The 115,343-nt window shown below is 67.4% G+C and carries 93 protein-coding genes and 2 tRNA genes (2 of these 95 only partly in view); 54 read left to right on the forward strand and 41 right to left on the reverse strand.

Features of this window, described 5'->3' with window-relative positions; all coding sequences use genetic code 11:
- The 8 genes from mnmC to KF708C_RS16640 all read left to right on the forward strand — a co-directional run.
- Window positions 1–502 carry the end of a bifunctional tRNA (5-methylaminomethyl-2-thiouridine)(34)-methyltransferase MnmD/FAD-dependent 5-carboxymethylaminomethyl-2-thiouridine(34) oxidoreductase MnmC gene (gene mnmC, locus KF708C_RS16605; protein WP_059412672.1) on the forward strand. Its footprint begins 1,547 nt before the window's first position, so the window shows 502 of its 2,049 coding nt (coding positions 1,548–2,049); the start codon falls outside the window, past its left edge; its stop codon occupies window positions 500–502.
- Window positions 503–731: 229 nt separating this feature from the next.
- Window positions 732–2,090: a trigger factor gene (gene tig / locus KF708C_RS16610; protein WP_020203706.1), complete on the forward strand. Its 1,359-nt coding sequence runs from the start codon at window positions 732–734 to the stop codon at window positions 2,088–2,090.
- A gap of 96 nt (window positions 2,091–2,186) precedes the next feature.
- Entirely contained in the window at window positions 2,187–2,837 is a 651-nt protein-coding gene (gene clpP, locus KF708C_RS16615) for an ATP-dependent Clp endopeptidase proteolytic subunit ClpP (RefSeq protein ID WP_020203705.1), read from the forward strand.
- Between the two features lie 211 nt (window positions 2,838–3,048).
- Window positions 3,049–4,323, forward strand: a complete 1,275-nt coding sequence (gene clpX, locus KF708C_RS16620) for an ATP-dependent Clp protease ATP-binding subunit ClpX (RefSeq protein WP_020203704.1) — start codon at window positions 3,049–3,051, stop codon at window positions 4,321–4,323.
- Window positions 4,324–4,572: 249 nt separating this feature from the next.
- The gene (gene lon / locus KF708C_RS16625) at window positions 4,573–6,984 is read left to right on the forward strand and encodes an endopeptidase La (RefSeq protein ID WP_059412835.1); all 2,412 of its coding nucleotides are present in this window, start codon (window positions 4,573–4,575) and stop codon (window positions 6,982–6,984) included.
- Window positions 6,985–7,306: 322 nt separating this feature from the next.
- A tRNA-Val gene (locus tag KF708C_RS16630) sits at window positions 7,307–7,382 on the forward strand.
- Between the two features lie 92 nt (window positions 7,383–7,474).
- Window positions 7,475–7,551, forward strand: a tRNA-Asp gene (locus KF708C_RS16635).
- Between the two features lie 196 nt (window positions 7,552–7,747).
- Window positions 7,748–9,685 (forward strand): SurA N-terminal domain-containing protein, encoded by a 1,938-nt coding sequence (locus KF708C_RS16640; protein ID WP_059412673.1) that lies wholly within the window; start codon window positions 7,748–7,750, stop codon window positions 9,683–9,685.
- Between the two features lie 151 nt (window positions 9,686–9,836).
- Here KF708C_RS16640 and KF708C_RS16645 read toward each other — a convergent pair whose 3' ends face one another.
- Window positions 9,837–10,508, reverse strand: a complete 672-nt coding sequence (locus KF708C_RS16645) for an arylesterase (RefSeq protein WP_059412674.1) — start codon at window positions 10,506–10,508, stop codon at window positions 9,837–9,839.
- Here KF708C_RS16645 and KF708C_RS16650 point away from each other — a divergent pair.
- Entirely contained in the window at window positions 10,507–11,205 is a 699-nt protein-coding gene (locus KF708C_RS16650) for an ABC transporter ATP-binding protein (RefSeq protein ID WP_059412675.1), read from the forward strand. The two genes, KF708C_RS16645 and KF708C_RS16650, sit on opposite strands and share 2 nt — an antisense overlap.
- Before the next feature lie 55 nt (window positions 11,206–11,260).
- Here the strand turns inward: KF708C_RS16650 and pgi are convergent, their stop codons facing one another.
- The 8 genes from pgi to KF708C_RS16690 all read right to left on the reverse strand — a co-directional run bounded on the left by pgi (window position 11,261) and on the right by KF708C_RS16690 (window position 21,573).
- Window positions 11,261–12,892, reverse strand: coding sequence for a glucose-6-phosphate isomerase (gene pgi, locus KF708C_RS16655; RefSeq protein WP_059412676.1), 1,632 nt, complete (start codon window positions 12,890–12,892; stop codon window positions 11,261–11,263).
- 184 nt (window positions 12,893–13,076) lie between these two features.
- Window positions 13,077–14,075: a DMT family transporter gene (locus KF708C_RS16660; protein ID WP_231586518.1), complete on the reverse strand. Its 999-nt coding sequence runs from the start codon at window positions 14,073–14,075 to the stop codon at window positions 13,077–13,079.
- Window positions 14,072–15,682, reverse strand: coding sequence for an NAD(P)H-hydrate dehydratase (locus tag KF708C_RS16665; RefSeq protein WP_020203697.1), 1,611 nt, complete (start codon window positions 15,680–15,682; stop codon window positions 14,072–14,074). The genes KF708C_RS16660 and KF708C_RS16665 overlap by 4 nt, the downstream gene beginning before the upstream one ends.
- A gap of 2 nt (window positions 15,683–15,684) precedes the next feature.
- Entirely contained in the window at window positions 15,685–16,995 is a 1,311-nt protein-coding gene (locus KF708C_RS16670) for a D-amino acid dehydrogenase (RefSeq protein WP_059412677.1), read from the reverse strand.
- A gap of 74 nt (window positions 16,996–17,069) precedes the next feature.
- Complete coding sequence (locus KF708C_RS16675) at window positions 17,070–18,380, reverse strand: TRAP transporter large permease (RefSeq protein WP_020203695.1); 1,311 nt, start codon at window positions 18,378–18,380, stop codon at window positions 17,070–17,072.
- Window positions 18,380–18,931, reverse strand: a complete 552-nt coding sequence (locus KF708C_RS16680) for a TRAP transporter small permease subunit (protein WP_020203694.1) — start codon at window positions 18,929–18,931, stop codon at window positions 18,380–18,382. Before KF708C_RS16680 ends, KF708C_RS16675 begins: the two co-directional genes overlap by 1 nt.
- Before the next feature lie 131 nt (window positions 18,932–19,062).
- Entirely contained in the window at window positions 19,063–20,025 is a 963-nt protein-coding gene (locus KF708C_RS16685; RefSeq protein WP_020203693.1) for a TRAP transporter substrate-binding protein, read from the reverse strand.
- 204 nt (window positions 20,026–20,229) lie between these two features.
- Window positions 20,230–21,573: an amidase gene (locus KF708C_RS16690; RefSeq protein ID WP_059412678.1), complete on the reverse strand. Its 1,344-nt coding sequence runs from the start codon at window positions 21,571–21,573 to the stop codon at window positions 20,230–20,232.
- 320 nt (window positions 21,574–21,893) lie between these two features.
- On the opposite strand from KF708C_RS16690, the gene KF708C_RS16695 reads away from it, so the two are divergent.
- The 3 genes from KF708C_RS16695 (at window position 21,894) to purL (ending at window position 30,558) form a co-directional block, all read left to right on the forward strand.
- Window positions 21,894–22,502, forward strand: coding sequence for a winged helix DNA-binding protein (locus tag KF708C_RS16695; RefSeq protein ID WP_020203691.1), 609 nt, complete (start codon window positions 21,894–21,896; stop codon window positions 22,500–22,502).
- 89 nt (window positions 22,503–22,591) lie between these two features.
- Complete coding sequence (locus KF708C_RS16700) at window positions 22,592–26,233, forward strand: hydantoinase B/oxoprolinase family protein (RefSeq protein ID WP_059412679.1); 3,642 nt, start codon at window positions 22,592–22,594, stop codon at window positions 26,231–26,233.
- Between the two features lie 266 nt (window positions 26,234–26,499).
- The gene (purL, locus tag KF708C_RS16705) at window positions 26,500–30,558 is read left to right on the forward strand and encodes a phosphoribosylformylglycinamidine synthase (protein WP_059412680.1); all 4,059 of its coding nucleotides are present in this window, start codon (window positions 26,500–26,502) and stop codon (window positions 30,556–30,558) included.
- Between the two features lie 107 nt (window positions 30,559–30,665).
- Here purL and KF708C_RS16710 read toward each other — a convergent pair whose 3' ends face one another.
- The 4 genes from KF708C_RS16710 to KF708C_RS16725 all read right to left on the reverse strand — a co-directional run bounded on the left by KF708C_RS16710 (window position 30,666) and on the right by KF708C_RS16725 (window position 33,328).
- Complete coding sequence (locus KF708C_RS16710) at window positions 30,666–30,944, reverse strand: hypothetical protein (protein WP_020203688.1); 279 nt, start codon at window positions 30,942–30,944, stop codon at window positions 30,666–30,668.
- Between the two features lie 245 nt (window positions 30,945–31,189).
- The gene (locus tag KF708C_RS16715; protein ID WP_020203687.1) at window positions 31,190–32,029 is read right to left on the reverse strand and encodes a molybdopterin-dependent oxidoreductase; all 840 of its coding nucleotides are present in this window, start codon (window positions 32,027–32,029) and stop codon (window positions 31,190–31,192) included.
- Window positions 32,026–32,670: a cytochrome b/b6 domain-containing protein gene (locus tag KF708C_RS16720; protein ID WP_059412681.1), complete on the reverse strand. Its 645-nt coding sequence runs from the start codon at window positions 32,668–32,670 to the stop codon at window positions 32,026–32,028. The genes KF708C_RS16715 and KF708C_RS16720 overlap by 4 nt, the downstream gene beginning before the upstream one ends.
- Before the next feature lie 10 nt (window positions 32,671–32,680).
- The gene (locus KF708C_RS16725; RefSeq protein ID WP_059412682.1) at window positions 32,681–33,328 is read right to left on the reverse strand and encodes a hypothetical protein; all 648 of its coding nucleotides are present in this window, start codon (window positions 33,326–33,328) and stop codon (window positions 32,681–32,683) included.
- 148 nt (window positions 33,329–33,476) lie between these two features.
- Here KF708C_RS16725 and KF708C_RS16730 point away from each other — a divergent pair, with 148 nt between their 5' ends.
- From KF708C_RS16730 to KF708C_RS16785, 14 genes are all read left to right on the forward strand, one after another.
- Window positions 33,477–34,148, forward strand: coding sequence for a heavy metal response regulator transcription factor (locus KF708C_RS16730; RefSeq protein WP_020203684.1), 672 nt, complete (start codon window positions 33,477–33,479; stop codon window positions 34,146–34,148).
- A gap of 20 nt (window positions 34,149–34,168) precedes the next feature.
- Complete coding sequence (locus tag KF708C_RS16735; RefSeq protein WP_370552846.1) at window positions 34,169–35,641, forward strand: heavy metal sensor histidine kinase; 1,473 nt, start codon at window positions 34,169–34,171, stop codon at window positions 35,639–35,641.
- Between the two features lie 412 nt (window positions 35,642–36,053).
- The gene (locus KF708C_RS16740) at window positions 36,054–36,845 is read left to right on the forward strand and encodes an ABC transporter permease (RefSeq protein ID WP_020203682.1); all 792 of its coding nucleotides are present in this window, start codon (window positions 36,054–36,056) and stop codon (window positions 36,843–36,845) included.
- Window positions 36,842–37,504, forward strand: coding sequence for an ABC transporter ATP-binding protein (locus tag KF708C_RS16745; protein WP_020203681.1), 663 nt, complete (start codon window positions 36,842–36,844; stop codon window positions 37,502–37,504). Before KF708C_RS16740 ends, KF708C_RS16745 begins: the two co-directional genes overlap by 4 nt.
- Complete coding sequence (locus KF708C_RS16750) at window positions 37,501–38,604, forward strand: chain-length determining protein (RefSeq protein ID WP_059412684.1); 1,104 nt, start codon at window positions 37,501–37,503, stop codon at window positions 38,602–38,604. The genes KF708C_RS16745 and KF708C_RS16750 overlap by 4 nt, the downstream gene beginning before the upstream one ends.
- Window positions 38,605–38,606: 2 nt before the next feature.
- Window positions 38,607–40,358, forward strand: coding sequence for a polysaccharide biosynthesis/export family protein (locus KF708C_RS16755; RefSeq protein WP_029043752.1), 1,752 nt, complete (start codon window positions 38,607–38,609; stop codon window positions 40,356–40,358).
- 218 nt (window positions 40,359–40,576) lie between these two features.
- Window positions 40,577–42,499, forward strand: coding sequence for a capsular polysaccharide biosynthesis protein (locus KF708C_RS16760; protein ID WP_063923026.1), 1,923 nt, complete (start codon window positions 40,577–40,579; stop codon window positions 42,497–42,499).
- A gap of 68 nt (window positions 42,500–42,567) precedes the next feature.
- Window positions 42,568–44,028: a capsule biosynthesis protein gene (locus tag KF708C_RS16765; protein WP_231586519.1), complete on the forward strand. Its 1,461-nt coding sequence runs from the start codon at window positions 42,568–42,570 to the stop codon at window positions 44,026–44,028.
- 83 nt (window positions 44,029–44,111) lie between these two features.
- The gene (locus KF708C_RS16770) at window positions 44,112–46,181 is read left to right on the forward strand and encodes a hypothetical protein (RefSeq protein WP_059412687.1); all 2,070 of its coding nucleotides are present in this window, start codon (window positions 44,112–44,114) and stop codon (window positions 46,179–46,181) included.
- Complete coding sequence (locus tag KF708C_RS35735; RefSeq protein ID WP_156173863.1) at window positions 46,178–47,806, forward strand: class I SAM-dependent methyltransferase; 1,629 nt, start codon at window positions 46,178–46,180, stop codon at window positions 47,804–47,806. The genes KF708C_RS16770 and KF708C_RS35735 overlap by 4 nt, the downstream gene beginning before the upstream one ends.
- Before the next feature lie 52 nt (window positions 47,807–47,858).
- Entirely contained in the window at window positions 47,859–50,051 is a 2,193-nt protein-coding gene (locus KF708C_RS34645) for a glycosyltransferase family 2 protein (RefSeq protein WP_197090377.1), read from the forward strand.
- 25 nt (window positions 50,052–50,076) lie between these two features.
- Entirely contained in the window at window positions 50,077–50,931 is an 855-nt protein-coding gene (locus KF708C_RS35740) for a hypothetical protein (protein ID WP_156173864.1), read from the forward strand.
- A 63-nt stretch (window positions 50,932–50,994) separates the two neighbouring features.
- Entirely contained in the window at window positions 50,995–52,470 is a 1,476-nt protein-coding gene (locus KF708C_RS34650) for a glycosyltransferase family 2 protein (protein ID WP_082079611.1), read from the forward strand.
- A 337-nt stretch (window positions 52,471–52,807) separates the two neighbouring features.
- On the forward strand, window positions 52,808–54,112 hold the full coding sequence (locus tag KF708C_RS16785) for a nucleotide sugar dehydrogenase (protein WP_059412689.1): 1,305 nt from the start codon (window positions 52,808–52,810) through the stop codon (window positions 54,110–54,112).
- 244 nt (window positions 54,113–54,356) lie between these two features.
- Here KF708C_RS16785 and KF708C_RS16790 read toward each other — a convergent pair whose 3' ends face one another.
- Window positions 54,357–55,568 carry a globin domain-containing protein gene (locus KF708C_RS16790; protein ID WP_059412690.1) on the reverse strand — a complete coding sequence of 404 codons (1,212 nt, stop codon included), beginning with the start codon at window positions 55,566–55,568 and terminating at the stop codon, window positions 54,357–54,359.
- A gap of 275 nt (window positions 55,569–55,843) precedes the next feature.
- Between KF708C_RS16790 and KF708C_RS16795 the strand changes: the two genes are divergently transcribed.
- Window positions 55,844–56,353: an RrF2 family transcriptional regulator gene (locus KF708C_RS16795; protein WP_059412691.1), complete on the forward strand. Its 510-nt coding sequence runs from the start codon at window positions 55,844–55,846 to the stop codon at window positions 56,351–56,353.
- A gap of 13 nt (window positions 56,354–56,366) precedes the next feature.
- Here the strand turns inward: KF708C_RS16795 and KF708C_RS16800 are convergent, their stop codons facing one another.
- The 5 genes from KF708C_RS16800 to KF708C_RS16820 form a co-directional block, all read right to left on the reverse strand.
- Window positions 56,367–57,632, reverse strand: a complete 1,266-nt coding sequence (locus KF708C_RS16800; RefSeq protein WP_370552839.1) for an NnrS family protein — start codon at window positions 57,630–57,632, stop codon at window positions 56,367–56,369.
- A 342-nt stretch (window positions 57,633–57,974) separates the two neighbouring features.
- On the reverse strand, window positions 57,975–58,430 hold the full coding sequence (locus tag KF708C_RS16805; RefSeq protein WP_020206930.1) for a carboxymuconolactone decarboxylase family protein: 456 nt from the start codon (window positions 58,428–58,430) through the stop codon (window positions 57,975–57,977).
- 115 nt (window positions 58,431–58,545) lie between these two features.
- On the reverse strand, window positions 58,546–59,967 hold the full coding sequence (pdxR, locus tag KF708C_RS16810) for a MocR-like pyridoxine biosynthesis transcription factor PdxR (RefSeq protein WP_059412692.1): 1,422 nt from the start codon (window positions 59,965–59,967) through the stop codon (window positions 58,546–58,548).
- A gap of 107 nt (window positions 59,968–60,074) precedes the next feature.
- Complete coding sequence (locus KF708C_RS16815; protein ID WP_020206932.1) at window positions 60,075–60,509, reverse strand: MarR family winged helix-turn-helix transcriptional regulator; 435 nt, start codon at window positions 60,507–60,509, stop codon at window positions 60,075–60,077.
- 128 nt (window positions 60,510–60,637) lie between these two features.
- Window positions 60,638–61,507, reverse strand: coding sequence for an AraC family transcriptional regulator (locus KF708C_RS16820; RefSeq protein WP_059412693.1), 870 nt, complete (start codon window positions 61,505–61,507; stop codon window positions 60,638–60,640).
- A gap of 116 nt (window positions 61,508–61,623) precedes the next feature.
- Between KF708C_RS16820 and KF708C_RS16825 the strand changes: the two genes are divergently transcribed.
- Window positions 61,624–62,100 carry a hypothetical protein gene (locus KF708C_RS16825; protein ID WP_059412694.1) on the forward strand — a complete coding sequence of 159 codons (477 nt, stop codon included), beginning with the start codon at window positions 61,624–61,626 and terminating at the stop codon, window positions 62,098–62,100.
- A gap of 185 nt (window positions 62,101–62,285) precedes the next feature.
- On the opposite strand, the gene KF708C_RS16830 is transcribed toward KF708C_RS16825, so the two are convergent.
- Entirely contained in the window at window positions 62,286–62,612 is a 327-nt protein-coding gene (locus KF708C_RS16830; protein ID WP_020206935.1) for a hypothetical protein, read from the reverse strand.
- 532 nt (window positions 62,613–63,144) lie between these two features.
- On the opposite strand from KF708C_RS16830, the gene KF708C_RS16835 reads away from it, so the two are divergent.
- Complete coding sequence (locus tag KF708C_RS16835; RefSeq protein WP_059412838.1) at window positions 63,145–63,699, forward strand: hypothetical protein; 555 nt, start codon at window positions 63,145–63,147, stop codon at window positions 63,697–63,699.
- A 278-nt stretch (window positions 63,700–63,977) separates the two neighbouring features.
- A complete protein-coding gene (locus KF708C_RS16840) occupies window positions 63,978–64,544 on the forward strand; it encodes a TetR/AcrR family transcriptional regulator (RefSeq protein ID WP_020206670.1) in 567 nt (188 codons plus the stop codon).
- A 75-nt stretch (window positions 64,545–64,619) separates the two neighbouring features.
- Here the strand turns inward: KF708C_RS16840 and KF708C_RS16845 are convergent, their stop codons facing one another.
- Both KF708C_RS16845 and fliD read right to left on the reverse strand, forming a co-directional pair.
- Window positions 64,620–66,365, reverse strand: coding sequence for an MBL fold metallo-hydrolase (locus KF708C_RS16845; protein WP_020206671.1), 1,746 nt, complete (start codon window positions 66,363–66,365; stop codon window positions 64,620–64,622).
- A 221-nt stretch (window positions 66,366–66,586) separates the two neighbouring features.
- On the reverse strand, window positions 66,587–68,020 hold the full coding sequence (gene fliD / locus KF708C_RS16850) for a flagellar filament capping protein FliD (RefSeq protein ID WP_020206672.1): 1,434 nt from the start codon (window positions 68,018–68,020) through the stop codon (window positions 66,587–66,589).
- Between the two features lie 535 nt (window positions 68,021–68,555).
- Between fliD and KF708C_RS16855 the strand changes: the two genes are divergently transcribed.
- Window positions 68,556–68,819, forward strand: a complete 264-nt coding sequence (locus KF708C_RS16855; protein ID WP_059412695.1) for a hypothetical protein — start codon at window positions 68,556–68,558, stop codon at window positions 68,817–68,819.
- Between the two features lie 106 nt (window positions 68,820–68,925).
- Here the strand turns inward: KF708C_RS16855 and KF708C_RS36700 are convergent, their stop codons facing one another.
- From KF708C_RS36700 to KF708C_RS16875, 5 genes are all read right to left on the reverse strand, one after another.
- Complete coding sequence (locus KF708C_RS36700) at window positions 68,926–69,366, reverse strand: rubredoxin (protein WP_082079613.1); 441 nt, start codon at window positions 69,364–69,366, stop codon at window positions 68,926–68,928.
- Window positions 69,367–69,470: 104 nt separating this feature from the next.
- A complete protein-coding gene (locus tag KF708C_RS16865; protein ID WP_059412696.1) occupies window positions 69,471–70,283 on the reverse strand; it encodes a dioxygenase family protein in 813 nt (270 codons plus the stop codon).
- A gap of 161 nt (window positions 70,284–70,444) precedes the next feature.
- Entirely contained in the window at window positions 70,445–71,692 is a 1,248-nt protein-coding gene (locus KF708C_RS16870) for a zinc-binding metallopeptidase family protein (RefSeq protein ID WP_059412697.1), read from the reverse strand.
- A gap of 135 nt (window positions 71,693–71,827) precedes the next feature.
- On the reverse strand, window positions 71,828–72,004 hold the full coding sequence (locus KF708C_RS35745) for a hypothetical protein (protein ID WP_020206677.1): 177 nt from the start codon (window positions 72,002–72,004) through the stop codon (window positions 71,828–71,830).
- A 176-nt stretch (window positions 72,005–72,180) separates the two neighbouring features.
- The gene (locus KF708C_RS16875) at window positions 72,181–72,465 is read right to left on the reverse strand and encodes a DUF1488 domain-containing protein (protein WP_059412698.1); all 285 of its coding nucleotides are present in this window, start codon (window positions 72,463–72,465) and stop codon (window positions 72,181–72,183) included.
- Window positions 72,466–72,816: 351 nt separating this feature from the next.
- Here KF708C_RS16875 and KF708C_RS16880 point away from each other — a divergent pair, with 351 nt between their 5' ends.
- Window positions 72,817–73,527, forward strand: coding sequence for a helix-turn-helix transcriptional regulator (locus KF708C_RS16880; protein WP_059412699.1), 711 nt, complete (start codon window positions 72,817–72,819; stop codon window positions 73,525–73,527).
- Window positions 73,528–73,546: 19 nt separating this feature from the next.
- On the opposite strand, the gene KF708C_RS16885 is transcribed toward KF708C_RS16880, so the two are convergent.
- The 3 genes from KF708C_RS16885 to KF708C_RS16895 all read right to left on the reverse strand — a co-directional run bounded on the left by KF708C_RS16885 (window position 73,547) and on the right by KF708C_RS16895 (window position 76,283).
- Window positions 73,547–74,614, reverse strand: a complete 1,068-nt coding sequence (locus tag KF708C_RS16885) for an MBL fold metallo-hydrolase (protein ID WP_059412700.1) — start codon at window positions 74,612–74,614, stop codon at window positions 73,547–73,549.
- Between the two features lie 192 nt (window positions 74,615–74,806).
- Window positions 74,807–75,244 carry an SRPBCC family protein gene (locus tag KF708C_RS16890; RefSeq protein ID WP_020206681.1) on the reverse strand — a complete coding sequence of 146 codons (438 nt, stop codon included), beginning with the start codon at window positions 75,242–75,244 and terminating at the stop codon, window positions 74,807–74,809.
- Window positions 75,245–75,260: 16 nt separating this feature from the next.
- Entirely contained in the window at window positions 75,261–76,283 is a 1,023-nt protein-coding gene (locus KF708C_RS16895) for an aldo/keto reductase (RefSeq protein ID WP_059412701.1), read from the reverse strand.
- A gap of 301 nt (window positions 76,284–76,584) precedes the next feature.
- Here KF708C_RS16895 and KF708C_RS16900 point away from each other — a divergent pair, with 301 nt between their 5' ends.
- The 3 genes from KF708C_RS16900 (at window position 76,585) to KF708C_RS16910 (ending at window position 78,711) form a co-directional block, all read left to right on the forward strand.
- Window positions 76,585–77,529, forward strand: coding sequence for a LysR substrate-binding domain-containing protein (locus KF708C_RS16900; RefSeq protein WP_059412702.1), 945 nt, complete (start codon window positions 76,585–76,587; stop codon window positions 77,527–77,529).
- Between the two features lie 86 nt (window positions 77,530–77,615).
- Entirely contained in the window at window positions 77,616–78,296 is a 681-nt protein-coding gene (locus tag KF708C_RS16905; protein ID WP_059412703.1) for a DUF433 domain-containing protein, read from the forward strand.
- On the forward strand, window positions 78,286–78,711 hold the full coding sequence (locus tag KF708C_RS16910; protein WP_059412704.1) for a DUF5615 family PIN-like protein: 426 nt from the start codon (window positions 78,286–78,288) through the stop codon (window positions 78,709–78,711). The genes KF708C_RS16905 and KF708C_RS16910 overlap by 11 nt, the downstream gene beginning before the upstream one ends.
- A gap of 195 nt (window positions 78,712–78,906) precedes the next feature.
- Here KF708C_RS16910 and KF708C_RS16915 read toward each other — a convergent pair whose 3' ends face one another.
- Window positions 78,907–79,647 carry an SDR family oxidoreductase gene (locus tag KF708C_RS16915; protein ID WP_059412705.1) on the reverse strand — a complete coding sequence of 247 codons (741 nt, stop codon included), beginning with the start codon at window positions 79,645–79,647 and terminating at the stop codon, window positions 78,907–78,909.
- Window positions 79,648–79,729: 82 nt separating this feature from the next.
- Window positions 79,730–80,386 (reverse strand): TetR/AcrR family transcriptional regulator, encoded by a 657-nt coding sequence (locus tag KF708C_RS16920; protein ID WP_231586520.1) that lies wholly within the window; start codon window positions 80,384–80,386, stop codon window positions 79,730–79,732.
- Window positions 80,387–80,505: 119 nt separating this feature from the next.
- Between KF708C_RS16920 and KF708C_RS16925 the strand changes: the two genes are divergently transcribed.
- The 4 genes from KF708C_RS16925 (at window position 80,506) to KF708C_RS16940 (ending at window position 84,435) form a co-directional block, all read left to right on the forward strand.
- Entirely contained in the window at window positions 80,506–81,321 is an 816-nt protein-coding gene (locus KF708C_RS16925; RefSeq protein ID WP_020206924.1) for an IclR family transcriptional regulator, read from the forward strand.
- Window positions 81,322–81,466: 145 nt separating this feature from the next.
- Window positions 81,467–82,360: a TauD/TfdA dioxygenase family protein gene (locus KF708C_RS16930; protein ID WP_059412707.1), complete on the forward strand. Its 894-nt coding sequence runs from the start codon at window positions 81,467–81,469 to the stop codon at window positions 82,358–82,360.
- 73 nt (window positions 82,361–82,433) lie between these two features.
- Window positions 82,434–83,411, forward strand: coding sequence for a tripartite tricarboxylate transporter substrate binding protein (locus tag KF708C_RS16935; RefSeq protein WP_020206922.1), 978 nt, complete (start codon window positions 82,434–82,436; stop codon window positions 83,409–83,411).
- Window positions 83,412–83,502: 91 nt separating this feature from the next.
- Window positions 83,503–84,435 carry a 3-hydroxyacyl-CoA dehydrogenase gene (locus KF708C_RS16940; protein ID WP_059412708.1) on the forward strand — a complete coding sequence of 311 codons (933 nt, stop codon included), beginning with the start codon at window positions 83,503–83,505 and terminating at the stop codon, window positions 84,433–84,435.
- 148 nt (window positions 84,436–84,583) lie between these two features.
- Here KF708C_RS16940 and KF708C_RS16945 read toward each other — a convergent pair whose 3' ends face one another.
- The gene (locus KF708C_RS16945) at window positions 84,584–86,713 is read right to left on the reverse strand and encodes a TonB-dependent receptor family protein (protein ID WP_082079615.1); all 2,130 of its coding nucleotides are present in this window, start codon (window positions 86,711–86,713) and stop codon (window positions 84,584–84,586) included.
- 282 nt (window positions 86,714–86,995) lie between these two features.
- Here KF708C_RS16945 and paaA point away from each other — a divergent pair, with 282 nt between their 5' ends.
- From paaA to KF708C_RS16980, 7 genes are all read left to right on the forward strand, one after another.
- Window positions 86,996–88,000, forward strand: coding sequence for a 1,2-phenylacetyl-CoA epoxidase subunit PaaA (paaA, locus tag KF708C_RS16950; RefSeq protein ID WP_059412709.1), 1,005 nt, complete (start codon window positions 86,996–86,998; stop codon window positions 87,998–88,000).
- Between the two features lie 54 nt (window positions 88,001–88,054).
- Window positions 88,055–88,339, forward strand: a complete 285-nt coding sequence (gene paaB, locus KF708C_RS16955; RefSeq protein WP_020205959.1) for a 1,2-phenylacetyl-CoA epoxidase subunit PaaB — start codon at window positions 88,055–88,057, stop codon at window positions 88,337–88,339.
- Window positions 88,340–88,374: 35 nt separating this feature from the next.
- Complete coding sequence (gene paaC / locus KF708C_RS16960) at window positions 88,375–89,190, forward strand: 1,2-phenylacetyl-CoA epoxidase subunit PaaC (protein WP_059412840.1); 816 nt, start codon at window positions 88,375–88,377, stop codon at window positions 89,188–89,190.
- 6 nt (window positions 89,191–89,196) lie between these two features.
- On the forward strand, window positions 89,197–89,754 hold the full coding sequence (gene paaD, locus KF708C_RS16965) for a 1,2-phenylacetyl-CoA epoxidase subunit PaaD (RefSeq protein ID WP_059412710.1): 558 nt from the start codon (window positions 89,197–89,199) through the stop codon (window positions 89,752–89,754).
- 14 nt (window positions 89,755–89,768) lie between these two features.
- The gene (paaE, locus tag KF708C_RS16970) at window positions 89,769–90,857 is read left to right on the forward strand and encodes a 1,2-phenylacetyl-CoA epoxidase subunit PaaE (protein ID WP_059412711.1); all 1,089 of its coding nucleotides are present in this window, start codon (window positions 89,769–89,771) and stop codon (window positions 90,855–90,857) included.
- Between the two features lie 99 nt (window positions 90,858–90,956).
- Window positions 90,957–91,379 (forward strand): VOC family protein, encoded by a 423-nt coding sequence (locus KF708C_RS16975; protein ID WP_020205963.1) that lies wholly within the window; start codon window positions 90,957–90,959, stop codon window positions 91,377–91,379.
- A gap of 310 nt (window positions 91,380–91,689) precedes the next feature.
- Complete coding sequence (locus tag KF708C_RS16980; protein WP_020205964.1) at window positions 91,690–91,923, forward strand: DUF2188 domain-containing protein; 234 nt, start codon at window positions 91,690–91,692, stop codon at window positions 91,921–91,923.
- A gap of 15 nt (window positions 91,924–91,938) precedes the next feature.
- On the opposite strand, the gene KF708C_RS16985 is transcribed toward KF708C_RS16980, so the two are convergent.
- Genes KF708C_RS16985 through KF708C_RS16995 form a run of 3 tightly spaced genes read right to left on the reverse strand, consistent with a single transcriptional unit; the run spans window position 91,939 to window position 96,145 of the window.
- A complete protein-coding gene (locus KF708C_RS16985) occupies window positions 91,939–93,378 on the reverse strand; it encodes an efflux transporter outer membrane subunit (protein WP_059412712.1) in 1,440 nt (479 codons plus the stop codon).
- A gap of 3 nt (window positions 93,379–93,381) precedes the next feature.
- Entirely contained in the window at window positions 93,382–94,992 is a 1,611-nt protein-coding gene (locus KF708C_RS16990; protein WP_020205966.1) for a DHA2 family efflux MFS transporter permease subunit, read from the reverse strand.
- Window positions 94,985–96,145 (reverse strand): HlyD family secretion protein, encoded by a 1,161-nt coding sequence (locus KF708C_RS16995; RefSeq protein WP_059412713.1) that lies wholly within the window; start codon window positions 96,143–96,145, stop codon window positions 94,985–94,987. Before KF708C_RS16995 ends, KF708C_RS16990 begins: the two co-directional genes overlap by 8 nt.
- 215 nt (window positions 96,146–96,360) lie before the next feature.
- Between KF708C_RS16995 and KF708C_RS17000 the strand changes: the two genes are divergently transcribed.
- The gene (locus tag KF708C_RS17000) at window positions 96,361–97,098 is read left to right on the forward strand and encodes a CerR family C-terminal domain-containing protein (RefSeq protein WP_059412714.1); all 738 of its coding nucleotides are present in this window, start codon (window positions 96,361–96,363) and stop codon (window positions 97,096–97,098) included.
- A 43-nt stretch (window positions 97,099–97,141) separates the two neighbouring features.
- Here KF708C_RS17000 and KF708C_RS17005 read toward each other — a convergent pair whose 3' ends face one another.
- From KF708C_RS17005 to KF708C_RS17020, 4 genes are all read right to left on the reverse strand, one after another.
- On the reverse strand, window positions 97,142–98,185 hold the full coding sequence (locus KF708C_RS17005; protein WP_020205969.1) for a Bug family tripartite tricarboxylate transporter substrate binding protein: 1,044 nt from the start codon (window positions 98,183–98,185) through the stop codon (window positions 97,142–97,144).
- 91 nt (window positions 98,186–98,276) lie between these two features.
- Window positions 98,277–99,443 carry an acyl-CoA dehydrogenase family protein gene (locus tag KF708C_RS17010; protein ID WP_020205970.1) on the reverse strand — a complete coding sequence of 389 codons (1,167 nt, stop codon included), beginning with the start codon at window positions 99,441–99,443 and terminating at the stop codon, window positions 98,277–98,279.
- A 76-nt stretch (window positions 99,444–99,519) separates the two neighbouring features.
- A complete protein-coding gene (locus tag KF708C_RS17015) occupies window positions 99,520–100,752 on the reverse strand; it encodes a CaiB/BaiF CoA transferase family protein (protein ID WP_059412715.1) in 1,233 nt (410 codons plus the stop codon).
- Window positions 100,753–100,762: 10 nt separating this feature from the next.
- Entirely contained in the window at window positions 100,763–101,539 is a 777-nt protein-coding gene (locus tag KF708C_RS17020; RefSeq protein WP_197090378.1) for an enoyl-CoA hydratase/isomerase family protein, read from the reverse strand.
- A 160-nt stretch (window positions 101,540–101,699) separates the two neighbouring features.
- Here KF708C_RS17020 and KF708C_RS17025 point away from each other — a divergent pair, with 160 nt between their 5' ends.
- Both KF708C_RS17025 and KF708C_RS17030 read left to right on the forward strand, forming a co-directional pair.
- Complete coding sequence (locus KF708C_RS17025; protein WP_029044235.1) at window positions 101,700–102,536, forward strand: IclR family transcriptional regulator; 837 nt, start codon at window positions 101,700–101,702, stop codon at window positions 102,534–102,536.
- Window positions 102,537–102,720: 184 nt separating this feature from the next.
- A complete protein-coding gene (locus KF708C_RS17030) occupies window positions 102,721–103,731 on the forward strand; it encodes a bifunctional helix-turn-helix transcriptional regulator/GNAT family N-acetyltransferase (protein ID WP_059412716.1) in 1,011 nt (336 codons plus the stop codon).
- Between the two features lie 58 nt (window positions 103,732–103,789).
- Here the strand turns inward: KF708C_RS17030 and KF708C_RS17035 are convergent, their stop codons facing one another.
- Window positions 103,790–104,857 carry a DNA-binding protein gene (locus KF708C_RS17035; protein ID WP_059412717.1) on the reverse strand — a complete coding sequence of 356 codons (1,068 nt, stop codon included), beginning with the start codon at window positions 104,855–104,857 and terminating at the stop codon, window positions 103,790–103,792.
- 165 nt (window positions 104,858–105,022) lie between these two features.
- Here KF708C_RS17035 and KF708C_RS17040 point away from each other — a divergent pair, with 165 nt between their 5' ends.
- From KF708C_RS17040 to KF708C_RS36920, 5 genes are all read left to right on the forward strand, one after another.
- The gene (locus KF708C_RS17040; protein ID WP_231586521.1) at window positions 105,023–106,300 is read left to right on the forward strand and encodes a tyrosine-type recombinase/integrase; all 1,278 of its coding nucleotides are present in this window, start codon (window positions 105,023–105,025) and stop codon (window positions 106,298–106,300) included.
- Window positions 106,301–106,869: 569 nt separating this feature from the next.
- Window positions 106,870–109,635, forward strand: coding sequence for a type VI secretion system Vgr family protein (locus KF708C_RS17045; protein WP_082079616.1), 2,766 nt, complete (start codon window positions 106,870–106,872; stop codon window positions 109,633–109,635).
- A 60-nt stretch (window positions 109,636–109,695) separates the two neighbouring features.
- Window positions 109,696–114,486, forward strand: coding sequence for an RHS repeat-associated core domain-containing protein (locus KF708C_RS17050; protein WP_082079617.1), 4,791 nt, complete (start codon window positions 109,696–109,698; stop codon window positions 114,484–114,486).
- 8 nt (window positions 114,487–114,494) lie between these two features.
- The gene (locus tag KF708C_RS34660) at window positions 114,495–114,881 is read left to right on the forward strand and encodes an Imm50 family immunity protein (protein WP_082079618.1); all 387 of its coding nucleotides are present in this window, start codon (window positions 114,495–114,497) and stop codon (window positions 114,879–114,881) included.
- A gap of 152 nt (window positions 114,882–115,033) precedes the next feature.
- Window positions 115,034–115,343: the beginning of an RHS repeat-associated core domain-containing protein gene (locus KF708C_RS36920; protein WP_082079634.1), read on the forward strand. The gene runs 668 nt beyond the window's last position; the window shows 310 of its 978 coding nt (coding positions 1–310); its start codon is at window positions 115,034–115,036; the stop codon falls past the right edge of the window.

Consider the following 115,343-nt stretch of genomic DNA (forward strand, 5'->3'; position numbering starts at 1 on the left):
CTACGAGCCGGCCGACGCCGAGGACGGCGCGGAGGGCGCGCGCGCCGGCGTGCATGCCGAGAACCTCGCCAAGCTCGGCGCCTTGCTGCCCGGGCTGGCCGGCGCGGCGGGCCGGCTCGATGCGGCCGCGCTGGACGGCTACGTCGGCGTGCGCAGCGTGTCGCACAACCGCCTGCCGCTGATCGGCCGCATCGCCGACGAGGCGCGCGCCGCGCAGGACGCCGCGGCGCTGCGCGGCGCGCGCCTGCGCGACGTGCCGCGCCTGCCCGGCCTGTACGCGGCCCTTGCATATGGCTCGCGCGGCCTCACATGGGCCGCACTGGGCGCCGAACTGCTGGCCAGCCAGATCGACGGGGAGCCGTTGCCGCTGGAGCTGGAGCTGGCCGAGGCCGTCGATCCGGCGCGGCTGCTGGTGCGCGCCCTGCGGCAGGGGCTGGCGGGGGACGCGGGCGGGTCCGCGCCAGCCGCCGCCGGGCCCGGTTCCGAGTCCGTTCCCGGCTAAAAACTGCCGGAAGCGAACGAAAACCGTGCGATAATCCCCGTTTTCCGTTTGCGCGGGGCCTGTGCCCGGAAGCTCCGGGGCGTGGTTTCCAGCGCATGCCGGCAAGCTTGCGGACAGGACTTCGCACTGGCACCGGCGCTCGCCGCCGCGCATTGCCCCGCTTCATGCCGGGCGCGCGGGCGGGGTGCGCTTACGAACACAACAACATCTCTGGATTGGATCAACGACCATGTCGAATGTCATTGAAAACCTTGGCAAACTGGACCGCAAGGTGACCCTGGCCATTCCCAAGGCCGAAGTCGAAAAGGAAAAGCAGGATCGTCTGGTTCGCCTGTCGAAGACGGTGAAGATGTCCGGTTTCCGTCCCGGCAAGGTGCCGATGAAGATGGTCGAGAAGCAGTACGGCCAGCAAGTCGAGTTCGAAGTGCGCTACGACAAGGCTGCCCGCAAGTTCTTCGACATCACCAAGGAACAGGACGTCAAGGTCGCCGGCCAGCCGCGCTTCGAAGTCAAGACCGAAGGCGTGGGCGAGGACGAAGTGGCGTTCGACGCCACCTTCGAGGTGTACCCGGAAGTCAAGCTGGGTGACCTGGCCACGGCCGAAGTGACCCGCACCAAGACCGAAATCACCGATGCCGAAGTCGACAAGACCATCGACATCCTGCGCAAGCAGCGCGTGCACTACCACACCCGCGGCGAAGCCGGCGAGCACGGCGACGGCGGCGGCGAAGCGGCTGCCCAGAACGGCGACCGCGTCACGCTGGACTTCGTCGGCAAGATCGACGACGTCGAATTCCCCGGCGGCAAGGCGGACGACTTCGCCTTCGTGCTGGGCGAAGGCCGCATGCTGCCCGAGTTCGAGCAGGCCGCCCTGGGCCTGAAGGTCGGCGAAAGCAAGAGCTTCCCGCTGACCTTCCCCGCCGACTACCACGGCAAGGAAGTGGCCGGCAAGACCGCCGAGTTCACCGTCACGCTCAAGAAGATCGAGTGGGCGCACCTGCCGGAAGTCAACGACGAGTTCGCCAAGTCGCTCGGCATCGCCGACGGCAGCGTCGAGAAGATGCGCGCCGACATCCGCGAGAACCTCGAGCGCGAAGTCAAGCGCCGTACCCACGCCATGCTGAAGGACCAGGTGATGGACGCGCTGCTCAAGGCCAGCGAGCTGGACGTGCCCAAGGCACTGGTCGAGCAGGACCAGGAGCGCCTGGTCGAGATGGCCCGCCGCGACCTGGAACAGCGCGGCATGCCGAACGCCAAGGACATGCCGATTCCGGCCGAGATGTTCACCCAGCAGGCCGAGCGCCGCGTCAAGCTGGGCCTGATCCTGGCCGAGATCGTCAAGGCCCACGGCCTGGACGCCAAGGCCGACCAGATCAAGGCCGAGATCGAGGACTTCGCCAAGAGCTACGAGGACCCGAAGGAAGTCATGCGCTGGTACTACGGCGACCAGCAGCGCCTGGCCGAGATGGAGGCCTACGTGCTCGAAAACAACGTGGTAAATTTCGTGTGCGACAAGGCCAAGGTCACCGACAAGACGGTGTCCTTCGAGGAACTGACTGCCGAAGGCAACCAGCCCCAGCAGGCCTGAGCCTGGCCAGTCCGGCGCGCCGTCTCCTGACGGCGGCGCCGGCCGCGGCCTCGCTTCTCGCCGCCTTGTCTCTCACCGAACTCCAGGAGAACTTGCATGACCCGCAATGATTTGCTTGACCGTCTGGCCACCACGCAGGCCTCCGCCCTGGAAACGCAGGGACTCGGGCTGGTGCCGATGGTGGTCGAGCAGTCCGGTCGGGGCGAGCGCGCCTATGACATCTACTCGCGCCTGCTGAAGGAGCGCGTGATCTTCATGGTGGGCGAAGTCAACGACCAGACCGCTAACCTGGTGGTGGCACAGCTGCTGTTCCTGGAGAGCGAAAATCCCGACAAGGACGTCTCGCTCTACATCAACTCGCCGGGCGGCTCGGTGTCGGCGGGCCTCGCCATCTACGACACCATGCAGTTCGTCAAGCCGGACGTATCCACGCTGTGCATGGGCATGGCCGCCAGCATGGGCGCGTTCCTGCTGGCAGCCGGCGCCAAGGGCAAGCGTTCGGCGCTGCCGAACTCGCGCATCATGATCCACCAGCCGCTCGGCGGCGCGCGCGGCCAGGCCTCGGACATCGAGATCCAGGCCCGCGAGATCCTGTACCTGCGCGAGCGCCTGAACGGCATCCTGTCGGAGGTCACCGGCCAGCCGGTCGAGAAGATTGCCCGCGATACCGATCGCGACAACTTCATGAGCGGCGACCAGGCGGTGGACTATGGCCTGATCGACAAGGTCATCGCCCGCCGTAGCTGAAAACGCCACCCCGGAACCTGCGGGTTCCGGGGCCGGCGCGGATTGAAGAAGGCTATGCAGAAACGAGGCCTGGCGCCTCGTTTTTTGCTTTTGCCCCACAGCGTAGGGGTTCCACCGCCGCGCCAATTGTTTTGGCGTATGATGCGTTTGAAGCGTATCCCCGCAGCGCCTTGGCCCTGCGGCACGCACACTGCTAATGTGACTGATTCCTATGGCGGATAAAAAAGGTTCATCCAGCGAGAAGCTCCTTTACTGCTCGTTCTGCGGCAAGAGCCAGCACGAGGTAAAGAAGCTCATCGCCGGCCCGTCGGTGTTCATTTGCGACGAATGCATCGACCTGTGCAACGAGATCATCCGCGACGAGGCAGCGGCATCCGACAAGGATGCCGGCGCCACGGCCAAGTCCGATCTCCCCACGCCGCACGAGATCCGCGAAAGCCTCGATCAGTACGTGATCGGGCAGGAACAGGCCAAGAAGATCCTGGCCGTGGCGGTGTACAACCACTACAAGCGCCTCAAGCACCTCGGCAAGAAGGACGACGTCGAGTTGTCCAAGAGCAACATCCTGCTGATCGGGCCGACCGGCTCGGGCAAGACGCTGCTCGCGCAGACGCTGGCGCGCCTGCTCAACGTGCCGTTCGTGATCGCCGACGCCACCACGCTGACCGAAGCCGGCTACGTCGGCGAGGACGTGGAAAACATCATCCAGAAGTTGCTGCAGAACTGCAACTACGAGGTGGAGAAGGCGCAGCGCGGTATCGTCTACATCGATGAGATCGACAAGATCTCGCGCAAGTCGGACAACCCGTCCATCACCCGCGACGTGTCGGGCGAGGGCGTGCAGCAGGCCCTGCTCAAGCTGATCGAGGGCACGATGGCCTCGGTGCCGCCGCAGGGCGGGCGCAAGCATCCGAACCAGGACTTCCTGCAGGTCGACACGACCAACATCCTGTTCATCTGCGGCGGCGCGTTCGACGGCCTGGAAAAGGTCATCATGCAGCGCTCGGACAAGACCGGCATCGGTTTTGCCGCGCAGGTGCAGAGCAAGGAAGAGCGCGACGCCAGCGAAGTGCTGCCGCAGACCGAGCCGGAAGACCTGATCAAGTTCGGCCTGATCCCGGAACTGATCGGCCGCCTGCCGGTGGTCGCCACGCTGGCCAAGCTCGACGAGGCCGCGCTGATGCAGATCCTGGTCGAGCCCAAGAACGCGCTGGTCAAGCAATACCAGAAGCTGCTGGCGATGGAAGGCGTGGAGCTGGAAATCCGCCCGGCCGCGCTGTCGGCGATCGCGCGCAAGGCCATCCGCCGCAAGACCGGCGCGCGCGGCCTGCGTTCGATTCTCGAACAGTCGCTGATGGACGTGATGTACGACCTGCCGAACTACAAGGGTGTGCAGAAGGTGGTGATCGACGAGAACACCATCACCGGGGACGCCCCGCCGCTGCTGATGTACGAGGACCAGCCCAAGGTGGCCGGTTCGAACTGACGGCGAACGCCGGCGCTTTGTGTTTGATCGAGGCCGGCAGCGAGACCGAAAGGCCGCTCGCAAAAAGCGAGCGGCTTTTTTTCTTCATTTTCGTAAAACGAAGGGGAGGAAACGGGGGTATGCTGTTTGGACGGGTCCTGCAAGTGCGGAAACCGGCATTTGCATGGGGTCATGAATCGTTGGCGAAGCGTGTCTTGCAATCGATTCATGCGGCCCAATTTACGCCTAAATGACTGACTGGGGAAAATGATGTCCGGAACACAACTCCTCCCGGCTGAGCCGATTCGCCTGCCACTGTTGCCGCTGCGCGACGTGGTGGTGTTTCCGCACATGGTGATCCCACTGTTCGTGGGACGTCCGAAGTCCATCAAGGCGCTTGAAACTGCGATGGAGTCGGGCAAGAGCATCATGCTTGTAGCCCAGAAGACGGCGGCCAAGGATGAGCCGACCGCCGACGACCTCTACGAGGTGGGCTGCATCGCCAATATCCTGCAGATGCTCAAGCTGCCCGACGGCACCGTCAAGGTGCTGGTCGAAGGCACGCAGCGCGCGAATATCCGCGAAGTGAGCGAAGACGACTCGCACTTCATGTGCGAAGCCGTGCCCGTGCCGCCGGGCCCGGTCGAGACCGCCGAGACGGAGGCGCTGCGCCGCGCCATCGTGTCGCAGTTCGACCAGTACGTGAAGCTCAACAAGAAGATCCCGCCCGAGATCCTGACCTCGCTGTCGGGCATCGACGAGCCCGGCCGCCTGGCCGACACCATCGCCGCGCACCTGCCGATCAAGCTCGAGCAGAAGCAGAAGATCCTCGAGATGGTGAACGTCACCGAGCGCCTCGAGAGCCTGCTGTCGCAGCTCGAGGGCGAGATCGACATCCTGCAGGTCGAAAAGCGCATCCGCGGCCGCGTCAAGCGCCAGATGGAGAAGAGCCAGCGCGAGTACTACCTGAACGAGCAGGTCAAGGCGATCCAGAAGGAACTGGGCGAGGGCGAAGAGGGCGCCGACCTGGAAGAGCTCGACAAGCGCATCAAGGCCGCGCGCATGCCGAAGGAAGCCAAGAAGAAGGCCGACGCCGAATTCAAGAAGCTCAAGCTGATGTCGCCGATGTCGGCCGAAGCCACCGTCGTACGCAACTACATCGACACGCTGGTCAACCTGCCGTGGCGCAAGAAGAGCAAGGTCAACAACGACCTCGCCAACGCCGAGCGCGTGCTCGACGAAGACCACTATGGCCTGGAGAAGGTCAAGGAACGCATTCTCGAGTACCTCGCGGTGCAACAGCGTGTGGACAAGGTGAAGGCGCCGATCCTGTGCCTGGTCGGGCCTCCCGGCGTGGGCAAGACCTCGCTCGGGCAGTCGGTGGCGCGCGCCACGAACCGCAAGTTCGTGCGCATGGCGCTGGGCGGCGTGCGCGACGAGGCCGAGATCCGCGGCCACCGCAGGACCTACATCGGCTCGATGCCGGGCAAGATCCTGCAGAGCCTGTCCAAGGTCGGCGTGCGCAATCCGCTCTTCCTGCTCGACGAAATCGACAAGATGGGCATGGACTTCCGCGGCGATCCTTCGTCGGCGCTGCTCGAGGTGCTGGACCCGGAACAGAACCACACGTTCCAGGACCACTACATCGAAGTGGACTTCGACCTGTCCGACGTGATGTTCGTGGCGACGTCGAACTCGCTGAACATCCCGCCGCCGCTGCTGGACCGCATGGAAGTGATCCGCCTCTCCGGCTACACCGAAGAGGAAAAGGTCAACATCGCCCAGCGCTACCTGCTGCCCAAGCAGATCAAGAACAATGGTCTGAAGGCAGGCGAGATCGAAGTCAGCGAGGAAGCGCTGCGCGACATCATCCGCTACTACACGCGGGAAGCGGGCGTGCGCTCGCTCGAGCGTGAAGTGTCGAAGATCGCGCGCAAGGTGGTGAAGCTGCTGCTGCTCAAGAAGGAATCGGGCACGGTCAAGGTGGCCTCGGACAACCTGGACAAGTTCCTCGGCGTGCGCAAGTACGACTTCGGCCTGGCCGGCAAGGAAAACCAGGTCGGCCAGGTGACTGGCCTGGCGTGGACCGAGGTGGGCGGCGACCTGCTGACCATCGAAGCCGCGATCATGCCGGGCAAGGGCAACATCACGCGCACCGGCTCGCTCGGCGACGTGATGAAGGAGTCGGTCGAGGCGGCCCGCTCGGTGGTGCGCTCGCGCGCCCGCCGCCTGGGCATCCCGGACGAGATGTTCGAGAAGCGCGACATCCACATCCACGTGCCCGAAGGCGCTACGCCCAAGGACGGTCCTTCGGCCGGCGGCGCCATGACCACGGCGCTGGTGTCGGTGCTGACGGGCATCCCGGTGCGCGCCGACGTGGCCATGACCGGCGAGATCACGCTGCGCGGCGAAGTGCTGCCGATCGGCGGCCTCAAGGAGAAGCTGCTGGCGGCCCATCGCGGCGGCATCAAGCTGGTGCTGATCCCCGAGGAGAACGTGAAGGATCTGGCCGAGATCCCGGACAACGTCAAGAACGCCATCGAGATCATCCCGGTGCGCTGGATCGACAAGGTCCTGGAACTGGCGCTCGAGCGCAAGCCCGAGCCGCTGCCCGAGGAAGTGGCCAAGCCCGCCGACGTGGCGGACAAGGCCGCGGCCAAGGTCGAGATGATCCATCACTGACATCGCAGGGGCCCGCTGTCCGGGGCCCCGCCGCATGACGGCAGCACGAGACGCCGCGGGTTTTGCCCGCGGCGTTTTTCATTGCGCGCAGGCATCGCGCAGGTCGGCGCGCACGACCATCGCGCAGGGTTGCGCGGGGTTGCGCAGGGTTGTTTACGGGGCTTTCACGCGGCCCGTACGCGGCTTTTGCGCCGCCCGATGCGGCCATGAAGAATGCTTGGCAAAACGGCGACGCCTGTATTACACTTGCGGCCTCGCAACGCAAACAGCAGTAAGTGCTCTGATATGTGCGCGGCGATACATGCAGATTCGCGGTACGAGCGGGTGCTTAGCTCAGTTGGTAGAGCGGCGCCCTTACAAGGCGTAGGTCGGGGGTTCGAGCCCCTCAGCACCCACCACGCTCGGTGCCTCGGACGCCTCGCCGTCTCTCGCCTCTTCGGTCTCGTCGCGACGAAGAACAGCGCGCAAGAGCACGGCCGCACCGAATCCAGGAGTGGTAGTTCAGTTGGTTAGAATACCGGCCTGTCACGCCGGGGGTCGCGGGTTCGAGCCCCGTCCACTCCGCCAAACAAGCAGTGAGCAGAACGTCAGCAGAACGGGCCCTTAGCGGCCCGTTCTGCTTTCCGGCGTTCGCCGGCTTTCCTTGTTCCCGGGCGGATCCGCGCGCAACCGCGCAATGGCGGGCCGTAAATCGCGTGAAGCGTGCCGCTCCTGATAGAATCCCGGAGTTTGCCGTTCGTACCAACCCTTCTCCTGAGTCCGCATGCTTGATTTCGTACGCAACAACCGCCGCTTGATGCTTCTGCTGCTGCTGGTGCTTGTCTTCCCGTCGTTCGTATTCTTCGGCGTGGAAAGCTACTCGCGCTTCATGGACAGCTCGCACGACGCAGCCAAGGTCGACGGCCGCGCGATCACCACCCAGGAAGTCGACAACGTCGTGCGCGACCAGAGCGAGCGCATGCGCCAGGTGCTCGGCCCCAACTATGACCCGCGCCAGTTCGAAGGCGCGCAGGCCCGCCAGCAGGTGCTCGACCAGCTCATCCTGCAGCGCGTGGTGGCCAACGACGTCGCCAACAAGCATCTGACGGTGTCCGACGTGGCGCTCCAGCAAGCCATCTACAGCATCCCGGCGATCGCCAGCCTGCCCAAGCAGGCCGACGGCCGCCTCGAGCCCAAGCCCTATCTCGAACTGCTGGCGCAGCAGGGCCTCACGCCCGAGCAGCTCGAGGCGCGCATGCGCTTCGACCTCGCCACGCAGCAGCTCGGCGGCTCGATCGGCGCCACGGCCTTCGTGCCCAAGTCGCTGCTCGACCGCCTGATCGCCATCCGCGACCAGCAGCGCGACGTGCAGGTGCTGCAGTTCAAGCCGGCCGATTTCGCCGCCAAGGTCACGCCCGACGAAGCCGCGCTGAAGGCGTACTACGAAAGCCACAAGACGCAGTTCGCCGTGCCCGAGCAGGCCAAGGTCGAATACCTGGTGCTGTCGGCCGACGCGCTGGCCGCCTCGACGCCGGTCACGCCCGAGGAGCTCAAGTCCTACTACGACAGCAACATCGCGCGCTTTCGCACCGACGAGCAGCGCCGCGCCAGCCATATCCTGATCGCCTCGCCCAAGGACGCGCCGGCGGCGGACCGCAAGGCCGCCCAGGAAAAGGCGGCTAAGCTGCTGGAAGACCTGCGCAAGCATCCGGAAACCTTCGCCGACGTGGCGCGCAAGGAATCGAAGGATCCGGGCTCGGCGGAGAAGGGCGGCGACCTCGGCTTCATGGGCCGCGGCGCGCTGGTCAAGCCGTTCGAGGACGCCATGTTCTCGCTCAAGGAAGGCCAGCTCAGCGACGTGGTGGAAACCGACTACGGCTACCACATCATCAAGCTTACCGGCATCAAGCCGGCCGAGACCAAGCCGCTCGACCAGGTCCGCACCGACCTCGAAGCCGAACTGCGCAAGCAGCTTGCCGCCAAGAAGTTCACCGAACTGGCCGACGCGTTCGGTAACACGGTCTATGAGCAGTCCGACAGCCTCAAGTCCGCCGCCGACAAGTTCAAGCTGACCATCCAGACCGCCGACGGCGTGACGCGCGAGCCGAACCCGGCGCTGGGCGCGCAGAACCCGCTCAACAACGACAAGCTGCTCAAGGCGCTGTTCAGCGAGGACTCGCTCAAGAACAAGCGCAACACCGAAGCCGTGCAGGTCGCGCCCAACATGCTGGTGGCGGCGCGCATCGTCGACTACCGCCCGGCCACCACGCGCAAGTTCGAAGACGTGCAGGCCAAGGTGCGCGAAGGCTACATCGCGCAGCAGGCCGCCGAGCTGGCCGACAAGGAAGGCGCGGCGCGCCTGGAAGCGCTCAAGAAGAGCGGCGCCGCCGAAGGCTTCGGCCCGATGCTCGCGGTGTCGCGCGCCAAGCCCGAGAACCTGCCGCCCAAGGCGCTGGAAGCCGTGATGCGCGCCGACGTCGCCAAGCTGCCCGCGCTGGTCGGCGTCGACCTCGGCGCGGACGGTTATGCCATCTATCGCATCGCCAAGGTCAGCCAGCCCGCGCAGGTGGACCCCGCGCAACGCCAGGGCGAGGCCCAGCAGCTGGCGCAGATGGCCGGCCAGACCGAGCTCGAAGCGTTCTATGACAGCCTGAAGGCGGCAGCGAAGGTGAAGGTGCTCAAGCCCGTCGCCGCGGCCGCGAGCGAGGCCGCCGCGCAGTAAGGATTGCCGGCCGGCGTCTTCGCACGCCACTGGTTTGCTCCCTTCTCCCGCATGCGGGAGAAGGGAGCAAACCGGCAGCAAGACGACCCATCGGCACAAAGCCAGAGGCGCCCCAGCGGGCGCCTCTTTTTCATTCCGGCAGTCGTATGCCCTAGCGCTCGGCGGCGCGCGCCGCCGGCGCCTTCAGCTTCAGCAGCGGCCTGAGCTGCGGCCACACCGTATCGAGCAGCGTGCCCTGCGCCTGCGCCGTGGGATGCATGCGGTCCTGCTGGAACCAGTCCGGCCGGGCGATGACCCCTTCGAGCAGGAACGGCACCAGCCGCGTCTTGTATTCGCCGGCCAGCTTCGGGTAGAGCGCGAAAAAGCGTTCCGTGTAGTCCGGCCCGTAGTTGGGCGGGATGCGCATGCCGACCAGCAGCACGCCGGCCCGGGCCTGCTGCGCGCCGGTGACGATGCTGCGCAGGTTGGCCTCGGTGGTCTGCAGCGGCAGGCCGCGCAGCGCATCGTTGGCGCCGAGCTCCACGATCACCACGGCGGGGTGGTGGCGCGCCAGCAGGTCGGGCAGGCGGGTCTTGCCGCCCACGGTGGTCTCGCCGCTGATGCTGGCGTTCACGACGCTATAATCGAGGCGCTCGGCGCGCAGCCGGGCTTCCATCAGCTTGACCCAGCCCGCGTCGCGCGCGATGCCATACTCCGCGGACAGGCTGTCGCCCAGCACCAGGATGGCCGGCGCCGAGGCCGCCGCCGCCGTCAAGGGCAGCAGCGTGGCCGCACACAGCGCCAGCCCCAGCTTGCGCCAACCGCACCAGAACTTCTTGCTCATGTCTTCTTCCATTCTTGCAGTCGAGTCATTAGGAAAGACCGTAGCCGACACGACCGGTTCGCTGACGATTCTGCATGACGTCACGTTTTCCGTCACGCGCGGCGAAACGCTGGCCATCGTGGGAGCCTCCGGCTCGGGCAAGTCGACGCTGCTGGGCCTGCTGGCCGGCCTCGACCTGCCCACCACGGGCACGGTCCGGCTCAACGGCGAGGACTTGTTCCAGCTCGACGAGGACCAGCGCGCGGCGCAGCGCGGCCGCCACGTGGGCTTCGTGTTCCAGTCGTTCCAGCTGGTCGGCCACCTGACCGCGCTGGAGAACGTAATGCTGCCGCTGGAACTGCGCGGCGAGACCGAGGGCGTGCGCGAGCGCGCGGCCGACATGCTGGCGCGCGTCGGCCTGGGCGGGCGTCTTTCGCATTATCCGCGCACGCTGTCCGGCGGCGAGCAGCAGCGCGTGGCGCTGGCGCGCGCGTTCGTGGCGCGCCCGGACATCCTGTTCGCCGACGAGCCCACCGGCAGCCTCGACACCGCCACCGGCGAGGCCGTGATCGCGCTGATGTTCGAACTCAACCGCGATGCCGGCTCGACCCTGGTGCTGGTCACGCACGACCGCTCGGTGGCGGCGCGCTGCGGGCGCGTCCTGACCATCGAGGCCGGGCGCGTGGCCAGCGACGAGTTGATGGCGGCGCCGGTCTGAGCCGGCGGCGAACGAGACGCGCGGGAGGTCCGGGAAGTCAGGCGGTGCAGGAAAACTAGGCCGTGCCCAGCGCGGCGCGCGCGCGGGCGATCAGGCCGCTGGTGGAGGCGTCGTGCGGCGCCGGCGCGGCCACCGCGCCGGTCAGCTCGGCTTCGATCGGCTTGGCCAGGATCTTGCCCAGCTCCACGCCCCACTGGTCGAACGAATTGATGTTCCACACCACGCCCTGCACGAAGGTGCGGTGCTCGTACAGCGCGATCAGCGCGCCGAGCGCATGCGGCGTGATGTCTTCCATCAGCAGCGTGTTGCTGGGCCGGTTGCCTTCGAACACCATATGCGCAATGCGCACCTCGTCGGTCATGCCGGCGGCGCGCAGCTCGTCGGCGCTGCGCCCGCGCATCAGCGCCTCGCCCTGCGCGAAGCAGTTGGCCAGCAGCTTGGCATGGTGGCCGGGCAGCTCGCGCGGCGGCCGCAGCGGCGCCACGAAATCCACCGGCACGATCTGCGAGCCCTGGTGGATCAGCTGGAAATACGCATGCTGGCCGTTGGTGCCGGCCGAGCCCCACACCACCGGCGCGGTATGCGCGCGCACCGGGCGGCCGTCGAGCTGGACCGACTTGCCGTTGCTCTCCATCTCCAGTTGCTGGAGGAAGGCGGGAAACAGCTCCAGCGAGGTCGAGTAGGGCGCCATGCAGCTGGTCGGCATGCCGAAGAAATCGCGGTACCAGATGCCGATCATGGCCAGCACCACCGGCATGTTGCGCGCCAGCGGCGCGCCGGCGAAATGCTCGTCCATCGCGCGGCCGCCGGCCAGCAGGTCGGCGAAGGCATCGTAGCCGACCGCCAGCGCGATCGACAGGCCCACCGAGGACCACAGCGAGAAGCGCCCGCCGATCCAGTCCCAGAATTCGAACATGTGCGCCGGGTCGATGCCGAACGCGCGCACCGCCTCCACGTTGGTCGACACCGCGGCGAAGTGGCTGGCCAGTTGCGCCTGGCTCACGCCGCGCGACAGGAACCACGCGCGCGCGCTGTTGGCGTTGGCCATCGTCTCGAGCGTGGTGAAGGTCTTGGAGCAGACGATCACCAGGGTCTGCTCCGGGTCCAGCCGCGCCAGCGTCTCGGCCAGCTCGGTGCCGTCCACGTTGGAGACGAAATGCATGCGCGGCCCGCCGTCGGCCAGGTGCGACAGCGCCCGGCACACCATGCGCGGGCCCAGGTCCGAGCCGCCGATGCCGATGTTGATGACGTCGGTGATGCGCTTGCCGGTGGCGCCGGTCCACTCGCCGCCGCGCACCCGTTCGGAAAACACGCGCATGCGCTCGAGCACGGCATGGATCGCCGGCGTCACCGGCTTGCCGTCCACCTCGAAGGTGGTGCCGGGGCAGGCGCGCAGCGCGATGTGCAGCACCGCGCGGTCCTCGGTGGCGTTGATGTGGTCGCCGGCGAACATGGCGTCGCGGCGGCGGGCCACGCCGGCCTCGTCGGCCAGTTGCATCAGCAGCGCGAAGGTCTGCGGCGTGATGCGGTTCTTGGCGTAGTCGAGGTACAGGCCGGCGGCTTCCAGTGAGAATTGCGCGGCACGCTGGCTGGCATCGTCGGCATCGAACCAGTCGCGCATGGGGGTGTCGCGGATGGTCTCGTGGTGTTGCAGGAGGGAGCGCCAGGCGTGGAAATCAGTGGGCATGCGTGCGGAATTCTCTGGAGATTCTTTGATATGCAGTGCGGAAACCGGCCGGCGGCGCCGCGCATGAAGTATAGCGCCGCCACATGACGTGTTTTCGCCAAATAGCGGCAATAGACGGCATTGCTTCGTATTTCGAAACACTACCAAATAGGGGTATGGCGCGCTGTCGGTGCGTGGCTGACATTCAGCGCGCGCGGCCGAGCCTCCGCGCCAGCATGCGCAGCGCCGGTTCGCCGCCGGCCACGCACACGCCGCCGGCGCAGATCACGGCCACGCCCAGCGCCGTGATCCAGTCCGGCAACTGGCCGAAAGCCAGGTAGCCGATGGCGGTGGCCGACAGGATCTGCAGATAAAGAAAGGGGCTGAGGAACGATGCGTCCGCGTACTGGAACGCGCGGATCACGAAGTAGTGCCCGATCGAACCGGTGATGCCGGTGCTCAGCAGCAGGCCCGCCTGCAGCGGCGTGGGCACCGACTCGAACCAGAAGAACGGCACCAGCGCGGTGGTCAGCGCCGCGCCGGTGACGCCGCTCTGGATCAGCGTGGTCATGGGCGCATCGTGCGCGGCGATGCGCCGCGTCAGCATCTGCATCAGCGCGAACACCAGCGCCGACAGCAGGCCCAGCGCGATGCCCGGCCCGCTCAGCTCGCCGTCGGGGCGCACCACCACCAGCATGCCGGCGAAGCCGACCGCCACGCCGCTCCAGCGGCTGGCGCGCGCGTGGAAGCCGGGGCGCTCGCCGAGCAGCCACGGCGACAGCGCCACCACGAACAGCGGCGCGCAGAAATTGAGCGCGGTGGCCTCGGCCAGCGGCATCAGCCGGAGCACGCTGAAGAACACCAGCGTGGATACCAGCATCAGGCCGCCGCGCAGCCATTGCAGGGCCGGCTTGGCCGGGCGGCACTGCGCGCGGAAGCGCGCCGGCCCCAGCAGCAGGAAGATCGCCGCCACGTGGCCCACGTAGCGCACCCAGGCCACGCCCATCACCGGCAGGCCCTGCTGGGTCAGCATCTTGCTGCTGGCGTCGAGCAGGCTCAGGATCCACTGGCCCAGCACCAGCAGCGCCACGCCGGTCAGCAACTGGCGGCGGGCCGTGGCGGGCGCGGCGACGGATGCCGCGCTGGATGCCGTAGCGGAACCGGCCGGCGCCAGCGGCGCGGCGCGCTCGGCGGCGTCGCTCATGCGCGGCCCGGCTGCCGCAGCAGGTCGTTGAACAGCGCGCGCAGCGGCAGGTAGAGCTCGCTGGCGGTCAGCCCGGCCGGCCCGATGCCGTCGGCCACCAGGCGGTCGGCGGCGCGCCCGTGCAGCCATACCGCGGCCTGCGCGGCCTGCAGCGGCGGCATGCCCTGCGCCAGCAGCGCGCCGGCCATGCCGGCCAGCACGTCGCCGGTGCCGGCGGTGGCCAGGCCCGCGTTGCCGGTCGGGTTGACCGACAGCGCCACGCCGCCGGCCGCGTCGGGCGGTGCCGCGATCACCGTGCCGGAGCCCTTGAGCACCACCACCGCCTGCCACTGCGCCGCCAGCGCGCGCGCCGCGGCGAGGCGGTCGCGCTGGATCTCGGCCACGCTCAGGCCGGCCAGGCGCGCGGCTTCGAGCGGGTGCGGCGTCATCACGCGCACCGCCGCGCTGCCGGCCAGCAGCGCGGCCAGCGCGGGGTCGGCGGCCAGCAGGTTGAGCGCGTCGGCGTCCAGCACCAGCGCCGGCGGTTCGGCCGCCGCCGCGCAGCCGTGCAGCAGTTGCGCGAGCTGCTTGCGCGCCGCCGTGCCGGTGCCCATGCCGGGGCCGATCACCAGCGCGTTCATGGCGGACAGGTCGACCTCCGCGATCGGGTGCAGCATCAGTTCCGGATGCACCGGATCGAGCAGCGGCGCCGGCTGCGCCAGGAAGGCGATGTGCACGCGCCCGGCGCCGAGGTGCTGCGCGGCGCGCGCGCCCAGCAGCGGCGCGCCGGTCATGCCCACGCCGCCGCCGATCACCGCCAGCGAGCCGAAGCTGCCCTTGTTGGTGGCATGCCGGCGCGCCGGCAGCGCCGCGGCGAACGAGGCCGGCACGTTGACCGTGGCGCACGCATGCTCGGCCGGCGGATAGATCAGGTCGAGCGGGGCGATGTCCACCTCGCCCGCGCAGTCGCGGCCGTCCAGCGTCAGCAGGCCCGGCTTGGCGCCGATGAAGGTCAGCGTGCGGCACGCGCATACCGCCGGCGCGCCGGCGCCGGTGTCGGCGAACAGGCCGCTGGGAATGTCGAGGGCGAACACCGGCAGCCCGGCGCCGTTGAGATGCGCGATCCACTGCGCGACGTAGCCGTCGGCGGGGCGGTTGAGGCCGATGCCGAGCAGGCCGTCGACCAGCGCGCGGGTCTCGGCCGGCAGCGGCGGCAGGCCGCCCTGGCAGGCGGACTGGGGCAGCACGCGCAGCGGCACGCCGGCGGCGCGCGCTTCCAGCCAGGCGCGCGCCGCGTCGGCGGGCAGGCGGTCCGGCTCGGCCGTGAGCCAGGCCTGCACCGCGCGCCCGGCCAGGTGCAGGCGGGTGGCGGCCACCAGCGCGTCGCCGCCGTTGTTGCCGGGGCCGGCCAGCATCAGCAGCGGGCCGTCCGGCGCATGCCGCGCCAGCCAGTCCGCGGCGGCGGCGCCGGCGCGCGACATCAGCTCGAAGGCGGGCAGCGTCGCCATCGCCGCGGCCTCGATGCGGCGGATGGCGGCCACGTCGTAGAGCGGGATGCCGGCGGCGCTGGCGGCGTCGAGCGGCAGCCAGGCCGCGGCGGAATGGGAAGCGGGCAGGGGTGTGTGCATGGTCAGCGCGGCCCGAGGCCGTAGCGGGCGGGCGTGAGGCCCTCCAGGTCGATGGCGGCGGCGTTGCCGGCGATCAGGTCGGCGGCGATGCGGCCCGAGCCGCAGGCCATCGCCCAGCCGGTCGAGCCGTGGCCGAGGTTGAGGAACAGGCCGGGCACGGCGGTGGCGCCGATCAGCGGCGGGCCGTCCGGCAGCATCGGGCGGGCGCCGGCCCACAGCGTGGCATTGCCATAGTGGCCGGCCACCGGGAACCAGTCGCGCGCCACCTTGAGCAGGGTGTTGACGGCGGCCGGGCGCAGGTCGAGCCGGCGCGAGCCGAGCTCGGCCGTGCCGGCCACGCGCAGGCGGTTGCCCATGCGCGTGATGGCCACCTTGTACGACTCGTCCATCAGCGCGGCCAGCGGCGCCTGCAGCTCGTCGCTGACCTGCACGGTGGCGGAGTATCCCTTGACCGGGTAGAGCGGGATGCGCAGGCCGAGCGGGCGCAGCAGCGCGGCGCTGCCCACGCCCGCGCACACCAGCATGCGGTCCGCGGTGAGCGTCTCGGGCGCGCCGCCGGCGGCGTGGCCCGCATCGTGGCCCGTGCCATGGTCCACAGCGCGCAGGTCCAGCGCGAGCCCGCCGCCCGGCAGCGGGCGCGGCGCGCCGGCGTCGCGGTCCATGACGAAGCGCACGCCCGCGGCCTCGGCCAGCGTGCGCAGGCGCCGCACGAACATCGGGCAGTTGCCGGACTCGTCCTCGGGCAGGTGCAGGCCGCCGGCCAGCGGCGTATCGGTGGTCAGGCCGGGCTCGATGCCGCGGCAGCCGTCGGCGTCGACCAGGCGGTGCGGCACCTTGTGCTCGCGCAGCAGCGCCAGCGCCGGCTCGGCCAGCGCCAGGTCGCGCCGCGTGCGGAACAGTTGCAGGTAGCCCTGCGACTGCTCGTAGTCGATCTCGAGCTTGCCGCGCAGCGCGTGCAGGCATTCGCGGCTGTAGAAGGCCAGCCGCTGCATGCGCAGCTTGTTGACGCGATAGCGCTCCAGCGTGCATTCGCCGAGCCAGCGCGCGATCCAGCGCCACATGGCCGGGTCGGCGCTGGGGCGGAACAGCACCGGCGAGGTGCTGGCGAACAGGTTGCGCAGCACCTTGCCGGGCATGCCCGGCGCGGCCCACGGCGTGACGTAGCCGGGCGCGATCACGCCGGCGTTGCCGAAGCTCGATTCCTGCGCGGGCGCCGCGCGCCGCTCGACCACGGTCACGTCGAAGCCGGCTTCGCGCAGATACCAGGCCGAGCACACGCCGATCACGCCGGCGCCGATCACGATCACATGCATGGCACTCCGTCGGGGCCGCGGCCCCCGCTGTTGCGCAATGCCGCCGGCGGCATGCGGCGGCCGGCAGCGCGGTCCTACTTCAGTTCCTTCTGCATCACCACGTCGGGCAGCCACGTGACCAGCGTCGGCCACACCGTGATGATGCCGATGGCGATCACCATCATCATGAAGAACGGCAGCGAGACCCGCGCGATGTAGTTGCTGTCCTTGCCCGTCATGCTCTGCAGCACGAACAGGTTGAAGCCGACCGGCGGCGTGACCTCGGCGATCTCCACCAGCAGCACGATGAATATCCCGAACCATACCAGATCGAAGCCCGCCGCCTGCACCATCGGCAGCACCGTGGCGGTGGTCAGCGCGATCATGGAGATGCCGTCCAGCGCGGTGCCCAGCAGGATGTAGATCACCGTCAGCACGGCGATCAGCGCCCACGGCGACAGGTGCATCGACGCCACCCACTCGGCCAGCGCGCGCGGAATGCCGGTAAAGCTCATCGTCACCGACAGGAACGAGGTGGCGCCCAGCACGAACATGATCATGGCGGTCAGCCGCGTGGCCGACATCAGGCTCTCCCAGAACGCCTTGCGCGTCAGCGAGCCGCCCGCCCAGGCCAGCGCCAGCGAGGCCACCACGCCGTAGGCGGCGGCCTCGGTGGCGGTGGAGTAGCCGGTGATCATGATCCAGGTGATGAAGGCGATCAGGATCATGCACGGCATCAACTGGCGGATCGAGGCCAGGCGCGCGCGCCAGCCGAAGTGCTCGGCCGGCGGCGTCTTGTCCGGGTTGGACAGCGCCCACGCCACGATGTAGCCCGAGAACAGCAGCATCAGCAGCAGGCCCGGCAGGAAGCCGGCCAGGAACACGCGGATGATCGACACGTCCGCCGACACCGCGTACACCACCATCGTGATCGACGGCGGGATCAGGATGCCGAGCGTGCCGGCGCACGACAGCGAGCCCAGCGTCACGCGCTCGTCGTAGCCGCGCCGCGTGAGTTCGGGCAGCGCCGACTTGGCGATGGTGGCGCAGGTGGCGGCCGACGAGCCCGACACCGAACCGAAGATGCCGCAGCCCAGGATATTGACGTGCATGAGCCGCCCGGGCAGCCAGTTCAGCCACGGCGACAGGCCGTTGAACATCTGCTCGGACAGCTTGGTGCGGAACAGGATCTCGCCCATCCACACGAACAGCGGCAGCGAGGCCAGCGTGTAGGACGCGCTCGAGGACCACCACGCATTGGCCAGGTTGACCAGCGCGTCGTGGTCGGCGAAGACCACCAGCCCCACCCACGAGGTGACGGCGATGGCCACCGGGATCCACGCCCCGATCACCAGGAACACGATCATCACCAGCAGCAGGATCAGGGAAACCAGGACGGTGCTCATCAGACGGTCTCCCCGAAGTCGCCGGCGGCCAGCTTGGCCTCCTGCGCGAGCTGGTAGCGCGGCTTCTGGCGGCGCGCCACGCGCAGCAGCTCGTCGAGCACGGCCAGCGCGAAGCCGGCGCAGCCCAGCACCGCGAAGCTCTGCGGAATCCACAGCGGCACCACGATCTGCCCCTGCGAGACGTCGCCGATCTCCCAGCTCTGCCAGGCGAAGCTCAGCAGCGCCCAGGTGGCATAGCCGGCGAACACCGCGCAGATGGCGAGCGACAGCAGCTCGAGCCACCAGCGCTGGCGCGGGCTCACCGCTTCGAGCAGCATTTCCACGCGCACGATGCCGCCGTGCTGGAAGGTCTGGCCGAGCACGAGGAAGGCGGAGGCCGCGCACAGCCAGGCGACGATGTCGTCGCCGCCCTTGAAGATGATGGTGGTCTCGCGCGAGAAGGACATCAGGATCATGATGATGCAGACCCCGAGGATGCACAGCGCGCCGAGCACGGCGAACAGGTCAAGCAGCCGGTCGAGCCAGCGCTTGTTGACGGCAGGAGCTTCCATGACGGCAGAGGAGGGAGGATGCGGTGAAAGGAGACGCATGCCGCGGCGGCAGCGGGCGCCGCCGCGGCTGCGCGCGGGAAATGCGCGGTGGCGCCGCGTGCATGGCGCCGGACCGGCGCCGGCTGTCCGGCTTACTTCTTGTAGGCTTCGAGAATGGCCTTGCCGTCGTCGCCGGCGCTCCTGGCCCATTCGTCGACCATGACCTGGCCGACCTTCTGCATGTCCTGCCGCAGCTGCGGCGAGGGCGGCTGCACGGTCATGCCGTTCTTGCCGAGCACGGCGAGGTAGTCGCGCGTCTTCTGCTCGGAGACCTGCCAGCCGCGCTTCTCGGCCTCGGCCACGGTCTTGAGCAGCGCGTCCTGGGTCGGCTTGTCCAGCGCGGCGAAGGCCTTCTTGCTGACCACCAGCATGTTCTTCGGCAGCCAGGCGTCCACCGTGTAGAAGTACTTCACGCTTTCCCACACCTTGGTGTCCACGCCGGTGGCGCCCGAGGACATGAAGGAATTGACGGTGCCGGTGGCCAGCGCCTGGGCGAGGTCGGCGGCCTGGATCGTGACCGGCTGCGCGCCGACCAGCTCGGCGATCTTGGAGGTGGCGGGATTGTAGGCGCGCCACTTGAGGCCCTTCATATCGGCCGCGGCGTTGATCGGCTTGTTGGCGTAGATGCCCTGCGGCGGCCACGCCACCGCGTAGAGCAGCTTCATGCCCTGCTTGTCGAGCACCTTGTCGGTGACGGCGCGCGAGGCCTGCCACAGCTTGTAGGAATCCTGGTAGCTGGTGGCCAGGAAGGGCACCGCGTCCACGCCGAACACCGGGTTCTCGTTGGCCAGCAGCGACATCAGGATCTCGCCCATCTGCACCTGGCCGGTCTGCACGCCGCGCTTGATCTCGTTGGCCTTGAGCAGCGAGCCGTTGGGATGGATCAGGATCTTGAGCTTGCCGCCGGTGGCCTTCTCCACGTCGTTGGCCATCTGCTGCAGGTTCTCGGTGTGCAGGTTGTTGGTGGGGTAGCCGGTCGGCAGGTCCCACCTGGTCTGTGCCTGCGCCACGGGGGCCAGCGCCGACGCGGCGGCCAGCACCCCGCCCAGCAGCATGTACTTCAGTATTGCCTTCCCTTGCATCGATCTCTCCTGGTTGGTCGTTGCGGCTCGGTCTGTTCTGGTACGGCTTTTCTGTGCGGCTTGGGTCCTGCGTGTGTTTCGTGTGCTGCGTGGGTGCTGCATGGCGGTGCCCGTCCCGCGCGCGCGGCCTGGCTCAGGGGCCGCGCGGCGCGAAGGCCCGCCCGGGGGGCGAGCGTGTCAGGCGGCGGGCCTGACGATGGTTTCCAATGCAATTGCCGTGCCCAGCAACTGCGCGTCGCGCAGCGCACCGTGCGAGAGCATCAGCCCGACCGGCAGCTCGCCCGGCTGGTGGCAGGGCAGCGAGATCGAGCAGCCGTCGAGGAAGTTGAAGGCCGAGGTGTTGCGCAACAGCAGCGCGTTGGTGCGGAAGAAGAGGTCGTCGTCCGCCAGCAGCGGCGCGACCGGCGGCGCCACCATCGGCACCGTTGGGCAGGCCACCGCGTCGAAGCCTTCGATGCGCGCCAGCACGCGCGCGATCCAGGCGGCGCGCGCGCGCACCAGGTCCACGTAGTCGGGCGCGCTCATGGCGGCGCCGCGCTCGATGCGCATGGCCACGCGCGGGTCGTACTGGCCGCGCCGGGCCGCCAGCACGTGGCGGTGGATGGCGTAGGCCTCGGGCGCGGTGAAGCCGCCGGTGGCGTTGATGCCGGGCAGCTCGGCCAGTTCGGGCAGGTCGACCGGCTCGATGCCCACGCCGGCCGCGGACAGCAGGCCGAGGGTGCGGTCGAACGCGCGCGCCACGGTGGCGTCGAGGTCGTCCAGCAGGTACTGGCGCGGCACGGCCAGGCGGATGCCCGCCGCGGCCTTGCTGGCCGGCACCACGGCCTGGTCGGCGATCACGCTGTCGACCAGCGCGCAGTCGTGCACCGAGCGCGCCATCGCGCAGGCGGTGTCCAGCGTGTAGGACAGCGGAAACGCGCCGTCGAGCGGCACCCGGCGCTGGGTCGGCTTGAAGCCGGTCAGGCCGCACAGCGCGGCCGGAATGCGGATCGAGCCGCCGGTGTCGCTGCCCAGCCCGGCCACCGCCAGCCCCAGCGCCACGGACACCGCCGCGCCCGACGACGAGCCGCCCGGAATGCGCGCCACGCTGCGGTCGGCCGGGTTGACCGGCGTGCCGAAATGCGGGTTGATGCCGACGCCGGAGAACGCGAACTCGGTCATGTTGGTGCGCCCGACCAGCGCCGCGCCGGCCTCGCGCAGGCGGCGCACGACGGTGGCGTCCGCGGCGGCCGGCGCCGCATCGTCGCGCACCGGGGAGCCCGCGCGCGTGACCTCGCCGGCCACGTCGAACAGGTCCTTGACCGAGACCGGCAGGCCCGCGAGCGGATGCAGCGGCTGGCCCGCGCGGGCGGCGGTGTCGGCCGCGCGCGCGGTCTCGGCGGCGGCCTCGAAGGTGGCGTGGAGCAGCACGGACTGCGCCGCGGGCTGCCGCGCCAGTTCGGCCGCGGCGGCGATCACGCCGGCGCGCGTGGCGCTGCCGTCGTGAAGTTTTGTCTGCAATGTATGGATATCGGTGGGCATCTGGTTCGCGGTTCAGCCGCGCTCGGCAAGGTTCGGGTCGAGTCTAGCCAGTGCGCCGGTGCCGCGCAACCAGAGCGCCTGCGGGCGTCGCGCCGGCCCCGCGATAGTGCGTCCGCCGGTTTTCCTGCCCTGTCTTCGTGCAGAATCCACTGCTACGTCCCCGATGTTTTGCTTGGATTTATTTGGTGTTTATCCTCATAATTTGTTTATAAACTGTCAAGCCAAATCTGCGGGCCAGGCCCCCGGGGATATACCTAGCCGGGCCGCCGGCCGCGCCACGCGGGCGCATCGGACCCACAATGAGAGAGAGGAGTGTAGACATGGCGCGTAAGCCAGCCGCCGGCCAGGACCCGGCCGAGCACGACAACGGCGCGCAGGACGCGCCCGCGCGGTCCGCCGCCGCAGCCACCACGTTGCCGCGCGCGGTCGGGCCCAACATCGTGTCGTCCTCGCACCTGGTGTCCGAGCGCAGCCCCGAGCTGTCCGAGTTCGAGTTCGGCCTGAACACCGCCTACAACGCCTACAGCCGCTGGGTGGTGCGCTGCATGGGCGCCTCCGGCGTGCGCGACCTGACCTTCCTCGACGTGCTGGTGCTCCATCACGTCAACCACCGCGCGCGGCCCAAGCGGCTGGCCGACATCTGCTTCGTGCTGAACGTGGAAGACACCCACCTCGTCACCTACGCGCTGAAGAAGCTGCAAGGCATGGGGCTGGTGGAGGGCGAGCGCGTCGGCAAGGAAGCCATCTACACCACCACGCCGGCCGGCACGCAGGCCTGCGCGCGCTACCGCGAGATCCGCGAGCAGTGCCTGACCAGCAATTTCACCGCCGGCAGCGCGGAGAACGCCGAGATCGGCGAGCTGGCGCGGCTGCTGCGCGTGCTCACCGGCCTGTACGAGCAGGCCGCGCGCTCGGCCACTTCGCTGTAGGCCGCGGCATGCGCGCGGCACCGGCGCGCATGCCATCGTTCCCGACATCCCATCACGCCAGACAAGGAAGCCCCCGCATGCCGTCGCCAATGCCGCAGTCATCCTCCGTTGCAGCCCCGGACCGCCGCCGCTGGCAATTCTGGATCGACCGCGGCGGCACCTTCACCGACGTGGTCGGGCTGCGGCCCGACGGCGCGGTGGTCACGCACAAGCTGCTGTCCGAGAACCCGGAGCAATACCGCGACGCGGCCGTGGCCGGCATCCGCCACCTGCTGGGCCTGGCGCCCGATGAGCCGGTCACGCCGGCGCTGGTGGAGGTGGTGAAGATGGGCACCACGGTGGCCACCAACGCGCTGCTCGAGCGCAAGGGCGAGCCGCTGGCGCTGTTCATCACGCGCGGCTTCCGCGACGCGCTGCGCATCGCGTACCAGAACCGGCCGCGCCTGTTCGACCTGAACATCGTGCTGCCCGAGCTGCTCTACCGCGAGGTGGTGGAGGTCGGCGAGCGGCTCGACGCGCGGGGTGGCGTCGTCGCGCCGCTCGCCGAAGCCGCGCTGCGCGCCGACATGCAGCGCGTGTTCGCCGGCGGCATCCGCGCCATCGCCATCGTGTTCCTGCACGGCTACCGCGCGCCGGCGCACGAGCAGGCCGCGGCGCGCATCGCGCGCGAGACCGGCTTCACGCAGATCTCGGTGTCGCACCAGGTGTCGCCGCTGATGAAGCTGGTCTCGCGCGGCGACACCACCGTGGTGGACGCCTATCTCTCGCCGATCCTGCGCCGCTACGTGGAGCAGGTCGAGCAGCAGATGCCCGGCGTGCGGCTGCAGTTCATGCAGAGCAGCGGCGGCCTGACCGACGCGCACCGCTTCCAGGGCAAGGACGCGATCCTGTCCGGGCCGGCCGGCGGCATCGTCGGCATGGTGCGCTCGTCGCAGGGCGCCGGCTTCGGCCGCGTCATCGGCTTCGACATGGGCGGCACTTCCACCGACGTGTCGCATTTCAACGGCAGCCATCCCAACGATTTCGAGCGCGTGTTCGAGACCGCCGTGGCCGGCGTGCGCATGCGCGCGCCGATGATGAGCATCCACACGGTGGCCGCCGGCGGCGGCTCGATCCTGCATTTCGACGGCAGCCGCTTCCGCGTGGGGCCGGACTCGGCCGGCGCCAACCCGGGGCCGGCCAGCTACCGGCGCGGCGGCCCGCTGGCCGTGACCGACTGCAACGTCATGCTCGGTAAGATCCAGCCGCGCCATTTCCCGAGCGTGTTCGGCCCGGGCGCGGACGCGCCGCTGGACCGCGACGCCGTGGTGTCGCGCTTCGCCGAGCTGGCGCGGGCCGTGAGCGCCGCCACCGGCGACGCGCGCAGCCCCGAGCAGGTGGCCGAAGGCTTCATCGAGATCGCGGTCGGCAACATGGCCAACGCGATCAAGCAGATCTCGGTGCAGCGCGGCCACGACGTGACCGGCTACACACTCACCACCTTCGGCGGCGCCGGCGGCCAGCATGCCTGCCTGGTGGCGGACGCGCTCGGCATGCAGACCGTGTTCGTGCACCCGCTGGCGGGCGTGCTGTCGGCCTACGGCATGGGGCTGGCCGACCGCACCGCGATGCGCGAGCGCGCGGTGGAGGCGCGGCTCGATGCCGATGCGCTGCCGGCGTTGCAAGCCACGCTCGACGCGCTGGCGCGGGAAGCGCGCACCGAACTGCTGGAGCAGGAAGTGGCCGACGCGCAGATCGAGGTGGTGCGCCGCGCCCACCTGCGCTACGAAGGCACGGACTCCGCGCTGGTGGTCCCGTTCGGCACGCTAGCCGGCATGCAGGCCGCGTTCGACGCCGCCTACCGCCAGCGCTATGCGTTCCTGATGCAGGGCAAGCCGCTGATCGTGGAAGCGGTCTCGGTGGAAGCCATCGGCAGCAGCGAGCCGCCCGCGGAAAAGCTGCCCGAGCCGGCGCCGCGCGGCGGCGGCCCGGTGCCGGCCGAGCGCGTGCGCATGTTCAGCGGCGGCGCCTGGCACGACACCGGCCTGTTCCCGCGCGACACGCTGCGCCCCGGCGACGTGCTGCCCGGCCCGGCCATCATCGCCGAGCGCAACGCCACCACCGTGGTGGAGCCCGGCTGGCAGGCCGAGCTGACCGCGCGCGACCACCTCGTGCTCACGCGCGCGGTGCCGCGCCCGCAGCGCCGCGCCGTGGGCACCGACGCCGACCCGGTCATGCTGGAGGTGTTCAACAACCTGTTCATGTCGATCGCCGAGCAGATGGGCCAGCGGCTGCAGAACACCGCCTACTCGGTCAACATCAAGGAGCGGCTCGACTTCTCCTGCGCCATCTTCGACGCCGCCGGCAACCTGATCGCCAACGCGCCGCACATGCCGGTGCACCTCGGCTCGATGGGCGAGAGCATCAAGACCGTGATCGCGCGCAACGCCGGCGGCATGGCCGACGGCGACGTGTACGTGCTCAACGACCCCTACAACGGCGGCACGCACCTGCCGGACGTGACCGTGATCACGCCGGTGTTCGACCAAGCCGGCCGCGAGATCCTGTTCTACGTCGGCTCGCGCGGCCACCATGCCGACATCGGCGGCATCACGCCGGGCTCGATGCCGCCGGACTCCACCGTGGTGGAAGAGGAGGGCGTGCTGATCGACAACTTCCCGCTGGTCAAGGCCGGCGTGCTCGACGACGCCGGCATGCGCGCGCTGCTGGCCGGCGGGCGCTACCCGGCGCGCAACGTCGACCAGAACATGGCCGACCTGCGCGCCCAGGTGGCGGCCAACGCCAAGGGCGTGGAAGAGCTGCGCAGGATGGTGGCGCAGTTCGGCCTGCCGGTGGTGCGCGCCTACATGGGCCACGTGCAGGACAACGCCGAGGAAGCGGTGCGCCGCGTCATCACCGCGCTCAGGGACGGCGCCTACGATTACCCGCTCGACAACGGCGCGCGCATCCGGGTGCGGGTGACGGTGGACCGGGAACGGCGCGAAGCCGTGGTGGACTTCACCGGTACCTCGGCGCAGTTGCCCAACAACTTCAACGCGCCGCGCGCGGTGTGCATGGCGGCGGTGCTGTACGTGTTCCGCACGCTGGTCGACGAGGACATCCCGCTCAACGCCGGCTGCCTCAAGCCGATCAAGGTGATCGTCCCGGAAGGCTCGATGCTCAACCCGCGCTATCCGGCCTCGGTGGTGTCGGGCAACGTGGAAACCTCGTCGTGCATCACCAATGCGCTGTATGGCGCGCTCGGCGTGGTGGCGGCCAGCCAGGGCACCATGAACAACTTCACGTTCGGCAACGAGCGCTACCAGTACTACGAGACCATCTCGGGCGGCAGCGGCGCCGGCAACGGCTTCGACGGCTGCGACGTGGTGCAGACCAATATGACCAACTCGCGGCTGACCGACCCGGAAGTGCTGGAATGGCGCTTCCCGGTGCGGCTGGAAAGCTACGAGATCCGCCCGGGCTCGGGCGGGGCGGGGCGCTGGCATGGCGGCAACGGCGGCATCCGCCGGGTGCGCTTCCTGGAGCCGATGACTGCCTCGATCCTCTCCAACAACCGCCTGCACGCGCCGTTCGGCATGGCCGGCGGGGCGCCCGGCGCCACCGGGCGCAACTACGTGGTGCGCGCCGACGGGCGGGAAGAGGCGCTCGGCCACGTGGGCCGCTGCGAGATGGCGGCCGGCGACGTGTTCGTGGTCGAAACGCCGGGCGGCGGGGGCTTCGGCGAGGCCTGAGCGGGGCGGGCGGCGGCGGCCCCGGCGGTACTCTGGCAGGCGCTTCGCGCGGCGAGTGGCGATAGCGCCGCTCGTTGGCCCTTGACCGGTCCGTACCGGTCCGTACCGGTCCATGCCGGCCCGCGCCGGGGCGCGGCAGGCCGTGCTGCAACGCGGGAAAAGGCGGCCGACAAGGTATAATGCCGGTTTCCCGCCAGCACGGCGCCCCAACCAGCGGCGCCGGCCGGTAGCAGCCCCTACCTCCTGCCCTCCCGACCGCTCAGATCATGGCGCATTTTTCGTGCTTCCCCGGCGCATTGGCCCTTTCCGCCTTTCGCCAGCAACGCCTGCTCACCGCCCTCAAGCAGATCGACGCCGACATCGAGTCGGTTCACGGCCAGTTCCTGCATTTCGTCGATGCCAACGCGCCGCTGTCGCCGGCCGACAGCGAGCGCATCGCCGCGCTGCTGACCTACGGCGCGCCGTTCGAGCCGCAGGCCGAGGGCGACCGCTTCGTGGTGATCCCGCGCTTCGGCACGATCTCGCCGTGGGCCAGCAAGGCCACCGACATCGCGCACAACTGCGGCTTCGGGGAGGTGCACCGCATCGAGCGCGGCATCGAGATCACCGTGATCTGCAAGAAGGGCCTGCTGCGCGGGCGCAAGACGCTGGACGCCGGCACGCGCGCCGCCGTGGCCGCGCATCTGTTCGACCGCATGACCGAGACCGTGGTCGCCGCGCGCGAGGACGCCGCCGCGCTGTTCCAGGAACTGCCCGCCAAGCCGCTGCGCTTCATCGACATCGCCGGCGGCCGCGCCGCGCTGGCGCAGGCCAACGCCGAGATGGGCCTGGCGCTGTCGGAAGACGAGATCGACTACCTGGTCGAGGCCTACGCCAGGCTCGGGCGCAACCCGACCGACGTCGAGCTGATGATGTTCGCCCAGGCCAACAGCGAGCACTGCCGCCACAAGATCTTCAACGCCACCTGGACCATCGACGGCGTGCAGCAGGACAAGTCCCTGTTCGCCATGATCCGCAATACGCACCAGCTCAACCCGCAAGGCTCGATCGTGGCGTACTCGGACAACTCCGCCGTGATGGAAGGCGACGTGGCCGAGCGCTGGTTCCCGCGCGGCGCCGCGCAGAAGTACGGCCGCCACGAGGCGCTCACGCACACGCTGATGAAGGTGGAGACGCACAACCACCCGACCGCCATCTCGCCGTTCCCGGGCGCCTCCACCGGCGCCGGCGGCGAGATCCGCGACGAAGGCGCGACCGGCCGCGGCGCCAAGCCCAAGGCCGGCCTGACCGGCTTCACGGTGTCCAACCTGATGCTGCCGGACGCCGTGCAAAGCTGGGAAAACGCGCGCGACGCCGCCCAGCCGCTAGCGCACCGCAACCCCGACGACAAGGCCGGCCGGGCCGACAACATCACCGGCAAGCCCGACCGCATCGCCTCGCCGCTGCAGATCATGATCGACGGCCCGCTCGGCGGCGCCGCCTTCAACAACGAATTCGGCCGCGCCAACCTGGGCGGCTACTTCCGCGTCTACGAGCAGAACGTGGGCGGCACCGTGCGCGGCTACCACAAGCCGATCATGATCGCCGGCGGCATCGGCAACATCGACGCCGGCCACACCCACAAGAATCCGCTGCCGGCCGGCACGCTGCTGATCCAGCTCGGCGGCCCCGGCATGCGCATCGGCATGGGCGGCGGCGCCGCCAGCTCGATGGCCACCGGCACCAACACCGCCGACCTGGACTTCGACTCGGTCCAGCGCGGCAACCCGGAAATGGAGCGGCGCGCGCAGGAAGTCATCAACGCCTGCTGGCAGCTCGGCGACGACAACCCCATCCTGTCGATCCACGACGTGGGCGCGGGCGGCATCTCCAACGCCTTCCCCGAGCTGGTGGACGGCGCCGGCCGCGGCGCGCGCTTCGACCTGCGCCAGGTGCACCTGGAAGAGTCGGGCCTGAGCCCGGCCGAGATCTGGTGCAACGAATCGCAGGAACGCTACGTGCTGGCCATCGCGCCGGACTCGTTCCCGCTGTTCCAGGCCATGTGCCAGCGCGAGCGCTCGCCGTTCGCGGTGGTCGGCGTGGCCACCGAGGAACAGCAGCTGCAACTGGTGGACGCGCACGTCGACGCCTCGCTCAAGGAGCACTACGCCGTCGACATGCCGATGGACGTGCTGCTCGGCAAGCCGCCGCGCATGCACCGCGACGTGCGCCATGTCGAGCAGGTGCTGCCGCCGGTGGACGTGACCGGCCTCGCGCTCGACCAGGCCGTGCGCGACGTGCTGCGCCACCCGACCGTGGCCAGCAAGTCCTTCCTCATCACCATCGGCGACCGCACCGTGGGCGGCATGAACGCGCGCGACCAGATGGTCGGCCCGTGGCAGGTGCCGGTGGCCGACGTGGCCGTGACCACGCTCGACTACAAGGGCCGCGCCGGCGAAGCCATGACGATGGGCGAGCGCACCCCGCTGGCCGTGATCGACGCGCCGGCCTCGGGCCGCATGGCCATCGGCGAGGCCCTGACCAACCTGGCCGCCGCGCCGGTCAAGGATCTCGGCAAGGTCAAGCTGTCCGCCAACTGGATGGCCGCCTGCGGCGTGGACGGCGAGGACGCGCGGCTGTACGACACCGTGCACGCGGTCGGCATGGAACTGTGCCCGGCGCTCGGCATCAGCATCCCGGTGGGCAAGGATTCGCTGTCCATGCGCACCAAGTGGGACGACAACGGCATCGCCAGGGAAGTGGTGGCGCCGGTCTCGCTGATCATCTCGGCCTTCGCCGCGGTGGACGACACCGACCGCACGCTGACCCCGCAACTGCGCACCGACGCCGGCGACACCGTGCTGATCGCCATCGACCTGGGCCGCGGCAAGAACCGCCTCGGCGGCAGCATCCTGGCGCAGGTCACGCAGCAGGTCGGCGACGCCACGCCGGACGTGGACAGCGCCGACGACCTGAAGCACTTCTTCAACGTGATCCAGCGCCTGAACCGCGAAGGCAAGCTGCTGGCCTACCACGACCGCTCCGACGGCGGCTTCATGGCGGCGCTGGCGGAAATGGCCTTCGCCGGCCACTGCGGCGTGTCGCTCAACGTCGACATGCTGGCGCTGGACCCGCAGCAGGAGCAGGACTACGGCGACGCCAAGAACTGGGCCCAGCAGATCGGCGAGCGCCGCAACGACCAGACCCTGCGCGCGCTGTTCTCGGAAGAGCTCGGCGCGGTGATCCAGGTGCGCCTGTCCGAGCGCGACGCCGTGTTCGGCGTGCTGCGCGAAGTCGGCCTGTCGGCCTGCAGCCACGTGGTCGGCAAGCCCAACGCCACCGACCAGATCGAGATCTACCGCGACGCCAGGAAGGTCTTCGGCGCCGCGCGCGGCGAGCTCCAGCGCATCTGGAGCGAGGTGAGCTGGCGCATCGCGCGCCTGCGCGACAACCCCGCCTGCGCCGACAGTGAATACGACCGCCTGCTGGACGCGGCCGACCCCGGCATCTCGCCGGTGCTGACCTTCGACCCGGCCGCGGACATCGCCGCGCCGTTCGTGGCCACCGGCGCGCGTCCCAAGGTGGCGATCCTGCGCGAGCAGGGCGTCAACTCGCAGATCGAGATGGCCTACAGCATGGACCGCGCGGGCTTCGACACGCACGACGTGCACATGAGCGACCTGATCGCCGGGCGCGCCAGCCTGGCCGACTTCAGCGGCTTCGTCGCGTGCGGCGGCTTCAGCTACGGCGACGTGCTGGGCGCCGGCGAGGGCTGGGCCAAGACCATCCTGTTCAACGCGCGCATGGCCGAGCAGTTCGCCGCCTTCTTCAACCGCCAGGACACCTTCGCGCTGGGCGTGTGCAACGGCTGCCAGATGATGAGCAACCTCGCCCCGATCATCCCGGGCGCGGGCGCGTGGCCCAAGTTCACGCGCAACCAGTCCGAGCAGTACGAAGCGCGCTACGTCACCGTGGAAGTGCAGTCCTCGCCGTCGATCTTCTTCGCCGGCATGGAAGGCAGCCGCATCCCCATCGTGGTGGCGCACGGCGAAGGCTTCGCCGACTTCTCGCAGCAGGGCGACCAGAAGCAGGCCCGCGTGGCGCTGCGCTTCGTGGATAACCACGGCGCGCCGACGCAGACCTACCCGCTCAACCCGAACGGCTCGCCGGAAGGCATCACCTCCGTGACCACCACCGATGGCCGCTTCACCGTGCTGATGCCGCACCCGGAGCGCGTGTTCCGCACCGCCACCATGAGCTGGGCGCCCGACGCATGGAAGCAGATCGCCGACGGCGGCAGCCCGTGGATGCGCATGTTCCGCAACGCCCGCAAGTGGGTGGGCTGAACCGGCGCAGGCGGGTTGCAGTGGAAACGGGCCCTTCGGGGCCCGTTTTTTTCATGGAGACGTGGCGGCGCGCGCGGCTGGCCATGCCGACATGGGCCGCGCCCGCATCACCCCGCCACCGTGCTCCACGCCTGATAAACGTAATACAGAGGCCGCTGCGGATCGCAGCGGCGCGCCACGTCCGGCGCGGCGCCGCGCAACTGCATGGTGACGAGCACCATGCGCGCGGCCTTGACCGGCGAGTAGCGGTCACGCAGCGGCAGCATGGGCAGCACCGCGCGCCATTCCGGCGGCAGGCCGTCGCAGGTGAAGGTGCCGAGCGCGCAGTAGCCCCAACCTTCGGAAGTCAGGTGCCAGAGTCGCCGGAACTGGTTGCGTGCGGGCATGATCTCCCTCGTTCGTCGCGGCGCCCGCCGCGGGAGAGGATGTGCGGGCATGGGCCAGGCCGGTCGGGCGGCGGGCGAATGGGTTCGATCTTACCCACGGGCGGCCGCGCTGTGAATGCCCCGCGGGCGTTGCCGGCCGGAAATGCGTGCGCGGGGCTGCATCCGGCGGCACGCCTGCAGCCATTTCCGGGGCCGGACCGCGCCGGCGTCACCCGCCGCCCGCTGCCCGGCTACCGGCTGCCGGCCTAGATCCCGCTGAACCAGTTGTAGCCCTGGTCTTCCCAGTAGCCGCCGGGATTCTCGTTGGTGACGAACAGCGCGGCGATATGCTTGGGGTTCTTGAAGCCGAGCTTGGTCGGCACGCGCAGCTTGAGCGGGTAGCCGTACCTGGGCGGCAGCGGCTCGCTGCCGAAGTCCAGCGCCAGCATGGTCTGCGGGTGCAGCGCGGTCGCCATGTCGAGGCTGGAGTAGTAGCGGTCCGCGCACTTGAAGCCGACATAGCGCGCCGTGGTGTCCGCGCCGATGCGCTGCAGGAACGTGCGCAGCGGCACGCCGCGCCATTCGCCGACGGCGCTCCAGCCTTCGATGCAGATATGGCGCGTGATCTGGCCCGCCTGCGGCAGCGCGCGCAACTGCGCCAGGCTCCAGCTGCGCTTGTCGGCGACGAGGCCGGAGACTTCCAGCCGGTAGTCGCCGCCGTCCACCTCGGGCACGTCGAATTCCTGGTAGAAGGCGTTGAACGGGAACGGCTGCGTGATCTGGCTGCGCGCGTAGGTCGGCGCCAGCCGCGCGCCGCTGAACAGCCACGCCTGCACGCGGTCGTTCCAGCGCGACATGGACCACAGCACCTTGTCCACGGTGTCGCCGTCCTGCAGCGTGCAGCCGGCCAGCATGGACACCGCGCCGAGCGACAGCGACGAGCGCAGGAACATGCGCCGCTGCAGGCGCGCCAGCTGCGGCCGGAAATCCGCCGCGCTGAGGGCCGGCCGCGCCGGCGTGGCGATGACGCCGGCCGCGCGCGGCGCGTCTTCGGTGCGGATGGAATCGGGACGCGCGGCTGGCGTCTTGCCGGACGGCTCGCTCATGCTTCGGCTTCTCCGTGATGGCCGCGCCGCGCGCGGCCGGTAAACATGGGCAACAAGGTGGACGGCACGGCCACGACCAGCGCCAGGTGCACGGCGACGAAACCGACGATGCCGGCCATCGCTAAGAAATGCACGCGGCGCGCGGTGTCGAAGCCGCCGAACAGGCCGGCCAGCCACCAGAGCTGGACCGGCTTCCAGATCGCCAGCCCGGACGCCACCACCAGCACGCCGAGCAGCAGCACCGCCACGTACATCAGCCGCTGCACCGCGTTGTAGGCGCCGGGCCGGTGCGGCAGGCGCAGGCGCAGCGCCAGGCCGGCGTCGCGCAGCGCGGCGCGCGCGCTCAGCGGCAGGAAATGCCGGCGGAAATGGCGCGTGGCCAGGCCGTAGCCGAGATAGAGCAGGGCATTCGCGCACAGCAGCCACATCGCCGCGAAATGCCAGGCGATCGAGCCGCCCAGCCAGCCGCCGACCGTGGCCCACGCCGGGAAGCGGAAGCCGAACAGCGGCGAAGCGTTGTAGATGGCCCAGCCGCTCATCACCATGCAGGTCATGGCGAAGGCGTTGATCCAGTGCGTGGCGCGCACCGCCAGCGGGTGGACGATGGCGCGCCGCGCGGCGGCGGGAGTCGGCTTGCGCATGGCGCGTGCCTTACATCGGCGGCACGACGCCGTTCTTGCCGGCCGAGACGAAGCGCGCGGTCAGCGCGCCGTCGGCGGCCTTGCTGGCGAACAGCACCACGTGGGCGCCGGGCACCAGCAGCGAGCGGTCGCCCGGCTCCAGGTTGACGATGGGCACGTCGGCGGGGATCACGATGCGCTTTTCGCCTTCGGGGTACTTGACGGTGATGGTGCGGCCGTTGCTGACCACCACGCTGCCCACGGTGCCGTTGGTCATGCTGCTGTTCTTGCCCAGGTCCCAGGCGCGGTGGCCTTCGCCGCTGCCGCGCATGCTGGGCGGGAACACGTGCACTTCCAGCGCCTTGAGCGAGCCGTCGGCCTGCGGGATGGCGGCCGAGCCGATGTAGCTGCCGGCCTTGATCTCGTCGACCTTGGCCAGCGTCACGGCGCGCACCGCGGTGTCCTTGCCCAGGCCCACGTCGAGATCCTGGCCCGAGCGGGTATGCACCTTGAGCGTGTCGCCGGCGAGGGTGGTCACGGTGCCGCGCACGCCGATCGGCGCCGCGGCCGGCGCGGCGGTGGCCTGCGCCTGCGCCGCCGGGGCGCCTGCGAGGGCGGCGCCGGCCAGCAGGGCGGCGGCCAGCACGGTACGGCTCAACTTGCTCGAAACGATGTTCATCCTGCACCTCTGTAAGGGTGGAAACCGAGGTGCAGGTTAGGGCCGCCGGCGGGTCGCGCTGGTGACTTTTTGGTGACAAATTTGTCACTAATTCGCGCGTACCGCTCGCTAGAATGACAGCCATATCCGCACAACCGGGCAGTGCATCATGAGCATCCTCGTCATCGAAGACGATCCCAAGACCGGCGACTACCTGCGCAAGGGCCTGCGCGAAAGCGGCTATGCCGTCGACCTCGCGCGCACCGGCACGGACGGCCTGCACATGGCGCTCGAGCATCCCTACGACCTGGTCGTGCTCGACGTGATGCTGCCCGGCATCGACGGCTGGGAAATCATGCGCACGCTGCGCGCGCGGCGCGACCTGCCGGTCATCTTCCTGACCGCGCGCGACCACGTCAACGACCGCATCCACGGCCTCGAGCTGGGCGCCGACGACTACCTCGTCAAGCCGTTCTCGTTCGTCGAGCTGGTGCTGCGCATCCGCACGCTGCTGCGCCGCGGCGTGGTGCGCGAGGCCGAGCTGTTCGAGTTCGCCGACCTCAAGCTCGACGTGCTGCGCCGCAAGGTCACGCGCCAGGGCATGGAGATCACGCTGACCAACAAGGAATTCCTGCTGCTGCACCTGCTGGTCAAGCGCCAGGGCGAGGCACTGTCGCGCACGCTGATCGCCGCCGAGGTGTGGGACATGAACTTCGACAGCGACACCAACGTGGTGGACGTGGCCATCAAGCGCCTGCGCGCCAAGGTGGACCAGCCGTTCGACAAGAAGCTGATCCACACCGTGCGCAGCATCGGCTATACCTTCGGCGAGGGCGCATGAGCAGCGGCACGGGCACCGGCATGGTCACCTGGTACCGGCGGCCGTGGTCGCTCACGGTGCGCACCACGGTGTCGTTCGCGCTGATCGCCTGCGTGGTGATCGGCACGCTGGGCGCGTATTTCTACCAGTCGGTGAAGGCCTCGATGGAGGCGCACGCCGATCTCCAGCTGATCGGGCGCGTAACGCATTTCAGCCGGCTGGCCAGCGACGTCTACACCGTGGCCGAGCTCAAGCACCGCCCGCTGCTGTTCGAGACCATGCTCGGCGCCGAGCGCGACGTGCTGATCTTCCGCCGGCCGGGCGAGGCGCCGTTCATCCGCGTCAACCCGGACGACCTCGCGGTGCCGCCGCAGCTTGCCGCGCTGATGGCCGGCGATGGCAGCGCACCCACGCGCGAGGCCATCCTGCGCACGCGCCTGCGCGACGGCGTGCCGATCTACTGGGCGGCGGCGCTGGCGCGCTCGAACGAGGACGGCAGCATGGTCGAGGTGATCGCCGCCCATCCGCTGGCCAACGAGATGCAGATGCTCGGCGCCTACCGCGACCGCGTGCTGCTGGCCACGCTGGTGGGCATGCTGGCGGCCACCGCGCTGGCCTTCTTCGCCATCCGGCGCGGGCTGCGGCCGGTGGGCAGCATCGCCGCGCGCGCGGCCGAGATCAGCCCGGCCAGCCTCGACGTGCGCCTCGACGAGCGCGGCGCGCCGGCCGAGCTGCGCGGCCTCGTGGGCGCGTTCAACGCCATGCTCGACCGCCTCGGCGAAGGCTACGAGCGGCTCTCCCAGTTCTCCGCCGACCTCGCGCACGAGATCCGCACGCCGGTCGGCGCGCTGATCGGCCAGACCCAGGTGGCGCTCAGCCAGGTGCGGCGGCCCGAGGAATACGAGGAGGTGCTCGAATCCAACCTGGAAGAGCTCAACCGGCTCGGCAACATCGCCGAGAACATCCTGTTCCTGGCCCAGGCCGACCACGCGCGGCTGTCCATCGAGCATGCCGCGGTGGCGCTGCCGGCCGAGCTCAACAAGATCGCCGAATACTTCGAAGGGCTCGCCGACGAGAAGGGCATGCGCTTCGAGGTGGCGGCCGACGGCATGCTGTGGGCGAACCCGCTGCTGTGCCGCCGCGCCATCAACAACCTCGTGGTCAACGCCGTGCGCTACGGCGCGCCGGGCAGCGTGATACGGCTGTGCGGCGCGCGCGAGGCCGGCAGCACCGTGGTGTCGGTGGAGAACCAGGGCGAAGCCATCCCGCGCGAACAACTGGACCGCCTGTTCGACCGCTTCTACCGCGGCGACGCCGCGCGCAGCCGCGTGGCCGAATCCAACGGGCTCGGCCTGGCCATCGTGCAGGCCATCATGGCGCTGCACGGCGGGCAAGCGGAAGCCACCTGCCCGGCGCCGGGGCGCGTGCGTTTCGCGCTGCGCTTTCCTTCGCATCTGCCTTCGCATCTGCCCCCGCATTCTCCTTCGCAACTGTCGCCCGAATCCGCCGCGTAAGGACGCCGGCGCGCGGCGCGCAGGAAACGTCTTGCTACCTTGGCGGAAACGGCTGATGCGCACGCGCCGCATCAGATCGATCGCGCCCGCCGACAGAAACATGCCGCGCATGCTTGGGAAGTGTCTGGTGCGCAAGCCGCATTCGGTCACGTACTATTTCCACGCTGCTGCAACGCATTTTTCGCAGCGATATTCTGGAAGGTAGCGGCAACGAGGCCGGGCAGCCGATGGCACCGTGCCTCGTGGCCATCTTGTCTTAGCCGGTGAAGTCTGCCGGGTGCCGGGCTTGCCTGCCGGGCGCCCGCCGCTTCCCGCCGCGGCCCCCGTGCGGCGAAGGCTAGTGCGCTCGCGCGCCACTCTCCAGCACGCTCCCCCGGCCGCCTGGCGGCCACTGGTCATGGTTTGTCCGAGCATGCCTTCAAACGTCGTCCGCTCCCGTTTCTCCGTCGCCCTCTCGGTGTGGCGCGCCCTGTTCCTGCGCGAGGCCAATGCGCGCCTGGCCACCGAGCGCGGCGCCTGGCTGTGGCTGCTGCTCGAGCCGGCCATCCACATCGGCTTCCTGATGCTGCTGTTCGGCGTGGTGCGCCACGTGCTGATCCCGGGCATGGCGTCCAGCCTGTTCATCCTGGTCGGCATCCTCGGTTTCTTCCTCGTGCGCAACGTCGCCGGCCGCGGCGCCGAGGCGATCAAGGCCAACGCCGCGCTGTTCGCGTACCGGCAGGTGCGCCCGGTCGATGCGGTGCTGGTGCGCGCCGCGCTCGAAGGCCTGCTCTACGGGCTGGTGTTCGTCGTGCTGCTGGCCGCCTGCGGCCTGGCCGGCGTGGACGTGTGGCCGCGCGACCCGCTGCAGGTGCTGCTGGCCGCCGCGCTGCTGTGGCTGCTGGGCGTGGGGCTGGCATTGAGCCTCGCCACGCTGGGCACGCTGGTGCCCGAGCTGGGCCGCATCGTCAGCCTGTTCTTCGCGCCGCTGTACTTCATCTCCGCGGTGATGTACCCGATCGCCAGCGTGCCGCGCCCGGCGCGCGACTGGCTGCTGCTCAACCCGATCCTGCACGGGCTCGAAGCCATGCGCGGCGGCTTCTTCCCGGCCTATCGCGGGCAGGCCTATGCCAGCCTGTCCTACCTGCTGGCATGGTCGCTCGGCAGCGTCCTGTTCGGGCTGGCCCTGCAGCGGCGCTTCGCCACGCGGCTGGTGGCGCAATGATCAGGATCTCCGGCCTGCACAAGCGCTATCGCGGCGCGCCGACGGACGGCTGGGTGCTGCGCGACGTGTCGCTCGAAATTCCAGCATCGAGCCGGATCGCGCTGATCGGCCGCAACGGCGCGGGCAAGTCCACGCTGCTGCGCCTGATCGGCGGCACCGACACGCCCAACCGCGGCGAAGTGGTGCGGCGCTGCCGCGTGTCGTGGCCGCTCGGGCTCTCCGGCGGCTTCCAGGGCTCGCTGAGCGGGCGGCAGAACGCCAAGTTCGTCTGCCGCATCCACGGCGCGCAGGCGGGGCTGGACGACAAGCTCGCCTTCATCGAGGACTTCGCCGAACTGGGCGCGGCGTTCGACGCGCCGGTCAAGACCTACTCGTCCGGCATGCGCTCGCGGCTGGCCTTCGCGCTGTCGATCGCCTTCGAGTTCGACATGTACCTGGTCGACGAACTGACCGCGGTCGGCGACGCCGCCTTCAACGTCAAGTCCCGCCAGGCCTTCCAGGATCTCGCCGGGCGCGCCGGCCTGGTGATGGTGTCGCACAGCGAATCGACCCTGCGCAGCTATTGCGAATCCGCGGTCTGGCTGCACGAAGGCAGCGCCTACCGTTTCGACAGCGTGGATGACGCCATCCAGGCATACAAGAAGAGCATGACAAGGTGAGCAAGCTGTTCGGGCAACTCAAGCAATGCGGCTGGCTCTGGCGCATCGCCATCGGCGCGTGCCTGCTGGCCGCCGTCTACTGGGGCGTGGTCGCCTCCGACCGCTACGTGTCGGAAGCCAAGGTGGTGGTCGAGCGCAGCGACGCCGTGGGCGCCACCGCCACCGACTTCTATGCCTCGCTGCTCGGCGCCAGCGCGGCGCCGCAGGACCTGCTGCTGCTGCGCGAATACCTGCTGTCCGCCGACATGCTCAGGAAGCTCGACGCGCGGCTCGCGCTCAAGGCGCACTACAGCGGCGCGCAGCGCGATGCCCTGTCGCGCCTGTGGCCGGCCGACGCCTCGTTCGAGCGCTTCCATGCGTACTACCTCGGGCGCGTGAGCGTGGAATACGACGACTTCTCCCACACGCTGGTGATCCGCGCGCAGGCCTACACGCCGGCGATGGCGCAGGCCATCGCGCGCCTGCTGGCCAGCGAAGGCGAGCGCTTCATCAACGAACTGGCGCACCGCGTCGCCGGCGAGCAGGTCGTCTACATCGAGAACCAGGTGCGCGTGCTGGGCGAACGCATGAAGGCCGACCGCCAGGCGCTGCTGGCCTACCAGAACGCCAACGGGCTGGTGTCGCCGCGCGGCGACGTCGAGAGCCTCTCCGGCGTGGTGGCCGGCGCCGAGGCGGAACTGGCCGACCTGCGCGTCAGGCGCGCCGCGCTCAAGGACGTCTACACCCCGCAGTCGCCCGCGATCCAGCAGATCGACGCGCAGATCGCCGCCGTGCAGGCGCAGATCGGCGCGCAGCGCGCGCGCATGACCTCGCCCAGGAACCGCGCGCTCAACCAGGTGGTGGAAGAGCACGAACGCCTGCAGGCCGCCGCCGGCTTCAGCCAGGACCTCTACAAGACCGCGCTCGGCGCGCTGGAGAAAGCGCGCATGGAAGCCACGCGCAAGCTCAAGAACGTGGCCGTGGTGCAAAGCCCCACGCTGCCCGAATATCCGCTGCAACCGCGCCGCGTCTACAACATCGCCGTGTTCGTGCTGGCGGCGCTGGCGCTGGCCGGCGTGCTCCAGCTGCTCGGCGCCATCATCCGCGATCACCGGGACTAGCCATGCTTCGTTTTCTTCTCGTCCTCCTGTTCGCCATGAGCGCCGCAACGCAAGGCGCGCACGCGCAGGCCGGCGCGCGCGCCGGTGCCCGCATCGGTGCGCCCATCAACGGCGAGCCCGACTACGCCGCCCTCGCCGCGCAGGGCGGCCTGCCGCCGCCGGGCGCCACCGGCATGGCCGCCGAAGCCGCCATCCCCACGGTGCCGGCACGTCCCGCCCAGCCCGTGCCGGACAGCGCGCCGCAGAATGATGACTATGTCGCCAACCTCGCCAGCGACGCCTTCGGCGCGCAGCTCTTCACCGGCGCCTTCAGCCGCGAGAGCGCATCGGTCTTCAATCCCAGCCACGTCATCTCCGTGGGCGACCGCATCCAGTTGCGCATGTGGAACGGCTACAACCTCGACACCGTGCTCGCGGTGGACGCCGGCGGCAACATCCTGCTGCCCGAGGTCGGCCCGTTCCGCGTGCAGGGCATCGCCAACGCCGACCTGCAGGCCGCCGTCACCGCCGCGCTGCGCCGCGTGTTCGCCAGCCGCGTCTCCATCTACGCCAGCCTGCTCGCCGCGCAGCCCGTGCGCGTGTACGTCACCGGCGCCGTCTACCGCCCCGGCATGTACAACGGCACCTCCAGCGACAGCGTGCTGCGCTACCTCGACCAGGCCGGCGGCATCGACCCCGAGCGCGGCTCCTTCCTCGACGTGGCCATCAAGCGCGGCACCCAGACCCTCGCCGTGGTCAACCTCTACGACTTCCTGCTCAAGGGCGAGCTCGCCACGCGCCAGCTCAACAACGGCGACGTGATCTTCGTCCAGCCGCGCAAGCACACCGTCAAGGTCGGCGGCCTCGCCGAGAACGCCCGGCGCTTCGAATTCCAGGGCGAGCAGGCGCGGCTCGACCAGATCGCCCGGCTGGCCAAGCCGCTGCCGTCGGCCACCAACGTGCGCGTGGTGCGCAACACCGGCACCATCCGCAATGTCGAATACTTCCCCATCTCCCAGGACCGGGAAATCATCCTGCAGGACGGCGACGAGATCGAATTCACCGCCGACAAGCGCCCCGGCACCATCACCGTGCGCGTGGAAGGCGAACACGCCGGCCCGCAGGAATTCGTGCTGCCCTACGGCAGCCGCATGGGCGAGCTGCTCAGCCAGGTCGCGTTCACGCCGCAGTCCGACGCCGACAGCATCCAGCTCTACCGCCTCAGCGTGAAGGCGCGCCAGAAAGTGCTGCTCGGCACCGCGCTGCGCAGCCTCGAATCCAGCGTGCTCACCGCCCGCTCCGGCACTGCCGACGAAGCCCAGCTGCGCAAGGAAGAAGCCGCGCTGGTCCTGCAATGGGTGGAGCGCGCCCGCAAGATCGATCCCACCGGCCAGACCCTGATCGCCAGGGCCAGCACGCGCGACCAGCTGCTGCTGGAAAACGGCGACATCCTGCGCGTGCCGGTCAAGGACGGCCTCGTCATCGTCAACGGCGAAGTCCTGTTCCCCAACGCCGTCGCCTTCGACGCCGGCATGAGCGTGGCCGACTACATCCAGCAGGCCGGCGGCTACTCGCAGAACGCCGACAGCGCCCGCGTGATCGTCGCCCACCGCGACGGCAGCTTCTCGGAAAGCAAGTGGGGCACGCAGGTGCGCCCGGGCGACGAAATCCTGGTGCTGCCGCGGGTGGACATGAAGACGCGGCAGTTCGCGAAGGATGTGTTTCAGATTCTTTATCAGTTGGCGATTTCGGCCAAGGTGGTGTTGGGGTTGTGAGGCGAGCTATGTCATATCGCGATGATTCATTGCCATCCGTCATGGACGCGGCGAGGGCGGAGCCGCAATCGCCCTGGCTGCGGACCGGTGCACGGCACCGCGTGGTCGGAGTCGTCTCTCGCGGGATTCTGCGGATTCCTCACCTCGCTTCGCTGCTTGGCTGCCGGTATCGGCCGATTGCTCCCTGGCGCCCGGGTTCGCCAGCGAGCGTATGCGCGATGGCTGGCTGGGGCCGCAAGCCGAGCGCCCTGCGGGCTCGCCGGTTGGCGGATGAACACGGAGTGCCCTATCTGGCATTGGAGGATGGCTTCCTGCGGTCCATCGCACCGGGCAAGCAGCAGGGTACGGTTTCGATGGTGATCGATGACGTTGGCATCTACTACGACGCCGGGAGCCCGTCTCGCCTCGAGATCCTGATCGGGCAGGCGGAACCGGATGAAGACCTGCTTGCACAGACGCGGCGTGGCATCGGCCTGATCCTGCGGCATCGGCTCTCCAAATACAACCACGCACCGGTCGTCCTGCTGCCGCAACGGCGTGGCGCTGCGCGAGTGCTCGTAGTCGACCAGACCTCGGGCGATATGTCGGTGGTGCTGGGCGGGGCCGGCGGACCAACATTCGCAGCCATGCTGAACGCCGCGCTGCGTGAATGGCCCGACGCCGAAATCTGGGTCAAGACCCATCCCGAGGTGCTGTCCGGCGGCAAATCCGGCTACCTGGACATAGGCAGGGAACTGCCACGGGTCCACTGGCTCGCGGAAGACTGCTGTCCGCTGTCGCTGATCGAGCAGGTCGACCGTGTCTATGTCGTCACCTCGCAGATGGGCTTCGAGGCGCTGATGCTGGGCAAACCTGTCACGTGTTTTGGGCAACCGTGGTATGCGGGCTGGGGGCTGACCGACGACCGCCACCCGGAGCGCGGGGTATTGCGCCAGCGGCGTGCCTGCTGCCGTACCTTGGAGCAACTATTTGCGGCGGCCTACCTGAAATACACCCACTATCTCGACCCCGCGACCGGCGCAGCCGGCACCTTGTTCGATGCCATCGATTGGCTTGCTCGCAACAAGATCTTGAATGACGAACATCGTGGCACCTTGTATTGCCTTGGCATGAGCATCTGGAAACGCGCCGTGGTACGCCCGTTCCTGAGCATGCCGTCGAACCGGTTGAAGTTCGTGAAAAGGCTTTCGCAAGAACAGGTCGCCGGGCTGCCTGCCGATGCGAGCCTGGTGGTCTGGGGGAGCCGGCATCCGTTGCTTCGCTCCACCGCATTCGAGCATGGCGTCCCGGTGCTTCGCATTGAGGACGGCTTTGTCCGCTCGGCCGGATTGGGTTCCGACCTGAATGTTCCGCTTTCCCTGGCACTCGATGGCCCCGGCATCTACTACGATCCGCGCCGACCAAGCCGCATGGAAACCATGCTTGCCACGGTCCGGCTCAGTGACGCGGACCGGCTGCGCGTGACGCGGATCCGGGAGCGCATTGCTCGGCTGGGGATCAGCAAATACAACCTGGGTGGCGCGTTCTCGCTGCCGGAGCACAGCATCAGCCGCAAGGTCTTGCTTGTACCCGGACAAGTGGAAGGGGATGCATCCATCCAGTTCGGGTCCCCGCGGATAAGAAAGAACCTGGACCTGCTGGCCGCCGTGCGCGCGGCCAACCCGAACGCATGGATTGTCTACAAGCCGCACCCGGATGTGGTGGCGGGCAACCGCCACGGCGCTGTCGCCGCCACGGAACTTGCCGCCTTGGCGGACCAGATCGTGGCACGGGCGAACATAAGCGCCTGCATTCGCGCAGCCGACGAGATCCACACAATGACCTCGCTGACCGGCTTTGAAGCGCTGCTGCAAGGCCGGAAAGTGCATTGCTACGGCGCGCCATTCTATGCCGGCTGGGGATTGACGGTCGATCACGTGCCGCTACCGCATCGCCAGCGCCGCCTGTCGCTGGACGAACTCCTGTTCGTGACGCTTTGCAGCTATCCACGCTATCGCCTGCCTGGCGCGGAAGGGTTTTGCTCGGTCGAGGACGTTGTCGCGCATCTGTCGGATAGCAGCCGGACACCGGCTGGTATCGGCAGTCATTGGATAGGCAGGCAGTTTCGCAAGGCACGGGAACTGGCTCGATTGCTGTTCTAGCTTGCGGAGATTGGACACCCTCATTGACACGCGCCATGAATACTCAGTCAGGGTCAGTTGGAAAGATCATGCACTTACTCTTGAGAGATCGCCGGAATACGATCGGTCGCCAGGCTGATCCGGGAATCGCCCGACGAGAACGAGCCGGGAAGGGATCGACGTCGTCGTTGGCTTCCTCAACTGCGTCCGGCGGAGCATCGGTGGAGCAGGCGAGCATCGGCCAGCTTGCCGGATATCGTCGCATCCTGCTGCTGCAAGGGCCGAATGGTCCCTTCTTTGCGGGCTTGCGCGATCAACTCGAGCAGTACGGCAGTTGCGTCTGGAAGATCAATTTCAACGGTGGTGACGATCTGTTCTACCACACCGGCAATATCCTGCGCTTCCGCGACAAGATGGGCGGCTGGGAGGATTTTCTGCTTGCGTTCCTGGCCCGGGAGAGGATTGAGGCCATTGTCGTGTTCGGCGATTGCCGGCGTCCTCATCGCATCGCTGCCAGGGTTGCCAGAAAGAAGGGGATCGCGTTCTGGGTGTTCGAGGAGGGTTATGTCCGCCCCGACTACATCACGCTCGAGGCCGGCGGTGTCAATGCCGACTCCCCGTTGGGGTCGTTGTCGCTGGATCAGATACCGGATATCGCGAAGCCGCCCAGGCACCTTGCATTCCATCACACCTTCCGCAAGATGGCGTGGTACTCGTTCTTGTACTTCGCCGCTGGCTTGGCCGGCGCCTGTCGCTACCCTCAATACCGGCACCACAAGCCGTTCGGCTTGCGAGAACTGTCGTGCTGGTTGCGGGCCGGCTATCGCCGGCCTTTGTACCAGCATAGGGAAAAGGGAACGATCAAGAGACTGCTGTCGCACGATCATCCACCGTTCTTCCTCGTTGCGCTGCAGGTCCACAACGACAGTCAGATCCGCATGCACAGCCCATGGCGGCGCGTCGAGGATTTCATCGAGTGGACGATGTTCTCGTTCTCCCGATACGCCCCTGCGGGCTCCATGCTGGTGATCAAACACCATCCGATGGATCGTGGTCACACGGACTACACGCGGATGATCAGCGCTTGCGCCCGACGCCTCGGCGTGGCATCGCGCGTGGCCTACGTGCATGACGCACATCTGCCGTCGCTATTGCAGCGCTGCAAGGGCCTGGTGACAGTCAATTCGACGGTCGGATTGCAGGCTCTCTTTCACAGCGTGCCGGTCATCGTGCTTGGCCGCAGCTTTTATGCGAAAGAGGGCGTGACCTTCCTGGGGAGCCTGGACGAGTTCTGGTCCAGCGGCGTGCCCCTCGACAAGGCCGCAAGCACTCGCCTGCGCAACTACGTCATACGCGCCTCCCAGATCAATGCGTCGTTCTACGCCAAAGCCGGCTCCGCGGATATCGGCTACGCCGCTCACAGGTTGAAGACGCTCGGGATGCGTCTCGCGTGCATTGCCAGTCTTGTGACACTCGATGTACTTGACGGTACCCCCTTCGATATTTCCGGAAAGCTGCGCTGGACGCTCGCCATATTCGGCGTTGGATGAGGCGTTTCTCCGATGGGGACTCGGCGTGGCGCCGGCACTTTGTCGAACGGCGTCCCGGTATGGAACGATCACAGGAAGTGACCATGAACAAGATTCTCATTGTCGGCCATCACTCGTCGCAGTATCAGGATGTCGAGCGACTGCTGAACGAATGTGGCATGAGCCGTCCCTTGCCGTCTCGGCGGGAGAAGCTGATGCCGGTAGAAATCGGCGCCACTCTTCTGAAGGCTCATGGCGTATCTCCCCTGAACAAGACCGGGGCGGATGGCCAGCTTCAGCAGATTGAAGCCAGTCCGATCTGGCACGGCATGGCGCTTGACCTGATGCTCGGCAACCTGGATCAAACGCTCTGGGGATGGGCGGATCCACAAGCCGTTCATCTGCTCGACTACTGGAAGTCGCTTGACCCGAGACTCACATTCATCCTTGCATACGACAGCCCGCGGAGCTTGCTTGCGCAGATCGAGGATGCCGACACCAAGCTGACACACGAGCACCTGCGGCAACGCATCCATGACTGGAGCGCTTACAACGCCGCCTTGCTGCATTTTTTCCATCGCAATACCGATCGTTCCCTGTTGGTGCATACAGGACAGGTCCGATTGTCCGCTAACCACTACCTCCAGCAGGTTCGGGCACGCATCGGCGCGCCATTGAACACGCCCTTGGGGATTCCCCATGCGGGGGAGGATGAAGCGCAATCTGAGCAGCGGTCCGGCGCGGCGCATCCGGAAGGCACCGCCGCCTCGGCCACGTCGCGCCCGGACGATGTCGGTACGCCATTCCCGCCAGCGGATGCGCTGAGTGAGTACCTGTCGGAGGCCTTGCTCCAGCAGTTTCCCCAGGCGCAGCAGATCTACGAGGAACTGCAGTCCGTTGCGGATCTTCCGCTCATCGAGCGTGTGCCTGTGGACAATGCAGCCCTTGGCGCATGGCGTGTCATGGCTGCACGCCATGTCCAACTGAACAGTCTACGGTCCTCCCTGGCCCACACCCAGGAGGCGCTGGATAGTCTTCGCCTCGACTACCGGCATCAACGCGAGAAAGCAGAGTCATTGATGCTCTACAAGCGACTTGCGACCGAGCGGCTGGCACGTCTTGGCGAGCTGGGGACGACAATGGCCGCTCGAGCCCGGTTTGCCGAAGCACAGTCTGCCCAGCTAAAGGAAACGCAAGGCCGGCTCGCAACGGAACGCGAGACTGGACTGGAAAATGCGCTCTTGCACGCACAGCTCAAGCAGGCCCACGAGGAACTGGAGCGCTACCATCTCGAGGCCAAGCTGCAACGCGAAACAATCGCGTCCTTGACGCACAACGAAGCGCTTGCGGCTGAACGCCTGGCGCAGCTCGGGGAACTCAAGCTGCGGGTGGATGCTGGAGCCAGGCTCGCTGACGACCGGGCAAGTCAAGTCAAAGAGATGGGCATGCAGCTTGCATCGCGGCGGCAGCTCGAACAAGAAAACGAATTGCTGCTCAAGCAGCTTTATCAAATCCAAACGGAGCTGGAGCGCAGTCATCTCGAGTGCAAGCAACAGCGCGAAAGAGTCGATGCCTTGCTGTCGAGCGAAAAGCTGGCAATCGAACGATCAGAGGAACTGGCGGAACTCAGACTCCGGTTGGCCGACCACAGCCGGCAGGCGGAAGAGCAAGGCCGGATCGACATACGGCAGGAGCTCGAGCAGGAGAATCAACTCCTGTTCAAGCAGCTTCATCAGATGCAGGAAGAACAGGAGCGGCATCATCGTGAGATGCGGTCGGCCAAGGTCGCCGACCAACTGAAGACTCGCAACTTCAGGCCGGCGCTTGAATACCGTGGAGCGGCTGATCGCATCAAACACGGGCTGACCTACCGTCTGGGTACGACGATGATTCTGCGGTCCCGCTCCATAGGCGGGTGGATCACCATGCCCTGGGCACTACTGCGTGAGACGCGGCAATTCCGTGCCGAGGCGGCAAAGCATGCTCAGCTCGGGGTTCCCTTGCACGAATACCGTGATGTCCACGAAGCCGAACGCGCAATGCGGCATCTCTCATATCGGCTCGGCGCAAAGTTGCTTGCCGGTTTGGGCTCGCCGCTCGGCTGGCTGAAGTTGCCGATGGCGCTTCGTCGTGAAGTCAAGGCGTTTCGGCAAGAAAGGACGAGCCGGGCATGAAATCCAGGACCCTATCGCCCTCGGTTTTTTCATGGATGCGGCATTTCCTTGTGCTTCATCCTCCAGACGGCGTTCTTTATGTTGGAGCAGGGACCGGCGCAGGAAGGTGGGTACAACTCCTGCTGGAGGAAGACGTGCCCAATGTCACGCTTGTAGAAGCTGATGACGGGCAGTTCGTGCACCTGAAGCGCAGCATTGCCGGACATGAGGGATGGGACCTGCAAAAGCGCTTTATCGCTGCCAATGCCGGAACCGCCACCTTCCATGTGGCGAGCCAAAGCGCGGAAAGCGGCTTGCTGGATCCGGCGCGACTTCATGGCCTCTGGCCGAATCTCAAGAGCCGGGCGCAACTGGCTCTGCCAACCACTACATTGGAGAGGCTTCAGCAGGGAGCGGCCCTTTCCGCCAACTGGCTGGTGGTGGACTGCTTGCCTGCGCTGCCGATCCTTCAGAGCGCTGCCGACAAGCTCGACCGCTTTGACGTGATCACGCTGCGCACGCTGTTCGATAGCGTGGTTCCGCCGGAAGTCGGAGCGAGCCTATCCGAATTGACGCGCTTCCTCTGCACACGCGGGTATCGCTGTATCGCCACCGAAGCCGGGCGGCACCCGCTTATTGGTCATGTCATTTTTGTCAAGGATTTTCGATTCCTCCTTAGCGCATTGCAGCAGCAATCGACCGAGACGTTTCTGGATTTTCAGGCTGAAAAGAAAAGATTGATGCAGAATCTGAAACGCCTGGGGAAATTGGCGGAAGAGAAAGAAAATAATATCGACAAGATAGCCAATGAAAAAACAGCAGCGGAGATCCAGGCAATAAGAATCAGGAAAGAGTGCGAAATACTAAGGCGTGCCAATGCGCGCATGGAATTAATGATCGGATGCGACGGCGAAAGGTATCGTCAGAGCAGTATAGCCAACAAGAAAAAAACAGAGAGAGAAAAATTGAGGACGGGTAACGGAATCCATCCGATACGGATTGATTCTCCATCCGGAATTTCATCCGGAAAGCAGGAATTTTCCAGTGCAAAATACTGGAATGACAGGTATCTCAAAGGAGGGAATTCCGGATATGGATCATACGGGCGGCTTGCCGAATTCAAAGCCAGGATAATTAATGAGTTCATCCAGAATAATAAAATAGAAAAACTCATAGAATTTGGCTGTGGCGATGGAAATCAGCTCGGAAAATTCTCGGTAGGGCGCTACATTGGTGTTGATATAAGCCCCGCGATAATTCAGGTGTGCAAAGATAAATTCTCGACGGACCCAGGAAAATCATTCCTTGTGGTCGACGATTTTATCGAGAGTTCGGATTGCGCCGAGCTGACATTATCATTGGATGTGATATTTCACCTGGTAGAAGATGATCTATTCGAGAGATATATGTCGATGCTATTTCGGAGTTCGACACGGTTCGTGTTGATCTATTCATGCGAACAGGAGTCTGTCGCAGGAGATGAGGTTCACTTGCGCAGACGGAGATTCACCAACTGGATCGATGAAAATCTTGCGTCCTGGCGTCTGATCGATTTTATCAGGAATGACTATCCTAGCGACGGAGAGAGGAATTCAAAATACTCGTCGTTCTCGGATTTTTATTTCTACGAACTGCAGCAGCAATGAACGACGTCCTCACGAAATTGGGGATTGGTTTTTGAATATTGAGGTGTCGAAAATGTCAGTTTATAGTGAAGACGTCAACCATACCATATTGCGTCATGATGAAGCCAGAATTCATTGCTTGTGTGATGCAACAAAACCGTCAACGCTAGATGACCGGTTGCGCGAACTATTTTCCGATTTCCTGGAGCACAGATCGAAAAATCCCGAGATATTCTGGCAGGCTTTTATCGATCCTGAGTACCAGGAAAGAACAACTCCGCGCATGAATGAAATCATGGTCTTTGCGGCACAGGCCAGGAATCAGAAGAAGGATATTTCGACTTTCCTGATCGATGAAACCGCGTTTTTGTTGTCGATTCCTCCTCCGTGCAAAATTCCGGATAATTTTCCAGAGTTCGAGAGATTGTTCTCGACTGCAGACCGTCGTAGCAGTGACTTCAATGATCTTCCCTCGCTAGAGGATTTCAAGAATGCCATCGCGGAAGGGAGGAGCCAGCGATTTCTGCGTGCAATTGAGAGGTTCTTACCGCATTACATTACCTATCTTTCATCAAGCCCAAGGATACAACGAAAGAGAATCAATGATCTCGTTTCAATATTGGGGTATTCGCAAGACATAACCGGGGTTCTTGAAAATATTGGGTTCAACTTGTCGGAGGCAATTTCCAGGATCGATTTCGTGGCAGATGATGAGGCAAAGGTGAGGGAGATCGACAATCTCCTTTATTTATCATTCGAGCTATCTTCTGAAGATTTACCCGATCTTTTTCTTGCTAATTTCGAGAAATTATTCTCTAAAATAAAAAATAGTTGCCCTGAACTTAAGATGTTCTGCCGGGGACTCAGGCAGAGTTTTCTGAAGGGGCTCGCATTGCGCAGACGATATTCCGATGCTATAGATTTTATTGCAAGAAATGTGAAATCCGAAGACGCCGATTCATTTGTTCTCATTACCCAGGCAATGGCAATACGGAAGGAGATTGGTGGGTTCGAGTCTGATTTTGGAGCGGCGACGGTCGAGAGAATTCTTCATCTGTCTGAGAAATCTCTTCTATTGCTCTCGCGAGATTTGAGGAGAGCCAGCCTGGTGAAGAGCATGTCGTGTGGGCGCGATTCGTCGGAAATTGTTATTGATTTGTTCGAGAAAAATATCTCTATTGATGCTTCGTCCGAAAATGATGCGAATATCTGGGCCGCCAGGTGTTTGGTTGCGCTGGCTGTTTTTGGTGTTGCCACAAAATTCCTGCTCTGGTTTCATGAAAACTTCCGGAGACTGGGGCTCGATGAGGGGCGACGAGATTCGCTCCTCGCCATTTCCGGGTATGACATTCCATTTATATCAAATATAAACAGGAGTCTGATCGATTCCGGGTTCGGACACACATTGATTTCACCGTCGAGATACGGATCGGTGAGAGATTATATGGCGGGAGTGCTGGAAAAATGGGAAAGGGAATCGGCTGAGGTGGTTGGGGACACGGATGATCTTCCCTTTGTTTCCGTAATCATGACCACATTCTCGCCAGATTTCGAATTGCTGTATCTGTCGTTGCGCTCCATTGTGAAGCAGGAACGGGTACGCCTGCAGGTAATCCTGGTTGACGACTGCTCTCCCGGCAACCCGGATGCGGCATTCAGGAACACGATTGCCAGGGCCATGAATGGAATCGATCCGGGGCGATGCGAGATAGTCTTTATGCGGAATGAAATAAACCAGGGACAGTATGAGTCCAGAAATACGGCAATAGGTATTTCTAAGGGGGACTATATTGCCGTGCAGGATGATGATGATATATCTCATCCGGAGAGATTGATCTATCAGACAGGTCCGCTGGTTTGCGATGAAGGAATAATGGCAACACATGCCCAGCACCTGAGGATTTCAGAGGAGTCCGGCTTGATGCCGGATGGTTCCGTCCCAGGCGAAATTGAGGGGGACGGTCCCGTTTCATTCATCTGGAGACGTGGCGTGTTTGGCCAGATTGGTGGCTTCCTGCCAACTCGGACACGAGGAGATATTGAATTCCGGGCGCGGATGAAGCGAATTTATGGCGACCAAGCCATCGTGGCCATCAATAAGCCATTGGTCTTGACGCGGGGTGGGTTGGGCACGATTTCGTCGGGACGGGAATACATGTATCGCACTGCGTTGGAGACAATGCGATACATGATGACTCATACAGTCTGGAAACAAGGAGGAGGGGATGATGCCTTACTTTGGATCCCGCAGTTGCTGAGAAATTGAAAAAATTATAATTGAGCTATTGAAAATGGAAAAAATATTCGTTTGCCTGACCACAATTAGTTCCAGGCTGGCATCTGTTCATAAAGTGGTCGAATCTATCTTGTCTGCGAAATTTGATCTGATAGATTATGAGGTAAGACTATATATTTCAAATTACCCCTATCTACTGGACAAGGGATGTGGGGAAATCACGGATCAATTGAAAAATTTGGTCAGAAAAGAGAGAGGGAGATTTTCGATACATTACGTTGATAATTCCGGCCCTTACAGGAAGATATTGCCGATCATCAATCATGTCTACTCGTTGCCGCCCGCGGATTTCCTGGGATCTTTGATTGTGACTGCTGATGACGATACGCTGTATCCAAAAGACTGGCTCGATGGCCTGTACCGTTGTTTCAAAGAGAGGAAATGCGTTATCGGATATCGAGCACGCTCGATAGTATTCGATGGCAATAGTCCTGATAAATACAGGAAGTGGGATAAGGTTATTCGAGTTAACCCATCGATACGAAATGTCCTGACCGGAAAGGATGGAGTGCTGTATTCGCCTTTTCATTTCCACCCCAAGGTCAGGGATGTCGTTTCCGCGGTCAAATATGCCCCTAAAGCAGATGATTTGTGGCTGAAGGCGCACACCCTTGTTTTTGGCGTCGGCTGTTTTGCCATCAACGATGCGCTGTCGGATGCATTCCCTTCGGTCGAGGCAGGAGATCCAGGGCCTTCCTTATATGAGTCATTCAATAAGAGAGGTGGAAATGACGAGTCGGTTTCCAGATTGAACAATTACCTTGTTTCGAACTTCGGTGCCGGATTCTTCGAACTATGCAAAAATCCACGGCAGTATCCTGGCTACATGCCTATAGTTTCTGTTACGTAATTCTTGTGCGGATGATGCAAGATTTTTTATTAATTGTACTTGCTTTTTATTTATTGATTATTAATGATGGACATGCTGGATCGATTTATCTGTCTATGGAATTTTCGCAGAAACCGATTCGCGCATGTCCTTGCAAAGGCAGATGCGCACAGTTGCGCCAGCAACAGTCTTGAGCTTTGGTCGTATTACCGCCTGAAGATGTATGCGGCAATTGTTGAGCGAACACGCACGGATCGACATTGGCGTGGTCTGTTTGCCAAGGCCGTTGCGTTCGCTGCATGTGGCCGGCTGGGCGAAGCCGAGGTAGAAGCCCGGGAGTTCTTGCGGCGGGCGGACTGCAGACCGCATCGTGAGGCACTGGCCGGTGCGTTGGCCCCGTTCATGCCTGAATTGGCGATACAAATGCTCGATAACCCTTCGGCGTCGGTTTCCCTGCGAGCGGCCCTATTGCTGCGGACGGCTGCGTTTTCCGAAGCTCGCGCAGTATTGAAAGAGGCATTTGCAAAAGGAGAACAGCGCAGGTTCCCCGAACTCCATCTCTATCGATCCAATACGGAACGAGGAGCACCCGCTCAACAGTTGATCCGCCTGAATGCGTTCTTGCAGACATATCAATTGCCGCAGTTGTCGCTCTGCGATGCCGGTCTGCCGCCATCGCCGCTCAATGTGCAAGCCCCGGCACCGATCAAGACGGTTGATGGCCCGCTTGTCAGCGTACTCATGACGACCTACCAAACGGGGCGGCGGGCCGATATGGCGATCGGCGCAGTGCTTGGGCAGAGCTATCGAAATATAGAGTTGATAATCATTGACGATGCGAGCGATGATGAGACGCCAGACATCGTGCGGGCCTGGGCAACGCGAGACCACCGGGTCAAATATCTACGTCTCGGCTGCAATGGTGGCACCTATCTGGCAAAGAATATCGGTCTGCACCATGCACGAGGCACGTTCGTTACCTGCCACGACTCGGACGACTGGTCGCACCCTTTGAAGATCGAACGTCAGGTAAAGCCTTTGCTGGAGGACTCACGCTTGATCGCGACCGTTTCGTACTGGGTGCGCATGCAGGACGACGGGATCTTTTACGCGCGGCAAGTGCATCCGCTGATGCGCATGAATTCCTCGTCGCTCTTGTTTCGAAAGGACAAGGTCTTGAAGCGGGCGGGTGCCTGGGATCGCGTGCGGACCGGCGCGGATAGCGAGTTCCTGGCACGCCTTCGCCTGGTATTTGGCGATGCCGCCATGCGGCGGGTAGTGCAGCCGCTGGCGCTAGCGGCTCATCGGCCGGATTCCCTGATGACCGCCGACGCTACAGGCTATTCGGACAGTGGTATTTCGTCGCAGCGCCAGGCTTATTGGGAAGCATGGTCTCGCTGGCATATCGACGCACTGCGCATGCGATACCAGCCGCGCATGCCATTCGATATCGAACGGATCGAGGCAGAGCGCCCGTTCGCCGTGCCCAGGGAGATTGCTCTCCGTGCGAGCGATGCCGCCGCGTGCATGGCCAGTATTGAATGCTTCCCGCAAGAATGATCAGATGGGGATCTGTTGCGAACGAGAAGCCGCGGCAAGAGCTCTGGGTAAGGTGTCATAAGGCGGCTCATGCACAATCCGTGGTGGAAACCGAGGTGGCGCGCGCAATGCGGCGCGGAGCGCCAGTCACAACTGCCGCGTGTAGATATGAGCGCTGGATGCCCGAGTCTCAATGGGTCACATGAAAATGGAATAATTTCAGAATTTTCCCACCACAAGAAAAATCCATAAGGATTTGGGAATTTTCTACTAAATTGTGGCTTATGACCGCAATATAATATTTTTTCCTGACCAGGAATTTTATATTTTTATTGATGCCTGAGTTCATTGAGAAAAAATGAAAAATACTCTTGTGGAACGACTTGACAGCAAGCGAGCCGTAATTGGGATCGTCGGGCTGGGATATGTTGGACTGCCGCTGCTGCTGCGCTATGTGGATGTCGGCTATCACGTCATCGGTTTCGATATCGATCAGTCAAAAATCGATGCCTTGCTCCAGGGCAGGACCTATATCGAACACATCCCGTCCGCGCAGATCCAGGCTGCTGCCAGCGGAAATCTGGAGGTCACGACCGATTTTTCCCGAGCGAAGGAAGCAGACGCCCTGATCATTTGCGTGCCGACGCCATTGAACCGTTACCGAGAGCCGGATCTGAGCTTTGTCCTTGGGACGGTGGATGCGTTGATTCCTCATCTTCGTCCTGGCCAGGTGCTATCTCTCGAAAGCACGACCTATCCGGGGACAACTGAGGAAGAGCTGCTGCCGCGAATCGAATCGCGCGGGCTGACTGTCGGGCAAGAGGTGTTTCTGGTGTTCTCTCCGGAACGAGAGGATCCGGGAAATACTGATTTTTCCACGCGCACCATTCCAAAGATATGCGGCGGACATACGGCCGCATGCTTGGATGTCGGCATGGCTCTCTACGGAGCAGCGATCGATACCGTGGTTCCCGTCAGTTCCACGCGCGCCGCCGAGCTGACCAAATTGCTGGAAAACATACATCGCGCGGTGAATATCGGGCTGGTCAATGAAATGAAGATCGTCGCCGATCGAATGAATATCGATATCCACGAGGTAATCAGCGCCGCCGCGACCAAGCCATTTGGCTTTGTCCCTTATTATCCTGGCCCAGGTCTGGGCGGGCATTGCATTCCCATCGATCCGTTCTACCTTACATGGAAAGCCCGTGAGTATGGTTTGCACACTCGTTTCATTGAGCTGGCGGGGGAGATCAATTCATCCATGCCGGATTATGTGATTGAAAAGGTAATCGGCGCGCTCAATCAGGTCAAGCGCTCCGTCCGCGGCAGCAAGATCCTGGTGCTTGGCATCGCCTACAAGAAAAACGTGGACGATATGCGTGAGTCGCCTTCGGTCGTGCTGATGGAAAAATTGCGCGCACTCGGAGCCGAGGTGGCCTATAGCGATCCTCATGTACCGGTTTTCCCAAAAATGCGAGAACACAGCTTTGACCTGAGGAGCGTGGATCTGAGTGCCAGCGAGATCGGCCGGTACGATTGCGTTCTTGTCGCCACGGATCATGATCGTTTTGACTACGACCAGATCCGGAAGTGCGCGAAGGTGGTGGTCGATACTCGCGGTCGTTACCGGCAAGCGGCAGGAAATCTGGTCAAAGCCTGAGGCAACCTGTCTGTCCGATCATCACCAGGTAGGCATCCGGGGCCTTCAACTCGCGGGCATTGATACCTGCCAATGGCCCGCTGCCTCCGATGCCGGTGGTAGCCAGCCGATCAGAGGCAATGCAACTGATCGGCCAGCGCTGCGAGACAGCATGAGCTGCTGCGCTGTTGGCTCGTTCCGGTGAGTTTCTCGATCTCGTCAGATTTGACCAGAGAAATCTCGAGCCGGGACCGGCTTGTCGTTCCTACAACAACCCATCCAGCAAATCCGGCCCGAACACCTCGCGATGCACGCGCTCCGCCTTTACCCCGCGCGCCGCCAGCGCGGCGCGCTGCGCCTGCATGAAGGGCAGCGGGCCGCAGAGGTAGAAGTCGGCGTCGGCGAGGTCGTCGCCGGCGAAGATGACGTCGATATCCATGCGGCCGGGCAGGGCGGGCCGGGCCAGGAATTCGGCCGGCTCGCCGGACTCGAGGAAGAAGTGGGTGCGCAGGCCGGGCAGTTGGCGCGCGGCGTGCTTGACGTCCTTGACGTGGGCCACGTGCGAGGCCATGCGCGCGGCGTGGCCGAAGACGACCTTGCGCGCGGGGTTGCGCTGCGCGACGGCGTTGAGCGCGGAGATCATGGGTGTGACGCCGACGCCGGCGGAGAGCAGCACGATGGGGTGGGCGGGCTCGATGGCGGGCGCGAAGTCGCCGAACGGCTGGCTGACCATCAGGACGTCGCCGGGGCGGGCATTGTCGTGCAGCCAGTTGGAGACCGCGCCGGCGGGCAGGCCGGCGTCGTCGCCGCGCTCGCGCTTGACGGAGATGCGCCAGGTGCGGCCGTTGGGCGCGTCGGAGAGGCTGTACTGGCGCTGCTGGAACACGCCGTGCGAGAGTTCCACCACCACGGAGATGTACTGGCCGGGCAGGAAGTCGGCGAGGGTGGTGCCGGGGACGGCTTCGAGCGTAAACGAGGTGATGTCGGCGCTCTGTTCCTCGCGCGCGACGATGCGCACCGGCTGGCGGTGGTCGGGGCCGGTGCCGGCGCGTTCGTAGAGGCGCGTCTCGGCGGCGATCAGCTCGGCGGCGAGCAGCCAGTAGGCTTCGTCCCAGGCGGCGACGAGCTCGGGCGTGGCGGCTTCGCCCAGCACTTCGCCGATGGCGCCGAGCAGGTGGCGGGCGACGACGGTGTAGTGGCCGGGCTTGATGCCGACCGAGGCGTGCTTGTGGACGATGCGGCTGACCACCGGGGCCAGCGCGCTGTTGTCGCCGTAGTTGGCGGCATAGGCGAACACGGCGGCGGCGAGCGATTGCTGCTGCGCGCCGTTGGCCTGGTTGCCCATGTTGAACAGGTTGGTCAGTTCGGGCCTGTCGGCGAACATATTGCGATAGAACGCGGTGGTGATGGCCAGGCCATGCTGGCGCAGCACGGGTACGCTCGCATCGATCAGGGGTCTCGATTTTTCAGACAGCACTGCAACCTCCAAAGATATACACTAAATACAACAAATGGGGCGAATGAATCCGCAACAGGGGCGGCGGCGGGCGATCTGCGCTTTGTCCGCGTCACCTCGGAACCCATTCTATTAAACATGCATTTGCTGTGCAACATAAATTTGCGGCATCGCAAAAGATGTATCGAAGGGCCATGTTAGACTGCGCGTGCCGCCGGCGCGGCGCCCGCGCGCCGCGCGCATGCCGGCTGCCCCGCATTCCGCACCACGATCCGCACGGCGGAGGACCACTTTGCATGAGACTGACCGACTACACCGACTACAGTCTGCGGACCCTGATCTACGTCGCGGTCCACCCGGGCGAACTCGTCACCATCCAGCGCATCGCCGATGCGTTCGACATTCCCAAGAACCACCTGATCAAGATCGTGCAGAAGCTCGGCCAGGCCGGCTACCTGCATACGGTGCGCGGGCGCGCGGGCGGGATCGAGCTGGGCCGGCCGGCGGCGGCGATCAACGTGGGGGAGGTGATCCGCACGATGGAGTCGGATTTCAGCCTGGTGGAGTGCTTCCAGGGCGACGACAATCATTGCGTCATCACGCGGGTGTGCGGCCTGCGCGGCGTGTTGTCGGCCGCGCTGCGGGCTTACTTCGACGTGCTGGACGCCTATAGCCTGCAGGACCTGGTGGCACGCCCGGCGGCATTGAGCCGCGCGCTGGCGCCGGATGGCGGCACGGTGGCCGGCATTCCGGTCAGGAGCGTGACACGCAAGGCGCGCGCGGCGCCCGGCGGCGGGACGGCGTAGGCGCGGCCCGGCGCTAGCCTTCGCGCCCGTCGGCGCGCGGACGCATCAGGAACGGCACGTACTTGAACAGGTACAGCGCGAACGCGGCCATCCACGCCACCGCCGCGGCGGCGATCCAGAACGGCTTGTACTGCGGCAGGACCAGCGGCCCGGCCACGCGCAGCACGGCCGCGGCGAAGACCGCCGCGTAGGCCGCCGTCTCCACCGCGCGCGCCTCGAGCAGGCGCCCGGTGTGGCCCAGCGCGGTGCGCGTGATCATGCCGATGATGGCGCAGCCGATCGCGCCGACGGTCAGCGCATGCAGGGCCGAGGAGCGGTCCGCGTGGCCGAGCGCGGCGGCGGCCAGCAGCGCCAGGCCGAGCGGCAGGCAGACATAGGCCAGGTGCAGGATGCCGATCAGCGGGCGGCGCAGCGTCCGCCGCGAGCCCCAGCCGCCCAGGCGCACGGCGTGCGCCAGCGCCGCCAGCAGCGCGAGCGCGGCGGTGATCATGCCTTGCGGCGCCAGCGCGCACGCCGCCATCGCGGCCAGCGTCAGCGGCACCACGGTGCGCTCGGCCAGCGGCGAGCGGCGGATGCGCACGCCGGGCACGCTGTTGGCCGTGAACATCGGGATGACGCGCCCGCCGATCACGGTGATGAACACCACCACCAGGCCGATGCCCGCCTCCGCGCTTTGCAGCGCCGCCGGCACCGCGCCGCGCGCCAGCGCCACGTGGAACGCCACGTTGAGCGCCCACAGCAGGAACAGCGCGCCGGCCAGGCCATAGTTGCGCTTGCTGCCGGCGCGCACCAGCACGCGCAGGAAGCTGGCCGCGCACAGCGGCAGGAAGGCCAGGTCCAGCGCCACCGCGAGCGGCGCCGGCCCGGTCCACATCAGCACGCGCGCGGCCAGCCAGAGCGCGGCCAGCCCGGCCAGCGCCGCGCCGCGCGGCGTCTGCAGCCCGGTCCAGTTCCTGCCCGCCGTGAAGAGGAAGCCGACCACCACCGCGGCGGCAAAGCCGAACACCATTTCATGCGCATGCCAGAGCATGCCGCCCATCGGCGGCTGCGCGGCGCCGGCCGGCCACCAGCCCAGGTAGATGGCGGCCCACGCGCCGACCGACAGCACGGCGAACGCCGCCGCGAGCAGGTAGAAGGGCCGGAATGCCAGCGCCAGCACGGGCAGCCCGCCGTGGCGGGCGGGCGCGGGGCGGGATGGCGGCGGGGTCTGGAGCAGCGGCTGCATGGATGCCGCGCGCGGTGTCGGGTCGGGGTGCATGGTGTCGATCGATGTGGTCATGGCGCGGCTTCCTTCCCGTTCGTTTTTTTCTGGCCGGCCGGCATCCTGCCGCATGGCAGCCTCCCGACGATTCTATAAAACAAGCATTTTTAATGCAACATAAAAGACGGCATGCGGACGTGTCTGACGGAAAAGGCCGGCGGGCCGCCTGGCGCATCCGCTCCTGCCGCAAGCCCGTCACTCCCGGGCCCGGCAAAGCTGCCGCGGGCGGCAGCGGTGGTCAGATGACCGCCGGAATGTGCGTGCGGAAAGCGCAAGCCGGCCGCACCCGGAAAGACGCGAGTGCCGGCGAGCGGGCATTCCCGTGCGCAGGGCACTCGCTTTTGGCGCGCTTGTGATCCTTCAGGCTTTGCCGGCGGCGGCGGGGGTGGCGCGGAACGTCACGCCCAGGCGGTTGAAGGCGTTCATCAGGCCGATGGCATACGTCAGGTCGACCAGTTCCTTGTCGCTGAATTCGGCCGCGGCGGCTTCGTAGTCGGCATCGGGAACGCCGGTGTCGGCCACGCGCGTCACGGTTTCCGCCCAGGCAAGCGCGGCGCGCTCGCGGGCGCTGAACAGATTTCCGGCCTCGCGCCACACGGGCACCAGCACGAGCTTGTCCACGGAAAGGCCCTGCGTGAGCAGGTCGCGGGAATGCATGTCGATGCAATAGGCGCAGCCGTTGATCTGCGAAACCCGCAGGTACACGAGATTGACCAGTTCCCGCGGAAGGCCGCATTTCTGGAGAGACATGTACACCCCGCCGAAGGCCTTGTAGCCCTCGGGGGAAACTTTTGCATAGTCGAGGCGATGGCTCATGACGCATCCTTCTGTGTGTTGATCCGGAGCCCTAATCATGGCGCATCTTGGCCTATCCCGGATGGTCCATGATTCGCCTTGCGACATGGGCCATGACGCCAGCCCGCGCGCCGCGTCAGATGAGCTTCAGGATGCGCCTGCCGAGATGTTCGGCGGTGGCCCGGGAGTCGATGTTCGTGAAGCCCAGCAGCAAGGCCGAGACGCCATCGCCCGCCGTCGTCCAGCGCGACAGCGCCTCGCCGTACAGGCCGTGCTCCCGCATGCTCGCCGCCAGCCGGCGATCCGAGCGCTGGCCCCGCAGGCGCAGGATCAGGTGCATGCCGCCCGGCTGCGCATCGATGCGCGCCTGCTTTCCCAGCACGCTTTCCAGGCCCGCCGTGGCGGCGTCCCGGCGCTCGGCATAGAGCTTGCGCATCCGCTGGATATGGCGCGCGAAATGGCCTTCCCTGATGAAGGCGGTGACGATCGCCTGCGTCAGCTGGGGGCTTCCGCCGGCGAAGACCTGGCTGATCCGCTCGAACCGCTCGACCTGCGTCGGCGGCACGACGAGATAGGCGAGCCGGATGCCGGGGAACAGCACCTTGCTGAACGTGCCCGCGTAGAGCACGCGCTCGTCACGGTCGAGGCTTTTCAGCGCGGGCAGGGGACGGCTGACGTAGCGGTATTCGCTGTCGTAGTCGTCTTCGACGATCCATGCGCGGTTTCGCGTGGCCCAGTCCAGTAGCGCCAGGCGCCGCGGCAAGGACAGAGATACGCCCAGCGGGCTCTGGTGCCCGGGCGTGACCACCGCCGCGCGTGCTCGCGGCGCCGCCTCGATGCCGGCGGCGACGACCAGGCCGTCGCGGTCCACCGGCACCGGCACGGTGGCGAGGTGCATGTGCTCCAGCAGTTCCCGCGTGGGCGGGTAGCCCGGGTCTTCGAGCCAGACGCGGTCTCCGGCCTTCCACAGCGCCTGGCAGATCAACTGCATGGTGTGCCGGTATCCCGAGGTCACGAACACCTGCGACGCGGCGCAGTGGATCCCGCGCGAGACCTGCAGGTACGCGGCGATCTCGGCGCGCAGGCCCGGCAGGCCGTATACGGACGGGTGCGCCATGTCCGACGGCTGCATGGCGCGCACGCATTGCGCGCCCAGGCGTGCCCAGATCTTGCGGGGAAACATGTCCAGCGCGGGCAAGCCCATCTGGAACGGCAGCACCGAGTCCGGGCGGAAACTGAGTTCGGGCGCGTCGGTCCCCGGCGGCGGCATGGCGCCGCCGGCGGGCGGAAGCTTGAGGCCCGGCGTCACGATGGTCCCCGCCTGGCCGCGAGCCTGGATGTACCCCTCGGCGGCCAGCAGGGAATAAGCCGTTTCTATCGTGCCCCGCGCCAGTCCCAGTTCTTGCGTCAGCGCGCGCACCGAGGGTATCCGGTCGCCCGGCTTCAGCAATCCGCTGGTGATGGCGCCGCGAAAGCGCTCGTAGATCTGCCGGTAGAAAGGGGCGGCTGCCGCCGGATCCAGCGGCGCGAAATTGCCGTGCTTCGCGGTGGGGGTCATGGGCTGGCCTCGTCGATTGTCTCTTCGATGTCGTGAAAACCGTCGCCGGACCGGCACGGCGCATGTCCGCGCATATTGGCTCGCCGGCGCCCGCGCGCCCGCCGCGCTCAGGCCGAGAACTTGTCCAGCAGCCGCAGCAGTTCCTCGAACTCCGCCTTGCTGAAATCCTTCAGGCGCGCGTTCAGCACCTCGGGGGCGATCTCGGGAATCCGCTCGGCCACGACGCGGCCCTTGTCGGTGAGTTCGAGGTTGACCACGCGGCGGTCCTCGATGCTGCGCGAGCGGGCCAGCAGGCCCTTTTGCTCCAGCTTGTCCAGCATGCGCGTCATCAGGCCGGTATCGATGACCAGCAGCTTGCTCAGCTCGAACGGCGTGGTGGCGGTGCCGCGCGACAACGACAGCAGGATGCCCATCTGCTGGGCGGTGATGTCGAGCTCCTTGAGCGCGGCATCCATTTCCATCAGCACGAGGTTGCGCGCCTTGTTGAGGTAGAAGCCGACGCTCTTCGTGAGGTTGAAGGTGTCCCTGGTGTAGTGCTTCATCCGGTTCCTCGCGTTGGCATGCAGATGTCCCGATCTTATTTGATTTGTCAGATAGCCTCAAGGTCAGAATCTACGGCCGGCCTTGCGAACGGTCGCCGCAAGGCCTGTTCCGCCGGCTATTCCACCAGTTATTCCGCCAGTCCGCGGCTGGCGAAATAGTGCGCGGGCGAGTCCCCGAACGCGCGGCGGAACATGGCGATGAAATTGCTCGGCGTGGCGTAGCCCAGCGCTTCGGCCACCTGCGCCACCGCCTCGCCGCGCGCCAGCCGCTCGAGCGCGTGGGTCAGGCGCGCCTGCTGGCGCCAGTGGGCGAAGCTCAGCCCGGTCTCGCCCTGGAACAGGCGCGACAGCGTGCGCGGCGACACGCCCGCCCACGCGGCCCATTCGGCCAGTCCGCGGTGATCGCCGGGCTGCGCCAGGATGGCGTCGCTGATGCGGCGCGCGCGCCGGTCCACGGGCAGCGGCAGGTGCAGCGGCTCGCGCGGCGCCTGCTCGATCTCGTCGAGCAGGACCGCGACGATGCGCTGCTGCGCGTCGTCGAGCGCGAACGGCGCTGGCCAGGAGGCGGCGCGGCCGACCAGCGCGCGCATGACGTCGCTGATGCCGAACACGCAGGGCAGGGGCGGCAGGTCGCGCGCCGCCGACGGCGCGACCCACACGTTCCAGCCGCTCAGCACCCCGCTGATGCTGATGCGGTGCATCTCGCCGGGCGGCATCCAGCCGGCGCGCTGCGCGGGCAGCAGCCAGGAGCCGTGGCGCGTGCGCACGTGCACCAGCCCGTTGTCGATGCAGAACAACTGGCCGCGCAGGTGCCGGTGCCAGCCCAGCTCGCGCGTGCCCAGGCGGAATGCGTTGCTGTCCCGGTCGCTGCCCCGCATGGCGATCAGGGCCGGGCCGCCGGGCTGCTCGTAGCGGTCGGCAAAGGTATCCAGCAGGTCGCGGGTGGCGGCGTCCACCGCGGCTTCGTCGTCCGCGGGGTCAGGCGGGCGGATTGGCATGGCTCGATTGCATTGTTTTTAGTCCAGGTAACGTTATCGAGTCTACGCGCTTCGCCGCGATACTGCTTCCCCAGGCGCATCCCGATGCATTGATCCCGCGCCGCAGGAGAACAGACATGCAAGACCAGGTTTCCGCTTTCCGCGAATCCGCGAATTTCTTCATCCACGACGTTTCCGCCTTCCCGCTGGTGCTCGGCCGGCCCGAGACGCTGGTGCCCGGCTACGCCGGCCAGTGGTGCGAGGAGATGACCACGCTGGTGCGGCAGGCGCATCCGTTCGTCATCGTCATGGGCCCGCAGGCGGACGCGGAGCGGCACGAGGACCGGCGCCTGCGCGCCTTGTGGCTGAAGCACAACCGGGAGCCGCTGGTGCGGCGCTGCCGACTGCTGGTCTACGTCGAGCCGGATGCGGCCAAGCGCGCCGGGCTGTCCGCGCTGGCGGCACTGGCGGTCAAGGCGTTCGGCGTGCCGGTGGCGCTGACCGCCGGCATGGACGAGGCGCTGGCGCGCGGCGAGCAGGTCCTGCGGGCCGAGGCGGCGCAGATGGCGCGAGAAGGGGCGCGAGAAGGGGCGAGGGACAGCATCGCGCAGTGACCGCGCCGGCGCCACGCTGTTGCCGCCGCGCCGGCAGAGCGCGGACACGGCAACGCGCCGCCGGCGCAGGGCGGCAGCGGAGAAGCAGCGGGGAAGCAGGGCGGAAGCGGAAAAGAGGAAGCCCGGCCGCCGGGGAAAACCGCCGGCGGCCGGGCGGCCGCCGTCATGCGCTTAAGGCTTACGGCTTACTGCGACTTGGCGCCGTCCGTATAGGGGTCGCGCGTACCCGACTTGGCGCCGTCGGTGTAGGGGTCGCGCGTGCCGGACTTGGCACCGTCGGTGTAGGGATCGGCCTTGGTCTGGGTCGCGTTCAGGTCCGTGCGGGTCGACTTCTTGGCGCCGTCCGTATAGGGATCGAACTTGCCCGACTTGGCGCCATCGGTATAGGGATCGCGCGCGCCGGACTTGGCGCCGTCGGTATAGGGGTCGGGCTTCTTTTGCTGGCCATAGCTTGCGCCCGAGGCCACGGCAGCGGCGGCGACAAGTAAGGTCAGGGTGAGAACTTTGCGCATCGTTTGCTCCGGTAGTAGTGACAAGGCGCTTGCGGAATTTCCCCCGGCGGCAGGCCGTGGGACGCCCGGGCGTATGCTGCGTTTCGCACAGATAAATCCTAGGAGTGAAATCGGGGAGTCCGTAGGAAAACCTTGTAAGTGCTTGTTGCGGCAGCGCGGTCCATGACGGCAACGCGACTCCTGGCGCATTTGCCGGCAGGCGATATGGCGAAAGCCGCATGTTTCGCGATAACCGTGGGCCAATGCGTGCGCTTTGCGGCACAACGGAGGACGAGCAGGAAATTCTTAGGAAAATTCCTTGACTATCTATCTACCAGTAGATAATATTCGGGTCATGGAAGCCGCTGCTCCGCCCCAGCCAGAACGCTGAAGCAGGAAAGAGGATCCAGCGCAGTACCCGGGGACTCCCCGTTTTTTTGCCCAAGCCATCTATCTACTAGTAGATAACAGCAAGAAAAACGCCGGACTCCAGCGCGCCTTACCGATTCGATTCCGCCCCAGCGCGGATCCTCAATGTGAAATGGAGAAGATCATGAACGCCAAGCTCATCGCCAAGACCGTCATCACCGCCGCCACCCTCGCCGCCGCCTTCGTGGCCGGCCAGGCACAAGCCTCGGGCCCCAAGGACAGCAGCTTCGCCGGCGACAAGTACGGCTACGTGTTCCGCACCGATGCCCGCGACGCCTACACCGACGGCGCGCGCATCAGCAACCGCGATGGCTACACCGACGGCGCCCGCACCGGCAACCGTGATGCGTACACCGATGGCGCCCGCACCGGCAAGGCCGACCCGTTCACCGACGGCGCGCTGGTCGCGGGTCTTGACCGCAGCGGCGTGTCGGCGACGCCGGCGCGCATCAGCAACCGCGATGGCTACACCGACGGCGCCCGCACCGGCAACCGTGATGCGTACACCGATGGCGCGCGCACCGGCAAGTTCGACCCGTACACCGATGGCGCGCTGGTCGCCGGCCTGGACCGCAGCGGCGTGTCGGCAACCCCGGCGCGCAGCGGCAACCGCGACGCCTTCACCGACGGCGCCCGCACCGGCAAGTTCGACGTCTTCACCGAAGGCGCCAATGCCTGAGCGCGGCAGCGCGGCATGCAGTACCGGGTGGCCGGCAAGTGCCGGCCACCGCGCCTGACCCGCGACGCGGCAGGCAGATAACACCGAACTGGAGTCGATGATGAATCTACGGGACAGCTTCCTGATCCTGGCCGGCTGGGTAGCGCTTTGCCTGGTCAGCGGCTCATTGATCACGGTGGTCGCGCAAGTGCTGCCCTCGTGAGCGGCGCAGCCTGACTTTTTGCGACCGCACGTGGAATTGCCTTGAGTATCTACCGGCAGATAGATAAGATCACGCCATGAAAACGAAATCCGTCCGCGAACAACTGCTCGAACACACGCTCGTGCTGATCCGCCGCCGCGGTTTCAACGGCTTCAGCTATCGTGACCTTGCCGAGCTGGTCGGGGTGAAGACCTCGAGCATCCATTATTACTTTCCGTCCAAGGACGATCTGGTACTGGAAGCGGTCAAGGAATACAGCGCGCGCATCACCGAGCGGATCCGCAATATCGACGCCAGCCTGCCGCCGCACGTGCAGGCGGAGGCCTACCTGAGCTTTCTGCGCACCGCGGCCTGCGGCGACCAGATCTGCCTGGCCGGCATGCTCTCGACCGAGACCCTGTGCCTGCCCGAGACCGTGCATGCCGAGCTCAAGGCGTTCTACCGCATGAACGAAGACTGGCTCACGGGGCTGATCGAGCGTGCCCAGAAGGAGTACGGCAAGGTCTACCCGGTGTCGCCGAAGGCGCTGGGGCAGGTGATCTACGGCGCGCTGCAGAACGGGCTGGTGGTGGCGCGGCTGTTCTGCGCGCCGGAGCGGCTGGAAGCCGCGGCCGAGCTGCTGATGGCTTCGCTTACCAAATAAGGCAGGCCGGCGCCGGCACGGCACGCGGACAGTCTCTTCTCATCGTGAAAGGCCCCCGAAACCGGGGGCCTTTGCTCATGGGCGCGCCACCATGCGCCACACCCCGCCATCGTCCACCACGGCGCCGTCCACGGCGAGCTTGTGCAGGTGCGCCAGCAGCGAGCGCTGCGCCACCGGCAGCATGCGTTCCGGCACGTCGTCGTACACGCGCAGCAGCAGCACTTCGATCACGCTGTCGCCAAGCTCGCGCAGCGCGTTGAGCACCTTGGCCTCGCGCTGCAGGCGGTGGCGGATCAGCGTGCGGATCGCATCGGCCGGCCTGGCCATCAGGAAGCCGTGGCCCGGCGCCAGCCATTCCAGGTCTTCGTGCTGGAGCGCCGCCAGCGATGCCAGGTAGGCGTGCATGTCGCCGTCGGGCGGGTTGATGACGACCGTGGAGCCCTGCATCACATGGTCGCCGGTAAACAGCGTCTTTTCTTCTTCGAGCAGGAAACACAGGTGGTTGGAGGCATGCCCCGGCGTGTGCACCACGCGCAGGGTGCAGCCGTTGCCCAGCGCCAGCCGTTCGCCGTGCTCGAGAATGCGGTCCGGCTGGAAGGTCTGGTCCTGGCGCGGCGTGGCCGGCGCCGGGCGGCCCAGCACCGGCGCGCCGGTGGCGGCCTTGAGCCGGGGCGTGGCCGGCGAGTGGTCGAGATGGGTGTGGGTGGCCAGGATCCAGCGCACCGGGCCGGGCGCCGCGGCCAGCACGGCGGCAAGATGGGCGTCGTCGTCGGGGCCGGGATCGATCACGGCCCACTGGTTTTCGTCGGGGTCGCCGACGAAATACGTGTTGGTGCCCGGCCCGGTCATCACGTTGCCGTTGCCGGCGGTCACGCGCCACACGCGCGCCGACAGGCGCACGGCCTGCCCGGTGGCGAGCTCGTAGCGGGCGTGGCCTTCGCCGTGCGGGTCGATCCGCTCGATCTCGGCATAGGCCGGCTCGCTCGGCAGCACCGGCCGCAGGCCGCCGCCGCCCTGGGCCAGGCGCGGCATGATGCGCGCGATGCCGCGCAACTGCGCGGCGTGGTCGAAACAGGCCTGCGCGCTCTCGAAGCGGGCGATCGAGGCGAGCGTGCGGCGCGTCACCGGCACCATCTTGTAGCCGCTGGCGGCATCGAGCGCGTCGGCCGGGCGCACCCAGACATGGGCCATCGCCTCTTCGCCATCGTGCACGGCGGTCTGCCCGGCCGGCGCGAGGGCCACGAAGAAGCGCGTGTCGAAGCGCTTGGGCAGGCCCGGCGGCGTGAGCCAGTGGCTGTGGTAGGCCAGGCGGTCCACCGCCAGCCGCACGCCCAGGCGCTCGCAGATCTGCGCCATGCCCGGGCCGCCGCCGCGCGCGGGCTGGCGCAGCCAGCCATGCTGCCGCGCATCGCGCGCCTGCAGCGCGTCGAGCGGGGCGAGCGCGCCGTCGGCGCCGGCCGCGAACAGCAGGCCGGCTTCCTCGAAGCATTCGCGCACCGCCGCCAGGTAGTAGTCGAGGCCGCCGTCGGGCACGCCCAGGCGCTGGCTCGCCGCGCTGTCGTCGAGCCCCGCGCACCATGCGTGCAGCGCCTTGTCCTGCGGGTCCAGCGTGCCGCCCGGAAAGACGAAGGCGCCGCTGCTGCGGTCGTCGTTGCGCTCGGCGCGGCGCACCATCAGGACTTCCATGCCAGCGGCGCCGTCGCGCACGACCAGGATGCTGGCGGCGTGGCGCAGGGAAGACGCGCGCGCGGGCTGGGACTGGGACTGCGATTGGGGCTGGGAGGCGGAATGCGTGCTGCCGCTCTTTTGTGGCTCGCTCATGGCTGGCGGTGTCTCGTTGTGCTGGCGGGTGGCGGGGGACGTGAAGGCCCCGGGGAAGGCCCATAGTGTAGCGGCATCGCCCGGTTATGCCAGCGGGCGGCAGCGAGGCGCGAAGCGCGCGGCGGGGGAGTGCTGCCGCCGCCTCCGGACGGGGGCGGCAGCGGCACTTGCCGCGGTCTGGCGGGATCGATGAGACCCTGCCTGCGGCCTTGCCTGCAGCCTTACTTGTTGTTGCTGCTGCTGTTGTTCATCGCGGCGAACTGCTGCGTGAGGTAGGTGCTGGTCGAGTTCAGCTTGGACACGATCAGATCGAGCTGCTGGAACTGCGTGCGGTAGCGGGCCATGGTGGCGTCGATGGCGGCCTGGGCCTTCGTGTACGTCTTCTCCAGGTTCTTCATGTTGGCCTGCACGCCCTCGGAGGCCGTGGTCAGCGTGCCCTTGGGGTCGTTGAACGACTTGGCCAGCGCCGACAGCTGGTTGCCGTAGCCGGACTTGCCGTCCGTGCCGCTGAACAGCTGCGCCACGCCGGTGCGGTTGGCGGTCAGGGCCTTGTTCAGCTTGACCGTGTCCAGCGCCATGCTGCCGTCGGACTTGAACGTGATGCCGACCTGCGTGAGGTTGACCAGGCTGTTGTCGCCGGCGGCGTCCTGCGGCTTGTTGAACACCGAGGCGAGCTGGTTCTGGATCGAGCGCAGCGCACCGTCGCCGAGCAGGATGCCCGCGCTCTTGGTGTTCTTGTCGAAGCTCGCCAGCTTGGCCGCGGTGCTTTGCAGGGTGTTGTAGGCGGTGACGAAACTCTGCACGGCCGAGGCCATCGACCCGGTGTCGGTGGAGGCGATGACGGTACTGTCGCCGGTCTTGAGCAGGTTCAGCGTGAGGCCCGGCACCGCTTCCTGCACGGTGTTGGACGCGCTCGTGATGGCCAGCCCGTTGACGGTCAGCTTGGCGTCGACCGCCTTGATGTTCTCCGTCATCGACTTGGTGCCGGCCGGGTCGTAGGTCATCAGGTCGGCGATCATGCTGGGGTCACCCACGCCGTTGCTCGCGACCGAGACGCGCATGCTGGACTTGGCGCCGGTGGTGTTGGAGGTCAGCACGATGTGGTAGGGCGTGCTGCCGCCGTCATTGACGATGCTCGCGGTAACGCCCGAGTTCGATGCGTTGACCGCGTCGCGGATGCCTTCGAGCGTGTTGTTGGTGCCGTTGATGTTGATCTCGGCCGCCTTGGCGCTGCCGGGCGTGAAAACGCCGGCTTCGGTGATGCCGAATTCGATCTTGATCTTGGCGCTGCCCAGCGGCATGCCCTTGCTGTCGACCACGCCCTTGGACACCAGCGTCTGCGAGGTGGCCAGCTGCGATACGTTGACCGCGTAGTTGCCGGCCGTGGCGGTCTTGTCGCCCGACACGGTCAGCACGTCCTTGTTGCTCGACGACGTGGTCGTGCTGCTGTACAGGCTTGCCTTGCCGAGCGCGGCGGCGGCGGCCTGGAACGAGGACAGCGCGCCTTGCAGCAGCCCGTAGGCGGACAGCTTGTTGGTGTGGACGGTTTGCTGGTTGACGAGCGGATCGAGCTTCTTCTTTTCCGCTTCTTCCAGATTGGTTAGCAGAGTGCCCAGATCAAGTTTCGATCCGACACCTATCGAGGAAATTGCCATATTTCAGCCTCTGATAATGCGTTGGAGGGAAAATCAGCCGCACCGCCCTGGCGGTCCGGATATTCAGGAAGCCCCGGCGCGCGCAGATGGAATGGCTGGCACGCGGGGGGGTTCCCGGGCGAACAGATGATGACGCCCCGCAAGGCAGGCGCCGTATTGCGACGGGTGCCGGCGCCAGGCAGGTGATCCGGTGCCGGCCGCTGGCGGTCGCTCGCCCTTGATGCGGTCGGGTCGAGGATGACGCAGGCGCGCATCGATCCTGTCCGCGACCTGCCGGAAGAGCGCTCGACACGGTGGCGGTTGACCGGGGGAAAGCCGCTGCCGTGTGCTTAACTCTTCACGCTCAAGATCGTAAAGGCACGCGGCCCGGGCCAATCGCCGGAACAAGGGCGGAAAAACCGGCTTGCTCGCGCTCAAAAAAGGGCGCCGGCGGCCGGCCCCCGGGGAAAACCGGGCAGAAAATGTCTGCTTTGTCCTCTAACATGCAGTCAAAAGCGCATGCCGGCTCCAGTCGGACCATCCAGGGAGAAGACAAATGAACCGCAAAGGCCTGCTCGACGCAGCCGAAGTGCTGGAAGCCCTCGCGGCCGGGGCGCAGCCGGACGGCAAGCGGCTGGCCGCGGGCGCCAGCGCGCTGGGCGCCATCCATGCGGACCACCCGTCGTGGCGCGACATGACCGACGCGGCCTTTGCGCTGGAAGCGCTGGCGGCCGGCAGCGCACTGGGGCTGGACCAGAAAGGGCGCGCCCGCGCCGCGCGGCTGGCGGAAGTGGTGCGCAGCCTGGTCGATCCGCTCTAGGCACTACAAACGCCACAAGCACCATAATCACCACAAATGCCGCAATCACCATAGACGCGACAGGGCGGCGATCCGGCGGACCGCCGCCGGCAAGGCAGGCCGCGCGTCAGAACGCGACCATCGCGAAGTCTTCCTTGCCCACGTCGCACAGCGGGCAGCGCCAGTCGTCGGGGATGTCTTCCCAGCGCGTGCCGGGCGGGATGCCTTCCTCGGGCAGGCCGGCCGCCTCGTCGTAGACCCAGCCGCAGATGATGCAAACCCATTGCCGGAACTCGTCAGCGGGCGCGGCGGGCGGCGGCGCTTCGCTGGCGCCGGACGGCGTGGATGGTGGCGCGGATGGCGGCGTGGTTGCCGCGCCGGGCTCGTCGAGACTGAATATCGCGGGCGCGTCCGTGCCTTGCCCGTGGTGGGCGAGCTTGTCCTGCAGCACGGCCAGCAGTTGCCGCGCTTCCTCCGTGGTCAGGTCGATCCAGTACGGATCGCCGGCGCCGTCGTTGAGGCGCGCGGGGGAAAACTGCAGTTCGATTGCGGTGCCTTTCTTGTACATGCCTGTGGAATGAATGCTGGAATCCGCGCGGCGCCGCCGGGCGGCGCGCGCGTGGATAGGGGTGTCGGGGCGATGCGGCCGGAAGCCGGCGGCGATATTGTCGTTCAGTTCCGCCCGGCTCGCAGCGAGCCGAACACATACGACTCCATCGACAGCATGCCGTAGACGATGCCGCCGTCGATGACCTGGACCGGATCGCCGGCCGTGGCCGCGCCGAGGGCCACCAGCAGCGGCAGGAAGTGCTCTTCGGTCGGATGGGCGCGGGCGGCGTCCGGCGCCTGGCGGCGGTAGTCGAGCAGCGGCGTCATGTCGCCGTCCTGCATGGCCTTGCGCACGGCTTCGCGCACCCAGCCGGTGAACCTGGCCACGTAGGGCGCATCGCCGCCATCGCCGCGGAATTCGTGGAGGTTGTGCGTCAGGCTGCCCGAACCCACGATCAGCACGCCTTGCGCGCGCAGCGGCGCCAGCGCGCGGCCGAGCGCGAGCGCGCCGGCGGGGTCCAGCGGCTGCGGCAGCGACACCTGGAATGCCGGCACGCGGGCGTCCGGGTACAGGTGCAGCAGCGGCACCCACGCGCCGTGGTCCAGGCCGCGCTGCGCGTCGGCCCGCGCCGCAAAGCCGGCTTCGGCCAGCAGCGCCGCGGCGCGCCGGGCCAGTTCGGGATGGCCCGGGGCCGGGTATTGCAGCGCGTACAGGGCGGGCGGGAAGCCGCCGAAATCATGGATGGTCTCGGGATATTCAGCGGTGCCCACGCCGGCGCCGCCGCGCGTCATCCAGTGGGGCGACACCACCAGCACCGCCGCCGGCGGCGGCAGCGCGCGGCCGAGCGCGGTGAGTTGCGGGCCGGCCAGGCCGGGTTCGACGGCAAAGGTGGGCGCGCCGTGCGATATGAACAGAACGGGGAGGGGGGCTGACACGAGGTTTCTCCGGTACGCCGGCGCCGCTGTGCTTTGCGCATCTGGCGGCGGGGTCGACGGCGGAGTTTATTGCCTGCGGACGAGGCGATAAACCCGGATTGGCGCGACATATAGTCTCGCCAGCCGGGACAATCGAGGGAAATGGAGAGGGTGCGGGAAGGTCAGGACGGAGTGGCCGAGCCACCGCCCGCGGCCGTGCCGGCAGCGGGCTGCGCAGCCGGCATTTCCGCCGCCGCGGGCGTTTGAGGCGTTTCCACCATTTCAGCCGCTTCCGTCGCTTCCGTCGCTTCCGTCGCTTCCGTCGCTTCCACGGTTTCCGCCGGCTCCGGCGAAACCGGCGCCTCCACGATTTTCGGCTGCGGCCCGGCCGCCACCACCTCGTGCACGAAACGCAGCTTCTCCACCACCTTGGGCGACAGCGCGAACGGATAGCCGTCCGCGAGGCCCAGGCTGCGGTTCAGGCTGTTGAGTACATAGGTCAGCGGATACCAGCGGTGCATCAGGCTGTCGAAGCTCGACACTTCCACCGGCGTCTGGTCGGTCAGCACGGGCTCGCCCGCGGTGCTCGGCTTGAGCGCCAGCCCGCACGCGGCGGCGGTGTCCACGGTATCGACGATGTGCAGGTAGTGCGCCCAGGTCTCGGCCCAGTCTTCCCACGGATGCATGGTCGCGTAGGCGCTCACGTAGGCCTGCTCCCAGCCCTGCGCCGCGCCCTGTTCGTAGTGCGCCGCCAGCGCCTCGGCGTAGTCGGCCCGCTCGTCGCCGAACAGCGCGCGGAACGGTTCGATCCAGCGCGTGCCGGCCACCAGCTGGTCGAAATAATAATGGCCGAGCTCATGCCGGAAATGGCCCAGCAGCGTGCGGTAGGGCTCGCTCATCTCCGAGCGCGTCTTTTCCCGGTGCGCATCGTCGGCCTCGGCGATGTTCATGGTGATCAGGCCGTTGTCGTGGCCGGTCATCACGCGCTCCTCGCCGACGTCCTCGAGGAAATCGAACTGCAGGCCGCCCTCGGCGTCCACCTCGCGCGAGACCACCGGCAAGTCCAGCGCCGCCAGCGTGTAGAGCGCCCGCCGCTTGGCGGTCTCCAGCCGCCACCAGTAGAGGCGGTTGTTCGGCGTGGCCAGGAACGGCGTGGTGCGGGTCAGCTCGCAGGACGCGCACAGCGTGTCGCCGGCGTCCGCCGGGATCATCCAGTTGCAGACGTCCTGCACCGCGTAGTTGTGGCATTGCCGGTGGAGCGCGCCGGCGGCCTCGTCGTTCAGGCAGCGCCATACGCCGTCGCCGGCGGGCTCGAAGGCGCAGATCTGCGAGAGTTCGGGAACATAGCCGAGCAGGGCGCTGCAGCGCTCGCACGAGACGTTCTCGAAGAACACGAGGTTGCCGCATTTTCCGCAGTGGAATGTCTTCATGGCTCGCCTGTGGTTTTGCGCGCGCCCGTCCGCGCCGCCCGTGCCATTTTCACATCTGCAGCGCGGATTTACACCGCCGGTAACAACTGCACGCACGGCGGCGGGCGGCGCCCACGCCGCGCGGCGGCGGGCGCGCTACTGCTGTGGGCAGTGGCGCGCGCCCTGGCCGAGCCGGTCCGCCGGCTGGCCGTTCTGCGGGTCGCGCTCGCCCGGCTGGCTGGTCTTGCGGCCTTCGCCGGGCTGCTCGGCATAACCGCGTTGGCTCGGGCTGGGCCGCCCGCTTGTCTCCGTCCGCCTGCGCAGATCGTTCATGGCGCGTCTCTCCATGCTTGAAAGGGGTCTACCGTGGCTCGCCCGGCAACGGTGCATGCGGCACCGGGCTGCATCAAAGCTGGCAAGTTCCGTGCCGGCGGATGGCCGCCTTGCCAGCGCGGTTCCGGCTCCGCCCTTGCAGCCAATGCAGATACCAGGGAATGCCCCGGTCCGCGCTACACCGCAAAACGAAAATGACCGCTATGCAGCACGATGTTGTGGGCCGCCGTCATCTCGAACAATTGCCGGGCCACGCTTTCGATGTCGTCGCGGTGGCCTTCGAAGGCCTGTATCAGGTCGCCCTCGCGGTGCGAGCGCGCGCCGAAGTGGTCTTCGAGCGCCTCGGCGGTGATCGCGTAGCGGGCCGGCGCGCCGTCCACGCAGGCGGGACAGGCGAGGCAGAGTTCGGCCGAGCAGTAGGAAGGGGTGGCCTTGGGAAAGCGGACCTGCTTGACGGACATGGGTGATCCCCGGAGCAAGAAAGCGAAGAAAACGGCAAGGACGGCGGCAACGACGCGGCGCTCTGCCGCGCCGGCCTGCTGCCAGTCTAGGCAGGGCCACGGTGGCCGCAAGGCGAATCGCGCGGTTGGCTGACGGGCATCAAGGAAGGGGAGTTTCCGGGCCGCGCCGCCATCGCACGCTGCCCGGCGGATACCTTTGACTTGCACCGGCCCCGGTATAAGCTTGCCCTGTCGATATGCCGCCCGCCGCACGCGCGGCATGCGCGTGCCGGCTGTCGTTCCCGCCTCATCGCGCTTGTGATCGTGCGTGATCATGCTTGTGATCGCGTTCGTGCCCGCGCCGGAGCAGAAATGACCAACGAGGCATTGCCGGGACTGATTGGCGGCATCTACGACGCGGCCGCGGCGCAAGACCGCTGGCCCGCCGCCGACCGCCAGCGCGCGCTGGCGGGGCTCGCCGCGCTCGAATCGATGCCGCTGGCCGTGGTGGTGGTGGACGACGCCATGCGCGTGGTGTTCGCCAACGAAGCGGCCGGCGCGCTGGCGCGGCGGCCACAGGCCAGCCTGCGCATGGCGGCGGGCGGCCCCGCTGCCGGCGGGCAGCCGGTGCGGCTGGTCCTGCGCGACGCGCGCGAGGACGCCCGCCTGGCCGCGCTGGTGGCCACCGCCGCGCACGGCGGAGCGGGCGGACGGCTGCGCCTGGGAGTCCGGGGCGAGGCCACCGCGCCGGTCGAACTGCTGGTGACACCGGTGCCGTGGCGGCTCTTGCCCGGGGCTGCGGATGAAGAGAGTGGCGCGGTGGCAGGCATGGCCGTGGTCATGCTGCGCGACCTCGCGGATACCGTCGCGCGCCGCCAGAGCGCGCTGACCGAATTGTTCGGGCTGACCCGGGTCGAGGCCGCCGTGGCCGCGGCGCTGGCGGGCGGGGCCACGGCCGCGCAGGTGGCGCGCAACCGCAACGTCTCGCCCGACACCGTGCGCACGCAGATCCGCAGCATCCTGCGCAAGATGGGCGCGAGCAACCTGCGGCAGTTCGAGTCGATCGCCGGGATGCTGATCTAGCGCGGGGTGGAAAAATCCGTCAGCGCGGAAAGCGCAGCAGTCCTTCCCCTTCCGCCGGCACCGGCACGCCGAGCTCCTTCATCTTGTTCAGCAACTGCATGACCGGCAGGATCGGGTTGGCTTCCGCCGACATCGGCGCGCCTTCCATCTCGGGCGCGGCGCGCAGCTTCGCCATCAGGTCGGGAACCCGGATGCCGCCGGGGTGCTCGCGCAGGATGCGCGTGATCGCGGCATCGAAGGCGAGGGCGCTGCCTACCAGGCGCTCGAGGTAGGCCGTGGCCTGCTCGCGCGGGTAGAACTCGAACGAATGCCCGTCCGTGAGCGAGCGGATCGCGCCTTCCCTGAGCGCCTGCGCGGTGCGCTCGAGCGTGAGCAGGTTGGTTTCCGGGCTGCCGCCGCCGAACGCCTGGTAATAGCTGGTGGTCTCGTCGGCAAGATGGAGATGGCCGATGGCCGGCAGCAGCACGGCCACGTGGCCGACCGTGTGGCCCTGGGTCTTCAGCGCCACGACCTCGCCGCCGAACAGCCGCCAGCCGTTCCACAACGTGCTGCCGATGCGGATTTCCTCGGACGGCAGCGATTCCAGCAGCGTCAGCGAGCGGGTTTCGACGTCGAGCGTGCCGAACTGCCCGATGGCGCTCTCCGCCAGCACCCGGCCCGCCGGCATGCCCGGCACGAACGGCCGGGCCTCGTCGAACATCGGCACGAAGGTGTTGATCTGGTCGCGCATCATCGCCAGGTCGCGCACGGACATATAGGCTTCGGCGGGCACGCCCAGCGTGTCGATCCAGCCGTTGTTGCCGGTGTGGTCGCAATGCCCGTGCGTGGAGATCAGCGTGACCCGGTCATAGGGCTGGAGCCGGCGGGCGGCTTCGTCCAGATAGGCGCGAAAGCCCGCGGTCGCGCCCACGTCGATCACCACCAGCCGCGTGCCGGACTTGTACATGACCGTGTTGGCGACGGAAGAGACGCCGGCTTCGAGGTTGCGCATGCGCCCGACGATCAGCAGCGCGCCGGGCGCGATCTCCACCAGTTCTCCGTAGGAGCGCGAGCCGCCGGTGGCGGCCGGGTTGATGACGTTGCACATTGTCGTATCGGGGAGAAGGCACTTGCGGTTCGGTACGCCCTGGGCGGGACCCGCCGCCCGCCAGCAGCCCGTCGCGGGCGGCCGGCGTGGGGGATGCGGCTGTTCCATTATTGCCGTGGGCGGCCCGGCGCGGCATCGCCAGAACTGGTGATGGCCGGACATCGAGAGGCGGAAGAGGGCGCCCGCCCGCCGTCAGGACGCCGCGCCCGGCCCGCCGCCGGCGAACGCGGCGGCCAGCGCCTGCAGGCCGTCGCGGTAGATGCCCTCGAACAGGCGCTCGGCCTCGGCGTCGCCGACGCCGGCCGGCGTGAACTCGCCGGACCAGTCGACGCGCGCGCCTTGCCCGTCACCGGCCGGCCGCACCTGCAGCGTGGAGCGGTAGCCCGTCACCGGGAACGGCGCTTCGAGGATCGCGTAGCTGTAGCTGCGGTTCGCCTCGTCGAATGCCAGCAGGCGCTCGACGATGACGTCGCCGCCGGGGGTGGCGAGGCGGCGCACGCGGCCGCCTTCGGATAGCTCGCTGCTCGGGATGTAGGGCAGCCAGTCGGGCAGCGCGTTGAAGCCGCCGATCAGTTGCCAGACCCGCTCGGGCGAAGCCGGGATCGTGATGGTTGCGGAAGCGCTTGCCATGTCGGGCTCCCGGGGCTCAGGCGTGATCGCCGGGCAGCGGCGCGTCGGCGGCCACCAGCTTCTGCTCGCGCATCTCGCGCCAGAACTCCGCCGGGATGGTCTCCGCCAGCGCCGCCATGTCCTCGGCGATGCGCTCGGGTCGGCTCGCGCCGGGGATCACCGCCGCGACGGCGGGGTTGGCCAGCGAGAACTGCAGCGCGGCGGCCTTGATGCCGACGCCGTGGCGCCGCGCGACCGCCTTGATGCGCTCGACCCTGGCGACGATTTCCGCGGGCGCCGTCTGATACTCGAAATGCGCGCCGCCGGCCAGGATGCCCGAACTGTACGGGCCGCCGACCACGATCTCGGCCCGGCGCGCGGCCGCCGCCGGCATCAGGCGCTGCAGCGCGCGCGCATGATCCAGCAGCGTGTAGCGGCCGGCCAGCAGGAAGCCGTCGGGCTGCGCCTCGGCCAGGTCCAGCGTCAGCTCGATCGGCTCGACGCGGTTCACGCCCAAGCCCCAGGCCTTGATCACGCCTTCCTCGCGCAGGCGGGTCAGCACGCGGAACGCGCCGGTGCGCGCGCTCTCGAATCTGGCGAGCCATTCGTCGCCGTAGAAATCCTGGGCGATGTCGTGCACCCAGACGATGTCGAGGCGGTCCGTGCCCAGGCGCCGGAGGCTGTCCTCGATCGAGCGCAGCGTGGCGTCGGCCGAATAATCGTTGACCATCTTGTTGGGCCGGCCAGTGGCGAACAGGCCGCCTTTTTCGCCGAGATCGCGGGCGCTGGCGTCTTCCACCTCGTCCAGGATCAGGCGGCCGACCTTGGTGCTGAGCACGTAGTCGTCACGGTTGCGCCGGGCCAGCGCGCGGCCCAGGCGGATCTCCGACAGGCCGGCACCGTAGAACGGCGCGGTGTCGAAATAGCGGATGCCGTGGTCCCAGGCCGCGTCGACGGTGGCGGCGGCCTCGGCCTCGGGAATGTCGCGGAACATGTTGCCCAGCGGCGCGGTGCCAAAGCCGAGGAGGGTGCCGGCAGGCAGTTTGTCTTTGATGCTCATGACTTGCTCCAGTGAAGTCCGGTGAAGGAGTGACTTGGGTGAGGCAAGTCTAGGGTTGCAAGTTAAGTCTGTCCAAGACAGAATATGGCTCACTTGAGTCCCGTAAGGTCTTATAGGTCTTATAGGTCTTATAGGTCTTATAGGTCTTATAGGTCTTATAGGTCTTATAGGTCTTATAGGTCTTATAGGTCTTATAGGTCTTATAGGTCTTATAGGTCTGACAGGTCTTATAGGTCTGACAGGTCTGACAGGTCTTATAGGTCTGATTGGGACCGATGACCGGATCCGAAGAGAGCCCGACATGCTAGACATCCGCCAGCTTCACTATTTCGTTGCCGTCGCCGAGGACGAGCACGTCGGCCGGGCCGCCGAGCGGCTGCACATTTCGCAGTCGCCGCTAAGCCGGCAGATCGCCCAGCTCGAGGAAAAGCTCGGTCTGACGCTGTTCGAGCGCTCCCAGCAGCGCATCCGCCTGACCACCGACGGACGCACGTTCCTGGCCGAGACGCGCGCCTTCCTGACCCATGCCAACCGCCTCGAATCGCTCGCGCGCCGGCTCGGCAAGGGCGACGAAGGCGGCCTGTGCATCGGCTACCTGGAATACGCGATGCACTCCGGCGTGCTGCCCAATGCCCTGCGCGACCTGCGCGGCAAACGCCCGGCGGTGCATATCGCGCTGTACAACCAGCAGTCCGAGGCGCAGCTCGAAGGCCTGCGGCAGCGCAGCCTCGACATCGCCCTGGTCTGCGAGCCGCCGCCGGCCGACGACCCCGACCTCGACGCCGCCCAGGTGCTCAACGACCCCATGCTGCTGGCGCTGCCCGAAGGCCATCCGCTGGCCGCCACGGAACGCCTCACGCCCGAAGACCTCGCCGCGCAGAAGTGGATCGGCGTGATGCACAAGGAAAGCGCGCTGCGGCACGACACCTTCGTCGCCGCCTGCGCGCGCGCCGGCTTCACGCCCGACATCACGATGGAAGCCACCGAACCGCTGGCCGCCCTCGGCCTGGTCGCCGCCGGACTCGGCATGACCATGATCCAGCAAAGCCTGCGCCACCAGGCGCCCGCCGGCGTGGTGCTGCGCGAACTGTCGTGGTTCAGCTACCGCACGCCGCTGTGGGCCGCGTGGCACAAGATCAACCTGCGGCCGCTGGTGGAGAGTTTCCGGAGGACGTTGCTGGGGAGTGGCGGGGTGAGCGAGGCGGTGATGGCCGTGAGGGAAGGGCGGCAGACTGCTGCGGTTTGAGGCATGGAACGAGCCCTGTCGACTTGAGATAAACTATTCCCGCCTCAGGGAATGATTTCTTGTTGCGGGAAATAAAGGAGCACCTCATGCTGACCGCTGGCAAGTCCGTGTCCGCCGCGCATGTCGCGTTCATGGCCGACGTAACCGACACCGATATCAACCGGCTGGTTGATACCGATGTACTGCCGCGAGCCTTGTTTCTTCGGGATCATGGCCGACGCTTCGCGCCGCTGACCGCCGCCTTTGCCTCCTTCTATTTTCAAACGCAGGATGAACTTACTCGTTCGGCTCGCCGGCAAGTGATCTGGGACCTGACCGCGCGCCTGGAACGCCGCCCCGATTTCGATGCGTTTCTGGCCCTGAATACAACGGTGCTCCACGCTGACTTCGACTGGTCGATACATCACGACTTCCTGACGGTGACACTGGACCGATGCGTTGAAACGGCACTGAACCGGGCCAGCCGGGTCCAGGAAGCGGAAAAGAGCATCGTCGAAGATCCCGAGATTCTGAGCGGTACGCCATGTTTTGCCGGTACGCGATTGCCGGTGGCCCATATCGTGGCAGCGACCGAAGCCGGCGCAACCATTGCGGAACTGCAGGAAGCCTATCCGTTCCTGAACGAGCGCTTGATCGACGACGCGCGTGTCTATGTCCAGGCCCATCCCCGGCCGGGACGCCCGCGCCGCATTGCGGACATCGATGCTGGTGCGGCTCTCGTGTCGCACAAAGTTGTCCGCCGCGGACAGAACCGGCGTGGCCTTTAAATTCCTCATAGACGAGTGCCTTTGGCCAGGACTCGCGCAAATCGCTCGCGAATCGGGGTATCCGGAATCGACGTGCGTGAGGGATCGGGGCTGGTCGGGCGCGAAAGATCATCAGTTGATCCGCCATGCGGTGGCTGCGGACTTCACGCTCGTCACCCACAATGCGGTGGACTTTCGCGGCCCGGCCGGAGGGCCACGGACAGGCCTTCACGCCAGGGAACCCATCCATGCGGGCCTGGTTTGCCTGGTGTCTCCGTTCCCGATGACCACGGATCGCCAGCGCGAGCTGTTCAGATATGCGATTCAGGAACTTGAAACCATGCCTGATCTCATCAACCATGCGTTGGAGGTCATCGAAGACGAGAGCGGGGACGTCGCGATTGCGGTGTATCGGATTCCGGATGGGGATATCTAGGTCCATCTTGGTTTGGTCTCTTCATGATTTTACATAAGGCTAATTATGCGAAAATCAGATGCCAGAACCACCATGACCAACCCCAGCTTCCAGGCACTCAAGAAAGCCGCACCCACCCAAAATCCACCATCCCCCAACACCGAACCCGCCCACGCAAGCCGGCAGCAAAGCGACGGCCGCGCCCCCACGCTAAAGCTACAGCGTAAAACCCCCATCAATAGTCAGGCTTGCCCCGGTAACGTAACCCGCCTCATCCCCCGCAAGATAAGCAACAAGACCGGCAATTTCCCCGGGCTTCGCCACTCGTTTCAGCGGGTTCATTCCCGCCAGCATGTCGAGCGCGCCCGCGGTCATGTCCGTTTCCGTGGGGCCGGGCTGGATGTTGTTGACGGTGATGCCTCGCGGCGCCAGATCGAGCGCGACGCCCTTGACCATGCCGGCGAGCGCGGTTTTCGTTAGCTGATACACGCTGGCGCCGGGTGTGCGGGTGTGGAGCGCGACATTGCTGCCGATCGTGATCACGCGCGCGCCGGGCTTCAGACGCGGCACTGTGGCCTGGATCGACAGATACACGCCGCGGACGTTGACGTTCAGCATCAGGTCGAGATCCTCGAGGCTGACCGCGTCGATGGTGCCCATGCGGAAGACGCCCGCGTTGACGACCGTCACGTCGATGTCGCCGAATCGCTCCACCGCCTGCGCGACGGCGTTGCGGATTGCGGCCGGGTCGGCGCTGTCGGCCTGTATCGCGAGTGCCTGGCCGCCCTGCTCCGCGATGCGATCGACGAGGGTTTTCGCCTTGTCGGCGCTCGACACATAGGTGAATGCGACAGCGAAGCCATCCGTGGCGAGACGGTCGACGATTGCCGCGCCGATGCCGCGCGAGCCGCCGAATACGAGTGCTGCCTTGCGTGCCTGTGCACTTGCCTGGTTCATTTTTCCTTCCTTTATGGATCAATCAGTCAATAACAGACCAAAAAAAAGCGCCTGCCTCGCTGGCGAGGCGCGCGCCAGATTCTCAAACCGCCTTGAGGCGGCCAACAGCGAATTCCGCGAGCGTGCGCAGTGCTTCCCGGCCGGCGCCGGCGCGGGCGGCAACCTGCAAGCCGGCCATCGTCGTCTGGATGAAGGCGGCGGCCTGCGCGGGATCGGCAGCGGGATCGATCTCGCCGATCTCCTGCGCTTCCCGGATCCGCTCCACGATGCGTGCCCCGAGTGTCACGGCGACGCGATGCGCCATGTCGAGGACCTCGGCATCCGTGGTGCCGAACTCGCCCACCGCGCACACCCCGAGGCAGCCCAGCGCCCGTTGCCCGTCGTCGTCGGCAATGAGCCCGCGAAGTAGTTCACGCATGCCGTCCAGCGGCGACGCGGCTGCGTTCAGCCGCTTCAGATGCCCCGCCAGCACGTTCTGCTGATAGGTCTGCAGGACTTCCAGGTACAACTGCCGCTTGTCGCCGAAGGCGTTGTACATGCTCTGCCGGCCGATGCCCATCGCCTTGAGCAGATCGTCGGTCGACGTCGCGGCGAAGCCTTTGGCCCAGAACAGCCTGGTTGCCGTGGCCAGCGCGGCGTCGCGATCGAATTCCCGTGGTCTCACCATGACGGCAACGATAGTGATTATGGATCGATGTGTCAATAACAAATGAAAAGACGCCCATCGACCGCTTGTCATGCCGGGTCCGCGATGCCGGCCTAGTACAACCCTCGGTTCCGTACCGGCGCCAAAGGCTCGTATCATGGGCAACACACCAAAGAGGCCGATCGGCCCGCCTAGTGCCCTAGCCCCCAGCCATGCCCGAATCTCCGATCAAGACATCGAAACGCGTCTTCGAAATCTTCGAGGCGTTTGAAAACGTGCAGCGCCCTATGGCGCTGAAGGACTTCACCCAGCGCTTCGGCTATCCGCCGTCGAGCGCGTCCGCGGTGCTCAAGAGCCTCGTGGCGCTCGGCTACCTGGACTACGACCGGTTCTCGCGCACCTACATGCCCACCATGCGCATCACCTCGCTGGGCAACTGGATTCAGCAGGCCATCTTCGGCCAGAACGAAGAAGTGCTGCGGCTGATGCAGCAGTTGTCGGAGGCGTTCGGCGAGTGCATCACGCTCAGCGCGCAGAGCGACCTGTATGTCCAGTACGTCTACCTGATTCCCTCGCGCCTGCCGATCTGGTACTCGGTCCCGATCGGCACGATCCGGCCCCTGGCCCGCTCCGGCAGCGGCTGGATCATGCTGGGCGCGCGCACCGATGCGGAGATCGAGGAGCTGGTGCGCCGCATCAACTTCCACGAGCCCGATCCGGCCCGGAAGGTGAAGCTCGCCGAGCTGATGGCGCATGTCGAGCAGGGCCGCCGCGATGGCTACCTGTTCAACAAGCACACGCTCGAGCCGGGCGCCGGCGGCATCTGCATGGTGCTGCCCGAGCGGCGCTTCGGCCGGCTGTTCGCGCTGGCCGTCTCCGGCCCGGTCGAGCGCCTGGAGACCATCCAGGAGCGTGTCATACACGCAATGCGCGAGGGCATCGCGGCGCTGGACACGGCCGCGCCGCGGCCGGCCGGCGGCGTGGAAGTCCCCGCCGGCACCGCTCGTTCCGAGACCGCTCCCTGCTGACCGCTTCCCCTCCTTTCATATATGTGTAAATGCAGGCGGGAGGCGCCTTTCCCGCCTGTCCGCCCAGGGCGCGGTGCTAGACTTTTTGCCACGTAACCGGGCGCCGCGATGGCGCCCCGCTACGCACAAGAAAAGGAGACAAGTCATGCGCATCGAGCAATTGCACGAAGAGTTTGGGGCGGAGATCAGCGGCATCAACCTGATCGACGCGGTATCGAATGCCGATGCCTTCGCGGCGGTACGCGCCGCGTTCGAAGAGCATTCGCTGCTGGTCTGGCGCGACCAGCCGATCAGCGACGACATCCAGGCCACCTTCTCGCGTGGCTTCGGCCCGCTCGAGCTGGTCAAGGTCGGCTCCGTCGGGCATGGCACGTTCTACTCGCGGATGAACAACATCGGCCCCGACGGGCAGGTCGTGCCGCTGCGGGACATGGCGATGATCGTGGCGCGCGCCAACCAGCTATGGCATACCGACAGCTCGTTCAAGCGCCTGCCGGCGCTGGCTTCGGTGCTGTCGGCCCGCGTCATTCCCGAACAGGGCGGCGAGACCGAGTTCACCTCCACGCGCGCCGCCTGGGAGCGCCTGGACGCCGCGGAGCAGTCCCGGCTGCGCGATGCGGTCGCCATCCACAGCTACGCCACCTCGCGCAACAAGATCGATCCCGGCATGATGACGCCGGAGGAGCACGCTGCCCTGCCCCCGGTGCGCCGCCGCCTGACCTGGCGCAATCCGGTCAACGGCCGCCGCGCCCTGTACCTCGCCTCGCACGCGGGCGCCATCGAAGGCATGGCGCCGCAGGAGGGCGCGGCGCTGCTGGAGAGCCTCGTCGCGCGCGCCACCGAACCCGGCCATACCTATGTGCACGCCTGGCGCCCGGGCGACGTGATCATGTGGGACAACCGCGCCACGATGCACCGCGGCCGCCCCTGGGGCGGAACGCTGCCGCGCTCGATCGTGCGCACCACCATCTCCGCCTCCCTCGCGGACGGGCTGGAAGACGTCCTGCCGGAATTGTGGGCCCAGCGCGCCGCGGCCTGACCCCCGTTCGCGGCAAAGTCCGACAGCAGATACAACAGGCACGCTCGACAGAAGCGGCCAAGAAGGAGACAACATGAAATCCAAATTCGCCCTCGCCAGTTGCCTGGTCGGCGCTGTGCTCGGCGCCGGCGCCGCGCAGGCGGCCGGGCCGTATCCGGACAAGCCGGTCCGCATCGTGGTGCCCTACCCGGCCGGCGGCTCCACCGACATCCTCACGCGGCTGCTCGCCAAGGGCCTGACCAAGCGCTGGGGCCAGGCCGTCGTGGTCGACAACCGCGGCGGGGCATCGGGCATCATCGGCACCGAGGTCGCGGCCCGCGCCGATCCGGACGGCTACACGCTGCTGATGAACGGCAACGGCCCGCATACGATCAACGTCAGCCTGTTCGAAAAACTGCCCTACGACCCGGTCAGGGATTTCGTGCCCATCGTGCGCGGCATGACGATCCCGCTGCTGATGGTGGCGCCGGCCAACGCGCCCTACAACGACGTGAAGTCGTTCATCGCCTGGGCCAAGGCGAACAAGAGCACCGCCAACTATTGCTCCATCGGCCCGGGGTCGCCTTCGCACCTGGCCGGGGAGCTCTTCAAGTCGATGGCCGCCCTGCCCCAGCTCACGCACGTGCCTTACAAGGGCAGCGGCCCGGCCATCGTCGACACCATCGCCGGCACCTGCCACATATTGTTCGACGCGGCGCTGTCGTCCGGGCCGCAGGTGAAGAACCGCAAGCTCAAGCTGCTGGCGATCGGCACCGAGCAGCGCGACTCGTCCTGGCCCGACACGCCGACCGTGGCCGAAAGCGGCCTGCCCGGCTTCAGCGCCTACACCTGGAGCGCGCTGTTCGCGCCCGCCGGCACGCCGCCGGCGATCGTGAAGAAGATCCAGCAGGATGCCGACGCCGTGCTGCGCAGCCCCGAGCTCAAGGCCGCGCTCGTCGAGCAGGGCGCGCAGGCCGGCGGCGGCTCGTCGGAGGAGCTGGCCAGGTTCGTCGATACCGAGATCGCCAAGTGGGGCAAGGTCATCAAGGACGGGCACATCACCATGAACTGACCCGCCGCGCCGGCGCGGCGCAGGCCGGCGCGCAACCTCCCCCGCAAATCGTTCCCGCTGGGGAACATCGCAACAACAGGAACACTCGACGATGGAAAAAATCGCAATCATTGGCGCCGGCCTGATCGGCTGCGCCTGGGCATCGGTGTTCGCCCGCGCCGGCCACACGGTGACGCTGTACGACGTCGACAAGGACGCGGTGGCCACCGCGCGCGGCACCATCCTGGCCGCGCTGGCCGGGCAGCACGAGCTCGGCCTGATCGGCGAGGCGCCCGAATCCGTGATCGAGCGGGTGCGCGTCACGCAGTCGCTCGAGGAAGCCATGCGCGGCGCGGACTTCGTGCAGGAAAACGTGCGGGAAACCGTTGCCGCGAAGCGCGAAGTCTATGCGCTGCTCGACAAGCTCGCGGGGCCCGACACGCTGATCGCCAGCTCGACCTCGGGCATTCCGGCGTCGAGCTTCACCGAGGACCTGGCCGGCCGGCGGCGCTACTTCGTCGGCCATCCGATCAATCCGCCGTCCGTGGTGCCGCTGGTCGAACTGGTGCCGGCGCCGTGGACCGACCCGGACGTGATCGAGCGCGCAAGCGCGATCTACGCGCGCGCAGGCCAGGTGCCGATCATCGTGAAGCGCGAGATCCAGGGCTTCATCGTCAACCGCCTTCAAGGCGCCCTGCTCGCCGAAGCGTTCCGGCTGGTGGAAGACGGCTATGTGAGCGGCGCCGACATCGACAAGGCGGTCAAGGACGGACTCGGCCTGCGCTGGTCGTTCATGGGGCCGATGGAGACCATCGACCTCAACGCGCCGGGCGGCCTGCGCGACTATTGCGGGCGCTATGGCCCGCTCTACCTCGACATCGCAAAGCAGGCCACGCCGCGGCAATGGGACGATGCGCTGATCGGCAAGCTCGAACAGGAGCGCCTTACCGAACTGCCCGCCGACCAGCGCGCGGCGCGCCAGGCCTGGCGCGACCTGCGCCTCATGCAACTGGTCGCGCACAAGCGCGGCGCGCCCAGCGAATAGACCGCCGCCGGGGCGCCAAGGCGAGCCCGCCGGACGGAGCACGGCCTGTATGGACCAGCCGGGCGAGGCATCCGCCAGGCTCGCGCCGGACAGCATGCCCCGGTGGCCGGAGCCCCTGCTCCCGCAGGCGCCCCTGCGCCGAGGTCCCTCAGAACCCCAGGCGCGCCTGCACGTACACCATGCGCGGCGCGCCGACCATGCGGCCGGCGTTGCCGTCGACGTTGCGCGTATAGAAGCGCTTGTCGAACAGGTTGTTCAGGCCGATGCTGATTTCGCTGTTCTTGTGCTGCGGCACCTTGAACATGGCCTGGATGTTCCACAGGCGGAAGCCCGGGATGCGGCCCACGCTGCCGTCGGCGGACTCGGCCACGGTGTTGGCGAGGTCGGAGTACTGCGAACTCTGGTGCGTGGTGGACAGGTTGAAGGTCCAGTTGCGCAGTGCGTAGCGCGCGCCGAGCGTGTCGGTATTGCGCGAGTAGAACGGCACGTCGAGCCCCGAGGTCGCGCCCGATTTCTGGATCGCCCTGGTGTAGGTGTAGTTCGCGTAGACGTTCAGGCCGGACAGCGGGCCCTTGCGGTCGAAGGTGTAGTCGAGCGCCAGTTCCACGCCGTCGTGGTGCGTCGCGCCGATGTTCTGGAAGGTGGCCGGCACGATGCCGGGCACCTGCAGGATCTGGTTGTCGAACTTCATCTTGAAGGCGGTCAGCTCGGCCTTGATCTTGCTGTCCTGCCAGCGCGTGCCGACCTCGAAGGCGCGCGCCACTTCCGGCTGCAGCGGATTGCTGGCGGTCTGCGAGTTGAGCTGCAGGTTCTGCACCGGCCCGAACGAAGTGCTGTAGTCGGTGAAGATCGTCCACGCATGGTTGACCAGGTAGGACAGGTTCACCGACGGCAGCGGCTTGTTGTTCACCGTGTCGAACTGCTGCGCGGTGCCGCGCTGCTGGCGGGTCGATTCGATGTGCTCGAAGCGCAGGCCCGGCGTGAGGCGCCAGTTGCCGAACGCGATGCGGTCGTCGATGTACGCCGCGTGCGCGTCGGTGGCATTGTCGAAGGTGGTGGTCGGGCCGCTGATGCCGGTGGACAGGCTCTGGTTGAAGCTGTTGTCGTCGCCGCGCTCGCGGATGTAGCGATAGCCGACCGTCACGTCATGCGTGGTCGGGCCCAGGCCGATGCGCTGGGTGTAGCGCGGCTCCACGCCGAAGGTCTGGTAGTTGCGCGGCTGGTGCGACAGCTGCGCGCCGCTGATCAGCGTGCTCTGGCGATAGCTGTCGTTGTAGTAGGCGCGGATCTCGAATTCCTGCGCGTCCGACAAGGTGTTGATGTAGCCGATGTCGAACGCCGTGCGGTTGCCGCTCCAGTAGTCGGTCGGGCGCGTGTTCTGGAACGGGTTGGCGTTGTATTGCGCCACCGTCAGGCCGCCCGGCGTGCGCGACTTCACGTCGTAGTACGAGAATTTGCCGTACACCTCCGAGGTGCCGTTGATCGCGTAGCGGTACTTCAGCGCGAGGTCGTTGACGTTGTCGTCGCTGCCCGCGCGCCACTCCCGCCCCGTCATGCCGGAATACAGCAGCGCCAGGCCCAGGCCGCTGTCGAGCTGCGTGCCGACGAAGGCGCTGTATTGCGTGTTCAGGCCCCCGCCCTGCGTGTAGATGTTCTGGCGCACCGAGGCATCGCCGCTCAGGCCCGGCGTGGTCGGGATCGGCCGCGTCGTGAAGTTGATCACGCCGCCCACGTTCTGCGGGCCGTAGCGCACCGCGCCGCCGCTGCGCACCACGTCGATCGACTCGATGTTCTCCAGGCTGACCGGCACGAACGAGAGCTGCGGCTGGCCGTAGGGCGCCACCGCCATCGGGATGCCGTCGAGCAGCACCGTCGAGCGCGGCGTGTAGCGGCCGGTCAGGCCGCGCACGCCGATGTTCAGCGAGATGGCGCTGCCCGCCGTGCCGGAATTGTCGGTCGCCTGGACGCCGGGAATGCGCCGCATGACGTCGCTGATGCTCGTCGCGCCCGATTCCTGGATGGACTCGGCCTCCACCACCGTGCGCGCGCCCGGGAAGGTCCGCACGCTGTTCTCCAGGCCGGTGCCGAGCCAGTTGCCCGTGACCTGCACCGTGTCGAGCGTCACCTCGGCCTTGCCGCCCTCGCCCGGCGCCGGTGTGCCGGCTTCCTGTGCCCGCAGCGCGTCGGGCGCCCCCAGCAGCGCAAGCGCCGCCGCCGCCGTCAGGCAACGCGCGAACCGCCGCGAGGCCGCCTGCGCCACACTGTTCTCAACCATCATCACTACGCTCCCTTTCTTTCTCTGATCCCGCCTGAAGAGGCGCTAAAGAAGGAGCACATTCTAAATGATAATTAGTTTCATTCAGTCATAGAAATTTATTCGGCGACAAAAAACAATCAATTTGCGGGTCGTTTCGTGCGCCTTGCCCTGGTTTTGGGTGCCGGTGGATTCACCTGCAAGAGCCACCAGCTATTGTTTTCTCTCATTTAATTTTTATAATTCATCGACCGAACGGTCGGCTTATCAATATACTCAGTCACCAGTCCCCCAGGAAGCTTCCCCATGTACACCCAGTCCCTTGATCTCCCGGGCGGCCAGCAGCCGGCCGCCGCGGACAACACCGAGGTTTCTCCCGAGCAGGCCCGCTTCGACGCGGTGATGCGCGCCGACGGCAAGATCGAGCCGCGGGACTGGATGCCCGAGGCCTACCGCAAGACGCTGGTCCGCCAGATCTCGCAGCACGCGCATTCCGAGATCATCGGCATGCAGCCCGAGGGCAACTGGATCAGCCGCGCACCCAGCCTCAAGCGCAAGGCCATCCTGCTGGCCAAGGTGCAGGACGAAGGCGGCCACGGCCTCTACCTGTACAGCGCGGCGGAGACGATGGGCGTGTCGCGCGACCAGCTGGTGGACGCGCTGCATGCCGGCAAGGCCAAGTATTCGAGCATCTTCAACTACCCCACCCCCACCTGGGCGGACGTGGGCGTGATCGGCTGGCTGGTCGACGGCGCCGCGATCATGAACCAGATCCCGCTGTGCCGCTGCACCTATGGCCCGTATGCGCGCGCCATGATCCGCATCTGCAAGGAAGAGTCGTTCCACCAGCGCCAGGGCTTCGACGCCCTGCTGGCGATGATGAAGGGCACGCAGGCGCAGCGCGACATGGTGCAGCAGGCGGTGGACCGCTGGTGGTGGCCGGTGCTGATGATGTTCGGGCCGAGCGACAAGGACTCGATCCACAGCGGGCAGTCGTTCCAGTGGGGCATCAAGCGCATCTCCAACGACGACCTGCGCCAGAAGTTCGTCGATGCCATCGTCGAGCAGGCCAGGGTCCTCGGCGTGACGCTGCCCGACCCTGACCTGAAATGGAACGCGCAGCGCAAGGCATACGACTACGGCGCCATCGACTGGGAAGAATTCTGGCGCGTCGTCAACGGCGACGGGCCGTGCAACAAGGAGCGCCTCGCCACCCGCGTGAAGGCGCACGAGGACGGCGCCTGGGTGCGCGAGGCCGCGCTGGCCTACGCCGCAAAGCAGGCGGCGCGCGCGCGCAGGCAAGCCGCTTGAGCCGCCAGCGCCAGCAACCGCCCGCAACCGCCCGCAACCGCACAGGAGACAGCAATGAGCAAGGAATGGCCGATCTGGGAAGTCTTCATCCGCAGCAAGCAGGGCCTGGACCACAAGCACTGCGGCAGCCTGCACGCGGCCGACGCCGCCACCGCGCTGCGCATGGCGCGCGACGTCTACACGCGGCGCCAGGAAGGCGTGAGCATCTGGGTGGTGCCGTCGGCGGCCATTACGGCGTCCGACCCGGCCGACAAGGAATCGCTGTTCGAGCCCGCCGGCGACAAGATCTACCGCCACCCGACCTTCTTCGTGCTGCCCGCCGAAGTCGACCACATGTAAGGCGGGCCACGACCACCATGCCCACGACGAACACCATGACCACCATGCCCACGGCTGCCGCCGCGCATCTGTCCTACGTGCTGCGCCTCGCGGACAACGCCCTGATCCTCGGCCAGCGCAACGGCGAATGGTGCGGCCAGGGCCCGGCGCTGGAGGAAGACATCGCGCTGGCCAACATCAGCCTGGACCTGATCGGCCAGGCCCGCCTGCTGTATTCCCACGCGGCGGCGCTCGAGGAGGCCGCCGGCGGCGCGCGCAAGACCGAGGACAGCTACGCCTACTTCCGCGGCGAGCGCGAGTTCGCCAACTACACGCTGGCCGAGCTGCCGCACGCCGGGCCGCTGGCCGGCACGGCGCGCGCCGCGCGCGACTACGCCGTGACCATCACGCGCAATTTCCTCTACGCGGCGCTGATGTGCCACCTGTGGTCCGCGCTGCGCGCCTCCGCCGACGCGCAGCTGGCGGCGATCGCCGCGAAGTCGCTCAAGGAGGCCCGCTATCACCTGCAGCACGCCGGCGAATGGCTGGTCCGCTTCGGCGACGGCACCGCGGAATCGCACCGGCGCGCGCAGGCCGCGGTCGACTACCTGATGCCGTACACCGCGGAGTTCTTCTCGGCCGACGCCGTGGAGACGGCGGTGGCCGCGGCCGGCATCGGCCCGCTCAACGCGGACCTCCAGGCCGCGTGGCAGCAGGACGTGGCGGCGACGCTGGCCGAGGCCACGCTCGCGGCGCCGGCCCCGGTCCGGCACGTCACCGCCGGCAAGCACGGCGAGCACTCCGAGCACATGGGCTTCCTGCTGGCCGAGATGCAGTCGCTGGCGCGCCAGCACCCGGGCGCTACCTGGTAGGCCGCCATGAACGCCATCACCACCGCCGTCACCGCCCGGCCGGACGCCACGCTGGAACAAGCCTGGGCCGTGCTGGAAACGGTGCCCGACCCCGAGATCCCCGTGGTCTCGCTGCGCGAGCTGGGCATCCTGCGCGCGGTGCGCCGCGGCGCCGACGGCGCGGTAGAAGTCGTCATCACGCCCACGTACTCGGGCTGCCCGGCCATGTCGCAGATCGCCGAGGACATCGAGCGGGCGCTCGCCGCGGCGGGCATCGTGCCGCACCGCGTCGCCACCGTGCTGGCGCCGGCCTGGACCACCGACTGGATCACCGCCGAGGCGCGCGAGAAGCTGCGCCGCTACGGCATCGCGCCGCCGCTGGGCCACTGCGCCGGCCAGCCCGCGCCCGCCGAGGCCGCCATCCACTTCGTGCCGCGCGCCGGTGCCGCCGGTGCCACACCGGCCTGCCCGCAATGCGGCTCCGTCCACACCGAGCGCCTGGCCCAGTTCGGCTCGACCGCGTGCAAGGCCTTGTACCGCTGCCTCGATTGCCGCGAGCCGTTCGACTACTTCAAACCGTACTGACCTGGACCGACATCATGGCGACTCCGCAATTCCATCCGCTGCGTATCCGCGAGGTAAGGCCCGAAACCGCCGATGCCGTCACCGTCTCGTTCGAGGTCCCCGACGCGCTGCGCGAGGCGTACCGCTTCACGCAAGGCCAGTTCGTCACGCTCAAGACGCACCTCGACGGCGAGGAAACGCGCCGCTCGTACTCGATCTGCGTCGGCGTCACCGACTACGACCGCGACGGCGAGCTGCGCATCGGCATCAAGCGCGTGCGCGGCGGGCGCTTCTCGAACTTCGCCTTCGACACGCTGCGCCCGGGCCACGAGATCGACGTGATGACCCCCGACGGCCGCTTCTTCACGCACCTGAACGCCGACCTGTCGCGCTCCTACCTCGCCTTCTCCGGCGGCTCCGGCATCACGCCCGTGCTGGCCATCATCAAGACCACGCTGGAGATGGAGCCAACCAGCCGCTTCACGCTGGTGTACGGCAACCGCAGCGTCGACGCCATCATGTTCGCGGAGGAGCTCGAAGACCTCAAGAACCGCTTCATGAGCCGGTTCTCGCTGTATCACGTATTGTCCGACGACCTGCAGGAAGTCGACCTGTTCAACGGCGTGCTGGACCAGGACAAGTGCGCGGCGTTCCTGCGCACGCTCGTGCCGGCCGCCGAGATCGACGAAGCCTTCATCTGCGGCCCGGCGCCGATGATGGATGCCGCCGAAGCCGCCCTCGCGGCCGCCGGCGTGGCGCCCGGGAAGGTGCACGTGGAGCGCTTCGGCACGCCGCTGCCGCAGGCGGGCGTGGCGCAGGTGGCAATCCCCGACGACATGCCGGCCGCCGACCTCGAGCTCGTCATCGACGGCAAGACGCGCCGGCTGCGGCTGCCCTACGAGGGCATCAGCGTGCTCGACGTCGGCCTCAAGGCCGGCCTCGCCCTGCCCTACGCCTGCAAGGGCGGCGTGTGCTGTACCTGCCGGGCCAGGGTGCTCGAAGGCGAGGTGAGGATGGAGAAGAACTACACGCTCGAGCAGCGCGAGATCGACGATGGTTTCGTGCTGACCTGCCAGTGCCACCCGGTGTCGAGCCGGGTCGTCGTGAGCTACGACGAACGGTAGCCAGCCGGATCCCCGCGGCGCCTTGACGCCGCCGCACCGACGCTACAGGATGCACGGGTACCCCCGCCCGGTGGCTGGCCATCCTGGAAAGGCGGAACCATGAACGATGCATCCCTGACCCTCGGCGTCGACCATATCGGCTTGAGCGTGCCGGACCTGGCGCGCACGCGCGACTTCTTCATCCGGTGCCTGGGCTGGCAGCAGGTCGGCGAGAAGCCGGACTACCCGGCCGCGTTCGTCTCGGACGGCAAGCTGCTGGTGACGCTGTGGCAGGTCGCCGACACCGCGGCCTTCACGCGCTTCGACCGCAAGGCGAACGTGGGCCTGCACCACCTCGCGCTGCGCGTGGCCACCGAAGCGCAGCTCGACGAAGTCTTCGCGCGCGCCTCGGCGTGGCCCGGCGTGACCGTCGAGTTCGCGCCCGAGCTGCTGGGCGCGGGGCCGAAGCGGCACGCCATGATCTGCGAGCCCGGCGGCATCCGCATCGAATTCGACTTCGATCCGCGGCTCGCGGCCGGCTGACGCACAGGCTGACCGGGCTCTGCGACAAGGCAGGCGCGGCACGCAGCGCCGCGAGGCCCGGGAGCAACGCATGCCGCACGTTTCGTGCCCGTTTCGCACCCGTTTCGCACCCACCTCGCGCCGGGCGCGCGCACGATCGTGAACTTGCCGCCAGCACCTATACTCGTCATCTGGAACCGGCAGCCGCCGGTTCGCCTGCGCTGGAGCTCGACGGCTTGAGACCCCGGATACACCACTTCCGCCCGCATGGCGCGGCCCCGCCACGCGGGCTTCCCGGCATGCCCGCGCCGCGGCCCGGCGGCCGCCCGACATGAACACGTCCGCCAATTCGAATGTGCACGTGGTTTTGAGCAGCGAAGGATACTGGACCGTCGCCGTGGAAGGCGTCGGTCGCGTCACCACGTGCGTCTCGCGCGAGGCGGCGATCGAGGCCGGCACCGCGGTGGCGCAGGAGAACCGCGTGGTGCTCTACGTCCACCAGCGCGACGGCCAGTTCGACTGGTGGAAGGACTACGGCGACGGCGGCGCGTCGTCGCTGAACTGAACGGGCCGGCCCGCGCTAGCCCGCCGGCCGCCAGCCCAGTCCGAGCGACTTCTGCAGCGAGACGAAATCCCCGACCAGGCTGGCGTCGCCCGCGATGCGGTCCTGCTGGGCCAGCACGCGGGTGCGCTCGGCGTCGAGCCATTCGAGCATGGTGGCGGTGCCGGCGCGGTAGCGCTGGCGCGTGAGGTCGGCGGCGCGCTCGGCCGAGGCTTCCCGGCGGCGCAGCACGATCACGTTCTCGCGCTGGTGGCCGTAGCGCGCGAGCGCCACGTCGGCATCGCGCAGCGCCTTGAGCACCGTGCTTTCGTAGTTGGCCAGCGCCTCGTCGCGCCCGGCCTCGGCGCCCGCCACGCCGGCGGCCACGCGGCCAAAGTCGAGGATGTTCCACTGCAGGCGCGGCAGCGTCAACCAGGTGGCGTTGTCCTTGCGCGCGAGGTGGCCGGGGTCGGCGGCGCTGAAGCCGAGCGAGCCGAGCAGCGAGAGCTTGGGAAACCAGTCCGCCTCGTGCGCGCCGATCTGGGCGTGCTGCGAGGCCAGCCGGCGCTCGGCGGCGCGGATGTCGGGCCGCGCCTTGAGCAGCGCGGCGGGGTCGCCCACCGCCACGGTCGCGGGGATCGCCGGCATGGCGCGCGCGTCCCGCAACTGCGCGTCGAGCGCGCCGGGCTCGCGCCCGCTGAGCATGGCGAGCTCGTCGAGCAGCTCGGTGATCCTGGCCTGCACCGGCGCCATGTCGGAGCGCGTGCCGTCGAGCTGCGTGCTCACACGCTCCACTTCCAGTTGCGAGGCCACGCCCCGGCCGCGCCGCTGCTCGGTCAGGTCGAGCATGTCGGCCTCCAGCTTCTCCGAGTCGCGCAGGTGGTCCAGCCGCGATTGCTGCTCGCGCAGGTTGACGTAGGCCTGCGCCACCTCGGCGGCAAGCTGGACGTGCGCGTCGGCCAGCTCGGCCTGGCTGGCGTCGGCTTCGGCCGAGGCCGCCTCGATGGCGCGGCGCGTGCCGCCGAACACGTCGATTTCCCAGCTCGCGTCGAAGCTGGCCAGATAGAGCGAGAGCGGGCCGCGCCCGCCGCCGCTGCCGTCGCCGGTGAGCGCGCTCAGGTCCGGCGAGCGCGTGCGCAGCATGGCCGCGTCGACGCCCACCTTGGGCAGCTCGCCGGCCTGCTTGCCGCGCAGCCCGGCCCGGGCCTGCCGCACGCGCGCCCGCGCGGCGCGGATGTCGGGACTGTTGGCGAGCGACTGCTCGATCAGCGCGTCCAGCTGGGCGTCGCCGAGCGCGCGCCACCAGTCGGCGGCCAGCGGCGCCTGCGTGTCCACGCCGGCGGGCGCGTGCGGGAACGCGCCGCGCGTGGCGGTGCCGGCCACCTCGGGCGCGCCGCGGTAGTCGGGGCCGACGGTGCAGCCTGCCAGGCCGAGCGCGACGGCCAGCGCCGCCATCGTGGGTTGAAAGCGAAACTTCATGGATCAGTGACCGGAAGAGACAGGGGCGCCCTGCCTGGGCGTCTTGAGCAGCAGCGCCAGCGGGATGCACAGCAGCAGCGCCACCCCGAGCGCGTAGAACGTTTCGGAATAGGTCATCACGGCGGCCTCGCGCGCGATGGTGGCCGCCATCTGGCCGGCCGCCTGCAGCTTGGCGTGCGCCATGTCGCCGTGCTGGGCGAAGAAGCTCGCCGCGCTCGAGGCCAGGTGCTCCTGCCCGACCGGGCTGTTGGCGCTGACCGATTCGCGGATCACGGCGTCGTGATAGGCGCTGCGGCGGTCGATCAGCGTGCCCAGCAGGGCCAGCCCGATCGAGCCGCCCAGGTTGCGCGCCATGTTGTAGAGCCCGGCCGCGTCGCCCGCCTCGTGCGTGGCCACGGCCGCCATCGAGGCCTGGTTGAGCGGCATCATCGCCAGGATCTGGCCGAAGCCGCGCAGGATCTGCGAGCCGGCGAAATCGTGGCCCACGCTCTGCGCGGTCAGCGAGATGTCCAGGAAGCAACTGGCCACGAAGCACAGCAGCCCGGTGATGACCAGCACGCGGATGTCGAAGCGGCCGAGCATGCGCGGCAGCACCGGCATCATCAGGAAGGCAGGCAGGCCGGACAGCAGCATGATGCCGCCGGCCTGCTCGGCGTTGTAGCCGGCGATGCTCGCCAGGAACTGCGGCAGCAGGTAGGACACGCCGTACAGCCCCGCGCCCACCGTGGACACGATCAGGATCACGCTGGCGTAGTTCTTGTTGAGCAGCAGCCGCAGCCGCACGATCGGCGTCTTCGCGGTGAACTGCGCCACCAGCATCATCAGGATGCCGCTGGCCGAGATCAGCGACAGCCACACGATCATCGACGACTCGAACCAGCGCTCGCGCTGCCCTTCCTCCAGCACCACGGTCAGCGAGCTCAGGCCGATGGTCAGCCCGACGATGCCGAGCCAGTCGGCGTCGACGAACTGCCTGAAGTCGGCGCGGTCCGTCTTGAGGCCGAAGTACAGCAGCGCCACCAGCACCGTGGCGACCGGCAGGTTGACGAAGAAACACCAGCGCCAGTCCACGTTCTCCGCCAGCCAGCCGCCGATCACCGGCCCCAGCAGCGGCCCCAGCAGCACGATCAGGCCGAACGCCGACATGCCGATCGGCAGCTGGTGGCGCGGCAGCCGCGTGCGCACGATGGTCTGCGCGGTGGGAATCATGGCGCCGCCGGCCAGGCCCTGGCCGATGCGGCCGATCACCATCACGCCCAGCGTATGCGACAGCCCGCACATCATCGAGAACGCGGTAAACAGCAGCGCGTTCCACATCAGGAAGCGGCGCAGCCCGAATACGCGCGTCAGCCACGCGGTGAGCGGGATGATGACGATCTCGGACATCAGGTAGCCCGTGGAAATCCACGTGCCCTCGGTGCCGGCCGCGCCGATCTGCCCCTGGATCTGCGGCAGCGCCGAGTTGGTGATGGAGATGTCGAGCGTGGCCAGCAGCGCGCCCAGCGAGCCGGCCGCCACGGCGATCCAGTCCGCCACCGAGGCGTTGGCCACCGTGGCCCGCGCGGCAGGTGCGCTGCCCGCGGCGGCGCCGGCCGGCGCCGCGGCCTCAGCCATGAGCGGCCCCGGCGGCGGGCGCGCGGGCGCTGCGCACCTCGTGCCCGCGGGTATCCACGTCCACCGTCACCGACAGCCCCGGCACCAGCGCCGGGCGCGCGCTGGCGGGGATGTCCATGTGGATGCGCACCGGCACGCGCTGCACGATCTTGGTGAAGTTGCCGGTGGCGTTCTGCGGCGGCAGCAGCGCGAACTGCGCGCCGGTGCCGGGCGCCAGGCTTTCCACGCTGCCGTGCAGGTCGCCGTCCGGCAGCGCGTCCACGTGGATGACGACCGGCTGGCCCGGACGCATGCGGCCCACCTGGGTTTCCTTGAAGTTGGCCGTCAGGTACAGGTCCTGCACCGGCACCACCGTCAGCAGGCGGGTGCCCGGCTGGGCGAACTGCCCCACGCGCACCGCGCGGTCGGCCACGCGGCCGGCCAGCGTGCTGCGCACCACGGTGTCCTGCAGGTCGAGCGCGGCGCGGCGCGCGGCGGCCTGCGCCACCGACAACTGCGCGCGCGCCTGCTCGATCTGCGCCTGCAAGGTGCCGGTGCGGACCTGCGCCGCGCGCAGCGCCGCCTCGTTGGCGGCCAGCGTGGTGGCGGCGCGGGTCTGCGAGTTGCGCAGCTCGGCGGTGCGCTCCTCGGTCTCGGCGCCGGTCCTGACCAGCGGCGCGTAGCGGTCCACCTGCGAGGCCGCGTAGCGCACGTTGGCCTGCGCGCCGGTCACTTCGGCGGCGGCCTGCGCGATATTGGCCTTCTGCTGCACCAGGTCGGCCTCGGCGCGCGCCACGTCGGCCGCGCGCGCGGCGACCGTGGCCTGCGCCTCGTCGGCGGCGGCCTGGTACTGGCGCGCATCGAGCCGCGCGAGCGGCTGGCCGGCCTCGACCACCTGGTTGTCGCGCACCAGCACCTCGGCCACGTAGCCGCCCACCTTGGGCGCCACGGTGACGCTGTCGGCCTGGAGATAGGCGTCGTCGGTCGATTCGATGAAGCGGCCGACCAGCCACCAGCGCACGCCCCAGGCGAGCGCGCCGAGCACCAGCACGGCAAGCAGGCCGAGCAGGATCGCGCGGCGGCGGCTGGCGGGCCGGGTCCGGGGAGAAGTCGCGGCGTCGCCGCGCGGCGGCGGGTTGCCGAGCGAGTCGGCGGTGGGGGCGTTGGCAGGCATAGGTGCTCACAGGTTCCGTCGGCGCAATTATTCCATTTGGAAAAAATGTGTCAAGTGGTATATTTTCGTCCCTGCGCGCCGTCCCCGCCGCCGCGCCGGCGGGACCGCCCCAACATGAATACGCGGCCGGCCGGCGATCCGTCCACGGCAAACCGGCCACATGCCGCACAATAGCGGCGCCGCCCCCGCCATCACGCAACAAAGGAGACCCGAGCATGGCCAGACACCGCCCCGCAGCCGAAGGCGGATACCAGCGCGGAGAAGAAACGCGCGCGCGCATCGTGGACGCGGCGCTGCGCCTGTTCGGCGAGCGCGGCTACGAAGGCGCGTCCACCCGCGACATCGCCCGCGAAGCCGGCGTCAACGCGCCCGCGCTGCAGTACTACTTCGACAGCAAGGAAGGCGTCTACCTGGCGTGCATCGCCTTTTTCGTCGAGCGCGTGTGGGAACACCTCGAAGACGTGGTGTCGCACGCCGAGGCCGTGCTGGCCGACGCCCAGGCCGGCGACCGCGCGCTGACCGACGCCTACCTGGGCATCCAGGCGCGCTTCGCCTCGTTCGCCTGCGACGTGCCCGAAGCCGTGCACTGGCGCATGTTCATGGCGCGCGAACGCGCCGGCCTCGGCCCCGCGGCCTCGTTCAACGTGATCGACAAGGGACTGAACCGCCGGCTGTTCGCGGCCACCTCCGGCCTCATCGGCCGCCTGCTCGGCAAGCCGGCCGACGACGAGGAAACGCGCATCCGCACGCTGACCATCGACGGCCAGGTGCTGGTGTTCCGCATGATGCGCCGGCAGGTGCTCAGCATGCTGGGCTGGGAAAACATCGGCCAGCAGGAAACCGAGCGCGTGGCGGCGGTCATCCTCGACCAGACGCGCGAGCTGCTGGCGGCGCTGGTGAAAAGCCGCAAGGCGCGGCTGGCGAAGGCGGCCGGGGGCCAGGCAAGGGACTGAGCCGGCGCGGCTCCCCCTGCCATTCGCCGCCGCGCGGCACGCCCTACTGCAACTCGATCTTCGCGATCTCGGCCAGCCGCTTCCAGCGCGCGATTTCTTCCTTTTGGTAGTTGTGCAGCTCCGCCGGCGTCGACAGGATCAGCGCGGTGGACTGGTGCTGGTAGTACTCCTTGACGTCGTCGGCCGCGCCGGCGGCGGCGAACAGCTCGCCGAGCCGGCGCGCGATGGGCGCCGGCGTCCTGGCCGAGACCGCGGCCGCCACCCAGTTATAGGCGAGGAAATCCGGCACGCCGGCCTCCGCCGCGTTCGGCACGCCGGGCAGCAGCGGCGAGCGCTGCGGCGCGGTGTAGGCGAGGCCGCGCACCTTGCCGCCCTTGACCAGCTCGATCGCGCCGCTGGCGTCGACCACGGCGAAGTCCACGTTGGCGGCCATCACGCCGTTGATGGCGTCGCCGGCGCCCTTGTAGGGCACCGCGGTGGTCTTCATGCGGCCTTGCTCGTTGAGCCATTCGCTGTACAGCGTGTAGGACATCGAACCGGTGCCATAGTTGAGCGCGCCGGGCCGCTTGCGGGCGTCTTCCATCAGGTCCTTGAGCGTGCGGTACGGTGAACTCGCGGGCACGATGATCAGGCACGGGCCGCGCGACAACAGCGTGATCGGCGTGAAGTCGGTCAGCGGATCGTAGGGCAGCTTGCGGAAAATGGCGGCGTTGGTGGACAGCGTGGAGTTGCTGCCGATGAAGACCGTGTAGCCGTCGGCCGGCGCGCTGAGCAGCGTCTGCACGCCGATGAAGCCGTTGCCGCCGGGCTTGTTCTCCACCACCACGCCCTGCCCGGTCAGCTCGCCGATCTTCTTGGCGAACATGCGCGCGGTGGTGTCGGTGCCGCTGCCGGACGGGAACGGCACGATGAAGCGGATCGGGCGGTTGGGAAAGGCCTGCGGCTGCGCCAGCGCGGCGGCGGGAAAGGCCGCCAGCGCGGCGCCGGCCAGCGCGCCCTTGCCGGCGAGGCTGGCAAAGCGGCGGCGCGAGAGCGTGCGCGGCCGGGATGCGGATCGGGATGTGGATCGGGTATCGAATCGGGTCATGCTGTCTCCTTGATGCTCCGCCCGGCAGTGGGTCCTCCCGGTGCGGATGGTGCGGATGTGGCGTTGAATCGCGGCGCCGTGGCCGCCTGCGCTAGCGCCTGAGGCCGAGCAGGTCGCGCGCGATGACCCAGCGGTGCACTTCCGAGGGGCCTTCGTAGATGCGCATCAGGCGCGTCTCGTTTGCCATCTGCTGCAGCGGCATTTCCTTGGTCATGCCCATCGCGCCGAAGGCCTGCATGGCGTGGTCGATCACGTCCCAGGCCATCTCGGTGGCGAACACCTTGATCATCGAGACCTGGGTGCGCGCCTCGTCGCCGGCGTCGATGCGCGCGGCGGCGTCGTACGTCATCAGGCGGCAGGCGTGGATGCGCGTGGCGGCATCGGCCACCCACCACTGGATGGCCTGGCGGTCCGCCAGCGGCGCGCCGAAGGTCTGGCGCTGCGGCGCGTACTCGCACAGCATGTCGAGCGCGCGCTGCGCGCGGCCGATGCACCATGCCGCCATCTGCACGCGCCGGCTCGACAGCCGCGCCTGCATCGGCGCGAAGCCCTTGCCTTCCTGGCCGAGCAGCTGGCTGTGCGGAATGCGGCAGTCCTCCAGCACCACCTCGTAGGTGGAGGCGCCGCCGATCATCGGGATGCGCCGCTCGACCTTGAAGCCGGGCGTGCCGCGGTCGACCAGGAAGGCCGAGATGCCGCCGCGCGCGCCGCGCGCCTTGTCGGTCACGGCCATGACGATGGTCCAGTCGGCACGCGCGGCGCGGCTGATCCAGATCTTGCGGCCGTTGAGCACCCAGTCGTCGCCGTCGCGCTCGGCGCGCGTGGACATCATGGCCGGATCGCCGCCCGCGCCGGGCTCGGAGATGGCGATCGCGGAAATGGTCTCGCCGCGCGCATACGGCTCCAGGTAGCGCGCGCGCTGGTCCGCGTCGGCGGTCTTGAGCAGCATGCGCAGGTTGGGCGAGTCGGGCGGCAGGTCGTAGGGCGTGATGGTCTTGCCGAGTTCCTCGTTGACGCCGACCATCGCCACCACCGGCAGGTCGGCGCCGCCCATCTCGGCCGGCGCGTCCAGGCCCCACAGGCCCAGCTCGCGCGACAGCGCGTCGAGCCGCGCCTGGTCGTGCGGCAGCAGCGTGAGCTGGCCGCCCTGCGCCTCGCGCGCCAGCGCGTCCGCCTCCAGCGGAATCAACTGCTCGCGCACGAAGCGCGCGACCAGGTCCTTGAGCATCTGGTGCTCTTCATCCAGCGCGAAGTTCATGCCTCGTCTCCTCTCGTTTTGATGGTGTGCGTGATATGCGTGATATGCGTGACGTGCGTGGTGTGCGTGGTGTGCGTCATGCCGCGCCGGCGGGCACGCCGCCCGCCAGTTGCGCGATCGCCTCCGGCGCCAGCCCCGCTTCGCGCAGCACCTCCGCGGTGTGCTCGCCCAGCGCCGGCGCATGGCGGCGCAGCGACAGCGGCGTGGCGGAGAAGCGCGCCGCCGGCCGCATCTCGCGCAGCGGCCCTTCGGTGGGATGCTCGGTCTGCTGGAACAGGCCGACCGCCGCGAGGTGCGGATGGCCGGGCAGCTCGTCCGGCGTGTAGATCGGCGTGGCGGGAATGTCCAGCTGCTCGAACAGCGCCATCCACTGCGCCGTGGTGCGCGCCGGCGTGATCTCGCCGAGGTGCCGGTAGAGCGCGCGGATATTGGCGTTGCGCTGGGCGCGGCTGGCGATGTCGTACTTGTCGGCCAGGTCGTCGCGGCCCACGGCATGGAAGAAGGCCTGCCAGTGGCGGTCGGTATAGGGCAGCGCGCAGATCCAGCCGTCGGCGGTCTGCGCCGGGCGGCGCCCGCCCTGCAGCAGGCGCGCGTAGCCGGCGGCGCCGGTGGCCGGCTCGAAGGTCAGCCCGGCCAGGTGCTCGGCCATGACGAAGCTGGCCATCGTCTCCAGCATCGGCACCTCCACCGACTGGCCGGCGCCGTGGCGCTCGCGGTGCAGCAGCGCGGCCAGCACGGCGTTGGCCAGCGCCAGCCCGGTGGTCTTGTCGGCGATCAGGCTGGGCACGTACTCGGGGCGCTCGCCCACCGACGAGCCCAGCGCCACCAGCCCGCAGGCGGCCTGGATGATGTCGTCGAAGGCCGGCTTGTCGCGGTGCGGGCCGTCCTGGCCGAAGCCGGTGGCCACGCAGTAGACGATGCGCGGGTTGAGCGCCGCCACCGCGGCGTAGCCGAAGCCGAGCCGCTCGATGGCCGCCACGCGCATGTTGTGGACCAGCACGTCGGCGCCGGCGATCAGGCGCCGCAGCGCCGCAGCGCCCTCGGGGCGCTTGAGGTCCAGCACCACCGAGCGCTTGTTGCGGTTGAGCGCGAGGTAGATCGAGCTCATGCCGGCATGGCGCGAGACGCCGTTGGCGCGCATCAGGTCGCCCTCGGGGCCTTCGATCTTGATGACGTCGGCGCCGAGGTCCGCCAGCGCCTGCGTGGCCATCGGGCCCAGCACCACCGAGGTCAGGTCGAGCACGCGGATGCCGTCCAGCGGGCCGGCCGGCGCCGCTGCCGAATTTGCTGCCGAGGTCGGTTTATCCATGCGGCCTCCCTCAGCAGCGCCGGAACACGGGCGCGCGGCGCTCGGCCATCGCCGCCACGCCTTCGCGGAAATCGGCGGTGGCGAACTGCCCGCGCTGGATGGCCAGTTCGCGCTGGTTGGCCTCGGTCACGCGCTCGGCCAGCCCCAGGCGCAGCGTCTCGCGCGTGCTTTCCACCGCCAGCGGCGCCGATGCCGCGATCTCGTGCGCCAACACCAGCGCGCGCGCCAGCACTTCGTCCTGCGCGACCAGCTCGTCGGCCAGCCCGATGCGCACCGCTTCCTCGCCGCCGATGCGCCGGCCGGTGTAGAACAGCAGCGCGGCCTGCTGCTCGCCGACCAGGCGCGGCAGCGTCACGCTCATGCCGAAGCCCGGATGAAAGCCCAGCCGGTTGAAGCTGGCGCTGAAGCGCGCCTCGCGGCAGGTCACGCGGAAGTCCGCCACCAGCGCCAGGCCCATGCCGGCGCCGATGGCCGCGCCCGCCACCGCGGCCACGATCGGCTTGCGGCTGCGGTACAGCTTCATGGCCTGGGCGTAGAACGCCGACGGGTCGCGCGACACGGCGCCCTGCTCCGCGCCGCTGAAATCCGCGCCGGCGCAGAAGGCGCCCACGCCGGACGACAGCACCACCGCGCGGCAGGTGTCGTCGTCGTCGAGCCGCAGCAGGGTTTCGGCCAGTTGGCCCATCAGGCCGGCGTCGACGAAATTGTGGGGCGGGCGCGAGATCTCGATCTGCGCGACATGCTGGTCGCGCGACAGGCGGATCTCCGGCGGGGATGCCAGGGTCATGGCGTGGGCTCCGGGTAAACGGTGAGGAAGGAAGCGCGGCGCCACCACATGCCGGCGCCGCATCGCTGGCCGAGAGTATTCGCCGATGCCCCGCGCGGCGCTACGCTACAATTTCGGATACCGAAATCATGGGTGGCCCATCAACATCGCCGCCGGCCGCATGCCAACGCCCTCGCCACCAGTCTCCACGCGCCAGATCACCCACAGCACCGGCCGCTTCACGCGCCAGACCGGCGGCAGCCAGTCGCTCGAGCGCGGGCTGATGCTGCTGCGCGCGTTCCGCGTCGGCTCGTCCAGCCTGACCAATGCCGAGCTGGCCGCGCGCACCGGCCTGCCGCGGCCCACCGTGAGCCGCCTCACGCGCTCGCTGGTCGATGCGGGTTTCCTGCGCTACGACACCACCGAGCGCGCCTACCGGCTGGCGGCGGTGATGCTGAGCCTGGCCGACGCCTTCCGCCACGCCAGCGTGGTGCCGGAGGTCGCGCTGCCGCTGATGCGCAGGATCGCCGAGGACAAGAAGGTCAACGTGGGCCTGGCGGTGGCCGACCAGACCGCGATGGTCTACCTGGCCTCGGTGCGCCACAGCGGCGACAGCGTGTCGCGCACGCGGCGCGTGGTGCCCGGCACGCGCGTGCCGATGGAAGCCACCGCGATCGGCCTGGCCTACCTCGCCGCGCTGCCCGCCGCGGTGCGCGCGGACCTCGTGGAAGAAATTACGGAGAAGGCCGGCGAGCCATGTCCGGTGCTGCAAAAGGAGGTGGCCCGCGGCATCGCGCAGGCGCAGGCCCTGGGCTACTGCACGGCCAACTACCAGCCCGGCCACCTGACCGCCGTGGGCGCGGCGTTCCAGGGCCCGGACCACCAGTGGTACGGGCTCAACATCAGCTTCCCGCACAAGGCCAGCGAGAAGCGGCGCGACGTGGAGCGCTACGCGCCGCTGCTGCTCGGCCTGATCGCGGAGATTCGCGCGGCCTGCGACAAGCACGGGCACGCCTGAGCCCGGCGCGGCCACTCCGTCGGCGCAAGTCAGTGTTCTCGAAACGGGCGCCGGCCCGCCTTGAACAAGTTGCGGATCGCAAGTATATTGGTTGCGAATCGCAACCTTGCGATTGCCGGATCGCCAGCCCGCCAGCCCGTCAGCCCGGTATCCCGGCCCACCGCGCCACCTCAATCCCGCTCCCATGGACTTCGTCGACCTCCCCGCCCAGACCCGCGACCGCACCATCCTGGAACTGCGCGAGTTCTCCCGCAAGCTGGTGCGCGAGCTTGGTTTCATGCGCAACACCCTGGCCGACAGCGAGCTCTCGCCGTCGGCCGTGCACGCCATCATCGAAATCGGCCTCGCGCCGGGCCTCCCGGCACGCGATCTCGCCCTGCTGCTGCGCCTGGACAAGTCCAATACCAGCCGGCAGCTCGCCAAGCTGGAGGCCGCCGGCCTGCTGCGGCGCGAGGCCGCGAGCGACGACGGGCGCTCGGCCCGGCTCTACCTGACCGAGGCCGGCCAGAAGCTGCGCCGCAAGATCGACCGCTTCGCCACCGACCAGGTCTCCGGCGCGCTGCGCAAGCTGATGCCGGCCGACCAGCAGACGCTGGTGCGGTCGCTCTCGCTGTACGCCGATGCGCTGGCGCAGGACAACGCCACCAGGACGGCACACGCGGGCAGCGATGGCGACGGGCGGATCGTCGAAGGCTACCAGCCCGGATGCATCGGCGACGTGGCCAGCCTGCACGCGCGCTACTACGCGGCATCGTCGGGCTTCGGCGTGTATTTCGAGCGGAAGGTGGCGACCGAGCTGGCTGCCTTCGCGGCGTCCTTGCCCGCCCCCGGCAAGGCGCTCTGGCTCTACGTGGAAAACGGCAGGACGCTGGCTTCGCTCGCCATCGACGGGGACCCGGCCGGCGGCGTTGCCCATCTGCGCTGGTTCATCGTCGACGCCTCGCTGCGCGGCACGGGCCTCGGGCGGCGCTTGCTGGCCAAGGCCGTGGCATTCGTCGACGCGCGCTTCGGCGAGACCTATCTCTGGACCTTCAAGGGCCTGGACGCGGCGCGCCATCTGTATGAATCGTTCGGCTTCCGGCTGACCGGCGAGGCGGAAGGCGCGCAGTGGGGCACCGTGGTGGTGGAGCAGCGCTTCAGCCGGCGCGCGGACGAGACTGGCGACGCCGGGGAAGCCGGGGAAGCGCCGCGCTGACCCTGCCCGCGCGCGGCGGCCATTCCGGCCAGCCGGGGCGCCGAAGCCCGGCCATGCTTCATGCGCCGGTCTTCGGCGACAGCTTGCCGGGCGCGAACCTGGTCCGCGCCACCGGCACCTTGCGCCGGCCGGTCTCGCTGCGCCGCAGGGCGGCGGCCTGCGCCTCGGCGTGCCCGGCGCGGCGCGCGGCGGCTTCGAGTTCGGCGCGCAGCGCGTCCAGCGCTTGCGCCCTCCCGGCCAGTTCCCGCTCCGCCGATGCCAGCCGCTGGCGCAGCGCCTCGCCTTCGGCCTGCAGTCGCGCGCGCTCCGCGCTGCCGGCCACCGCCGCTTCCTGCGCCCTGGCCTGCGCGGCTGACAGCTCGGCGCGCAGGCCCGCCGCCGCCTGTTCGCCCTTCTGGCGCAGCGTGCGCTCCTGGTCGATCTCGCGCAGCGCGCGCCGCTCGGTGGCGCCGGCCCGCTCCTGGGCCACGGCGGCCTGCTCGCGCGCGCGCTCGAGTTCCGCCGAGAACTGCGCGCGCAACTCGCCCAGCTGCCGTTCCTGCGCCTGCGCCTGGTTCCTGCCCTCCTCCAGCCGCGCCCGGGTGGCGGCATGGGCCTGGCGCTCGGCATCCAGTTCCGTCCGCAGCGCGGCCAGCGCCTGGCGGGCCGCCTCCAGTTCGCCCGCGACCGCGGCGGTCTCGCGCTCGGCGGCCGCCGCCGCGGCGCGCGCCTGGTCGCGCTGCGCCTGCGCTTCGCTGGCCTGGCGCCCTGCCTCGTCGCGCAGCGCCGCCAGCTCGCCGGCGGCGGACTCGCTGGCGGCCTGCCAGATCTGCTGCACGGCATCCGCCGCGACCTGCTTGATGGCATCGGGCAGGCCGGGATGCTCGATCCGCACGCGCGCCTGCTCGCGCAGGTCCTGCCAGAACTGGCCCAGCACCTCCAGCGGCGTGCCCATGCTGCCCTTGCGCACCAGTCCATAAAGCTTGTTGGCGGTCGGCGTGATGCCGTAGCGGAAGAACAGCAGGCCACAGACCTCGCGGTACAGCGCGCGGGTTTCGGGGAAACGCTCGCGCAGCGCGGCCACGTCGGCCTGCAGGCTGGCGTCGGCGGTTTCGGGCGATTCGGTCGATGCGGGCTGGATTGGCATGGCGGCGGTGGTGTAGATACTGAATCCATAAATATTACTACGTAATGCGTAATATTTCATGATTCCATAAGATAACTTTAGACATAATTACGCTTCTGTCTATAATCGCTGGCCAAACCGCTTTTGGATCGTCATTTGGATCGCCCGTTGGATCGCTCCCCACGCATGCCAGTCCCTGCCCCGCCCCTCGCCGCGCTGCCGGCCATGCCGCTGGAACAGCTGCGGCTGCCCGCCGACCTCTCGGGCGCCGAAGGAAGCAACCGCGCCCGCGGCGGCACCCCGCAGATCGCCGCGCGCGACGACGTGGCCGCCGTCGCCGCGTGGCTGGCGCGTTATGCCGGCACCCCGGCGACCTTGCAGAGCTACCGGCGCGAGGCCGAGCGCCTGCTGCTGTGGGCGGTGATGCAGCATGGCAAGCCGCTGTCGTCGCTGACGCACGAGGACCTGCTGCTGTACGAGCGCTTCCTGGCCGATCCGCAGCCGGCCGCGCGCTGGGTCATGGCCTCGCGCAAGAAGCTGGCGCGCGGCGCGCCCGCATGGCGGCCCTTCGCCGGGCCGCTCTCGCCGGCCAGCGTGCGGCACGCGCTGGTCATCATCAATGCGCTGTTCGCGTGGCTGGTCGAGGCCGGCTACCTGGCCGGCAACCCGCTCTCGCTGGCGCGCCGGCGCCGCGGCCATGCGCAGCCCCGCATCACGCGCTACCTGAGCCACGAGCTGTGGCAGGCGGTGAAGGACACCATCGAGGACATGCCGCGGCAAAGCGAGCGCGAACGGCTGCACGCGGCCCGCTGCCGCTGGCTGCTGACGGTGCTGTACCTGGGCGGGCTGCGCGCGGCGGAAGTGGCCGGCGCCGGCATGGGCGCGTTCTTCAGCCGGCGCGACGCTAGCGGCGTGGAACGCTGGTGGCTGGAAGTGACCGGCAAGGGCAGCAAGACGCGGCTGGTGCCGGCCAGCGACGAGCTGATGGCGGAACTGGCGCGCTACCGGCGCGCCCACGGCCTGCCGCCGGCGCCGCTGCCGGGCGAAGATCGGCCGCTGGTGCTGCCCGTGATCGGGCAGGCGCGCGCGCCCAGGCCGCTGTCGCGCGGCGCGCTGCACCTGGTGCTCAAGGAGGTGTTCGTGCTGGCGGCGGAGCGCCTGCGCGCGCGCGGCCCGCAATGGGAAAGCCGCGCCGAGCTGCTGGCCAGCGCCTCGGCGCACTGGCTGCGCCACACCGCCGGCTCGCACATGACCGACAGCCAGGTCGACCTGCGCTTCGTGCGCGACAACCTCGGCCACGCCTCGATCGCCACCACCAGCGGCTACCTGCACAGCGAGGACGACGCGCGGCATCAGGCCACACAAGCAGCCCACCGGATCGGATGGGCGGTTTCATTGGACCTGCAACATGACGACGCTATGGACTCCGGGTTTCTTCATACATCACGCTCTACTAGCGCCTAGCGCTGGCATAGCGGCTGCCTGCTCGAGGCGAGCCCAACAGCCGTCGCATTCTGCGAACGACCCGGTCATGTGCAGATCGGTGGCTGGCATCTAGCCGACCTCCCGACTTGTAACGCTGACCGCGAATGCCCTCCCTCCCGGCCCCGAATTGTCTCTCATAGTCGGCCAGGTCGATTCCACGACTTGACCGATGCTGGCCGGCTTGGCTACGCGGCAAGGCGATTCGCGAACTGCGCGACGTAGCTGAGTCCCACGCATTGCAGGAATACGCCATGGCGTTGCGAAATCCCCCGCGCGCCAGCAATCGTTCGCTTGCAGCTCGCACCAGTCAACAAGAATCCTCCTGTTGAAATCAGATCCATATGATTTTGATTTCAGAAAATACGAGCGCTTATTGAGAAGCGTCTGATACCCAGCCGGACTCTCCTTTCATACCATTCCATACGCATTGATGCGGGCGCAGTGATGACCCCGCAAGACAGTCCGTCATCGGCTGTCTGCGACCCCGAATGCCCAATCTGGCACGACGCATTAGGCGTATCGGCATGGCGAGAACGGAGTGAGCAAGAATGGCGGAAGGTTTTGGCGAACTCAAGGCAGCCGGAGAGCGAGCGCTCGACGTGCTGACCACCGGGCGGCAGACTTATTTCCTCGAAGTACCCGGCGCGGCCGGCGCCGCCGATCTGTCCGTGGTGTCCTTCGAAGCGGTGGAACGACTGGGCGAGCCCTACACCGTCACCATTCAGCTCACGCATCCGCTCGTGCTCGACCGTGCCGAGTACCTGAATCGCGAAGCTGCCTTCCTGATCGCTCCTGCTGATGGCAGCGAGCCGCGCAAGTTCGCCGGCTGTATTACCCGCTTCAGCCAGACCCGCCAGACCCGCGATTTTAGCGGCTACGAGATCGTGGTCGAGCCACTGGTCGCGCGGTTGCGGCTCACTCAAGCCAGTCGCATCTACCAGCAGCAGACCGCGCCGCAGATCATCGAGGCAATCCTGCGCCGGCACGACCTCAAGGGTCACCAGTTCGTCTTCAAGACTCGCCGCAAATACCCGACGCACGCTTTCCGCATGCAATACCGGATGTCGGATTGGGACTATATCCGGCTGCTGATAGCACAGGAAGGCCTGTATTGCTACTTCACCGCCGGCAAGTTCGGCGAGATGATCGTGTTCGGCGACGACATCGATCACTATCTCTATCAGCCGGAACTGCGTGTGCCCTATCGCGAGACGGCCGGGCTGGAGTCCGGGCGGGAAACGGTATTCTCGCTCAAGACCTCCGCCAGGAGTATCCCCGGATCATTCCGGGTTGCGGACTTCAACCCGGACAAGGCATGGGAGCGCCCGACCGGCGAGGCCAATGTCGCGCGCAACGAGAAGACCACCTACGGCCAGTCCTATGTCTACGGCACGCATCACCTGGACTTCGAAGACGGCAAGTGGGAGGCGCAACTACGCCACGAGGCGGCGCTGGCCTCGCAACTGGTCTACGCGGGCGAGAGCAATGTGCTGGCGCTATGTCCGGCGCGCATCCTGCGCATGGACTACGTGCTGCCCGATGCGCCCAACGGCCAGGTGATCACCGAGGTCATCCACAGCGGCGCGCGCGATGCGGCCTACCGCAACAGCTACCGGGCCATCCCCTCGGACCGGCGCTTCCGCCTGCCACTGGACGAGGCCAACTGGCCGCGCATCCCCGGCACCCTGAGCGCGCGCATCACCTCGCCGGGTCAGTACAAGTACGCCTACCTGACCCGAGACGGCCACTACGTTGTCCGCTTCGATTTCGACTTCGACGGATGGCCCAAGGGCGGTGAAAGCGTGCCCCTGCGTTTTGCCAAGCCGTTCGCCGGTGCCCAGCAAACGGGCTTCCACTTCCCGCTGCTCGACGGCACCTATGTGGACGTGGCCTTTCGCGACGGCAATCCGAACAAGCCATACATTGCCAGCGTGCAGCACAACAGCCAGCACGCGGACCTGATTACCAATCAGGATCGCTGGCTGTCGCGCAACGTGATCCGCACGCAGAGCAACAACAAGCTGCGTTTTGAGGACTGGGAAGGGCAGGAGCACGTCAAGCTGTCCACCGAGCATTCTGGCAAGAGCCAACTGACGCTCGGGCACATCGTCAATGGCCAACGCGAAAAGCGCGGCGAAGGGTTCGAGTTGCGCACTGACGGGTGGGGAGCCCTGCGCGGCGGGAAGGGGCTGTTCCTGAGTGCGGATATGCAGGCCCGCGCCGGCGGCCCGGTGCTCGGCATGGAGGCCGCCCTGGAACAGCTACGCGCGGCCCAGGCACGCATGCAGAGCCTGTCTGACGCGGTGCGCGACGCCAAGGCGGTTGTCGCCGCGTGCGAGGAGCAGAAGACGCTGCTGGAGACGCAACTCAAGGACTTGCGGCAAGCGGTGCTGCTGGCCAGCGCACCGCACGGCGTGGCGCTGACCAGCGGCGAGCATCTGCAGTTGTCGGCCGGCGGCCACCTCTTCACCACCGCAGGCGGCAACGCCGATGCTGCGGTTGGCGGCAATCACACCGTCGCCGCCGGCGGTGCCGTCTCGCTTTATGCCAACACCCTGGGCATGAAGCTCTATGCGGGCGCCGGCCAACTTGAGCTGCAGGCGCAGGGCGATGCCATGCGCCTCACCGCGCTCAAGGATGTCACGATTGCAAGCACCAGCGATGCGGTTACCCTTGTCGCGGACAAGGCGCTCACGCTGATGTGCGGTGGCGCCTATATCAGGCTGGCGGGCGGCCAGGTCGAGATCGGCAGCGCTGGCGACATCCTGTGCCGCGGCCCGATCCGCATCGGACCGTCCGGCACCCAGCACCAAGCCTTGCCGTTGCTGCCCACGCAGCAGCAGACCGGCATGCAGCTCTGGCACGCGTATCCCAATGGCGAACCGGTCCGCCATGCACCCTACAAGGTGACCTTTGCCGATGGCAGTACCCGCTTTGGCACGCTCGATGCCACCGGGCGCGGGACGCTCGCCAACGCGCCACGCGGCGGCGGCTCGGTCGAGTACTTCGAGGAAGCGCACGATCTGCAGGACAAGGCCAGGAAGTGGGCCGAGCCCAAGGGCCAGGTGCTGGCGGGCGCCACGGCAGGCGGCGAGAACCCTCTGCCAAGCCTGGTCGGGCCAGTGATGGCCGCGACTCCGAACGGGGTCCGTGCCGTTGCCGGAGCGGCCATGGCGGTGGTCACTGCTGCCGGCCAGGGCGGCGTGGCCGCCGCCACGGCGGTGCTTCCCAAGCCGACCGGGATCGCCGCACCACCGGCGGTTGCGCCCGCTCCGGGAAATGCCACCCCGGAGCTCGCGCGAAACCTGACGTAGCCGGTGGCGATCTGAGTCGCCGCCAATTCCCACGCCTTCCCTTCTCCCAACAAGCCCGACATGCCCGGCCCCGAAGCCCCGCACCCCCCGGTTCGCCAGACGCCCCAAGCCATTCAGGCCAACGCCCACGCACGGCGCGTGATTCTGAGTCCGGTGCCGGCCCCGGCCACGACACCCAAGCTGGTGCACGCGCCCGTCGAATCCGTCACCAACCACAGCCAGGAAATCTTCATCCAGTGCCTGTACATGGTGCCCGTGGTCGGCAATGCCATGTCGTTGTGGGACGTGGGTGCCGATATCTACCGGATTTGCAGCCAGCCGGGCGCGGCGAAGGACCCGTTCCAATGGGGCATCCTGGTGATCGACGCCGTCGGGGTGGTGCCAGCCGCCGGCAACGCCAGCCGCCCTGCCCGCGCCGTGGCCAAGGAGGTGCTGCTCGCGTTCGCCAAGGGCGCGGCGGCGGCAGTGCTGGTCGATCTGTTTTGGGCCACCGCCGGCGGCGACGTGATCGCCTTCATGGCCGAGTTCGACCGGCACCTCGATAGCTGGAAGCAGGACATCATCGACGGCGTGCGCAAAGCGACGCGCACGATCCGCCGATTTGTGCAGAACCCGGTGTCGGCGGCCGAGCAGATGGGCGCGGTCAAGAAAAACACGGGCTTCCTATCATGGGTACCGTCCACGGAGGAGATTGCGCTGTACGGCATTGATCAGTTGCTCAAGCTGTCCGGCCAGCGTGCGGCCATCCTGGCATGGCTCGATGCATTCGAGCGCGACACCGGGCCAATGATCCATGCGGCCTTGGGCGATGCGGGCAAGGCAGGCACGCTGCTGTTCATGGCGGCGCGGGTGGCCGCCGAAATCAAGACGCGGCGTGCCCGCAAGCTTCCGTCCCACACGGCGCAGGCCGTGCCCGGCACGATGGACAAACCACACGTCAAAGCCGGCCAGGTCCGCCACACCACGCAAAAGGGCGCCTCGCCGAGCCCTGTCCCGGCCAGGAACGGCTGCGGCTGCCCGGCGACGGCCACCGCCAAGCCGGTCAACTACGCCATGGGCGACGAGAACCTGGAGCAGACCGACTTCGTGCTCGATGGCGTGGTGCCGATTGCCTGGACCCGGCGCTACCGCTCCAGCCTCGCCGCCTATGACGACAGCCCGCTCGGCGCGCGCTGGAGCAGTCCCTATCACCTGTCGCTGGCACCGCGGGACGACGGGTCGTTCCTGTTCTTCGACCCCGACAGCCGTCCGGTGCCGCTGCCGGCGCTCGCCGTCGGGGAAACCATCGAGGTGCCCGCCGAGCGGTTGACCCTGCATCGGCCGGATGCCCGCCAGTTGCGGCTCGCCTATCCCGACGGGTCGGTGGAAGCCTACCGGCTGCACGGGACGCGCTATCGCCTGGCGTCGCGCCGCGGGCGCGACGGCCTGGGGCTGGCGATGACCTATGACGAGCGCGGACGGCTCACCGGGATGAACGATGGCGCCGACAATGCGGTCCGACTGGACTACGCAGACGGCCGCGTTTCGGCGATCCACCGCCTGGATGGCGCCGGCAATGCCACACAGACGCTGGCGCGCTATGCCTATGGCCCGACCGGCGATCTGCTGCGCCACGAGGACGTACTGGGTCATGCGCGTACCTTTGCCTACGAGCAGCACCTGCTGGTGCGCTACACCGACTTCAACGGCAACGGGCACCATCTGGAGTGGGCGTGGCCGGGCAGCGCGCAGGGCCTGCCGGCGCCGGCCGATGCGAAATGCGTGCGCACCTGGGTCGGCCAGGACGAGCGCGACATCCGCGACGACACGCGCTTCGAATACCACCGCGAGCACTGGTACACCCGGGTTACCGATGCCGAGGGCCAGCAGACCTATCACCGCTACGATTATCACAACCGGATCGTGCTGGTCGAGCATCCGGACGGCAGCAGCGAGCGCTTCGAGTGGGACGATCGCAACAACCTGGTGGGCATGACCAATGCGGAGGGCCAGACCGAGCGCTTCGCCTATGACGCGCAGGGGCGCGTGACCGCCGTCACCGATGCGCTGGGCAACACCACGCGCACCGAGTACGACGCGGCCGGATTGCCGGTCAAGGTCACGGCGCCCACCGGCGAGGCGACCGAGACGGCCTATGACGAGTTGGGCCGGCCGGTGTCGGTCACCGACCCGACCGGGCGCACGACCGAGTATGCCTGGAGCAACGCCGGACAACTGCTCGCCATGACCGACCCCAAGGGCGGAGTGCGGGAGTTCGGCTACGACCATGGCGGGCGGCTGATCTGTGCGCGCGACTGTTCGGGCTTCGAGACCCGGTATGCCTATGACGCCAACGGCCATCTGATGCAGCGCACCGACGCCGAGGGCCAGGTTACCGCCTACCGGCACGACGCGCGCGGCCAGTTGCTGGCACGCCGCGATCCGGACGGGACCGAGGCGCGCTTTGCCTACGACGGCGAGGGCAACCTGGTCACCTACACCGACGGCGCGGGCCAGGCGACCACGTACAGCTACAACGCCCGCTACCAGCCGACCTGGCGCCGCGACGCGGCGGGGCGCGAACTCTGGTACCTCTATGACTCGCAATGGCGGCTGGCACGGCTGCGCAACGAGAACGGCGAGTACACGCGCTTCACCTACGACGTGGTGGGGCAATTGGTCGAGCAGACCGGCTTCGATGACCGCACGGTGCACTACGGCTACGACGCTGCGGGGCACCTCACAAGCCGTGCCGAAGACGGATCGCGCACCGAGTATGGGCGTGATCCGCTGGGCCGGCTGACATCCCGCACGGTATCTGCCGGGGCGCGCCTGCCGGTCGAGGAGCGTTTCTACTACGACGCGCATGGACGGCTGGCGACGGCCAGCACCGGGTACAGCAGGGTGCAGTTGCACTACGACGAGGCCGGTGACATGGTGGCCGAGTTGCAGCGCATCGGCACCGACAACGGCGAGTACGTGACGGTCAGCCGCCACGAATATGATGCGCTGGGCCATCGCACCAAGACCACGCTGCCGAACACGCGCACGGTGGGATGGCAGCGCTATGGCTCGGGCCATGTGCATGGCGTATTGCTGGACAGCCGGCCGTTGCTGGATGTGGAGCGCGACAAGCTGCACCGGGAGGTGTCGCGCCAGCACCGCGGCTGGCGCCAGACGCGCGCCTACGACGCCGGCGGGCGGCTCGCGCAACAGGCGGTGCGCCAGGGCGCGGCCGAGGCGCCCGGGGCCTGGATTGCCCAGCGGCAGTTCCAGTACAGCCCGGCCGGGCACCTGACGCGCATCGAGGACCGAGCGCGCGGCGCGACCGAGTATGCCTACGATCCGGTCGGACGCCTGCTCAAGGCAGTGTCGCCGGACCTGACCGAGGCATTTGCGTTCGATCCGGCGGGCAACCCGGTGGACCCGGACAAGATGGCGCCGCGCCCGGCGGTGGAGCGCGACGCAGACAAGGCCGCGCGGCATGCCCGCGAGGCCGCCGAGGACGCCGCCTGGCTGCGTGCCCATCCGGGCGAGACATACCCGCCGCTGCGCTTTGACCAGCGCGGGGCCGAAGACCGTCAAAAGCTGGACGCCTGGCAGCGCGCGTTGCCGCGCTGCGTGGGCAACGTGCTCGCGGAACTCACGCATACGCGCTATGAGCACGACACGTATGGCAATCTCGTGCGCCGCATCGCGCCCGACGGCACGACATGGCAATACGAGTACGACGCGGCCAACCGGCTCACGCAGGCGAGCCGCCGTGCCGGGGAGGCAGCGGCCAACGAGCGGCAATGGGCGGACGACTCGGCGCCCCCGGCGCTGCAGGTGCGCTTTGCCTATGACGCGTTTGGGCGGCGCACGCAAAAGACCGTCACCCATCCGGATGGCACCGTCGAGCGCACGCTGTTCAGCTGGGATGGCGACGTGCTGCTGATGGAGGAACGCTTCATCCAGCCCCCGCGACAGCCGGGGGACTACCGGCCCTGCCCGTTCCGCGGGGTGGCCCTGGTACGAGAAGACCCCGACGATGCGTATTCCGTGCCGGTGGCGCAGCGCATCCACACGCTGGAAGCGGATCAGCAATGGCAAGGCGCGTCGCTGTACCTGCACGAACCCGGCAGCTTCGTACCGCTGGCGCGGCTGGACGAGACGCTGGTGGAGCCCGCGGTTCTGATGACGGGCACGGACGGGCAGTTCATGCAGGTGCCGGCCAAGACCCGGCATGCGACGCTGTTTTACCAGACTGACCACCTCGGCACGCCGCAGGAACTGGTGGACGAGACCGGCAAGGTGGTATGGCTGGGGCGGTACAAGGCGTGGGGCGGGCTGAAGGCGTCGCGCCACGGGGCAGATCCGGCCGAAGCCACCAACGCCATCCGCTTCCCGGGGCAGTACCATGATGCGGAGACGGGGCTGCATTACAACCGGCATCGGTATTATGATCCGGGCACGGGTAGATTCATCTCGAAGGATCCGATTGGGCTGGCTGGTGGGATCAATGTCTATCAGTATGCGTCGAATCCGGTTGAGTGGGTCGATCCGTTAGGGCTAACTGGGCGAAATTGTGCTTTCAGGAAAGCGAAACGCGATGCGAGAATTCCAATGTCTCAGCAACCGGACTCGATTAATCGAGTTCCGATGACTAACAACGGTTGCCCAGTGATGCATGGAAACAAACGCGTCGTTACTCGAGAGTACAAATTTACTCGGTCAGACGGTAGTGTTGTGGTGATACAAGATCATGGGGCAGGTCATAGTTTTGGGGAAGGGGGTATTGGCGATCAAGCGGCACATTTCAATGTACGGCCAATTGCCAATACAAGAACTGGCTCAGTAGATGGAACACAGGCACACTATCCCTTTGAGTGAAGGAAGCCATGAATCCCAATGCTGCGTTCCTAGAGAACGGCGAAGTCCTTTGTCGAATTTATGGTGTTTTTCCGAAATTCGACGAAGTAAATCTTCATAACATTAAATTAGACTGGAATGGTCCAATCGCTATTCTTACATTTGATTTGGCTGATTTTCCTAAAAATCCTCCTGAAAAATGGAAAAAACTCAATACGATTCAGATCGATTTGTCGTTTTTCCCGCTTATTTCGGTGGATTTGAGAAAATTTGGGAGGGGGAATAAATGCGACATTCTACCATCCATAGGTGATGATGGATTATTAAAAATAATTATACAAGGAGACTCGGAAGGGTGTTTCACGGCTATATCTGCTCGGGTAGATAAAGTTTCAGCTTATTTTAATCAAAGGTGAGTGAAGATCCGTGTAATTTGCGACCCCTCATCCAGTTTTCTCGGAGGTAATTGAAGAACCAACCGCACCTGATCGCCCACTACGCTGACCGCACTGGGTGCGGCATGAGCCTCGAATGGTGGGGCGACAGTTGAGATGACGACGTGCTGCTGATGGAGGAACGCTTCATCCAGCCCCCGCGACAGCCGGGGGACTACCGGCCCTGCCCGTTCCGCGGGGTGGCCCTGGCACGAGAAGACCCCGACGATGCGTATTCCGTGCCGGTGGCGCAGCGCATCCACACGCTGGAAGCGGATCAGCAATGGCAAGGCGCGTCGCTGTACCTGCACGAACCCGGCAGCTTCGTACCGCTGGCGCGGCTGGACGAGACGCTGGTGGAGCCCGCGGTTCTGATGACGGGCACGGACGGGCAGTTCATGCAGGTGCCGGCGAAGACCCGGCATGCGACGCTGTTTTACCAGA

Origin of the sequence: Cupriavidus basilensis (assembly GCF_000876015.1) — a bacterium.
Taxonomy (GTDB): domain Bacteria; phylum Pseudomonadota; class Gammaproteobacteria; order Burkholderiales; family Burkholderiaceae; genus Cupriavidus; species Cupriavidus basilensis_B.

Bases quoted from the DNA above. Each gene is read 5' to 3' on its own strand.
- tig (WP_020203706.1), top strand. From the start codon at position 732: ATGTCGAATGTCATTGAAAACCTTGGCAAACTGGACCGCAAGGTGACC.
- clpP (WP_020203705.1), top strand. From the start codon at position 2,187: ATGACCCGCAATGATTTGCTTGACCGTCTGGCCACCACGCAGGCCTCC.
- clpX (WP_020203704.1), top strand. From the start codon at position 3,049: ATGGCGGATAAAAAAGGTTCATCCAGCGAGAAGCTCCTTTACTGCTCG.
- lon (WP_059412835.1), top strand. From the start codon at position 4,573: ATGTCCGGAACACAACTCCTCCCGGCTGAGCCGATTCGCCTGCCACTG.
- KF708C_RS16640 (WP_059412673.1), top strand. From the start codon at position 7,748: ATGCTTGATTTCGTACGCAACAACCGCCGCTTGATGCTTCTGCTGCTG.
- KF708C_RS16650 (WP_059412675.1), top strand. From the start codon at position 10,507: ATGTCTTCTTCCATTCTTGCAGTCGAGTCATTAGGAAAGACCGTAGCC.
- KF708C_RS16645 (WP_059412674.1), bottom strand. From the start codon at position 10,508: ATGAGCAAGAAGTTCTGGTGCGGTTGGCGCAAGCTGGGGCTGGCGCTG.
- pgi (WP_059412676.1), bottom strand. From the start codon at position 12,892: ATGCCCACTGATTTCCACGCCTGGCGCTCCCTCCTGCAACACCACGAG.
- KF708C_RS16660 (WP_231586518.1), bottom strand. From the start codon at position 14,075: ATGAGCGACGCCGCCGAGCGCGCCGCGCCGCTGGCGCCGGCCGGTTCC.
- KF708C_RS16665 (WP_020203697.1), bottom strand. From the start codon at position 15,682: ATGCACACACCCCTGCCCGCTTCCCATTCCGCCGCGGCCTGGCTGCCG.
- KF708C_RS16670 (WP_059412677.1), bottom strand. From the start codon at position 16,995: ATGCATGTGATCGTGATCGGCGCCGGCGTGATCGGCGTGTGCTCGGCC.
- KF708C_RS16675 (WP_020203695.1), bottom strand. From the start codon at position 18,380: ATGAGCACCGTCCTGGTTTCCCTGATCCTGCTGCTGGTGATGATCGTG.
- KF708C_RS16680 (WP_020203694.1), bottom strand. From the start codon at position 18,931: ATGGAAGCTCCTGCCGTCAACAAGCGCTGGCTCGACCGGCTGCTTGAC.
- KF708C_RS16685 (WP_020203693.1), bottom strand. From the start codon at position 20,025: ATGCTGCTGGGCGGGGTGCTGGCCGCCGCGTCGGCGCTGGCCCCCGTG.
- KF708C_RS16690 (WP_059412678.1), bottom strand. From the start codon at position 21,573: ATGCCCACCGATATCCATACATTGCAGACAAAACTTCACGACGGCAGC.
- KF708C_RS16695 (WP_020203691.1), top strand. From the start codon at position 21,894: ATGGCGCGTAAGCCAGCCGCCGGCCAGGACCCGGCCGAGCACGACAAC.
- KF708C_RS16700 (WP_059412679.1), top strand. From the start codon at position 22,592: ATGCCGCAGTCATCCTCCGTTGCAGCCCCGGACCGCCGCCGCTGGCAA.
- purL (WP_059412680.1), top strand. From the start codon at position 26,500: ATGGCGCATTTTTCGTGCTTCCCCGGCGCATTGGCCCTTTCCGCCTTT.
- KF708C_RS16710 (WP_020203688.1), bottom strand. From the start codon at position 30,944: ATGCCCGCACGCAACCAGTTCCGGCGACTCTGGCACCTGACTTCCGAA.
- KF708C_RS16715 (WP_020203687.1), bottom strand. From the start codon at position 32,029: ATGAGCGAGCCGTCCGGCAAGACGCCAGCCGCGCGTCCCGATTCCATC.
- KF708C_RS16720 (WP_059412681.1), bottom strand. From the start codon at position 32,670: ATGCGCAAGCCGACTCCCGCCGCCGCGCGGCGCGCCATCGTCCACCCG.
- KF708C_RS16725 (WP_059412682.1), bottom strand. From the start codon at position 33,328: ATGAACATCGTTTCGAGCAAGTTGAGCCGTACCGTGCTGGCCGCCGCC.
- KF708C_RS16730 (WP_020203684.1), top strand. From the start codon at position 33,477: ATGAGCATCCTCGTCATCGAAGACGATCCCAAGACCGGCGACTACCTG.
- KF708C_RS16735 (WP_370552846.1), top strand. From the start codon at position 34,169: ATGGTCACCTGGTACCGGCGGCCGTGGTCGCTCACGGTGCGCACCACG.
- KF708C_RS16740 (WP_020203682.1), top strand. From the start codon at position 36,054: ATGCCTTCAAACGTCGTCCGCTCCCGTTTCTCCGTCGCCCTCTCGGTG.
- KF708C_RS16745 (WP_020203681.1), top strand. From the start codon at position 36,842: ATGATCAGGATCTCCGGCCTGCACAAGCGCTATCGCGGCGCGCCGACG.
- KF708C_RS16755 (WP_029043752.1), top strand. From the start codon at position 38,607: ATGCTTCGTTTTCTTCTCGTCCTCCTGTTCGCCATGAGCGCCGCAACG.
- KF708C_RS16760 (WP_063923026.1), top strand. From the start codon at position 40,577: ATGGCTGGCTGGGGCCGCAAGCCGAGCGCCCTGCGGGCTCGCCGGTTG.
- KF708C_RS16765 (WP_231586519.1), top strand. From the start codon at position 42,568: ATGCACTTACTCTTGAGAGATCGCCGGAATACGATCGGTCGCCAGGCT.
- KF708C_RS16770 (WP_059412687.1), top strand. From the start codon at position 44,112: ATGAACAAGATTCTCATTGTCGGCCATCACTCGTCGCAGTATCAGGAT.
- KF708C_RS35735 (WP_156173863.1), top strand. From the start codon at position 46,178: ATGAAATCCAGGACCCTATCGCCCTCGGTTTTTTCATGGATGCGGCAT.
- KF708C_RS34645 (WP_197090377.1), top strand. From the start codon at position 47,859: ATGTCAGTTTATAGTGAAGACGTCAACCATACCATATTGCGTCATGAT.
- KF708C_RS35740 (WP_156173864.1), top strand. From the start codon at position 50,077: ATGGAAAAAATATTCGTTTGCCTGACCACAATTAGTTCCAGGCTGGCA.
- KF708C_RS34650 (WP_082079611.1), top strand. From the start codon at position 50,995: ATGATGGACATGCTGGATCGATTTATCTGTCTATGGAATTTTCGCAGA.
- KF708C_RS16785 (WP_059412689.1), top strand. From the start codon at position 52,808: ATGAAAAATACTCTTGTGGAACGACTTGACAGCAAGCGAGCCGTAATT.
- KF708C_RS16795 (WP_059412691.1), top strand. From the start codon at position 55,844: ATGAGACTGACCGACTACACCGACTACAGTCTGCGGACCCTGATCTAC.
- KF708C_RS16800 (WP_370552839.1), bottom strand. From the start codon at position 57,632: ATGACCACATCGATCGACACCATGCACCCCGACCCGACACCGCGCGCG.
- KF708C_RS16805 (WP_020206930.1), bottom strand. From the start codon at position 58,430: ATGAGCCATCGCCTCGACTATGCAAAAGTTTCCCCCGAGGGCTACAAG.
- pdxR (WP_059412692.1), bottom strand. From the start codon at position 59,967: ATGACCCCCACCGCGAAGCACGGCAATTTCGCGCCGCTGGATCCGGCG.
- KF708C_RS16815 (WP_020206932.1), bottom strand. From the start codon at position 60,509: ATGAAGCACTACACCAGGGACACCTTCAACCTCACGAAGAGCGTCGGC.
- KF708C_RS16820 (WP_059412693.1), bottom strand. From the start codon at position 61,507: ATGCCAATCCGCCCGCCTGACCCCGCGGACGACGAAGCCGCGGTGGAC.
- KF708C_RS16825 (WP_059412694.1), top strand. From the start codon at position 61,624: ATGCAAGACCAGGTTTCCGCTTTCCGCGAATCCGCGAATTTCTTCATC.
- KF708C_RS16830 (WP_020206935.1), bottom strand. From the start codon at position 62,612: ATGCGCAAAGTTCTCACCCTGACCTTACTTGTCGCCGCCGCTGCCGTG.
- KF708C_RS16835 (WP_059412838.1), top strand. From the start codon at position 63,145: ATGAACGCCAAGCTCATCGCCAAGACCGTCATCACCGCCGCCACCCTC.
- KF708C_RS16840 (WP_020206670.1), top strand. From the start codon at position 63,978: ATGAAAACGAAATCCGTCCGCGAACAACTGCTCGAACACACGCTCGTG.
- KF708C_RS16845 (WP_020206671.1), bottom strand. From the start codon at position 66,365: ATGAGCGAGCCACAAAAGAGCGGCAGCACGCATTCCGCCTCCCAGCCC.
- fliD (WP_020206672.1), bottom strand. From the start codon at position 68,020: ATGGCAATTTCCTCGATAGGTGTCGGATCGAAACTTGATCTGGGCACT.
- KF708C_RS16855 (WP_059412695.1), top strand. From the start codon at position 68,556: ATGAACCGCAAAGGCCTGCTCGACGCAGCCGAAGTGCTGGAAGCCCTC.
- KF708C_RS36700 (WP_082079613.1), bottom strand. From the start codon at position 69,366: ATGTACAAGAAAGGCACCGCAATCGAACTGCAGTTTTCCCCCGCGCGC.
- KF708C_RS16870 (WP_059412697.1), bottom strand. From the start codon at position 71,692: ATGAAGACATTCCACTGCGGAAAATGCGGCAACCTCGTGTTCTTCGAG.
- KF708C_RS35745 (WP_020206677.1), bottom strand. From the start codon at position 72,004: ATGAACGATCTGCGCAGGCGGACGGAGACAAGCGGGCGGCCCAGCCCG.
- KF708C_RS16875 (WP_059412698.1), bottom strand. From the start codon at position 72,465: ATGTCCGTCAAGCAGGTCCGCTTTCCCAAGGCCACCCCTTCCTACTGC.
- KF708C_RS16880 (WP_059412699.1), top strand. From the start codon at position 72,817: ATGACCAACGAGGCATTGCCGGGACTGATTGGCGGCATCTACGACGCG.
- KF708C_RS16885 (WP_059412700.1), bottom strand. From the start codon at position 74,614: ATGTGCAACGTCATCAACCCGGCCGCCACCGGCGGCTCGCGCTCCTAC.
- KF708C_RS16890 (WP_020206681.1), bottom strand. From the start codon at position 75,244: ATGGCAAGCGCTTCCGCAACCATCACGATCCCGGCTTCGCCCGAGCGG.
- KF708C_RS16895 (WP_059412701.1), bottom strand. From the start codon at position 76,283: ATGAGCATCAAAGACAAACTGCCTGCCGGCACCCTCCTCGGCTTTGGC.
- KF708C_RS16900 (WP_059412702.1), top strand. From the start codon at position 76,585: ATGCTAGACATCCGCCAGCTTCACTATTTCGTTGCCGTCGCCGAGGAC.
- KF708C_RS16905 (WP_059412703.1), top strand. From the start codon at position 77,616: ATGCTGACCGCTGGCAAGTCCGTGTCCGCCGCGCATGTCGCGTTCATG.
- KF708C_RS16915 (WP_059412705.1), bottom strand. From the start codon at position 79,647: ATGAACCAGGCAAGTGCACAGGCACGCAAGGCAGCACTCGTATTCGGC.
- KF708C_RS16920 (WP_231586520.1), bottom strand. From the start codon at position 80,386: ATGACAAGCGGTCGATGGGCGTCTTTTCATTTGTTATTGACACATCGA.
- KF708C_RS16925 (WP_020206924.1), top strand. From the start codon at position 80,506: ATGCCCGAATCTCCGATCAAGACATCGAAACGCGTCTTCGAAATCTTC.
- KF708C_RS16930 (WP_059412707.1), top strand. From the start codon at position 81,467: ATGCGCATCGAGCAATTGCACGAAGAGTTTGGGGCGGAGATCAGCGGC.
- KF708C_RS16935 (WP_020206922.1), top strand. From the start codon at position 82,434: ATGAAATCCAAATTCGCCCTCGCCAGTTGCCTGGTCGGCGCTGTGCTC.
- KF708C_RS16940 (WP_059412708.1), top strand. From the start codon at position 83,503: ATGGAAAAAATCGCAATCATTGGCGCCGGCCTGATCGGCTGCGCCTGG.
- KF708C_RS16945 (WP_082079615.1), bottom strand. From the start codon at position 86,713: ATGATGGTTGAGAACAGTGTGGCGCAGGCGGCCTCGCGGCGGTTCGCG.
- paaA (WP_059412709.1), top strand. From the start codon at position 86,996: ATGTACACCCAGTCCCTTGATCTCCCGGGCGGCCAGCAGCCGGCCGCC.
- paaB (WP_020205959.1), top strand. From the start codon at position 88,055: ATGAGCAAGGAATGGCCGATCTGGGAAGTCTTCATCCGCAGCAAGCAG.
- paaC (WP_059412840.1), top strand. From the start codon at position 88,375: ATGACCACCATGCCCACGGCTGCCGCCGCGCATCTGTCCTACGTGCTG.
- paaD (WP_059412710.1), top strand. From the start codon at position 89,197: ATGAACGCCATCACCACCGCCGTCACCGCCCGGCCGGACGCCACGCTG.
- paaE (WP_059412711.1), top strand. From the start codon at position 89,769: ATGGCGACTCCGCAATTCCATCCGCTGCGTATCCGCGAGGTAAGGCCC.
- KF708C_RS16975 (WP_020205963.1), top strand. From the start codon at position 90,957: ATGAACGATGCATCCCTGACCCTCGGCGTCGACCATATCGGCTTGAGC.
- KF708C_RS16980 (WP_020205964.1), top strand. From the start codon at position 91,690: ATGAACACGTCCGCCAATTCGAATGTGCACGTGGTTTTGAGCAGCGAA.
- KF708C_RS16985 (WP_059412712.1), bottom strand. From the start codon at position 93,378: ATGAAGTTTCGCTTTCAACCCACGATGGCGGCGCTGGCCGTCGCGCTC.
- KF708C_RS16990 (WP_020205966.1), bottom strand. From the start codon at position 94,992: ATGGCTGAGGCCGCGGCGCCGGCCGGCGCCGCCGCGGGCAGCGCACCT.
- KF708C_RS16995 (WP_059412713.1), bottom strand. From the start codon at position 96,145: ATGCCTGCCAACGCCCCCACCGCCGACTCGCTCGGCAACCCGCCGCCG.
- KF708C_RS17000 (WP_059412714.1), top strand. From the start codon at position 96,361: ATGGCCAGACACCGCCCCGCAGCCGAAGGCGGATACCAGCGCGGAGAA.
- KF708C_RS17005 (WP_020205969.1), bottom strand. From the start codon at position 98,185: ATGACCCGATTCGATACCCGATCCACATCCCGATCCGCATCCCGGCCG.
- KF708C_RS17010 (WP_020205970.1), bottom strand. From the start codon at position 99,443: ATGAACTTCGCGCTGGATGAAGAGCACCAGATGCTCAAGGACCTGGTC.
- KF708C_RS17015 (WP_059412715.1), bottom strand. From the start codon at position 100,752: ATGGATAAACCGACCTCGGCAGCAAATTCGGCAGCGGCGCCGGCCGGC.
- KF708C_RS17020 (WP_197090378.1), bottom strand. From the start codon at position 101,539: ATGACCCTGGCATCCCCGCCGGAGATCCGCCTGTCGCGCGACCAGCAT.
- KF708C_RS17025 (WP_029044235.1), top strand. From the start codon at position 101,700: ATGCCAACGCCCTCGCCACCAGTCTCCACGCGCCAGATCACCCACAGC.
- KF708C_RS17030 (WP_059412716.1), top strand. From the start codon at position 102,721: ATGGACTTCGTCGACCTCCCCGCCCAGACCCGCGACCGCACCATCCTG.
- KF708C_RS17035 (WP_059412717.1), bottom strand. From the start codon at position 104,857: ATGCCAATCCAGCCCGCATCGACCGAATCGCCCGAAACCGCCGACGCC.
- KF708C_RS17040 (WP_231586521.1), top strand. From the start codon at position 105,023: ATGCCAGTCCCTGCCCCGCCCCTCGCCGCGCTGCCGGCCATGCCGCTG.
- KF708C_RS17045 (WP_082079616.1), top strand. From the start codon at position 106,870: ATGGCGGAAGGTTTTGGCGAACTCAAGGCAGCCGGAGAGCGAGCGCTC.
- KF708C_RS17050 (WP_082079617.1), top strand. From the start codon at position 109,696: ATGCCCGGCCCCGAAGCCCCGCACCCCCCGGTTCGCCAGACGCCCCAA.
- KF708C_RS34660 (WP_082079618.1), top strand. From the start codon at position 114,495: ATGAATCCCAATGCTGCGTTCCTAGAGAACGGCGAAGTCCTTTGTCGA.